Origin of the sequence: Lamprocystis purpurea DSM 4197 (genome assembly GCF_000379525.1) — a bacterium.
Taxonomy (GTDB): Bacteria; Pseudomonadota; Gammaproteobacteria; order Chromatiales; family Chromatiaceae; genus Thiodictyon; species Thiodictyon purpureum.
In genome coordinates this window covers 57,672-173,014 of record NZ_KB902498.1, presented here as the reverse complement: position 1 = coordinate 173,014, position 115,343 = coordinate 57,672, and the positions used below count along the sequence as shown (strand labels likewise).

Annotated in this window: 93 protein-coding genes, 1 tRNA gene, 1 other RNA gene and 3 pseudogenes; 30 read left to right on the top strand and 68 right to left on the bottom strand. The window is 64.0% G+C overall.

Annotated features, from left to right (window positions below; genetic code table 11):
* Positions 1–385 precede the first annotated feature (385 nt).
* The 11 genes from A39O_RS0115050 to A39O_RS38525 all read right to left on the bottom strand — a co-directional run bounded on the left by A39O_RS0115050 (position 386) and on the right by A39O_RS38525 (position 7,704).
* Entirely contained in the window at positions 386–823 is a 438-nt protein-coding gene (locus A39O_RS0115050) for a hypothetical protein (RefSeq protein WP_020505489.1), read from the bottom strand.
* Positions 756–1,037, bottom strand: coding sequence for a hypothetical protein (locus tag A39O_RS0115045; RefSeq protein ID WP_157640125.1), 282 nt, complete (start codon positions 1,035–1,037; stop codon positions 756–758). The genes A39O_RS0115050 and A39O_RS0115045 overlap by 68 nt, the downstream gene beginning before the upstream one ends.
* A 74-nt stretch (positions 1,038–1,111) precedes the next feature.
* On the bottom strand, positions 1,112–1,528 hold the full coding sequence (locus A39O_RS33670; protein WP_083924694.1) for a type II toxin-antitoxin system VapC family toxin: 417 nt from the start codon (positions 1,526–1,528) through the stop codon (positions 1,112–1,114).
* Positions 1,525–1,773: a type II toxin-antitoxin system Phd/YefM family antitoxin gene (locus tag A39O_RS0115035; RefSeq protein WP_026199434.1), complete on the bottom strand. Its 249-nt coding sequence runs from the start codon at positions 1,771–1,773 to the stop codon at positions 1,525–1,527. Before A39O_RS0115035 ends, A39O_RS33670 begins: the two co-directional genes overlap by 4 nt.
* 324 nt (positions 1,774–2,097) lie before the next feature.
* Positions 2,098–2,202, bottom strand: coding sequence for a CHAT domain-containing protein (locus tag A39O_RS43585; RefSeq protein WP_020505486.1), 105 nt, complete (start codon positions 2,200–2,202; stop codon positions 2,098–2,100).
* Positions 2,163–2,525, bottom strand: a complete 363-nt coding sequence (locus tag A39O_RS0115025; RefSeq protein WP_026199433.1) for a CHAT domain-containing protein — start codon at positions 2,523–2,525, stop codon at positions 2,163–2,165. Before A39O_RS0115025 ends, A39O_RS43585 begins: the two co-directional genes overlap by 40 nt.
* Positions 2,509–3,099 (bottom strand): retron system putative HNH endonuclease, encoded by a 591-nt coding sequence (locus A39O_RS33660; protein ID WP_157640123.1) that lies wholly within the window; start codon positions 3,097–3,099, stop codon positions 2,509–2,511. The genes A39O_RS0115025 and A39O_RS33660 overlap by 17 nt, the downstream gene beginning before the upstream one ends.
* A 73-nt stretch (positions 3,100–3,172) precedes the next feature.
* Entirely contained in the window at positions 3,173–4,615 is a 1,443-nt protein-coding gene (locus A39O_RS36665; RefSeq protein WP_020505484.1) for an AAA family ATPase, read from the bottom strand.
* Between the two features lie 152 nt (positions 4,616–4,767).
* Positions 4,768–5,973, bottom strand: a complete 1,206-nt coding sequence (locus tag A39O_RS0115010; protein ID WP_020505483.1) for an FAD-binding domain-containing protein — start codon at positions 5,971–5,973, stop codon at positions 4,768–4,770.
* Between the two features lie 29 nt (positions 5,974–6,002).
* Positions 6,003–7,550, bottom strand: coding sequence for a cryptochrome/photolyase family protein (locus A39O_RS0115005; protein WP_020505482.1), 1,548 nt, complete (start codon positions 7,548–7,550; stop codon positions 6,003–6,005).
* Entirely contained in the window at positions 7,537–7,704 is a 168-nt protein-coding gene (locus A39O_RS38525) for a DUF2256 domain-containing protein (protein ID WP_020505481.1), read from the bottom strand. The genes A39O_RS0115005 and A39O_RS38525 overlap by 14 nt, the downstream gene beginning before the upstream one ends.
* Before the next feature lie 570 nt (positions 7,705–8,274).
* Between A39O_RS38525 and A39O_RS0114995 the strand changes: the two genes are divergently transcribed.
* Positions 8,275–9,117 (top strand): caspase family protein, encoded by an 843-nt coding sequence (locus A39O_RS0114995; protein ID WP_083924693.1) that lies wholly within the window; start codon positions 8,275–8,277, stop codon positions 9,115–9,117.
* Positions 9,118–9,147: 30 nt separating this feature from the next.
* Positions 9,148–12,423: a caspase family protein gene (locus tag A39O_RS36660; protein ID WP_020505479.1), complete on the top strand. Its 3,276-nt coding sequence runs from the start codon at positions 9,148–9,150 to the stop codon at positions 12,421–12,423.
* Positions 12,424–12,489: 66 nt separating this feature from the next.
* Here A39O_RS36660 and A39O_RS43580 read toward each other — a convergent pair.
* The 22 genes and pseudogenes from A39O_RS43580 to tpiA form a co-directional block, all read right to left on the bottom strand.
* A pseudogene (locus tag A39O_RS43580) lies at positions 12,490–12,593 on the bottom strand (IS1595 family transposase); the annotation flags it as partial.
* A gap of 119 nt (positions 12,594–12,712) precedes the next feature.
* Positions 12,713–13,150: a low molecular weight protein-tyrosine-phosphatase gene (locus tag A39O_RS0114985; RefSeq protein WP_020505478.1), complete on the bottom strand. Its 438-nt coding sequence runs from the start codon at positions 13,148–13,150 to the stop codon at positions 12,713–12,715.
* A gap of 148 nt (positions 13,151–13,298) precedes the next feature.
* Complete coding sequence (prsT, locus tag A39O_RS0114980; RefSeq protein WP_083924692.1) at positions 13,299–16,184, bottom strand: XrtA/PEP-CTERM system TPR-repeat protein PrsT; 2,886 nt, start codon at positions 16,182–16,184, stop codon at positions 13,299–13,301.
* An 18-nt stretch (positions 16,185–16,202) separates the two neighbouring features.
* Positions 16,203–17,375, bottom strand: a complete 1,173-nt coding sequence (gene bamC / locus A39O_RS0114975; protein ID WP_026199431.1) for an outer membrane protein assembly factor BamC — start codon at positions 17,373–17,375, stop codon at positions 16,203–16,205.
* A gap of 59 nt (positions 17,376–17,434) precedes the next feature.
* Entirely contained in the window at positions 17,435–18,310 is an 876-nt protein-coding gene (gene dapA, locus A39O_RS0114970; protein WP_026199430.1) for a 4-hydroxy-tetrahydrodipicolinate synthase, read from the bottom strand.
* 97 nt (positions 18,311–18,407) lie between these two features.
* Positions 18,408–19,844, bottom strand: a complete 1,437-nt coding sequence (gene nuoN, locus A39O_RS0114965; RefSeq protein ID WP_020505474.1) for an NADH-quinone oxidoreductase subunit NuoN — start codon at positions 19,842–19,844, stop codon at positions 18,408–18,410.
* A gap of 87 nt (positions 19,845–19,931) precedes the next feature.
* Entirely contained in the window at positions 19,932–21,509 is a 1,578-nt protein-coding gene (locus A39O_RS0114960) for an NADH-quinone oxidoreductase subunit M (protein WP_020505473.1), read from the bottom strand.
* Positions 21,510–21,534: 25 nt separating this feature from the next.
* Entirely contained in the window at positions 21,535–23,541 is a 2,007-nt protein-coding gene (gene nuoL, locus A39O_RS0114955; RefSeq protein ID WP_020505472.1) for an NADH-quinone oxidoreductase subunit L, read from the bottom strand.
* Positions 23,542–23,636: 95 nt separating this feature from the next.
* On the bottom strand, positions 23,637–23,942 hold the full coding sequence (nuoK, locus tag A39O_RS0114950; RefSeq protein WP_020505471.1) for an NADH-quinone oxidoreductase subunit NuoK: 306 nt from the start codon (positions 23,940–23,942) through the stop codon (positions 23,637–23,639).
* Positions 23,943–23,947: 5 nt separating this feature from the next.
* Positions 23,948–24,568, bottom strand: a complete 621-nt coding sequence (locus A39O_RS0114945) for an NADH-quinone oxidoreductase subunit J (RefSeq protein ID WP_020505470.1) — start codon at positions 24,566–24,568, stop codon at positions 23,948–23,950.
* An 83-nt stretch (positions 24,569–24,651) separates the two neighbouring features.
* Positions 24,652–25,143: an NADH-quinone oxidoreductase subunit NuoI gene (gene nuoI, locus A39O_RS0114940; protein ID WP_020505469.1), complete on the bottom strand. Its 492-nt coding sequence runs from the start codon at positions 25,141–25,143 to the stop codon at positions 24,652–24,654.
* 19 nt (positions 25,144–25,162) lie between these two features.
* The gene (gene nuoH / locus A39O_RS0114935) at positions 25,163–26,197 is read right to left on the bottom strand and encodes an NADH-quinone oxidoreductase subunit NuoH (protein ID WP_020505468.1); all 1,035 of its coding nucleotides are present in this window, start codon (positions 26,195–26,197) and stop codon (positions 25,163–25,165) included.
* Between the two features lie 13 nt (positions 26,198–26,210).
* Positions 26,211–28,586, bottom strand: a complete 2,376-nt coding sequence (nuoG, locus tag A39O_RS0114930) for an NADH-quinone oxidoreductase subunit NuoG (RefSeq protein ID WP_020505467.1) — start codon at positions 28,584–28,586, stop codon at positions 26,211–26,213.
* A gap of 191 nt (positions 28,587–28,777) precedes the next feature.
* Positions 28,778–30,061, bottom strand: coding sequence for an NADH-quinone oxidoreductase subunit NuoF (nuoF, locus tag A39O_RS0114925; RefSeq protein WP_020505466.1), 1,284 nt, complete (start codon positions 30,059–30,061; stop codon positions 28,778–28,780).
* Positions 30,062–30,066: 5 nt separating this feature from the next.
* Complete coding sequence (locus A39O_RS0114920) at positions 30,067–30,594, bottom strand: NADH-quinone oxidoreductase subunit NuoE family protein (RefSeq protein ID WP_020505465.1); 528 nt, start codon at positions 30,592–30,594, stop codon at positions 30,067–30,069.
* Positions 30,594–31,853 (bottom strand): NADH-quinone oxidoreductase subunit D, encoded by a 1,260-nt coding sequence (locus tag A39O_RS0114915; protein ID WP_026199429.1) that lies wholly within the window; start codon positions 31,851–31,853, stop codon positions 30,594–30,596. The genes A39O_RS0114920 and A39O_RS0114915 overlap by 1 nt, the downstream gene beginning before the upstream one ends.
* Positions 31,846–32,559, bottom strand: coding sequence for an NADH-quinone oxidoreductase subunit C (locus A39O_RS0114910; protein WP_026199428.1), 714 nt, complete (start codon positions 32,557–32,559; stop codon positions 31,846–31,848). The genes A39O_RS0114915 and A39O_RS0114910 overlap by 8 nt, the downstream gene beginning before the upstream one ends.
* A 25-nt stretch (positions 32,560–32,584) precedes the next feature.
* On the bottom strand, positions 32,585–33,061 hold the full coding sequence (locus A39O_RS0114905) for a NuoB/complex I 20 kDa subunit family protein (protein ID WP_026199427.1): 477 nt from the start codon (positions 33,059–33,061) through the stop codon (positions 32,585–32,587).
* On the bottom strand, positions 33,052–33,408 hold the full coding sequence (locus A39O_RS0114900; RefSeq protein ID WP_020505461.1) for an NADH-quinone oxidoreductase subunit A: 357 nt from the start codon (positions 33,406–33,408) through the stop codon (positions 33,052–33,054). The genes A39O_RS0114905 and A39O_RS0114900 overlap by 10 nt, the downstream gene beginning before the upstream one ends.
* A 177-nt stretch (positions 33,409–33,585) precedes the next feature.
* Positions 33,586–33,670, bottom strand: a tRNA-Leu gene (locus A39O_RS0114895).
* A gap of 439 nt (positions 33,671–34,109) precedes the next feature.
* Positions 34,110–34,332 (bottom strand): annotated as a pseudogene (gene secG, locus A39O_RS43375) (preprotein translocase subunit SecG); the annotation flags it as partial.
* 77 nt (positions 34,333–34,409) lie between these two features.
* Complete coding sequence (gene tpiA / locus A39O_RS0114885; protein ID WP_026199426.1) at positions 34,410–35,174, bottom strand: triose-phosphate isomerase; 765 nt, start codon at positions 35,172–35,174, stop codon at positions 34,410–34,412.
* Between the two features lie 83 nt (positions 35,175–35,257).
* Here tpiA and smpB point away from each other — a divergent pair, with 83 nt between their 5' ends.
* Together smpB and ssrA are read left to right on the top strand one after the other, a co-directional pair.
* Positions 35,258–35,734: an SsrA-binding protein SmpB gene (smpB, locus tag A39O_RS0114880; protein WP_020505458.1), complete on the top strand. Its 477-nt coding sequence runs from the start codon at positions 35,258–35,260 to the stop codon at positions 35,732–35,734.
* Between the two features lie 336 nt (positions 35,735–36,070).
* Positions 36,071–36,426, top strand: a transfer-messenger RNA (tmRNA) gene (gene ssrA / locus A39O_RS38515).
* 62 nt (positions 36,427–36,488) lie between these two features.
* Here ssrA and brxL read toward each other — a convergent pair.
* From brxL to A39O_RS43575, 5 genes are all read right to left on the bottom strand, one after another.
* Complete coding sequence (brxL, locus tag A39O_RS0114875; protein ID WP_020505457.1) at positions 36,489–38,537, bottom strand: BREX system Lon protease-like protein BrxL; 2,049 nt, start codon at positions 38,535–38,537, stop codon at positions 36,489–36,491.
* 3 nt (positions 38,538–38,540) lie between these two features.
* Positions 38,541–40,886, bottom strand: a complete 2,346-nt coding sequence (gene pglZ / locus A39O_RS0114870; RefSeq protein ID WP_020505456.1) for a BREX-1 system phosphatase PglZ type B — start codon at positions 40,884–40,886, stop codon at positions 38,541–38,543.
* Positions 40,873–42,366 (bottom strand): RNA-binding domain-containing protein, encoded by a 1,494-nt coding sequence (locus A39O_RS0114865; RefSeq protein WP_020505455.1) that lies wholly within the window; start codon positions 42,364–42,366, stop codon positions 40,873–40,875. The genes pglZ and A39O_RS0114865 overlap by 14 nt, the downstream gene beginning before the upstream one ends.
* Complete coding sequence (locus tag A39O_RS36655; protein WP_020505454.1) at positions 42,363–46,589, bottom strand: Eco57I restriction-modification methylase domain-containing protein; 4,227 nt, start codon at positions 46,587–46,589, stop codon at positions 42,363–42,365. The genes A39O_RS0114865 and A39O_RS36655 overlap by 4 nt, the downstream gene beginning before the upstream one ends.
* Positions 46,590–46,659: 70 nt before the next feature.
* Positions 46,660–46,767 carry a hypothetical protein gene (locus tag A39O_RS43575; RefSeq protein WP_407635640.1) on the bottom strand — a complete coding sequence of 36 codons (108 nt, stop codon included), beginning with the start codon at positions 46,765–46,767 and terminating at the stop codon, positions 46,660–46,662.
* Between the two features lie 4 nt (positions 46,768–46,771).
* On the opposite strand from A39O_RS43575, the gene A39O_RS41750 reads away from it, so the two are divergent.
* Entirely contained in the window at positions 46,772–46,948 is a 177-nt protein-coding gene (locus A39O_RS41750; protein ID WP_169338449.1) for a hypothetical protein, read from the top strand.
* 199 nt (positions 46,949–47,147) lie between these two features.
* On the opposite strand, the gene brxC is transcribed toward A39O_RS41750, so the two are convergent.
* From brxC to A39O_RS0114840, 3 genes are read right to left on the bottom strand one after another with little or no spacing between them, the layout of a single operon-like run.
* A complete protein-coding gene (gene brxC, locus A39O_RS0114850; protein ID WP_020505452.1) occupies positions 47,148–50,588 on the bottom strand; it encodes a BREX system P-loop protein BrxC in 3,441 nt (1,146 codons plus the stop codon).
* Between the two features lie 14 nt (positions 50,589–50,602).
* The gene (locus A39O_RS0114845) at positions 50,603–51,154 is read right to left on the bottom strand and encodes a BREX protein BrxB domain-containing protein (RefSeq protein WP_026199425.1); all 552 of its coding nucleotides are present in this window, start codon (positions 51,152–51,154) and stop codon (positions 50,603–50,605) included.
* The gene (locus tag A39O_RS0114840; RefSeq protein ID WP_020505450.1) at positions 51,141–51,941 is read right to left on the bottom strand and encodes a hypothetical protein; all 801 of its coding nucleotides are present in this window, start codon (positions 51,939–51,941) and stop codon (positions 51,141–51,143) included. Before A39O_RS0114840 ends, A39O_RS0114845 begins: the two co-directional genes overlap by 14 nt.
* Positions 51,942–52,257: 316 nt before the next feature.
* On the opposite strand from A39O_RS0114840, the gene A39O_RS0114830 reads away from it, so the two are divergent.
* Complete coding sequence (locus A39O_RS0114830) at positions 52,258–52,824, top strand: hypothetical protein (RefSeq protein ID WP_020505448.1); 567 nt, start codon at positions 52,258–52,260, stop codon at positions 52,822–52,824.
* A 441-nt stretch (positions 52,825–53,265) separates the two neighbouring features.
* Positions 53,266–55,584 carry an NADP-dependent malic enzyme gene (locus tag A39O_RS0114825; RefSeq protein ID WP_020505447.1) on the top strand — a complete coding sequence of 773 codons (2,319 nt, stop codon included), beginning with the start codon at positions 53,266–53,268 and terminating at the stop codon, positions 55,582–55,584.
* A gap of 300 nt (positions 55,585–55,884) precedes the next feature.
* Here the strand turns inward: A39O_RS0114825 and A39O_RS40830 are convergent, their stop codons facing one another.
* Together A39O_RS40830 and A39O_RS0114820 are read right to left on the bottom strand one after the other, a co-directional pair.
* Positions 55,885–56,280: a hypothetical protein gene (locus A39O_RS40830; protein WP_157640119.1), complete on the bottom strand. Its 396-nt coding sequence runs from the start codon at positions 56,278–56,280 to the stop codon at positions 55,885–55,887.
* Positions 56,281–56,554: 274 nt separating this feature from the next.
* Positions 56,555–56,785 carry a hypothetical protein gene (locus tag A39O_RS0114820; protein ID WP_020505446.1) on the bottom strand — a complete coding sequence of 77 codons (231 nt, stop codon included), beginning with the start codon at positions 56,783–56,785 and terminating at the stop codon, positions 56,555–56,557.
* Positions 56,786–56,986: 201 nt separating this feature from the next.
* On the opposite strand from A39O_RS0114820, the gene A39O_RS33630 reads away from it, so the two are divergent.
* On the top strand, positions 56,987–57,301 hold the full coding sequence (locus A39O_RS33630) for a Uma2 family endonuclease (RefSeq protein ID WP_020505445.1): 315 nt from the start codon (positions 56,987–56,989) through the stop codon (positions 57,299–57,301).
* A gap of 225 nt (positions 57,302–57,526) precedes the next feature.
* On the opposite strand, the gene trhP is transcribed toward A39O_RS33630, so the two are convergent.
* Together trhP and A39O_RS0114805 are read right to left on the bottom strand one after the other, a co-directional pair.
* Positions 57,527–58,909, bottom strand: a complete 1,383-nt coding sequence (gene trhP, locus A39O_RS0114810) for a prephenate-dependent tRNA uridine(34) hydroxylase TrhP (protein WP_020505444.1) — start codon at positions 58,907–58,909, stop codon at positions 57,527–57,529.
* Positions 58,910–58,986: 77 nt separating this feature from the next.
* Positions 58,987–60,123: a ChaN family lipoprotein gene (locus tag A39O_RS0114805; protein WP_020505443.1), complete on the bottom strand. Its 1,137-nt coding sequence runs from the start codon at positions 60,121–60,123 to the stop codon at positions 58,987–58,989.
* A gap of 156 nt (positions 60,124–60,279) precedes the next feature.
* Between A39O_RS0114805 and A39O_RS0114800 the strand changes: the two genes are divergently transcribed.
* Positions 60,280–62,415 carry a M1 family metallopeptidase gene (locus A39O_RS0114800; protein WP_020505442.1) on the top strand — a complete coding sequence of 712 codons (2,136 nt, stop codon included), beginning with the start codon at positions 60,280–60,282 and terminating at the stop codon, positions 62,413–62,415.
* A 316-nt stretch (positions 62,416–62,731) separates the two neighbouring features.
* A complete protein-coding gene (locus A39O_RS40825; protein ID WP_020505441.1) occupies positions 62,732–62,908 on the top strand; it encodes a hypothetical protein in 177 nt (58 codons plus the stop codon).
* Between the two features lie 346 nt (positions 62,909–63,254).
* On the opposite strand, the gene dnaJ is transcribed toward A39O_RS40825, so the two are convergent.
* The 4 genes from dnaJ to hrcA all read right to left on the bottom strand — a co-directional run bounded on the left by dnaJ (position 63,255) and on the right by hrcA (position 68,435).
* Complete coding sequence (gene dnaJ, locus A39O_RS0114790; protein WP_020505440.1) at positions 63,255–64,385, bottom strand: molecular chaperone DnaJ; 1,131 nt, start codon at positions 64,383–64,385, stop codon at positions 63,255–63,257.
* A 262-nt stretch (positions 64,386–64,647) separates the two neighbouring features.
* Positions 64,648–66,585, bottom strand: coding sequence for a molecular chaperone DnaK (gene dnaK, locus A39O_RS0114780; RefSeq protein WP_020505438.1), 1,938 nt, complete (start codon positions 66,583–66,585; stop codon positions 64,648–64,650).
* Between the two features lie 145 nt (positions 66,586–66,730).
* On the bottom strand, positions 66,731–67,315 hold the full coding sequence (gene grpE / locus A39O_RS0114775; protein WP_085954695.1) for a nucleotide exchange factor GrpE: 585 nt from the start codon (positions 67,313–67,315) through the stop codon (positions 66,731–66,733).
* A 115-nt stretch (positions 67,316–67,430) separates the two neighbouring features.
* Positions 67,431–68,435: a heat-inducible transcriptional repressor HrcA gene (hrcA, locus tag A39O_RS0114770; protein ID WP_083924695.1), complete on the bottom strand. Its 1,005-nt coding sequence runs from the start codon at positions 68,433–68,435 to the stop codon at positions 67,431–67,433.
* 412 nt (positions 68,436–68,847) lie between these two features.
* Between hrcA and A39O_RS0114765 the strand changes: the two genes are divergently transcribed.
* The 3 genes from A39O_RS0114765 (at position 68,848) to A39O_RS0114750 (ending at position 72,654) form a co-directional block, all read left to right on the top strand.
* Positions 68,848–69,750 (top strand): NAD(+) kinase, encoded by a 903-nt coding sequence (locus A39O_RS0114765; protein ID WP_020505435.1) that lies wholly within the window; start codon positions 68,848–68,850, stop codon positions 69,748–69,750.
* Positions 69,751–69,838: 88 nt separating this feature from the next.
* Positions 69,839–71,521 carry a DNA repair protein RecN gene (gene recN, locus A39O_RS0114760; protein ID WP_020505434.1) on the top strand — a complete coding sequence of 561 codons (1,683 nt, stop codon included), beginning with the start codon at positions 69,839–69,841 and terminating at the stop codon, positions 71,519–71,521.
* Positions 71,522–71,973: 452 nt separating this feature from the next.
* Positions 71,974–72,654 carry a CARDB domain-containing protein gene (locus A39O_RS0114750; RefSeq protein WP_040527879.1) on the top strand — a complete coding sequence of 227 codons (681 nt, stop codon included), beginning with the start codon at positions 71,974–71,976 and terminating at the stop codon, positions 72,652–72,654.
* A 139-nt stretch (positions 72,655–72,793) separates the two neighbouring features.
* Here A39O_RS0114750 and leuA read toward each other — a convergent pair whose 3' ends face one another.
* Positions 72,794–74,485: a 2-isopropylmalate synthase gene (leuA, locus tag A39O_RS0114745; protein ID WP_020505431.1), complete on the bottom strand. Its 1,692-nt coding sequence runs from the start codon at positions 74,483–74,485 to the stop codon at positions 72,794–72,796.
* A gap of 332 nt (positions 74,486–74,817) precedes the next feature.
* On the opposite strand from leuA, the gene A39O_RS0114740 reads away from it, so the two are divergent.
* The 3 genes and pseudogenes from A39O_RS0114740 to A39O_RS43570 all read left to right on the top strand — a co-directional run bounded on the left by A39O_RS0114740 (position 74,818) and on the right by A39O_RS43570 (position 75,914).
* Positions 74,818–75,282, top strand: coding sequence for an Lrp/AsnC family transcriptional regulator (locus A39O_RS0114740; RefSeq protein ID WP_020505430.1), 465 nt, complete (start codon positions 74,818–74,820; stop codon positions 75,280–75,282).
* 40 nt (positions 75,283–75,322) lie between these two features.
* Positions 75,323–75,745 (top strand): annotated as a pseudogene (locus tag A39O_RS33625) (ATP-binding protein); the annotation flags it as partial.
* Between the two features lie 94 nt (positions 75,746–75,839).
* On the top strand, positions 75,840–75,914 hold the full coding sequence (locus A39O_RS43570) for a hypothetical protein (protein WP_407635641.1): 75 nt from the start codon (positions 75,840–75,842) through the stop codon (positions 75,912–75,914).
* 53 nt (positions 75,915–75,967) lie between these two features.
* Here the strand turns inward: A39O_RS43570 and A39O_RS33620 are convergent, their stop codons facing one another.
* Together A39O_RS33620 and A39O_RS0114725 are read right to left on the bottom strand one after the other, a co-directional pair.
* Positions 75,968–76,483, bottom strand: coding sequence for a Uma2 family endonuclease (locus A39O_RS33620; protein WP_051088822.1), 516 nt, complete (start codon positions 76,481–76,483; stop codon positions 75,968–75,970).
* 580 nt (positions 76,484–77,063) lie between these two features.
* Positions 77,064–77,306 carry a CDP-alcohol phosphatidyltransferase family protein gene (locus A39O_RS0114725; RefSeq protein WP_020505428.1) on the bottom strand — a complete coding sequence of 81 codons (243 nt, stop codon included), beginning with the start codon at positions 77,304–77,306 and terminating at the stop codon, positions 77,064–77,066.
* Positions 77,307–77,569: 263 nt separating this feature from the next.
* Here A39O_RS0114725 and A39O_RS0114720 point away from each other — a divergent pair, with 263 nt between their 5' ends.
* Positions 77,570–79,879: an alpha-amylase gene (locus A39O_RS0114720; protein ID WP_020505427.1), complete on the top strand. Its 2,310-nt coding sequence runs from the start codon at positions 77,570–77,572 to the stop codon at positions 79,877–79,879.
* A 379-nt stretch (positions 79,880–80,258) separates the two neighbouring features.
* Positions 80,259–80,627 (top strand): hypothetical protein, encoded by a 369-nt coding sequence (locus A39O_RS0114715; protein WP_026199421.1) that lies wholly within the window; start codon positions 80,259–80,261, stop codon positions 80,625–80,627.
* 42 nt (positions 80,628–80,669) lie between these two features.
* Here the strand turns inward: A39O_RS0114715 and A39O_RS36650 are convergent, their stop codons facing one another.
* Together A39O_RS36650 and A39O_RS0114705 are read right to left on the bottom strand one after the other, a co-directional pair.
* On the bottom strand, positions 80,670–82,604 hold the full coding sequence (locus tag A39O_RS36650; protein ID WP_020505425.1) for a hybrid sensor histidine kinase/response regulator: 1,935 nt from the start codon (positions 82,602–82,604) through the stop codon (positions 80,670–80,672).
* Positions 82,601–83,656, bottom strand: a complete 1,056-nt coding sequence (locus A39O_RS0114705; RefSeq protein ID WP_020505424.1) for an ABC transporter substrate-binding protein — start codon at positions 83,654–83,656, stop codon at positions 82,601–82,603. Before A39O_RS0114705 ends, A39O_RS36650 begins: the two co-directional genes overlap by 4 nt.
* Before the next feature lie 582 nt (positions 83,657–84,238).
* On the opposite strand from A39O_RS0114705, the gene A39O_RS0114700 reads away from it, so the two are divergent.
* Together A39O_RS0114700 and A39O_RS0114695 are read left to right on the top strand one after the other, a co-directional pair.
* The gene (locus tag A39O_RS0114700; protein WP_020505423.1) at positions 84,239–85,273 is read left to right on the top strand and encodes a WD40 repeat domain-containing protein; all 1,035 of its coding nucleotides are present in this window, start codon (positions 84,239–84,241) and stop codon (positions 85,271–85,273) included.
* Between the two features lie 46 nt (positions 85,274–85,319).
* Positions 85,320–86,534 (top strand): AI-2E family transporter, encoded by a 1,215-nt coding sequence (locus A39O_RS0114695; protein WP_020505422.1) that lies wholly within the window; start codon positions 85,320–85,322, stop codon positions 86,532–86,534.
* Between the two features lie 587 nt (positions 86,535–87,121).
* On the opposite strand, the gene A39O_RS0114690 is transcribed toward A39O_RS0114695, so the two are convergent.
* Genes A39O_RS0114690 through A39O_RS0114675 form a run of 4 tightly spaced genes read right to left on the bottom strand, consistent with a single transcriptional unit; the run spans position 87,122 to position 89,277 of the window.
* A complete protein-coding gene (locus A39O_RS0114690) occupies positions 87,122–87,958 on the bottom strand; it encodes a hypothetical protein (RefSeq protein WP_157640117.1) in 837 nt (278 codons plus the stop codon).
* Between the two features lie 52 nt (positions 87,959–88,010).
* Positions 88,011–88,601 (bottom strand): hypothetical protein, encoded by a 591-nt coding sequence (locus A39O_RS33610; protein WP_020505420.1) that lies wholly within the window; start codon positions 88,599–88,601, stop codon positions 88,011–88,013.
* Between the two features lie 53 nt (positions 88,602–88,654).
* On the bottom strand, positions 88,655–88,954 hold the full coding sequence (locus A39O_RS0114680) for a helix-turn-helix domain-containing protein (protein ID WP_020505419.1): 300 nt from the start codon (positions 88,952–88,954) through the stop codon (positions 88,655–88,657).
* Positions 88,951–89,277, bottom strand: a complete 327-nt coding sequence (locus A39O_RS0114675) for a type II toxin-antitoxin system RelE/ParE family toxin (protein ID WP_020505418.1) — start codon at positions 89,275–89,277, stop codon at positions 88,951–88,953. Before A39O_RS0114675 ends, A39O_RS0114680 begins: the two co-directional genes overlap by 4 nt.
* Positions 89,278–89,352: 75 nt before the next feature.
* On the opposite strand from A39O_RS0114675, the gene A39O_RS0114670 reads away from it, so the two are divergent.
* The 3 genes from A39O_RS0114670 to A39O_RS33605 all read left to right on the top strand — a co-directional run bounded on the left by A39O_RS0114670 (position 89,353) and on the right by A39O_RS33605 (position 94,389).
* On the top strand, positions 89,353–89,928 hold the full coding sequence (locus tag A39O_RS0114670) for a hypothetical protein (RefSeq protein WP_020505417.1): 576 nt from the start codon (positions 89,353–89,355) through the stop codon (positions 89,926–89,928).
* A gap of 377 nt (positions 89,929–90,305) precedes the next feature.
* Positions 90,306–92,573 (top strand): esterase-like activity of phytase family protein, encoded by a 2,268-nt coding sequence (locus A39O_RS0114665; RefSeq protein ID WP_020505416.1) that lies wholly within the window; start codon positions 90,306–90,308, stop codon positions 92,571–92,573.
* Between the two features lie 22 nt (positions 92,574–92,595).
* Positions 92,596–94,389 (top strand): alkaline phosphatase D family protein, encoded by a 1,794-nt coding sequence (locus A39O_RS33605; RefSeq protein ID WP_020505415.1) that lies wholly within the window; start codon positions 92,596–92,598, stop codon positions 94,387–94,389.
* A gap of 110 nt (positions 94,390–94,499) precedes the next feature.
* Here the strand turns inward: A39O_RS33605 and A39O_RS0114655 are convergent, their stop codons facing one another.
* The 8 genes from A39O_RS0114655 to A39O_RS0114620 form a co-directional block, all read right to left on the bottom strand.
* Positions 94,500–95,090: a DNA-3-methyladenine glycosylase I gene (locus tag A39O_RS0114655; RefSeq protein WP_020505414.1), complete on the bottom strand. Its 591-nt coding sequence runs from the start codon at positions 95,088–95,090 to the stop codon at positions 94,500–94,502.
* Positions 95,087–95,779 carry a type 1 glutamine amidotransferase gene (locus tag A39O_RS0114650; RefSeq protein ID WP_020505413.1) on the bottom strand — a complete coding sequence of 231 codons (693 nt, stop codon included), beginning with the start codon at positions 95,777–95,779 and terminating at the stop codon, positions 95,087–95,089. Before A39O_RS0114650 ends, A39O_RS0114655 begins: the two co-directional genes overlap by 4 nt.
* A gap of 3 nt (positions 95,780–95,782) precedes the next feature.
* Complete coding sequence (locus A39O_RS0114645) at positions 95,783–96,349, bottom strand: NUDIX domain-containing protein (protein ID WP_020505412.1); 567 nt, start codon at positions 96,347–96,349, stop codon at positions 95,783–95,785.
* Positions 96,350–96,530: 181 nt separating this feature from the next.
* A complete protein-coding gene (locus tag A39O_RS0114640; RefSeq protein ID WP_020505411.1) occupies positions 96,531–98,018 on the bottom strand; it encodes a hypothetical protein in 1,488 nt (495 codons plus the stop codon).
* On the bottom strand, positions 98,015–99,364 hold the full coding sequence (locus A39O_RS36645) for a KGGVGR-motif variant AAA ATPase (RefSeq protein WP_157640115.1): 1,350 nt from the start codon (positions 99,362–99,364) through the stop codon (positions 98,015–98,017). The genes A39O_RS0114640 and A39O_RS36645 overlap by 4 nt, the downstream gene beginning before the upstream one ends.
* 10 nt (positions 99,365–99,374) lie before the next feature.
* Entirely contained in the window at positions 99,375–99,821 is a 447-nt protein-coding gene (locus tag A39O_RS0114630) for a hypothetical protein (protein ID WP_020505409.1), read from the bottom strand.
* 377 nt (positions 99,822–100,198) lie between these two features.
* Positions 100,199–100,930 carry a class I SAM-dependent methyltransferase gene (locus A39O_RS0114625; RefSeq protein WP_020505408.1) on the bottom strand — a complete coding sequence of 244 codons (732 nt, stop codon included), beginning with the start codon at positions 100,928–100,930 and terminating at the stop codon, positions 100,199–100,201.
* 2 nt (positions 100,931–100,932) lie between these two features.
* Positions 100,933–102,132 (bottom strand): DUF3419 family protein, encoded by a 1,200-nt coding sequence (locus A39O_RS0114620; RefSeq protein WP_020505407.1) that lies wholly within the window; start codon positions 102,130–102,132, stop codon positions 100,933–100,935.
* A 275-nt stretch (positions 102,133–102,407) separates the two neighbouring features.
* Between A39O_RS0114620 and phoB the strand changes: the two genes are divergently transcribed.
* The 5 genes from phoB to A39O_RS0114595 all read left to right on the top strand — a co-directional run bounded on the left by phoB (position 102,408) and on the right by A39O_RS0114595 (position 108,615).
* Complete coding sequence (phoB, locus tag A39O_RS0114615; protein WP_020505406.1) at positions 102,408–103,094, top strand: phosphate regulon transcriptional regulator PhoB; 687 nt, start codon at positions 102,408–102,410, stop codon at positions 103,092–103,094.
* Positions 103,095–103,096: 2 nt separating this feature from the next.
* Complete coding sequence (gene phoR / locus A39O_RS0114610) at positions 103,097–104,449, top strand: phosphate regulon sensor histidine kinase PhoR (RefSeq protein ID WP_020505405.1); 1,353 nt, start codon at positions 103,097–103,099, stop codon at positions 104,447–104,449.
* A gap of 368 nt (positions 104,450–104,817) precedes the next feature.
* Entirely contained in the window at positions 104,818–106,320 is a 1,503-nt protein-coding gene (locus A39O_RS0114605; protein WP_020505404.1) for a hypothetical protein, read from the top strand.
* Between the two features lie 5 nt (positions 106,321–106,325).
* The gene (locus A39O_RS0114600) at positions 106,326–107,885 is read left to right on the top strand and encodes a hypothetical protein (RefSeq protein WP_020505403.1); all 1,560 of its coding nucleotides are present in this window, start codon (positions 106,326–106,328) and stop codon (positions 107,883–107,885) included.
* A 214-nt stretch (positions 107,886–108,099) separates the two neighbouring features.
* A complete protein-coding gene (locus A39O_RS0114595) occupies positions 108,100–108,615 on the top strand; it encodes a L,D-transpeptidase (protein ID WP_020505402.1) in 516 nt (171 codons plus the stop codon).
* 100 nt (positions 108,616–108,715) lie between these two features.
* Here the strand turns inward: A39O_RS0114595 and A39O_RS0114590 are convergent, their stop codons facing one another.
* A complete protein-coding gene (locus A39O_RS0114590; RefSeq protein WP_020505401.1) occupies positions 108,716–109,975 on the bottom strand; it encodes a glucose-1-phosphate adenylyltransferase in 1,260 nt (419 codons plus the stop codon).
* Positions 109,976–110,496: 521 nt separating this feature from the next.
* Between A39O_RS0114590 and A39O_RS33595 the strand changes: the two genes are divergently transcribed.
* Both A39O_RS33595 and A39O_RS0114580 read left to right on the top strand, forming a co-directional pair.
* Positions 110,497–110,829: a type II toxin-antitoxin system prevent-host-death family antitoxin gene (locus A39O_RS33595; RefSeq protein WP_020505400.1), complete on the top strand. Its 333-nt coding sequence runs from the start codon at positions 110,497–110,499 to the stop codon at positions 110,827–110,829.
* A 10-nt stretch (positions 110,830–110,839) separates the two neighbouring features.
* Positions 110,840–111,355 (top strand): DUF3368 domain-containing protein, encoded by a 516-nt coding sequence (locus A39O_RS0114580; RefSeq protein ID WP_040527891.1) that lies wholly within the window; start codon positions 110,840–110,842, stop codon positions 111,353–111,355.
* A gap of 181 nt (positions 111,356–111,536) precedes the next feature.
* Here A39O_RS0114580 and A39O_RS36640 read toward each other — a convergent pair whose 3' ends face one another.
* The gene (locus A39O_RS36640; RefSeq protein WP_020505398.1) at positions 111,537–114,923 is read right to left on the bottom strand and encodes a DUF7948 domain-containing protein; all 3,387 of its coding nucleotides are present in this window, start codon (positions 114,921–114,923) and stop codon (positions 111,537–111,539) included.
* Between the last annotated feature and the right edge of the window lie 420 nt (positions 114,924–115,343).

The following is a 115,343-nucleotide window of genomic DNA, read 5'->3' as shown; positions in this document are numbered from 1 at the left end:
CCGGGGCGACGCGACAGCAATTCCAAATTTGGGCGGCATCGCGCGATCCCTGGTGGATGCGGCGCGAGCGACCGCCGTGCCGGGCACCTGACACCGAGCGGCGCGCCTTATCCACCCTACAGCGAGCCGGTTTTGTAGGGTGGATAAGCGCAGCGCATCCACCATCAGCCTCGCGGCCGGCACGCTGTTGGCGGCGGCCACCCAAATTTGGAACTGCTGGCGACGCGACCGGAGGTCGACGCTTTAGCGGGCGGCGGCGCCGCGTTCGGCTGAAACCTCGACCTCCTGTCTGTTGTGCGGGTGCGGCACGATCCGCAGGAGGCTGTAGGGGGCTTTAGGGGCGACTAAAGTCGCCCCTACACGTTGGTACATCGTTTCCCGGAAATCACCTGAGATCCGCCAGGATCTCCTCGGCCAGGGTGCACAGCTCCGGGGGGGCACCGGCGAGGGCGTCCGCCGGGTCATCCGCCGCGGCGGCGCCCAACGCGAGGGCGAAAGGTTGCAGGAAGTCTGCCCAGGTGCCCGCCCCCATCAGCTCCTTCAGAGACGACCCCAGACCGATGTCTTGGCACTCGCGGGTCTGCTCCTTGAGCCGGTAGAAGGCGTCCCGATCTCCTGCGGCGGCGGCTTGAGTCAGGCGATCCAGTGCATGGAGCGCCAGGTCGCGGTTGCCGAGCCACAGGTGGGACTGGAGCAGCAGGTGAGCACGTCCAAAGCTCTGATTGACCGGCGGAGTCTTGGTCCCCGCGCCCTGCTCATCCGCCGCCTGGGCCAGCGCGCCGGTCCGGGTCCGGCTCCAGCTCGATGCTGCCGCCCAGGCCACCGGGAAGCGTCATATCGACCTTGCGCAGCCGGGACATCCAACGCTCGATCGCATCGCCCGCGCCACGCAGATGGCCCGCGATGGTCGGGTCGGGAAAGGCGCGGTCCAGGGCATCGATAAAGCCCGTCGGCGTGTCGACCCCGCCCACGTCCATGAGCCTGGCAAGCAACCCCTGTCCGCCAGCCGTTGCAACAGCGAGGGCGAGAAGAATCAAGCGCTTCGGCGTTCGTCAGCCGCGCCCCGCGCAGGCTGGCCCCGGCGAGCCAGGCGCCGTGCAGCAGGTCCGCGTTAACTACGGCGATCCGCCCCGACGCTCTCAGACAGCAATTGCGACCTCGCCGTAGCGGAGCACGAGGGGGGATCATGGGTAAGCAGCCGCAGCGGTTCGGTGGTCGCCTGCGCGACCAGCAATCGGTCAAAGGGGTCGCGGTGGTGGTCGGGAAGGTGCTCGACGGCCGCAGCGTGCTCCGGGGCGATGGGCAGTAGTTGGTAGCCGGCCTGCCGGAACCAGTCGAGTGCCTGGTCTCCGGAGATCGGCATGTCGCCGCGACCCAGGGCGTGTTTGATCGCGATCTCCCAGACACTGGCGGCACTGACGACGATATCGTTAGCCGGCTCCTCGATCAGTGCCCGCGCCCGCTGGGACAGCCGCGGGTCATCGGTCAGTGCCCAGAGGGCGACGTGGGTATCAAGCAACAATCTCACAGGTTCGGATCACCCGCGAACAGGTGCTCCAACTGCGCTTTGCTGAGGTCGATGGACTCGGGGACTTTGAACTGGCCGGCGGCGATACCGATGCGCCGCTGTGCCGGCCGCGCGGTCAGCGGGACCAGTCTGGCGGCGGGGCGGCCGTTGCGGGCGATAATGATCTCGGCCTCGGCCCCGCTCTCGACGCGCGCCACCAGCCGTGAGAGCTGCATCTTGGCCTCCAGAATACTGACGGTCGACATCGCGATGCTCCGCATTGGTCGGACTTGGTCAGAGTATGACGGTCCTCGGGCCGACGGACAACGTCCAAACCCCGGCACCTTGCTACCCGTCGATTCAGCCGCCGATGGGCGTTGCCAGCGCTGCGGTTGCCCGCGCGCACGCCAACTACAGAGATGGCGGAACCGCTGTCGCGTTCCGCCCTACGCGGGCTAGCGCCGCTCCACCAGCACATAGGGCGCCCAATAGCCCGGATCGCGCCGCCGCGCATCGATCTTGTCCCCAAGCCATTCCAGCTGAGTCGTCCGCAGCGCCGCCGCCGGGTCGCTGTCCGGCCCGGCGGTCAGTCAGGTCCGATAGAAATCATCCATGAACTGCGCCGCCAGTGCATCGTTCAGCGGCCACAGCGACATCAGCACCGATCCGGCCCCGGCGGTCTGGAAGCCCCGCACCAGGCCATAGACCCCCTCGGACGGGTCCACCGCCCCGCGCGCCCGGTATCGCAGGCCGAGAGCACCACCAGCCGGGTGCCTTCCAGGTTCAGGTCCTGCGCCTCCAGTGCATACAGCAGGCCGTCCTGCCCGCCCGGCCCCAGGTCGCCCTTGAGCCCCAGGTTGGCCCCGGCCAGCGCCAGACCGGCCAGCGTCAGAGACCGCGCGGCGCCCTCGGCGCGGGCGTCCAGGAAGAAGCCGTGGGTCGCCAGGTGCAGGATTAGCGGCGGGTCCGTGATCGCGCGCCGCCACCGGCATACACCGGCACTAACCGTGGTGCGCATCCGTATTCGACAGGTACCTCTCGAGCATTTGCTTCAACACAAAACAGAACGGCCGCAGGTGTCCCTCTGCGTTTGGCTTTTCAATTTCCTGCAATAACCGCCGTGCATCTGTCTTAGTGATCGGATTCGCTGAAGAAAAACCGAAGAAGCTATAGATCGCCTGCCGTCGCAGCTTACACAGAGCCTGCCGGTCCAGTTCAAGCCGATCGATCGTTTCCGTGGCTGCTTGGTGGCCGTCAGGAAACGCACGCACATGACCGCTCCAGGCGAAAGTAAAGCGCTGCTCGCATTCCATCGACAGGGGCGAGACGAACAGGGCCGCGTCCCACCAGGAACCCTTCACCGGCGCCCCATATCCATATGAAGTGTCGCCTCCATCCTTCGGAAAGCACGCGACGAGGTTGCGATAATCCACATCCTCGCCTGGCTCGCGAAGGCTTTCCGGAAGGCTTTGCGGTTTCAGGTGCTCGATATGCGACGTTGCGTCGTGAATTTCCAGTCCCGTGTAGGCGCACAAAAACCCTTGCTCTTTGAGCAATTGATCTTTGAGACATTGCTTGACAGGGCCGGGCATGGCAGCGTAACCATAACCTGGGCCGGCCGCGTTCTCCCGCACCCAGTGCTGGTATACCGCGGGGGCATGGGTCTTAACGATCCTTCTCATCGCCCGCAAGCATCTCGAGTCGGTCCAGCATCGACTTGGCCCCTTGCAGCTCGGGGAACAGGCCTACTTGATCCTCGATGTCCCTGATGCGCGCTCGCGCCTTGGTGTAATCCCCCTCGTCAATCACATCGAACACTGCCGATAAGCGATCCCCAGTCGCGGATTCGCGTTCCGGCGTATCCATGATCTGCTCAAGTATCCAGTTGCTGTCCATGCCAAGCGATTGGCTGACGGGCACCTGGACAATCTGTCCCGCTTGATCGCGCTGCAAGAGATGCAGCCAGCGCGGCGGCAAATGCCCGACGATTTGCGGAGAATGGGTGCTCGCAAAGAACTGCACCTCGGGAAACAGCCCTTGGAGGTCCTGCACCACACGTCGCTGCCAGCGTGGATGCAGATGCAGCTCCAACTCATCGATGAGGACGATACCGGGGGTCTTGGTGAGGACCTCCGCACCCAGGTGCGGATTGAGCTGGGCGGCGCGGTAGGCCATGTCGCCGATCATGGCAACCATGTTGCGTTGACCGTGACTGAGCGCACTGAAGGGGAGACGCTGTTGTCCCTCGATATCCAGCAGTAACCCAAGGCGCAGGTGGTAGTTCACGCTGATACAACCAGCGACGGACTGCTGGATGGCATCCTTTACGACTTGGAACTGGATCGACTCGCGCCGGTCTTGGACCGCGAGCTGTTGCTCGAACTTGAGCCAGCGCAGCAGTTGGCGCGGGCTGCAACGCGGGTCGAGGCTGTCGCGATAGCCGGCGAGACTTGAAGCAAAGTCATCCGCGAGATCGTCCGGTTCGTCTTCGTCATTGACCGGTTGCGGCGGGTCGGGGAGAGCCGTTGCCAACTGCCCATTCGACCCTGCGGGTTTGCGAATCTTCATTGAGGTCAGAATCGCAGCAATCTCAGCAGTTGTCATCTTTGGGCGCACCGGACTTCGGGGCTCCTGCCACGATCGACCGGTACCATAGTAGACGATCAACGGCAGTGTCTCCCGGCTGCCTTCACGCACCGCTGCGACAGCCCGCTCGGCAACGCGCTTCAGGGACTTGGCACCCGCGGTGTCGGTGCGGCTCCAGGCCAGACTGCGCTGCCAATGGATCGACTGACCCATCGCCTCGCCCTTCACCGTGACGATGACCGGCAGTTGCCGTTCGATGCGCTGGGTATCGCCGAAGTCGATGACCTTCACCCGAATGTCTTCGCCCCTGATCGTCCGACTGACCGCCTCGGGCACCCCGAGAAACCAGGCACCGGCTGCCACTGCCAACGCATCGAGCGCCGAGGTCTTGCCCGTGGCGTTCCGGCCGATCAACAGATGGAAGGAGCCGCTACTCCCCGGTGCGTCGGCGGATCGCGGAAAGTCGAATTGGCTGTCTTCGAAGCCCTTGAAGTTGCGAAGGTGCAGATGATTAATGCGCATGAACTCATCAGAACGAATCAGGGACAGGCAACGCTTTCAAAGGTTCATTGAACACTTCGTCGAAGAACGCATCCCTGTCCAATGTCGCCTGCCAGGCCCGTTGGTGGATTTGAAATACAGTGTATCTCATGCGTCGGGCAGCGTGGACGCGCTCACAGCAGTTCCTCGGCACGCTCCAGCCCGCGCGTAGCGCGTGTCCACCATTGCGAGAAGCTCGCGCAGTGCCGCTCCACGGGCGGGAACAAGGTCGGCGCGGCGTCCAGTTGCGCGACGGGCTGGAGCCGGCGCGTCACGTGCGGGTCATCGACGCTGCGCACGCGCGCCGCGCCGGCCAGCGCGCCGGACAGGCCGGCGGCATCGACGGTCCAGCGCTGGGGGGCCACCACGGCCATCGCGGCGTCCACCCAGCGCCAGCGCGCGGCGGGCCAGGGCCAAGCCTGGTGATGTTCGCGCAGGTACAGACCGATGACCAGGGCGCCGTCGGCCAGGTCGGGCGGCGGCGCACGCAGCGCCCACGGGTGCACCAGCCAGACCTCCCGGCCGCGCAGCCGGTCGGCGGCGGCGGCGTCGGGCGCGTGCAGGCCGAGGTCGGCGGGCGGTGCGGCCAGCAGCGGCGGCTCGGGCGTGGCGACCCCGTCGACCGCGCCGGCTATGTCGGCGCTCGCCGTTGCCACCCGCGCATCGCGCGCCATGCGGTCCAGCGCCTCATAGGACTGGTCGAGCACGGTGCCGGGGCTGTGCCAGTGCGCCGGGGCGTAGCGCGCTACGTTGTCGGCGTTGAACAGGTAAGGCTTGGAACTGCCGGTGCCGGCCACCCACTGCCAACTCAGGTGGTTGCTGCCGAGATCGCCATCGCGCAGGTGCGCCGCCAGCCAGTCGGCGCCGGCGCGCCAGTGCACGTGGCGCAGGTGCACCACATAGCTTGCCAGCCACAGACGGGCGTGGTTGTGCAGCGTGCCGGTGGCGTAGAGCGTGCGCACGGCTTCGTCGATGACCGGAACGCCGGTGCGTGCCTGGCGGATGTCGGGCGGCAACAGGGGGCCGTAAGCCGCGTCGGGCAGCGGGCCCGGGTGCAGGGAGTGCAGGATGCCGTCGCCCGCGTGCGCCCAGGCATGGCGGAAGTATTCGCGCCAGCCCAGCTCGAATACCAGCTTGTGCTGCACCGGCAGCGGCTCGCGTTGCAGCACGTCGGCCAGCACCTCGCGTAGCGTGACGAGACCATGCGTGATGTAGGGCGACAGACCCGTCACCGCGCCGTCGAGGTGGTTGCGCGTACGCGCGTAGGCGGCGGGTTGCACGCGCGCGATGCGCGCCAGCGCCGCGCTGCGCATGGGTGCGAGCGCGTCGGCCCAGGCCATCGGCGTAACGGCGGGCTCATCGACCACGGTCAGGCCACCGCGCCGCGGCGGATGGCCGCGGCGCGCTCGCGGATCGCCTGCTGCTGCGCGTCGCTCAGCCGGGTCAGGTTCTTCACCTGCAGTGCCATCCGCGGGTTGGCGGCCAGCAACGCCTGGTGGCGCATCAGGAAGTCCCAGTACAGGGTGGTGAACGGACAGGCCGTGTCGCCAGCGCGTTGCGCGGGGTCGTAGCGGCAACCGTGGCAATACGGGCTCATGCGCTGGATGTACTTGCCGGTGGCCACATAGGGCTTGCTCGCCATCAGGCCGCCGTCGGCGTACTGGCTCATGCCCAGGGTGTTGGGCAGTTCCACCCACTCAACGGCATCGACGTAGACCGCCAGGTACCAGGCGTGCACCTGTTGCGGCTGCGCGCCATACAGGAGTGCGAACAGGCCGGTAACCATCAAGCGCTGGATATGGTGGGCGTAGCCGTGCGCCAGCGTCTGCGTGATCGCATCGCGTAGACAGGCCATGTCGGTGGCGCCGGTCCAGTACCAGTCGGGCAGCTCTTCTTGTGCATCCAGCGCATTGAGTTCGGCGTAGCCGGGCATGCGGGTCCAGTAGATGCCGCGCACATACTCGCGCCAGCCGAGGATCTGGCGCACAAAGCCTTCCACGCCGGCCAGCGGCGCGGCGCCCGCGTGGTACGCCGCCACGGCCGCGGCCACCACCTCGCGCGGGTTGAGTAGTTTCAGGTTCAGCACGGCCGCCAGGTGCGCATGGTACAGCCAGGGCTCGCCCGGCCACATCGCGTCCTGGTAGCGCCCGAACAGCGGCAGGCGCTCGGTGATGAAGCACTGCAGGGCGATAAGCGCCTGCGCGCGCGTCACCGGCCAGGCGAAGCTATCCAGTCGGCCGGGGTGGGTGGCGAAGCGCGCCTCGACCAGCGCGATCACCTCAAGCGTGAGCGCGTCAGGCGCAAACACCGTGCGCGGCGGCACGGCACCGGGGCCGACGGCGCCGAAGGCCCCGCGATTGTCCGCGTCGAAGTTCCACTGGCCGCCTTCCGGAGCGTCGCCTTGCATCAGGACATCGTGGCGCTTGCGCAGGTCGCGGTAAAAGTATTCCATGCGTAGCGACTTGCGGCCCCGCGCGTACGCCGCGAACTCGCGCACGCTGCAGTAGAAGTGGCGGTCCTCGCGGATGTCCAGCGGCAGGCCCCGGGCCTGAGCCGCGCCCTTGATGGCTTGGAGCACCCGCCAGTCGCCGGGCGCCGTCATCACGAGGCCGGCGGGGCGCAGGCGTGCGAGGTCGGCGGGCAACTGCGCCTGCAGGCTGCCCTGGTTGGCGGGGTCGTCCAGCCGGGTGTAGTGCAGGGGCCGACCGCCGGCGCGTAACGCTTGCGCGAAGTGGCGCATCGCGGCCAGAAACAGCACCGTACGGGGCTTGCTCGACCAGACATGAGTCGATTCCTCGGCCACCTCGGACATCCACACCGCGTCTTGGGCGGCGTCGAATCCGTCGAACGCGGCGGCGTCGAGGTCGAGCTGATCGCCCAGCACGAGCACCAGATGGCGCAACTCAGCCACGGGCACTCTTGGCGCGCCGACAGGCGGCGGAGCAGAACTTCACCTCATCCCAGGTCCGGGCCCAGCGGCGGCGCCAGGTCATCGGCCGACGGCAGGCCGCGCAGGGTTTGGTCGGCAGGGCAGCCTTGTTGCCGCGAAACGCGGGGGTGGGTGGTGTCATCGACAGTGCGCTCGGGCAGCGGCAGCGACTGGCCGGGTGTTGAGGAGGTTTATGCTACTAGCATCCTGTCGGACTTTAGGCGATTTCCGAATAAGACGCTATCAAGAATCAAGCTCCGTAGGAGCCCGCTTGCGGGCGACGTGACCTGCCGGAATCGCGTCATTGTGCCCCCACCCGTCGCCCGCAAGCGGGCTCCTACGGGTTGGATTTTTCGCGGAAATCACCTTACGTTAGATTGTGGAGCAACATAAAACCTTGGCTCATGGGGCCAAATGTGTGGTTGGCCTAAGGTACTGCCAGCACAGGTGACTGATTCCGCCTGCGGGGACTTCCCTGGCCTATGAGGGTGCCACACAATTCGCCCCATGAGCCGAAACGCCAAGCTTCGCTTGGCGCACCGAGACCCGACCCTGCTGCCTCCCCAAGACCTGACCCTGCTGCCTACATAACCCGACTGCCTCGTCACTGCGCCGTTGCCGAGCACCTTCCTTCGATGCTACGCTCCCCTTGACCCTAGGCCGGGTCCCGCTGTCCACGGACGGCGTATGCCAACTCTTTGCGCAGCACTGAATGGTACTCGTCATGACACCATTTTCAGCAACCCCAAACCGCCTCGCTGTCATAGCGCTTCCGACCTCGCCGACCCGGCCCCGCGCCCGTGCCCTCCTGATCGGTCTTTCCCAGGTGGACGCAGCCATTTACCAAAGCGACCTGCGCCAAGGCTGTGAGGGCTGCCTCCAAGATGTGGAAATCATGCGGGATATCCTTACTCCGCTGGGATACGTCATTACCACCCTCACCGACGCGGTGGCCACAACCGCCAAGGTCGAAAGCACGCTGGCCACCATGGCTGGGCAGACCTGCGCCGGAGATGTGTTCCTGTTTTTCTACACCGGCCACGGCAGCCAACTCGAAGACCAGCCCCCCGGCGACCCGCTTCATGATGAGATGGACGGCAGGGATGAATGCTACTGCCTCTACGACGGCAAATGGCGGGATGACTTGCTCTACCACCATTGGCTCAAGTTCCCCCCGGGCTGTCTCATCTACGCCTTCACCGACTCCTGCCGCAGCGGCACCGGCATGCGCAATGCCGGGCCTGCCCTCGCACACACTCAGGCGGCGCTCGGAAATTTCATCGACCACCAAGACTCCTTCCCCTGCGCGCTGCTGCACATCGCCGCCTCGCGCGACACCAGCGATGCGCTTGGCGGCGAGGATGGCAGCCGCTTCACCCTTGCGCTGCAACGCAGTTGGAACAGAGGCGGCTTCCAAGGCAACTGGGACGCCTTCTATCACGCCATCGCGGCACAAATGCCCACCCAGCCTATCCAACGCAATAGCTACGGTCCCGGCGGCGACCTCGTACTGGCCCTTGCACCCTTCGCCCTGCCAACACCCCCGATTGTCTAACATCATCAAACCGCTGCCCTAATCGATCCTATGAACCACCACACCCCAAGCAAACGCGCCCTCCTCGTGGGGCTGACCAACATCGACCCCGCCAGATATAACGGCTGGGACGGGAAAAACGCCTGCCAAGGCTGTGCCAAAGACGTCCTTGCCATGCAGCAGCTTCTCGGCGCGCGCGGCTGGGAAACCACCTGCCTTATCGATCATGAAGCCACCTGCTTTCACGTTCGCGAGAATCTCAGGACATTCGCAGACCTCAGCCAGCCGGGTGACTCCATCGCCTTCTACTTCAGCGGCCACGGCCGACAGATCGCCGATGACGATGGCGACGAACCCGACCAACGCGACGAAACCCTCGTCTGCTACGACGGCGACCTGCGCGATGACACGCTCAACACCATCTGGCTCAGTTGCCGGGAAGATGTCCGCATTTACATGCTCGCCGATTGCTGCAACTCCGGCAGCAACTACAAGAACATCCCCGGCGACCAAATCATCCCGAAAACACCCCCCGCCAAGATCGCCGCTGATCTCAGCAAGAGCGCCGCTACCATGCGCTCCCGCCTCCTCCATCTGGGCGGATGCCGCGATGGCTACACCTCCACGGGCCTCAACGACGGCGGAGCCTTCACCCTCGCCCTGCAACGACATGTCACCCGTTCACCCCAGCTCACCTGGCGCGCGCTCTACGACCAGATTTGCAACGAGGTCGCCGATACCCAGGACCCGGCCCTCAACCCATACCCTAATCTGGACAACAATCTCGATCAGGAGCCCGCACTCGACCCACCCATCCTACCCCTGCGCGCTGCGCAACCCGCCACCCCGCCACCCGGCTCCGCGGCCACTGCCACCGAGCCCCCAACTCCCGTGAGCGCCCCGGAGGATGCCTCAGTCCTCGCAAGAATCGACGAGCGCGATGCGAGAATCGCCGCCGCTCGTGCGGCCTCACCCGGCACCCGCGGCAACGGCCCACGCCTCGTCGCCGAGGGCGACAGTTGGTTCGACTTCCCGCTTCATCCCGATGTCATCGACTGCCTCAGCGACCGCCACGGCTACAACATCGTCAATGTCTCCAAGGCCGGTGCTTGCGTCTATGAAATGGCTTATGGCCCCGATGACGACAGCATCTTTGATTTCCTCGACCGCGATGACTCGCAGCTCGAGGAGTTCGTCAAGAAGATCCGCCGGCACCGCCCCCAAGGTCTGCTCCTCTCCGGTGGCGGCAATGACTTCGTGGGCCCGGAGTTCATCATGACCATCCACCACGCCGCCGCGAAAAAGTCCGGTGCCAACATGGCACTCGTCAATGCGCTCTTCCAGCACGATGTCGAGCCCGGCCTGGAGTGCATCATCGCCACCGCCACCGACGCGGGCCGACAGGCCAACCTCGGCACTTTGCCCATCGTCACCCATGGCTACGACTACGCCATCGCCACCGGCAATGCCGCTGCGAACCTCATCATCAAAAAGATCGGCCCCTGGATGGACCCGTCCTTCCGCGCCAAAGGCTACCCCAAGAACAACGACGCTGATCTCATCCGCCGCATCGACATCGTGCGCCCGATGGTCGATGGCCTCTACACGATGCTCGAGCGCCTACGCGCCAAGTATCCCAACCTCCACATCGTCGATGTCCGCAACACCCTGCCCGAGCGCACCGACTGGCACGATGAACTCCACCCGACCCGCGAGGGCTTCCGCAAAGTAGCCGCCCTTTTCGATGCGAAGATCCGCGCCGTCATCGGCCACGGCCGCTCCAGCGCACCCTTCCCGGGCCACACGCTGGAGGAGCCCGCGTCTGATCTGGAGTTCCACGCGGATGCCAGCCCCGCCGCCACTCCCATCGCCGCCCTCAACGCCGCCCAGCTCACCGCCCTCGCCGCCAGCCGCATGGCACGCGAAGCCATCGACCCGGCAGACGGTAGCGACCCCACCGGGCTGCTTGACCGCATCGCCGCCGCCCGCCTGGCCCTCCACGATGACCTCCAAGACACCGTCACCCTCCCTGCGGACATCGCCGCCGCCGAGGATGCCGAATGGCAGGCGCTCGCAGACCGGCTCCACGGCGAGCTGCGCCTCCCCTGCGCTGATGAGGACCAGCTCGGCCGCTCCGGCACCACCCGCTCCCGCCCCGCCTTCGAGGAGCGCCGCAGCGTTTACGACTCCCTCTTCGCCTCCTGCCGCGTCCGACCGCAGCACCTCGACACCGTCGCTTGGTATGTCCGAAAACTCCGCGAGGGAGAACGCCGCTACCGGAGCGTCGGCGATACCCTCAACATCCCCTGGGAATTCATCGGCATCATCCACGGACTCGAATGCTCCTTCCGCTTCGACCAACACCTCCACAATGGCGACCCGCTCACCCGCCGCACGGTGCGCGTGCCCGCCGGCCATCCCCGCCAAGGTACTCCCCCCTTCACCTGGGAAGAAAGTGCCAAAGATGCCCTCAAATTCAAGAGCTACCACCTCCAAAGCGACTGGTCCGTGGCGGCCATGCTCTACCGCTTCGAGAACTACAACGGCTGGGGCTACTCCTACCGCAACATGCACTCCCCCTACCTGTGGAGCTTCTCCCAGCACTACACACGCGGCAAATTTGTCCGCGACGGTGTCTTCGATTCCGCCGCCGTCTCCCGCCAATGCGGAGCCGCCGTCATGCTCAAAGCCCTGCGCCCCGCCACCCGCTCCGCATCTGATGAGCCCAGCCCGCTCATCACGCTCACCGGCGGCCGCGACGAGAACGACCCCGCCTCCTACATCGACACCATCGATCTAGGGATTCTCGACCTCACCGAGATCGAGGAGCCCATGGAAGACGCCCCGGCGGACGCCCGCGGCCCCCATCACGACTCGGGAGCGGATACTTGGGATCTTTACCCCGAGTTCGAGCGCTTCATCCAGGGGCTGAACCTCCGCTATTTCAGCGCCCGCGAGTTTCTCGTCAAAGGCAATTCCCACTATTCGGGCGGCTGTGCCGGGCGCAACACCCATCCACCGCGCCACCTCTGGAGCAACATCGCCGCTACCGCCCGCGTGCTGGATGAACTCCGCCATCGCCTGGGCTACCCCATACGCTTCCTCAGCGCCTACCGCTCCCCAGCCTACAACAAATGCATCGACGGCGCGGGCGCCAGCATGCACATGACTTACAAAGCCATCGACTTCGCAGGCAGCCAAGGCACCCCGGTTCAATGGGCCGCCGTCCTGCGCGTCCTGCGTTCCCGCGGCCTCTTCCGCGGCGGCATCGGCACCTACTCCAGCTTCGTCCATGTCGATACCCGCGGCGAGAACAAAGATTGGTAAAACCCTCATCCAGCGCCGCCCTTCTTTCCCTGAGGGGCGGCCAGTCCTCACCAAAGCCGCTCCTGATTAGCAAGCACCTTCAGCCACGCGCAGATCCACGGTTCTTGGCGCGGCGCGCAGGCCACCGCGGCCACCAACAGGCGAGTCCGCAGCGCTTGGAGATCGAAGCGCGGCCGGAGTCAGGTCTTGCAATCCAACACCCCGGGCTGTACTCCGCCGACAGTGTGGCAGTAAACGTACCTGCACGCTAAAAGCGCGTCACAGCGACACCGCAGTCGCAACCATCGCGCTACAACCGCAGCAGCCACAACTCCACCGCGGTCGCGATCTGGTGATAGACCGCCTCGCAGGCCTCCCGGCCCTGCCGATAGGGATCGGGAATCTCGATGCCGCCCCAGTGGCCCAGGAGATAGACTTTGCCCGCGCTCGACGGGGCCAACTCCATCAAGTGGCGGCGATGGACGCGCTCCATGACCAACACCAGGTCGGCCCACCGCATCAGTTCGGGGTCGATCGGTCGGGAGCGATGCGCGCTCAGGTCCAGACCGTGCCCGGCCGCGACCAGTCGGATCATTTCATCCGCCGGATCATCCACGGCGGCGATCAGGCCGGCGGAGCGCACTTCGACTGCCCTGCCTGATCGCGCCAGACGATCACGCATCATCACCTCGGCCAGCGGGCTGCGGCAGAGGTTTCCAGCACAGATGATCAGCAGGTGGTCGAACATAGCAGACGATCAGATTAGTCGCGGTCGGACAACAGACGACACAATACCCCAGGTGCGCGCAAGGTGAGGCCAAGGCCGGGGCGCTGCAAGGAGAAAGCACAACAGGGCAGGGTCCCGCGGCAGCGACGGCTGTCATGCGCCGGTCGAGTCACTCGACCACCGGGTCGAGTCCAGCGTCCCGCGCGCCGGACCCCCGTCCAAGGCGCGCCTGGACCTCCCGGCGCAGCTTATCCGCGGCCTCCCGCTCCGGGAAGTCGGCATCCGTGCGAAACAACAGCGTGAGCTCGCGTAACGCTTCTTCATCACGGCCCATGCGCACCAGGGCGTAGGCGATGTGGTAGCGGATCCCAGGGTCAGCAGCCGCGCGGGACTGGGCATCGCGCAAATAGCCTAAGCCTTCGGCGACTTGACCGGCGCGTACCAGCACCCAACCCAGAGTGTCTGCGGTCTCAGGCACCGGCAGCAGCGCCTGGGCCTTACGCGCCGGCGCGATCCCCTGCGCGTCGCCTTCCTGAGCATAGATCAATGCCAAATTATTCAACAAAATGGGATTGTCGGGCGTGCGCAAGAGCCCATTTTGATAGATGGCCTTGGCCTCGGCGACCCGCCCCCCGCGGAACAAACCCTCGGCCAAGGCTTGTCTGGCGACCGCATCGTCCGGATGTTTCTCGACCCACCGCCGGAGAAAGTCGGTCGCCGGCCCGACGCCCTGAGCGACCCGCAGGGTCTCGTAGGTCCTGACCGCCAGAACGGGCGACTCGCGCAATTTCAGCGCGCGCTTGAAGTGTTCCAGGGCGCGCGCATCGTCGCCGCGCGCGCGTGCGATCGTCCCCAGCAGATGTTCCCCGTAAGGCTCCTGCGGAAAGTCCTTGCGCAAGGCCGTGGCCAAAGTCTCCGCCTGAGCGAGCTTGCCGACCTCGGCGTACAACTCTCCCAACTTGATCCGGGTCGGAAGGTATCGCGGCTGTCCCTCGACCGCTTTTTCGAGGGACCAGATCGCGCCATTGCGGTCACCCGCCTGCCGTTGCAGGAGCGCCAGCTCAAGCAAACCGGCCGCATGGTAACCAGCGAGACTAGAACCCCGCTGCAGCACCACCTGTGCGGTTGCGCGGTGGCCATTGGCGAGATAGGCCCGGCTCAACGCGACCAACAGCGCGAGATCTTCCGGGTCCGCCGCGCGCGCTTCGACCGCTTCGACCACCGTCAGCGCCGCTTCGGTCTGCTGCATCTTCAATAACAAATCGGTCAGGTAGACGGCTGCCGGAACCCCGGTCGGATCCGCGATGACCGCTCGCTCCGCCAACTCCCGCGCCTGCTCGTGCAGACCCAGTTGCTCGAGCGTCCGTGCCAACAGCAACAGCGCGGAGATCTGATCCGGGTTGCGGGCCAGCACCCACTGCAAACGGTCGCGCGCCCCATTCGGCCGGTTCTCCCGCAGGTCCAACTCCGCAAGGTTGAGTTGCGCCGGAACGAAACGCCAGTCCAAGGCCAAGGCGAGATCAAAAGCCCAACGGGCCGCCGCCCGGTTGTCGGCCGCCAATTGGGCAACACCATAGAGGTTCAGATAGGTGATATTCTCCGGATAGCCCTCCAGCAGTTGGACGGCAACCTTGACGGCCTCCTCGAAACGCCGTTCCTTCAGGCTGGCGACGACCAGGGTCGCGCTCGCCTCCGCATACTGAGGATCGGCCGCGACGACCGCACCCAGTTCCTCGATCGCCTGGGCCTTCCGGCCGAGCCCGAACTGATTGACCGCGCGCTGGGTGCGCAACACCAGATTGTCGTCCCCCGCCGCCAGCGCCTGCTGCAGGAACAGCGCAGCCTTGACGTGCTGCCCGTCACGCATAAAGGCTTCGGCCAGCAGGGATAACACCTGCTGATCGCCTGGCGCCAGACTCAGTGCCGGTTCAAGCAGCCTGATGGCCCGCTCATTCTGCTGTCGGTCGAGCGCAATCCGGGCCAAGAGGATCCGCGGGCCGACCGTATCGGGGAATTGATCGAGAAATGGCGCGAGGTAATTCGTTGCCTGGGTCCACTGTTTCAGGCTGTAGTTCACCATACCCGCCAGCAAGAGGGTCGGCGGATGCGCGTCGATCAGTTCGCGCGGCAACTGGGAGAGCAGCGCCTCGGTTTGACGCAAGACGGCCTGGGCCGCATCGAACTCCAGTCGCCGTGCATGAACGACCGCCTTCAGATAGAAGGCGCGCGGGTCTCGCGGATACAGCGTCAGTGATTCTTCCGCGGCAGCCAGTGCCTCATCCAATCGATCCAGTTCGAGCAAGGCACCGATCCGGGCGATCTGCGCGGGCAAATAGGCCGGCAAGACCGCGACCGCCCGCTCGAAGTCGCGCAGTGCGGCCGGCACATCGCTGCGGCCGCGCAGCAGCATTCCCCGCAGCAACCAGGCATGCGGATTTTCCGCGGCCAGCGCGACGGCACGACGGGCGTAGTCTGACGCCTCGTTGAGATCGCCCTGCAACATCAGGACATGGACCTGACCCAGCATGGCGCCGACATTCGTGGGATCGCGTTCGCTCGCTTGGTTGAACGCCCGTTGGGCGTCGTACAACTGACTGAGTTGCAGGTGGGCCTGGCCGCGCAAGGCCAATAACTCGGCATCCTCGTCGACCAGGGTCCCCAGGGGAAACAACGCGCCGAGCAGCTTTTCGGCGTTGCCCTGCAACAGATAGGAACGGGCGAGCGGGATCAGCGTCAATGACTGGTGAGCCCCGAGCCCTTCCGCGATCAGGAGTTCTTTCTCGGCCTTGTCGCCTTGACCGAGTTGAATATAGACGCGAGCAAGCAGCAGGTGGCCGGCGAGGAAAAAGGGATCTTGCCGCAGAGCGCTCTTCAGGCTGAGATAGGCGGCAGACGTCTGCCCCGCATTCACCTCGGTCAGCGCCTGCTCGTACCAGGCGGCCGCACGCCCTCGCGCCTGAGTCGGCGACTCAAGCACCGGGTCGGCACCCCAGACCGCGCAGACCGCCAAGACAAGGCCTGGCAGCAGGGGTGCGCGACTGGGTCCCGAACGCATGTCATCAACTCTGGGCGTCTAGCCCTTCATCTGCTCCTGCAGCAGGGTGAGGATACGCTGCGCACCGGTGGAGCTATCCCGGTTGCCTTTCGCATCGAGTACGCTGACCCGCGTTTCGGTATCGTTGCCTTCGACCTTGATTTGATACTGCCTCACCCGGTCGATTCCGTCCTTGCGCCAGAAGGCCAGCCGGTCGACGAGGCTCCGCTTCCCGGCCCCCGCGCCATCCGCATCTTGATACCGGACGAAATAGATGCCGCGACTCAAGTCACGATCCTCGACCGCGAAGCCGGCGCGGTCGAGCGCCGCGCCGGTGATCCGCCAACCGCGGCGAAATTCTTCTGTAATCAGCAACGCAGGCCCGGCGCCTTCGCTGACCAAGCGCACCGCAGAGGCCGCCCGCGGTGCGGCCGACGACGCGACGGCAGCGGCGGCCTGCTTCTCCGGGGCACCCAGGAACAGCATCAGCCGCCGCAGCATCTCCGCTTCCCGCTCCGGGTCGCTCTTACCAGGCTGCCAGACCGTCCGCTTACTGTCACCCAGGGTGCCGGTTTCGAGCTTCTCCTCCATCCCGCGATGGGTGAGATAGACCTCGGTGACCCCCGCGGTCGGCCCGTTGTCGATCCGCACGCTGTACTGATCCCGGCTCGACGTGGCGTAGAGTCCGTCAGCCACCTTGCGGATCAATCGGGTCACAAAGCCCTGAGGCACTTCGGCACGATTCTCGATCCAATCCGTTTTCATCACCCCGACCGTGGGGTTCTGATCGACCAGCAGGATGCCCTGCTCGCGCCAGAACGCGATCACCCGCGGCCAAACCTGCGTCGGGGTCGCCTGCACCTCCAGCCAACGGGAATCGCCGCTGCGGCGCAACTGAACGTTCTCGACAGCGGGCAGCACGGCGCCCGCCGCGGTATCGCGCTGCCGTTGCGCCCGCCCCCCCGCGTACTCGGAGTAGGTGGCTCCGCCGTCGATGGGCGGCACGTCCATCGCGTCATCGAACTTCCCGCTTCTCAGATCCGGAGGCAACTCAAGGTTTTCCTCGGCCTGCCGGCTTTTCTTGTAGGCCAGGCTCTGGTCGGGCAACATTTCCTGAAAGGAAGCCGAGCCACATGCGGTCAATCCACAGACAACCAGCAATGACAGCGGCAACAGGACGGCAGCACCGCCCAGTACACGGGAAGGTCTCAAGGTCCGGGACCTCTCAAAAGGGACGCGCCGTGGCCCGCATCGGGGCGCTGGACCAACCGTCACAGGCAGCCCGCCTGCTCCAGTGCGGCCCGCACACGCGCATGGAATTGATCGGAGAGCCAGGTCAACGGCAGCCGAATACCGACGCCGCACAGACCCAACTCGCAGGCCGCCCATTTTACCGGAATCGGATTGGACTGCACGAACAGGTCCCGATGCAGCGCGGACAGTCGCCGGTCGCAGGCACGAGCGAGCACGCGTTGGTCTGCCAGCGCCGCCTGACACATCTCTTGCATCAGTCGCGGGGCAACATTCGCGGTCACCGAGATGTCCCCGTCGCCGCCAAGCAACATGAAGTCGCAGGCCGAGGCGTCGTCGCCGCTGTAGAGCGCGAACCCTTCGCCGCAGCCCTCGCGCAGGGCCGCGACGCGCTTGAGGTCGCCGGTCGCATCCTTGATACCGATGATGTTGTCGACTTTGGCCAATCGCGCCACGGTCTCAGGCAGCAGATCGCAGGCGGTGCGCCCCGGCACGTTGTACAGAATCTGGGGGATATCCACTGCTTCGGCGACCGCCCGGTAGTGCAGATAAAGTCCTTCCTGGGTGGGTTTGTTGTAGTAGGGAGTGACCAGCAAGGCCGCGTCGGCGCCCGCCTCTTTGGCGCAGCGGGTCAGCGTGATCGCCTCACGGGTCGAGTTTGCCCCGGTACCGGCGATCACCGGGATGCGCCCATCGGCCAGTTGCAGGGTGCGGGCGATCAGGCGACAGTGCTCGTCCTCGTCCAGCGTGGCCGACTCGCCGGTGGTCCCGACCGAGACGATGGCCGTGGTTCCTGCGTCCACATGAAAATCGACCAGACGCTTCAGGCTCGCGTCATCGATCCCACCATCCGCGTCCATGGGCGTAATCAGGGCTACGATGCTGCCGCGAAACATACTGGGGAGCTCCCGCTCTGTAGAAACCATAGCACATGGTAGCCTCTGCCAAGGGTTCTGAACAGCCGGACAGTGGTGGATTCCGGAAATAGTCGCCCTACGCGAAGGCGCCTTGACACAAACTCAGCAAAGCCGCCGGAAACAGACCCAGGAACAGGATGGTCAACCCGTTGACCGACATCACCGCGCGCACGCCGCCGGAGCTGAGGATGGGCGCGTCGGTCGTTGGCCGGTCGAAATACATGAGCTTCACCACCCGCAGATAGTAGAAGGCGCCGATGATCGAAAAGAACACGGCAACCAGGGCCAGCCAGACCATATCGATCCGCACGACCGCCTCCAGCACCAGCAGCTTGGCCATGAAACCGACCGTCGGCGGAACCCCGGCCGCCGAAAACATCATGATCGCCATCATGGCCGCATACCAGCCATCGCGGTCATTGAGCCCGCGCAAATCCTCCAGATTCTCGACGTCGAAACCTTTCCGGCTCAGGATGGTCATGATGCCGAACGCTCCCGCCGCGGTCAGAGCGTAAACGATCGCGTAGAACATGGCCGCGGCATAACCCTGCGACGAGCCGGCCAGGAGTCCCAGAAAAATAAAGCCGACATGGGAGATGGCCGAGTAAGCCATCATCCGCTTGATATTGGTCTGGGCGATGGCGACTAGATTACCCAGGCCCATGGACAGCACGGCCAGGATCGCCAACATGCCTTGCCAGTCCGCCTGCAGGCCACCCATGGCGTCGACCAACAGCCGCACGGCGAGGGCGAAAGCCGCAATCTTGGGGGCGGAACTCAAGAACAACGCGACCGGGGTCGGCGCCCCCTCATAGACGTCCGGCACCCACATGTGGAAGGGCACGGCGCCGAACTTGAAACCAATGCCGATCACCAGGAAGGCGATTCCGAAGATCAGAACCTTGTCTTTCGTCCCTTGCTCGGCGATCGCCTGCGCCACCGGGCCAAACTCGATCGAGCCGGTCGCACCGTAGATCATGGAAACGCCGTAGAGCAGCATCCCCGAACCCAAAGCGCCGAGGACAAAATATTTCATCGCCGCCTCGGACCCGGTCGGCGAGTCACGATCAAAGGCCACCAGGGCATAGAAACAGAGCGCCAGGAGTTCCAGACCGAGGTAGAGCGTCAGGAAGCTATTGGCGTCGATCATCACCAGCATACCGAGCACGGCAAAGAGACCCAGCGCATAATACTCGCCAAGCAGGAGGCCGCGATCCTTGAGCCAGGGCTGAGCATAGACAAAGGCGAAGATCGAGATGATCAGCACCGCCCCCTTGAGCAGGTCGCTCATCGCATCACGCACCACATTCCCATCGAAGAACAACTCCTGCGCACCACCGCCGACCGCGCCGGTGAACCCGATCGCGACGAGTAGACCGATGATTGCCAGCGTATGGTTGAAACCTTTGTGCTCGTCCTTGAGGTACAGGTCCACCATCAGCACAAGGCTCGCAGTGATCGCGACTACGATCTCCGGCAGGATGGGCAACAGGTTCGCAGCATCGAATGGCATGGGCATATTCCGTGAACAGGCGCCTGGTCAGGTCAAGACCTACCAGGCGCGGCGATGTCGGGTGAGATCAGGTTGTGGACACCTTAGCTAAGGCGCCAGAAACGCCACGGGCGCCGGCCGTGCCAACAAGCAATCAGCGGACTCCGCGGCGGGCAGTTTGCAGACACTGACCTGGGCAACCAGGTGCTCGACGCTCTTGTGCATGACATCGACGAGGGGCGCGGGCCACAGGCCGAACAAGAGCACCACCGCGGCCAGGGCGCCGAGATTGAATACTTCGCGCTTGTCCAGATCGGCAAGCGCGGCGACCTTCTCGTTCTTGACTTCGCCGTAAATCACCCGCTTGACCATCCACAGGGTGAACGCGGCGGCCAGGACCAGCGTCGTGGCGGCCAGGAAAGCGAACCAGAAATCGGCACGGAAGGCCGCGAGGATCACCATGAACTCACCGACAAAGCCCGAAGTCCCCGGCAGGCCCGCATTCGACATTGCGAAAAAGACCATGAAACCGCCGAACCACGGCATGGTATTGATGACACCGCCATAATCGGCGATCTGGCGGGAATGCATCCGGTCGTAAAGCACGCCGACGCACAGGAATAAGGCGGCCGAAATAAAACCGTGAGAGATCATCTGGATCATGCCGCCCTCGATGCCCATCACCGCCCCGGTACTCTCCCCGGAATGCCGCAGGAGCGCGAACAGAATGAAAAATCCCAGGGTGACGAAACCCATATGGGCGATCGACGAATAGGCGATCAGCTTCTTCATGTCTTGCTGCACCAAGGCGACGAACCCGATGTACACCACCGCAATCAACGACAAGGCGATGATGAGCCAGTCGAGTGATGCGCTGGCATCCGGTGTAATCGGCAAACTGAAGCGCAGGAAGCCGTACCCGCCGATCTTCAGCATGATGGCGGCAAGGATCACCGAACCGCCGGTCGGGGCCTCGACATGCGCATCGGGCAGCCAGGTATGCACCGGGAACATCGGCACCTTGACCGCGAAGGCGAGCAGGAAGGCGACGAAGATCAGGACCTGAGCGCTCATCCCCAGTTCCAGTTCATGGAAATCGAGAATGCTGAAACTGTCGGCCTGGAAGTACATGTAGATCAGCGCGACCAACATGAAGACCGAGCCGAAGAACGTATAGAGGAAGAACTTGATGGTGGCGTAGACCCGATTCGGTCCACCCCAGACCCCGATGATGATGAACATCGGAATCAGCATCGCCTCCCAAAAGACGTAAAACAGGATTGCATCCAGGGCGGAGAAGACGCCGACCATCAACCCTTCCATGATCAGGAAAGCCGCCATGTACTGGGACGGCCGATATGTAATGACGTCCCAGCCCGCCACCACGACGAAGATGGTGATGAAGGTCGTCAGGACGATCAGGGGCATCGAGATACCGTCAACACCCAGGAAATACCAGACATTGAAGGTCGGTATCCAGGCGCCACGTTCGACGAACTGCATGTCGGCAGTGCCGCTGTCAAACCCGATCCACAGACCCAGACTGACCAGAAAGGTCAGCACGGCAGTGCCCAAAGCAAGCCACTTCGACAGGTTGCTATCACGATCGCCGCTCGCAAGCACGACCATGCCGCCCAAGATCGGCAGCCAGATGACCAGCGTCAGTAGGGGGAAAACCGATTCCATCGTCTTTTAGTCTCCTTAAGTCTGATCAGAGGCCGACGAAGATCGTCAACAGGGCAACGAGCCCGACGATCATGGCGATGGCGTAGTGGTAGAGGTACCCGGTCTGCAGGAGGCGCGCGACCCCAGCCAGGCGTCCGACCGAATGCGCTGATCCATTGACCAGGGCGCCGTCGATAAAGACCCGATCGCCGCCATTCCAGAGGGCGTTACCGAGCGATTGACCGCCGCCGCCGAAAACCCGCTGGTTGAAATCGTCAAACCCATACTTGTCCAGGAGGATTCGGGTCACGGGACCGCCCGCCGCCTGAATCTGCTCATCCAGTTTCGGATTCCTGGCAAACATGAGCCACCAGATGAACGCGGCGCCGAACAGACCAGCCATCGCAAGATAAAAGGGCAGACCGGTCATGCCGTGCTGGATGAACGCCCACTGGCCATGCCAGTGATCGGCCAGATGATGCAGGGTGTCGTGCGCATGGTGCACAACGATCGGATGCCAGTCGCCTGACGTGAGCCAGTCGTTCACCAACAGCGGCTCGATCGTGAACCAACCGATCATCACCGACGGGATGGCGAGCAGGATCAGGGGCAAGGTTACCACCCAGGGGGTCTCATGGAGATGGTGTCGGGTGTGATCATCCATGCGCTCCTTGCCATGGAACACCAGAAAATACATCCGGAAGCTATAGAGCGCCGTGATCAGGACCCCGAAGGTCAAGAGGACACTCGCGTACCCGGAGCCGAAAATCGTGGCCCCGCTCACGGCCTCGATGATCGCATCTTTCGAGAAGAAGCCCGAGAAACCGGGAAAGCCGATCAGGGCCAGCGAACCAATGAGCGCGGTAAGCCAGGTGATGGGCATGTACTTGCGCAGCCCGCCCATCTCCCGGATATCCTGATTGTGGTGCATGGCGATGATCACCGAACCGGCGGCGAGGAACAGGAGCGCCTTGAAGAAGGCGTGTGTCATCAGATGAAAAATACCGGCGGCGTAGGCCGATGCGCCCAAGGCCGTGACCATGTAGCCCAACTGAGAGAGTGTCGAGTAGGCCACCACGCGCTTGATATCACTCTGCACGAGACCGATCAGGCCCATGAAGAACGCGGTGGTCGCGCCCACGATCATGACGAACGAGAGTGCGGTCTCCGAGAGTTCGTAAAGCGGCGACATGCGCGCGACCATGAAGACACCGGCGGTGACCATGGTCGCCGCATGGATCAGGGCGGAGATCGGAGTTGGACCCTCCATCGAATCCGGCAACCAGACGTGCAGTGGCACCTGCGCGGACTTGCCCATGGCACCGACGAACAAGAGGATACAGATCAACGACATCAGTGACACGCCACCGAAGAGATTCACCTGCAGATCGGCCTTGGCGGGGGCTGCCGCGAAGACCTCCGCGTAGTCCATGGAGTTGAAGTACATGGCGACCGCGGCGATGCCGAGGATGAATCCGAAGTCGCCTACCCGATTGACCAGGAATGCCTTGAGGTTGGCAAAAATCGCTGACTCCCGTACCGACCAGAAGCCGATCAGCAGGTACGACACCAGCCCCACCGCTTCCCAGCCGAAGAACAACTGCATGAAGTTGTTGGACATGACCAACATCAGCATGGCGAAGGTGAACAGGGCGATGTAGGAGAAAAAGCGCTGATAACTGTTCGTGCCCGCCTTGGAGCCATGCGGCCAGTTGTGCTCGTCATCGGCCATGTAGCCGATGGTGTAGATGTGCACCATCAGCGACACGAAGGTCACCGTGGCCATCATCAGGGCGGTGAGCTTATCGACCAGAAAGCCGACCTCGAACCGGATGCCGTCCGAGACCATCCAGGTGTAGACCGCATCATTGAATACGGGCAGGTCATACCAGATAAACCGGGCAAGCACATAAAACGACAAGGCGGTGGAGATGCCCACGCCCAGGATCGTCACGCTATGGGCCCCACGCCGGCCGATCCGCCCGCCGAAGAAGCCGGCGACGAGGGCGCCGATGAGGGGCGCGAGCACGATGGTCAGGTAGACTTTTTCCATCTCTTCGTTGGCTCTTTCGCTAAGGTTTCCGCACTAGGCCGACACGGCCTGGTGCGGGTGAAAAGACATGACGGAATCGACCGTAGTGCTCAGGGTCACCCCTTCAGACGGTCGAGGTCCTGGACATTGATGGTCCGCCGGTTGCGGAACAGCACCACCAGAATCGCCAACCCGATCGCCGCCTCGGCGGCGGCCACGGTCAGAATAAAGAACACGAAAACCTGCCCGGTCATATCCTGAAGAAAATGCGAGAAGGCGATGAAATTGGTGTTCACCGCGAGCAACATCAGCTCGATGCACATGAGCAGGATGATCACGTTCTTGCGGTTGAGAAAGATCCCGGCAACCGCGAGGCAGAACAGGATACTGCTGAGAATCAGATAGTCGGAGAGTGCGATCATGGCGGCTACTCCTGGGTTTCGGCTTCGACCACAGCAGGCATCTTCAGGATCCGGATGCGGTCCGGCCCTTTGCGCACTTCGACCTGGCGGGCCGGGTCGATGAACTTGGTGTCGGTCCGGTGACGCAGGGTGAGCCGAATCGCCGCCACGATCGCCACCAGCAGGATCACCGCCGCCAGTTCGAAGGGATAGACATAGACGGTGTAGAGCATCATCCCCAGGTCACGCGTGTTATTGACCTCGACCCCGGCGGCCGGCGGCGCGGGGAAGACATCCAGACCAAAGTTGCCGGGGCCCACGATCAGCACGATCTCCACCAGCATGACCGTGGCCACCAGGGCCCCAACCGGCAGGTATTTGATGAACCCCGCCCGCAGTGTCGCGATATCGATGTCCAGCATCATGACGACGAACAGGAACAGCACCATCACCGCACCCACATAGACGAGCACCAGGACAATCCCCAGGAACTCGGCCTCCAGCAGGAGCCACAGCGCCGCGCTGCTGACGAAGGCGACCACCATCCACAGCACCGCATGGACCGGATTGCGCCGCGTGATCACCATCGCCGCGGCCGCCACGGTGATGGCCGCGAAGCAGTAGAAAAGAAATTTCTCAAAGCCCATGGATGCATCCGAAAGCTAGTGTTCAGTCACAAGGAAGATCGGGATCGTGCGCTATACAGGTTCTGGTCGGTCCGCTATCCCGGCTAGCGATACGGCGCATCCGCGGCCCGCGCCGCGGCAATCTGCGCCTCGTACTGGTCGCCGACGGCGAGCAGTTTCTCCTTGGTCATAATGTTCTCGCCGCGCTGTTCGAAGTGATACTCGTAAATACCGGTTTCGACGATCGAGTCCACCGGACAGGACTCCTCGCAGAAGCCGCAGTAGATGCACTTGAACAAATCGATGTCATAGCGCGTGGTGCGCCGCGATCCATCGGCGCGAGGCTCGGCCTCGATGGTGATCGCCAGGGCCGGGCAAGTCGCCTCGCACAGCTTACAGGCGATGCAGCGCTCTTCACCGTTCGGGTAGCGGCGCAAGGCATGCAGCCCCCGGAACCGCGGCGAAATCGGCGCCCGCTCCTCCGGATACTGAACGGTGAACTTACGCTTGAAAAGATAAGCACCGGTCAACTGCATCCCTTTGAACAGCTCGAACAGGAGCAGGCTCTGCACATAGGCACGCGCGGTCTTCAGCATCGGTCATTCCCCCGCGACATCAAGCGGACCACCAAGGCGGCATTTTCGCGACCACGCCGACGGCGACCACGAGAATCCAGACGATCGTAATCGGGATGAAGACCTTCCACCCCAAACGCATGATCTGATCGTAGCGGTAGCGCGGAAAGGTTGCGCGCAGCCACAGGAACAGGAACATGAAGAAGAATGTCTTGAGCAACAGCCAGTGGAAGCCGTCATCCAGCAGGAAGACCCCGGATGCCCAGGCCTGCGGCAGAGGCGACAGCCAGCCACCCATGAACAGGATCGCCGTCAACGCGGAGATCAGGATCATGTTGGCATACTCGGCCAGGAAGAACACCGCGAAGGCCATACCCGAGTATTCCACATGGAACCCGGCAACGATCTCCGACTCACCCTCGGCCACGTCGAACGGAGCACGATTCGTCTCGGCCACCCCCGAGATCACGTAGACGCCAAACAGGGGCAACAGCGGCAGCCAGAACCAGGTGAAGACATTCCCGCTTTGCGCGGCGACGATCTCGCCCAGGTTGAGACTCCCCGCGGCCACCAGCACGCCCACCAGCGCAAAGCCCATGGCAATCTCATAAGCGACGATCTGCGCCGCCGAGCGCATGGCCCCGAGCAGGGCATATTTCGAATTCGAGGCCCAGCCGGCGATGATGATCCCGTAGACCCCCAGGGACGTCAGGGCAAGAATATAGAGCAAACCGGCGTGGATGTCGGCGAGTACCAGGCCGGCATCGAATGGAAACACCGCCCAGGCCGCCAGTGCGGGCGTCAGTGACAGCAGTGGGGCAATGAGAAAGAGCGTCTTGTCGGCCTTCGCGGGCAACACGATCTCCTTCATCATCAGCTTCACCGCGTCCGCGATGGGCTGCAGCGAACCGCGCCAACCCACCCGGTTCGGCCCGATGCGCACTTGCATATAGCCGATGACCTTGCGCTCGGCCAGGGTGTAGTAGGCCACCAGGCCCAGCAGCGGGAGCACGATCGCGATGATCTTCAGCAGGATCTGGATCACCAGCGGCAGCATATTCCAAAGCTCGATCATTGGCTTCGACTCCTCAGGCCTTGGTCATGCTGACGGGGGCGATCTGATCGCCCAGAGACTCGCTGCCCGCGACCCCGGCCGGGATTCGCGCGCAGCCCAGGGGAATCCGATCATCCAGGATGACCGGGGCGCGTACCCCGACCTCGCCTTGTCGAACCTCCACGTGATCCTCGTCCGTCAGACCCAGGGCGGACGCCTGCTCCGGGTGCAACGAGACACTGAAGGCGCCCATGGCGGGGGTGCGCTGGAGCGCGGGTGACCGGCGGACCAAGCCATCGAGTGCATAGATCGGTACATTGCCGATGCGCATCAGTCCCGCCCCGACCCCGACCGGCGGCACCCCACTGAGATCACCCGCCGGAGTATTGTCGGGCTGGACACCCTCACAGCAGGCCGCCAATTCGGCGCGGACAGCCGCCGTATCGCTGTACTCGAAACCAGGAAGCGCCAGCAGGTTCCCCAGGACGCGCAGCACCTTCCAACCGGGCCGGGCCTCTCCCGGCGGTGCCACCGCACCCTGGAAACTCTGCCAGACGCCGTCGGCGTTGACATAGGTGCCGGAGGTCTCGGTAAAGGCGCCGATGGGCAGCATCACCTGCGCGACCGCTTCCAGCGCGGGCGAGCGGAAGGCGCTGGCCGCAATCACGCAGTCCGCCTGGCCGAGTGCCGCCATGGCCTGGGCCGGATTGCCCAGGTCCAGGTCCGGCTCCAGCCCCCAGAGGACCAGGGTCGAACAGGGCGCGGCCAGCATCTCAGCGACCGGAAGACCAACCTGACCGGCCGGTCGGGCGCCCGGCCCCACCTGCGGCAAGGCTCCGGCCAGCGCGGCGCCGACGCTGTTGGCCGCGGTCGGCAGATAGCCCACCTGGCAACCGCTCGCCGCGGCAATGGCATAGGACAGCGCCTTCAGCACCGTGAAGTCCGGGTGGGCCGCGGCCAGCGCACCCAGCAGGACGAGACCCTTGCCGTTGGCGCCGGCGGCCTTGAGCGACGCGGCAACCGCCTGCTGCGTCGGTGTCGGGGCAACGCGGGCGATCCGATCGCGTAGCGGCCCGGTCACCCTGGCGTCCAGCGCGCCGGCGATGCCGATCAAGGCGTCGACCATCCCATCGGGATTGACGACCAATTGGGTGGCGGGGTGAGTCAAGTCGAGTCGATAGGGGTTGACCAGGGCCAACCGACCGCCAGCCAGGACCGCCTTGCGCAGGCGGTGCGCAAGCATCGGCTGCTCCGGGCGGATATCGCTGCCGATCAGCAGGACGCCCTCGCGCGACTGCAGTTCCTCGATACGCACCCCGAGCCAGGGCAGCAGCGGATCCGCGCTATCGCCGCGGAAGTCACGCTGACGCAGACGGTGATCGATATTCGGACAACCCAGCGCACGCGCGAGCGCCTGCGCCAGATACATCTCTTCCAAGGTCGCATTGGGCGCGATCAGCCAGCCGGTCCGGGCGGCGTCGGCGGCCTTGAGCCGCTCGGCCACCAGCGTCAGCGCCTCGGTCCATTCAACCGCGACCCAGGCGCCGTCACGCCGCACCAGCGGGTGCGTCAGCCGGTCCGCCGCGTGCAGTCCCGCATAGCTGAACCGGTCGCGGTCCGAAATCCAGGTCTCGTTGACCGCCTCGTTGTCCCTCGGGTGGACGCGCATGACCTGACCGCGGCGAATATGGAGCTGCACATTCGAGCCGACCCCGTCGTGCGGGGCGATGCTGTCCGCTTCGGTCAGTTCCCAGGCACGCGCGGTGAAGCGGTAGGGTTTGGAGGTCAGGGCACCCACCGGACACAGGTCGATTATATTGCCCGATAACTCGTGGGCAATGGTGTGGGCGACATAGGTTCCGATGCGCATGTGTTCGCCGCGCCCGGTCGCTCCCAGTTCACGCACCCCGGCGATCTCGGCCCCGAAGCGCACGCAGCGGGTGCAGTGAATACATCGGGTCATCTCGGTGGCGATCAGGGGACCGAAATCCTCGTCCATGACGACGCGCTTACCCTCACTGTAGCGCGACAGGCCGTCCCCGTAGCCCATGGCGACATCCTGCAACTCACACTCGCCGCCCTGATCGCAGATCGGACAGTCCAGCGGGTGGTTGATCAGCAGAAACTCCATGGTCCCCTGTTGAGCCTCGATGGCCTTGGGGGAACGGGTCTGCACCTTCATGCCGGGGCCAACAGGAGTGGCGCAGGCCGGCACCGGCTTGGGGAACGGACGCCCGCCCTGCTCCGCTTCCACCAGACACATCCGGCAGTTGGCAGCGATGGAGAGCTTCTTGTGATAGCAGAAACGCGGGATCGCGATACCCTCACGGTCCGCGACCGCGATGATCATCTCGCCCGGCGCCGCCTCGCAGGCGCGACCGTCGATCTCGATGGTAAGCTTATCCGTCATTCCGGTCTCTCAGTCGGCGCCGCACGCCGGGTCACGCGAACCCGCGCCCCAATGCGGCACAACTCCGAAGGGTATGGGGTGTTCCGCAACCGTGCCGGACCACCCCGCGTTTCTTCACCGCTCGCGGGCGCACTGCCCGCCAGCCTCAGGACCCGGCCAGGAACCGGGATTGCTACCGCGATTCGGAACGATCAGGCCGCCTGACTGACTCCGTGCTCGATCAGGTGCGCGAACTCGGCCCGATAATGCTTGAGGAAACTCTGCACCGGCATCGCCGCGGCGTCGCCCAAAGCACAGATGGTGCGCCCGCCGATACGGCCGGCGACACTCTCGAGCAGGTCCAAGTCCGGTGCGCGACCCTGACCGGCGGCAATGCGCCCTACCACCCGCGCCAGCCAGCCCGTACCCTCCCGGCAGGGGGTACACTGACCACAGGATTCGTGCATATAGAAATTGGACAGGTTCGCCAGGACCTTCACCATGCAGGTGCCCTCGGCGATCACGATCACCGCCCCCGAGCCCAGCATCGACCCCGCCTTGGCGATGCTGTCATAGTCCATGTCGGTCTGCATCATGATCTCGCCCGGCACCACCGGCACCGAGGATCCGCCCGGGATCACCGCCTTGAGCCCTTTTCCGTCCTTGACCCCGCCGGCCATTGCCAGCAGGTCCCGGAACGGCGTGCCCAGCGGGACCTCGACATTGCACGGATTATTCACATGCCCGGTGATGGAGAAGAGCTTGAGCCCGCCATTATTGGGCCGTCCCTGCTCCAGGAACCACTTGCCGCCCTTCTCCAGTATCACCGGCACCGAGGCCAGCGATTCGGTATTGTTGATCGTGGTTGGACAGCCGTAGAGACCCACCTGCGCCGGGAAGGGCGGCTTGTAACGCGGCTGCCCTTTCTTGCCTTCAATCGACTCCAGCAGCGCCGTCTCCTCGCCGCAGATGTAGGCCCCCGCGCCCAAATGGGTAAATAGATCGAAGTCCACCCCGGAGCCCAGGATATCGCGACCAACCAGCCCGGCGGCATAGGCCTCCTGCAGTGCGCCATCGAAGCGCTCGATGGGCTCGTAGAACTCACCGCGGATGTAGTTGTAACCGACCGTGGCGCCGATGCAATAGCCGGCGATCGCCATCCCCTCGATCAACTGGTGGGGGTTGTAGCGCAGGATGTCCCGGTCTTTGCAGGTGCCGGGTTCGCCCTCGTCTGAGTTACAGACGATGTATTTCTGACCCGGCGCGCTGCGCGGCATGAAACTCCATTTCAGCCCGGTCGGAAAGCCGGCGCCGCCGCGACCGCGCAGATTGGACAGCTTGAGTTCCTCGATCAGGGTCGCCGGGTCCAGCTTTTCACGCAGGATGCGCTCCCATTGCACATAGCCGCCCAGACTGCGATAGGCCGCCAGGGTAAAGCGCTCGGCCGCGGGCAGATGCATGGTGCGGAAGCAAACCGTATTCTGTTGTGCCGCCATGATGGTTACTCGAGCCCCTCGATCAACCGGTCCAAGGCATCCGGCGTCAGATGTTCGTAGTAGGTCTTGCCGATCAGCACCGCCGGTGCGTCCCGGCAGGCTCCCAGGCACTCCGCTTCTTTGAACGTGAAACGGCCGTCCGCGGTGGTTTGACCCGGCTTGACCTGATACTTGTGCTCGATGTGATGAATCAATTCCTCGGAGCCGTTCAGCATGCAGGAAATGCTGTTGCAGACACAGACTTTATGCTTCGCGGTCGGCGTCTGATCATACATGCTGTAGAAGGTCGCGACCTCATAGACGGCGACCTCCGGCATATCCAGGTAAACGGCGACCGCGTCCATCAGGTCACGCGTCAACCAACCGCCATTCGCCTCCTGGACGAGCGTCAGGGCCGGCATCACAGCGGATTGTTTCCACTCCGGCGGGTATTTGGCGATATGGGTGTCGATCGCGGCACGGATCTCGGACGTGAACAGGGTCGACTTGTCCCGGTCGTGAATCACACCTAAGGGGGCGTTGCGAAAACTCATCAGCGATCGATCTCCCCGAATACGATATCCAGAGTCCCGATAATGGCCACGACATCCGCGAGCATATGGCCCCTGGCCATCTCATCGAGCGCGGCCAGATGGGGGAATCCGGGGGCACGGACCTTGAGCCGATAAGGCTTGTTGGCGCCATCGGAGATGATGTAGCAGCCGAACTCGCCCTTCGGCGCTTCCACCGCGGCATACACCTCGCCGGGCGGGGTGCAGTAGCCTTCGGTAAACAGCTTGAAGTGGTGGATCAGGGCTTCCATGTCTTCTTTCATGGCCTCACGGCTCGGCGGCATCACCTTATGATCATCCACCGCGACCGGCCCAGGGTGGGTGCGCAACCAATCCACGCATTGACGGATGATGCGGTTGGATTGGCGCATCTCCTCGACGCGCACCAGGTAGCGGTCATAGCTGTCGCCATTGACCCCGACCGGGATATCGAAATCCATCAGCGCATAAGCGGCATAGGGCTGCTTCTTGCGCAGATCCCACCCCACGCCGGAACCACGCAACATCGGACCGGTGAAACCCAGTTGCAGCGCCCGCTCCGGAGAAACCACGCCGATCCCGACCGTGCGCTGCTTCCAGATACGATTGTCGGTGAGCAGGGTCTCGTATTCGTCCACACAGGCCGGGAAGCGGTTGGTGAAGTCCTCGATGAAGTCCAGCAGCGAACCATGGCGCGCGTCGTTGCGCTGGGCCTGGTGCTTGCCGCTGTGCCACTTGGTACCGCCCGCCTGGTATTGCGGCATCAGCCCCGGCAGGTCCCGATAGACCCCGCCGGGACGGTAGTAGGTGGCGTGCATGCGCGCCCCGGAGACCGCCTCGTAGCAATCCATCAGGTCTTCACGCTCGCGGAAGCAGTACAGAAAGACGGACATGGCGCCGATGTCAAGACCATGGGCCCCGAGCCACATCAGGTGGTTCAGGATGCGGGTGATCTCATCGTACATGGTGCGGATGTACTGGGCGCGCTCCGGAACCTCGACGCCGAGCAGTTTCTCGATGGCCCGCACGTACCCATGCTCATTACACATCATGGACACATAGTCCAGACGATCCATGTAGCCGATGCTTTGGTTATAGGGCTTGGTCTCGGCCAGCTTTTCAGTTCCCCGGTGCAGCAGGCCGACGTGGGGGTCGGCGCGCTCGATCACCTCACCGTCCAATTCGAGCACCAGTCGCAGCACACCATGAGCCGCCGGGTGCTGCGGACCGAAGTTCAGCGTGTAATTGCGTATTTCAGGCATTGCCCACCCCCGGCGCCGGCTGGTGCGCGGCGTAGCGGCCATCCTCACGAATCACTTTGGGCACCAGCACGCGCGGTTCGATCTGCACCGGCTCGTAGACCACGCGGCCCTGGACCGGGTCATAGCGCATCTCTACATGGCCGGAAATGGGAAAGTCCTTGCGAAAAGGGTGTCCGATGAAGCCATAGTCAGTGAGGATACGGCGCAAATCCGGATGGCCGCGAAAGAGGATACCGAAGAGATCGAACGCCTCGCGCTCGAACCAGTTCGCCGACGCCCACACCGGCAGGACGGAATCCACCACGGGCGCGCTGCCGCCCGCGTAGACCCGCAGCCGCAGCCGCCGGTTATGCGCCAGGGACAGCAGGTGGTAGACCACCGCGAAGCGTTGCGGGTCGTCGACCGCCAAGTCGAGGTCGCGATCGACCCCGCGCCCGAAGCCCGTGCTCGAAGCCTCCACGGTCTCCCACTCGGCCTGACCGTAGGCCGCATAGTCGACCCCGCAGACATCGATCAACTGCTCGAACCGGAAGTCCGCGTGATCATGCAGGATCCGACAGACCGGAAGCAAGTGTCCGACCGGGACGACCAAAGTCACCTCGCCATGCGCGATCAGGGTCTCGCACGCATGGTCGGCCAAGTGCGCGGCCAGAGCCGTCGCCAAAGCGCCGCATCTGCCGTTATGGATCGATGTATCTATTGCCATGGGTCCTCGGTACAAGCGGACGGGCTCAGCGGGCGATGGTACTGGTACGGCGTATCTTGTTCTGGAGCTGGAGGATGCCGTACAACAGGGCCTCGGCGGTCGGCGGACAACCGGGAACGTAGACATCCACCGGCACGATGCGGTCGCACCCCCGCACCACCGCGTACGAGTAGTGGTAATACCCGCCGCCATTGGCACAGGAACCCATGGAGATCACCCACCGCGGCTCCGCCATTTGGTCATAGACCTTGCGCAAGGCCGGGGCCATCTTGTTGACCAGGGTGCCGGCGACGATCATCACGTCGGATTGGCGCGGACTTGGCCGGAAGACGATGCCGAAGCGGTCCAGATCGTAGCGCGACGCGCCGGCGTGCATCATCTCGACCGCACAGCAGGCCAACCCGAAGGTCATCGGCCACATCGAGCCGGTACGCGCCCAGTTGATCAGTTGGTCGGCTGTCGTCGTGACGAAGCCTTTTTCGAGAACGCCCTCTATTCCCATTCCAGCGCCCCCCTTTTCCACTCGTAGACAAAACCAACCACCAGAATCGCCAGGAAGATGACCATCTCCCACAATCCGTAGACCCCAAGATCGCCCAGCACGATCGCCCAGGGGAAGAGGAACGCAATCTCCAGGTCGAACAGAATAAAGAGGATGGCGACCAGGTAGTAGCGCACGTCGAATTTCATGCGCGCGCTTTCAAAGGCCGCGAAGCCGCACTCGTAGGGCGAGTCCTTCTCCGCGTATGGGCGACGCGGACCAAGCACGACGCCAAGCAGCATCGCCCCGGCACCCACGAGCACGGCGACGATGATGAAGATCAGGATGGGAAGATAGTTATCGAGCACTGTCACTCCGCACCGTGGTTGTTATGTTTTCGCGTTTCACGGTTCTGTCTGACGAGTCTAATGTGCGATTGCGCACTAAGTCAACAGTAACTACGCGGGATACGCATTGCCATTCAACTGATTAGAAAACCGAAAAAAAAACGGCAGGTCACTCGCGTGACATGCCGTTAGGTTTGATGGTGCCGACGGCCAGACTCGAACTGGCACGGCTTACGCCACTACCCCCTCAAGATAGCGTGTCTACCAATTTCACCACGTCGGCTAAAAACTGTTCACCTCAGGTCTGTCAAATCACTTTGTCGGAGGCGCATCCGGGTCACCGACCGGGACCGCGGGCACCGCGTCCGGAATCGCTTCCACTTTCGGCGCCGGCACCATCGGCACGTCTCCCGACGGCTGCGCCTCGATCGGCAAGGGCGACTGTGCAGGCGGCGCGACCGCCTCAGGCACCTTGATCAGTGGAACATCGGCGACCGGCGGCGCCGCTGTTACCGGTGCAACGATGCCCGGAATTGCGGGGACATCCGAACTATCCGATGCCGGAACGACGCCGGGGACGACCGGAACTTCCGACGGCTTGGGCGACGGCTTGGGCGACGGCTTAGGCGTCGCCTTTTCGACCGGAATCGGGATAGGCGCCTCAGCAGAGACCACAGTTCCATCGACCGACTCCATCAACCCCGCCGGCTTCCCGCCCTTGGCCGCATAATACGCCAATGCCATGCTGGTTAGGAAGAAGAGGGCCGCAATAATCGCCGTCGCACGCGACAGGAACGAACCCGAGCCGCGCGAGCCGAAGACAGTCGCCGAGGCCCCGGCCCCGAAGGCCGCGCCGGCATCGGCGCCGCGCCCGTGCTGAATCAGTACCAGACCGATCAGGCCGAGCGACAGAAACACTTGAACGACGGTCAGGATGGTCTGCATAACATCAGGGCTCGGAAATAATCCTGTTGGCAATGATCTGACCGGTGTCGCAAAACAACCGGTCAGAGCACCGCGTGCTACTGCGCCGCGGTATCGCCCGCCTTGGCGATCGCCAGGAAATCCGCGGCGACCAGAGCGGCGCCACCGATCAGGCCGCCGTCGATATCCGGCTGGGACAGCAACTCCAGGGCATTGCTGGCCTTCATGCTGCCGCCGTACAGAATGCGCGTCTTCGCCGCAATCGGCGCACTATGGCCGGCCAACCGGTTGCGGATGAAGGCATGGACTTCCTGGGCCTGGGCGGGCGTTGCCGTCTTCCCGGTGCCGATCGCCCACACGGGCTCGTAAGCCACTTCGAGGACGTCGAAGGCGCCGATCCCGCTGATCTGGATGATCGCGTCGATCTGGCCGCCAACCACCTTTTCCATGTCGCCGCGCTCACGCTCTTCCAAGGTCTCGCCCACACACAGGATCGCCGTCAGGCCAGCCGCGTGCGCCGCGGCCAGTTTCTTGGCGACCAGCGCATCGTCCTCGCCGTACATCGCCCGCCGCTCGGAGTGGCCGACGATGACATACTTGCAGCCGAACTCGGCCAGCATGGGGCCGGCGACCTCGCCGGTAAAGGCGCCGCTCGCCTCGGTGCTGAGGTTCTGCGCACCCAGACGAACACTGCTGCCGGCCAGCGCCTGCGCGGCCATCTGCAGGAACGGATAGGGCGGACAAACCGCGACTTCGCTACGCTGGATGGCACCAGCGCCAGCGACGACATCGGCCAAGAGCCGCTCGACGCTGGCCTTGGTCCCGTTCATCTTCCAGTTACCGGCAATCAGTGGCTGGCGCATCATGAATCTCCCAAAAATAGAGCCCGGCAATTTATCCGGATCAGACGTGGAAATCAACCGAAACCTTGCCGTAAACTGCGCGCATGAGCAAGGGCAAGAAAAAAACCGACGGCAGCTCCACCATCGCACTCAATCGGAAGGCGGGGCATGACTATCACATTGAGCAGCGCATCGAGGCCGGCCTGGCGCTCGAAGGCTGGGAGGTCAAGAGCCTGCGCGCGGGGCGTCTGCAAATCAAGGAGGCCTACGTCAAAATCCTCCACGCCGAGGCCTTTTTGATCGGCTCCCACATCTCGCCGCTGCCGACCGCGTCCACCCACATCAGCCCGGATCCGACCCGCACCCGCAAGCTGCTGCTCAAGCGCTCCGAACTCAACCGCCTGATCGGTCAGACCGAGCGCGCCGGCTACACCCTGGTGCCGACCGCCATGTACTGGAAGCGCGGCCGGGCTAAACTGGAGATCGGACTCGCCAAAGGCAAGAAGCTGCACGACAAACGCGCCAGCGAGAAGGACAAGGACTGGCAGCGCGAGAAGGAGCGGCTGTTCAAGTCCGGCTGAGGCCGGCCGGAGATGAGCATAAACCGAGCGGGACCTCGGTGAAACCCCTTCCGAACAGTCCAGGGCGCGTTAAAGTCACGCCAGCAGTTCCTAATTTGGATAGCCGCCGCCAAAAAGCGTGTCGGCAGCGAGGCCGATGGTGGATGCGCTGCGCTTATCCACCCTACGAAACCTGCTCCGTTGTAGGGTGGATAAGGCGCGCCGCTCGGTGGCAGGGACTCGGCACGGCGGTCGGGCGCGCCGCATCCACCAGGGGTCGCGCGATGCCGCCCAAATTTAGAACTGCTGCGGACTTGCCGAAGCGCCCCCGAGCCCCTATAGTCTAAAGTAACACTTGGGGGCGACTTGGTTTCGACGTGGGTCGCGAAACTCGAGGTGCATGCCGAGGTGCGGGTACCTCGTAAAACCGTCCGCAAATTCTAGTTGCCAACGACGACAACTACGCTCTCGCTGCTTAATCCCAGCGGGCCTCTGGCCAGTACTTGCCTGTGGGTGCTGGGTTCCAGGGGTAACAACACATAGGATCGCGGCGACGGGAGTCCGGACCTGAGCTGCTAAAACCTAACGGAATCGCCGACCGTGCGTCCTGCCTTTCGGGCGCGGGAAGGTTAAAAATAATAGAAAGGATAAGCATGTAGTATCCAACGGCAGAGGGCTTGCGGACGCGGGTTCGATTCCCGCCGCCTCCACCAAGCACAGAACCCCAACCGGTCTCGGTTGGGGTTTTTTTATGCCCACGTCTTCTTCTTTTGGATCACTCGGCCATGGCTTTAATGAGCGCGTCTCTGGCATCAGAGTAGAATTGGATGTCGATCTTGGTTGCCATATCATCAGACAAATCGACCAACTGGCGCCGGCAAGACACGGGCATCAACAGGGATGTCGCCCCTTTTTCGACAGCGATCTCGGCAATCGAAACCGCGTTGTGCACAGGCTCGATGGAGCCCCCCAGGTTGATCTCGCCGAGGATGATCAGGCCGCCGCGAACGCTCCGCTTCAGCAGTGACGTGCAGAGGGCGACCAGTGCGGCAACGCCGAGTTTCGCACCGGACTTCGCTGCATCGAAGGCCCGCAACTGTACTGTGAATTCGTGGTGCCTGGGGTCCTTGTCTCCGACCATTTGCTGCGATCTGGCGTAGAGATTCTGCTCGGCGAATCCGATGCTCTCGCGGAAGGCCGGAGGGATGGGCTTATTGAGCACCTTCACCCCTGAGCCGGGACCTTCGTTGACCTCGATCCGATACAGTCCGGAGTTTTCCTCTCCGCCCCCGGGGCTGATCGTCCAGACCTGGCCTGGCTCCAGCGGATCGCCTCCGACGCTGTTTTCGCTCTGTAACTCGGGCGTGGAAACGAATTTTTCGACACCATCCTCGCCCAGGATGTAGCTGAAATGGGTATTACGGAACTCCGCCGCACCCACGCGTTTTTGTTGCTCCTTTACCCGGCGGCGCACTTCCATGGCGATGCGCACGGCCCATTCCAGATCCTCGTCCGGCACCGGGTCATCGGCACTCGGATAGAGCAACTTCAAAAGGCCGCTGACCGTCTTGCTCACCGCATTGGTATCCCGACCCGACAGCGCCCCGCCATAATAGACGCGACCCTGCAATTCGCTCACTCGGCTTTGGGTGCGCAGCTGGCCCCAGCATTCGGAGAGGAAATCGCTGACCAGGCCGAAATGGTCCGTCACCAGGTCTTGGTTGATCTTGGGCACATCCCAGCCGGGCAAGAAAGCATGGATGCGATCCATGAAGGCGGTGTCGTTACGCATCTCGGGCGGCATCGGACCGAACAAATGTCCGATACGCTGTTGGTGTTCGACATCGACATCGAAGTTGCCCAGCATGACGATGCTGCCGTCGGCGCGAATGCTCTCCTTGCCCCGGCTGAACTCGCCCGATTCCATGTAGCCCTTCATGATGTTCACGCCATCCTTTTGGTCGAAGGAAATGCCGGACACCTCGTCGAAGCAGACCACGTCGAACTGACAGACCAGCCCCCGCCGCCCCTTGGCGGTGTTCTCAACGAACATCTTTGCGACCGTGGCCTTGCCACCCGAGACCAGATGAGCGTAGGGGGAAACCTGCTGGAATAAGTGGCTCTTACCGGTCCCGCGCGGCCCGAGCTCAACCAGGTTATAATTGCGCTCCACGAACGGCACCATCCGCAGCAGGAGGGCGTTCTTCTGCCGATGGCTCAACCCGCCCGGCTCGATGCCGATGGACCGCAGCAGAAAGCCTTTCCAGTCTTCGGTCGAGAACGCTCGGCGCGCCTTGGCCAGCGTGTCCAGGACATCCCGCTTGGATAGCTGAATTTCCCGCAACGAGGTGATCCCGAAGGGGCGACCCCGACTTTCCTGGGCGATAGCCACATCGAACGTCACCCCCAACTCGGCATAGAAGCCGCCGGTCAACATGCGTTCATGTTGGTTGACCAGTTCGCTGCTGATGCGCACATCCGTCAGGCGCAGACTCGGCAGACTGGCGACGTACTCGCCTTTGTTATCCACGCGCGCCGTGACAAGATCGATGATCTTCACCTCGCCCGTTTCCAGCGCCCTGGCCTTGAACAACTCTTCCTCGCCGGCGCGCACCGTGCGGGACTTCAACTGGCGCTGGACGATCTCGAGCCCTTCGTCGATCTCCTCCTGATCGGTGCTGGCACAATAGCGCCCGAGCATGAACTCCACCACGTAGGTGGGGACCGGAAATTGCCGGCTGAAGGTACGGACCAAGTCTTTCCGGACCAGATATCCGTCCAGTACCGAGGCGGCTGTTTTGTCTATCTGATCCAGTTCAATCATTCATCATCCTCCACCGATCACGATGTTTGCCTCCGCCACCAGCTCGCCCGATGCGCTGAGCAGGACCAGGAACGCCGCGCGACCTTGCAGTTCTTCGTTCTCGACAACCACCGATGCGGTGCCGTTGCCCTTGAGCGGCTTCACGCTCACGACCACGCTGGACGCCGGGTCACCCGCTTGCGTGCGAATGTCCAGACACAGATTGGCGTACTGGCCGTCCACCCCAACCGTGCAGCGCAAGCCCTTCCAGGCAATGTCAGTCACCTCGGCCACCTGCTGGCCGGATGTGCTCCCGCCGCGGGTCACCACCAGATCCAAGACGAGGCATTCCTGAAGGCTCAAGCCGCCATGGTTGTAGTCCACCGATTTGCCGTAGCAACTCACCCCGTCGGCCAGCGCGAACTGCTGATTCGGGTTCCAGAACCAGGGGTACAAACGCTCACTGGTGGAAGCGCCCGACTTGATCGAGGCGCAACGCCCCCATTTGTTGTCGGTGAGGTCGTTCGACATCTGAATTGTGGGTAACCTGCCCGGCATGAGTAGCCAGCCGTGGTCGGTCACCACCCTAACGCTGTTCCAGCCCGCGGCCAACAAGGCGGCGATGCGCTCTGCAATTTCTGCGAGAAGCGGGTCGATGTGCTTGGCCAGCTTCCAGCCGCGCGTATGTCCCTCGCTATCGATGTCGCCAAATTCGCACCACGCGTTGCCCTGGCCGTCACCGTTCTCGGTGCGGTCCAGCACCTTCCAGTGGTTGTCGTTCAGCAGTTTCTTCAGGTGGTAACCGCCCTTGAGCGACTGGCCCGTGGCGGCGACACAAGGTTCAAAGTCATCACAGTCATCGGTGCCGCTGATCTTGGTCCGCACCGGTGACGCGGCCGCCTTGCCGGTTGCGGTGACGCTGGGCAACGCCGTCCAGCCCATGGTTTCCGCCACCTGCCAACCGCGCGCCTCCAGACTGGCCGAGAGTCGGCGAGCCGCATCGAAGCGCAGGCCATCCACAAACAGCACGCATTGCCTGTCGACCTTATAGAAGGCGGGGGCTTCAGCGATCCGTCCGCCAGGGTAGACCGCACCCTCCAGCAGTTCTTGCAGGTAGCGCGCGGACGCTTCCAGCCAGGGCAGATAGATCGCCCGAATGGCTGCCGTCACCGCATCAACGTCGGCCGCCTTGTTAACGCACGCCAGCGCCGAAAGCACCGCATCGTCGGCGCGCCAGCCATGGGTGGCGTACCCCGCCTGCAAGTCCGCAACCGAGCCAGCCGCGAGCGCCGTCCTGGTCACCTCCGCCACCACCGCCAGGTGCCTGGCGGCCTGTACCAGTGGCGAGTCGCCCAACTCCGCCCAGACCATCTCCCGGCGAGGCGCATGGGATTTCTCAAGCTCCAACACCCGCGTCCTGGCGTCATGCGCAGGCAGGTGGTTCAAAGCCAGCAAAGCATACCGGAGCGAGTTCTCCTGCTCCTCGTTCCATTGCGGCCAACCGCTGAGCTTTTCCGCAGGGATGTCGAAGAGGCCCAGATCGGGCGGCTTGCACTGGCGGATTCGACTCGGGATGTTCGGGTAGCGCTTGGGTGATTCGCGGTACCGCTCCCACACCGAATGCCAAGGCCCCTCATGCATGGCCAACTTGGCGGCACCTGCCAGGACGCCATCGGCCTGCGGATTGAACGCCAGTTGTGACTTGCAGACCTCCACAAAGGCCTTCCACTCGTTGGCGCCGCGCGTGGTTTGAAACGCGTCGCCCAAATCCAGCCACTGCAGCAGGTCGCGCACCGGGTCGCCGCCGGTCAGCAGGGTGTTGAAATAGTCCCTGTCCAGCCGCTTGCCCTTCAACAGCTCAAGGTCTTCATCCAGCAGACGGTACAGCGCCAGTTGCATGGCGTTCTTGGCTTCGTTGTCCTGGGCGACATCGAGGCCCAGGCCGCCTTGGTCCGACTTCAGGAAGGCCATGATGGTCCAGTCTTTCGCGTTCGCCTGCGACCAGATCAGGCCCCGGTACTGCAATTCAGCCAGGGGCTTCAGCAGGTCCGGACAGTCTTCGATCGCCCGCAAGTCCTGGCGGCTGACTCCAGGCAAGTAGAACACCGGCACCCGGTCGTCCGCCGGGGTGACCTCCGGCGCCTTGCCGGCGATTACGCAACGCAGCCAAATGGCTGGCCCGACGCGCTTCTCAGGTGCGTAGTCGCCCAGTACCAGCAGTTCGCCCAGCTCACTTTGCAGGCGCGGAATCACCGCCTCCCACTGGCGGTCTTTATCGGGCCACAAGATGCACGCGGGTGCGACCTGGACCTCTGGGTTGAATACGGCTGCACCACGGACGGTTTCCAGTAAATGATCAAGCACCCTCATGCGTCACCTCCCAGTAGCCAGTCTTTCTCCCCCCGACGCGTCGCAGCCATCCGTCCTGTTGCAGTTTCTGGATGTTTCGTTGCACGGATCGCTCGGTAATCCCAATCAACTCAGCCAACTCCGGGATGGTCACAGCGGGCCTTTCACGACAAAGTTGCAGAATCTTTCCCGACGCTTTCCCGACGCTTTCCCGACGCTCCACCACAGGTTCTGACACCGATCCTGGCCGCTCACCGGTCACAACGGCACCTACAGTGGCTTTCCCGACGGTCGTCTTCACGAAATCCTCGGTGGCCTCCACCTGCCAGCTCGCCCCACTCGCCTTGAGGGCCGGCACCACCTTGGCGCGGACCCCCATTCCGCGTGCATCGACATAGCCGTAATCCCGAAGCACCTCCACGACGATGGGATTGCGGGCGGAACGCTGCCCGGCCAGCATCTTTTCGACCGTCATGGCATTGGGCAAGGATCCGGGGCTGGTGATCTCGAGACGATCCGAGTAACCCACAATCTCCACATCACCAAAACGGGTCCAGTCACGATGCGCCAGCGCGTTGATCAACAGCTCCCGCAGCGCCTCGAAGGGATACAACCACTGTTTGTCCCGACGGAAATGTGCGTCGATGGTGTCGGACTCCCGCGTCACGAAGGGTTCCATCGATTCCAGCGCCTTCTCGATCAATCCGGCATCGATCAGACTCCTGCCTGCTTGTCCAACCTGAAATCGGCCGACCAGAGGGGCATCCAAGACCTTGTCCAATTGCGCCTGATAGATCTTGTCCAGCGCATTGAAGAACATCAGGCGCAGCCCGGATTGTTTCAGGACCTGTCGGGGGCGGATACCAAACAGGACCAGACCGGCAATCGTGCAGACAGACGCCCCGGCAGGGCCTTCGGTCATCAACCCCAGTGCCTTCAAACGCGCAATCCATTCATCCCGGGTTTCGGGGACATCCGGATCCTTGAGGATCTCTCTGAGATAATTTTCCAGGCGCGATCGGTCGAGGGCGTCGAAGTGCGTCCGCTGCACCGGCATGATCTCCGCGTGGATGAATCCGCTGGCGGAGCCCAGCATCAACAGTTGTTCCCGGGTTGCCTGGCGAGAAATGGAACCAATGCGGACGTAGGCCGTTTCCCGATCATTGGCGCGGACGACATAGGGTTTCGAGACCTCCTGCCCGATCGTGATGATGGCCACCACTTTGCCGTCATCCAGAAGCACTTCCTCGTAATACGGCAAGATCACCGGATGAACATAGCGAGCCAAAACCGTATCGGCCAACCACTCGCTCAGGTTCTCCCGGGTGATTCCGGCAATGGTCTTGTCGTCGGCCACCCCCAGCAGGATATAGCCACCCTTGAGATTGGCCAGCGCCACGACCTCTTTGGCAAGCTGTTCCGGGCGAACCGTATCCAGCTTGAACTCGACCCCGGAGTTTTCACCGTTGGCAATCAGCTCCAGGAGATCCTGCTTCTTCATGGCACATCCCGTGCGGCGCGCTTCTCGGCCAGCGTCAGATGATGGTCATTGATGCGGTCGCCGGCCTTGCCTCCGTAGTGCAGGCCAAGTTCGTACCAGGGGGCCGAGGGCACATCGCTGCCACGGTCCTTCTCCCACTTGATGTTCGGCTTGTCGCGCAACACGCCGGCGCCGCGCTTGCCTACGTCCGGCACCGTGAGGAAGGGGCGAATGTTCATCCGTACCCCGTCGTTCAGGTCGGGGTGCCAGCCGAGGGGGTGCTGTTCCAGCGGTTTCCAGCGCACGAAAATGTCGTAGGGCGCTTCGCCGGCGAGGATCAGCTCCAGCTTTTTCTTGAGGGCCTCGGCCGCAGCCAGGCGCTCCTGGGCGCCGTCGACATGGCTTGCGATGTCCTGCTTCTGACGGCTGATCCAGTCACCCAGATAGGTGTAGATCAGGGATTCGAGCGCCTTATAGTCCAGCTTGTGGTAATTGATCAGAGTGGAAAAACCATCGCGCAGACCATCCCAAATGTGCCAGATAAAGGGTCGGTTGTGGAATAACTTGCAGTGCTGAATGAAGAACTTGTCACGCAGCCAGGTCTCCAGCGATTTGCCGGCGTGATCAGCCCCCGCCAGCAATTGCGACAGGGTCTCGTTGATCCAGGCCTCGCCATAAGCGGCGGCCAGCAGGTTCAACAGGCGATCGCTGGCGGATGCTTCACGGCCTACCGGCGGAATACAGACGATGCCGTCCTGGTCGGCATGGCGTTCCAGCCCATCCGGGCCGAGCGCCGGGCAATCGGGAAAACTGGAGCCGGTCTGGCGCGGCCACTGGTAGCCGAGCAAGCGCGCCACGGCCACTTGGAGAGTAGCCAGACCGTCCCGGTCTGGATCGTTGTCGGACCCAGAGCGGGACGCTCTGGCTACATTCCCGTCGAACAGCCATTGCGTCGGATCACTGGAAAACGGCTTCGGCAAGCCGTGCGGATATTTCTCCGCCGCCACCGTCTGCCAGTGAGCCAGATCGAAGGGCACTTTCGCGAGGGTGTTTGCTGGGACTTTCAGCGATTGATCGCGTTGTCGAACCACCTTCCCATATTCCTTGGAGGAACAATACGCCCAAATGGCGGGCAAAATCGCGGAGTCGTTAGGCATCAAGACCGTCATATTGTCGTCATAGCGCTCCCCGCTGTAGAGAGTCGCCGGAAGCCTTCCCATCTGTGCGATGACAACCGCCGATTTCCCAACAACATGCACACCACGAAGATGCGTGTTCTTGCGGACTGCTTTGTGTGCCTCATTGAAAGCGTGGAGTTGGCCGAACCCGCCTTCCCATAACAGCGCGCCAGAGCGTCCGCCGTGATCGCACGTGCTGTCGACAGTTCCTTGCCACGGAATCCAAGCAGGGTCGAATCGCGGTATCTCCCAAAACCGTGCGCCGGACCGAGGTAGATCGCCAGTAGCCAGCCCTTGATGGCAAACTACATAATCCGAAAGCAGTTTAAGCTTCCCGGCTTCCTCGAATAGAACGCGTGCGTCCGGGTTTTCAAGTTGTGCCAATTGTGCGAAGTGGGCGATTGGATCTGATCGCAGTGCCAGTTCTTTTCCGGCTACCGAGTCCTGCCCGGTGACATCGACTCCAAGAAACGAACTGCTCTTGCTGGGAAGTGTTTCCGAAAAAGAAACGAGCCCAACATTGACCACCTCACCCGTGATGGTCTCGAAAGCCCCTGCACCGAGTCGCACGACGGCTTCCCACTTTGCTTTGGCAAGTAGCTCCTCGCGAAGATTGCGATGAGAACCGAGGAACAGCCAATTCTGCGGGGTAACAAGTGCGGCAGTTCCACCTTTGCTACAAAATTGGACGGTTCGTAGAACAAACGCCGTGGCTAAGTCAGAACGGCCCGAATAGAAATGCGCCACGAGGAAATCTTTAAGGGAATCGCTTTGCTTTCCACTAACAAGGTAAGGCACATTGGTAGCGACGAGCGTGAACTGTCCGGCGAGAATCTCCGCCGCCTTAGCCACTCCCCGCGCAGTCACAGCCATTTCATACGCGGTGTCGTCCGCGGCCTCCTGCGCCAGCGCCTTTTCCAGCAGCGGCTGGAGTTCATGGAATCCGGCCTCCAGCAAATCGCCCTCGCTGGCGCGCGGATTGATGAGACTGCCCAGCATCGCCGCCTTTTGGAACAACCGGTAAAGCCGTTCCATGCCGTTCCTGAGCTGCTCGTCGTCGCCGGCCATCGCCAGCCAGTCGGCTTCGCGGGTGTTCGGCGCGAGACCGGAGCAGGCCAGGTTCATCGCCGGTAGCTTGCAGTGGCCCACGCGCCGCCAGGCGGCCAGCGCCAGGTTGAAGGCGGCGAGCTGGGTGCAGCGCGGGTCGATCTCCAGGCCGAACAGGTTGTCGCGGATGACGGTCGCCACGGCGGAGGCCTCGTCGAGGTTTTCTTCCGCCAGGCGCAAGGCGACCAGCCGCTCGAACATGGCTACCACGAAATGGCCGCTGCCCATGCAGGGGTCGAGGCATTTGAGTTCCTTCGCCGTCTTCGGCCAGCCGTCGAAGGTGCAGGCGGGTAGCCAGACCGTCCCGGTCTGGTTTTCTTCTTCCGAATCAGAGCGAGACGCTCTGGTTAATTCCTCAGACCGGGACGGTCTGGTTACTTCCCCAGACCGGGACGGTCTGGCTACAGACGGTCTGGCTACGACCGCTCTGGCTACCCAATCGGTCAGCCCGGCCTTGTCGGGATTTTCCCAGACGTAGGCGATTTGAAAGCGGTATTCCTTTTCCGAACGGATGATGTGGTTGTAAGCATCGTGTTGCCAGACATCGCCGCGACGTTGGAGCCGCTTGTTGATCTCATGGGCGGTGAAGGATTTCCACGAGTGGATGATGTTGGAGAGGTCATGACCCGGGAGCGGTTCCACGATCACGTGAACGTGGTTGGGCATGACGCACCACGCGTGGAGGGAGTAGCGCTGACCGTCGAAGTGGCGCAAGGCGCCGGCCACAAGTTCGGCGATCGGCGGATGGTTCATGAGGCAGTCGCCGTGGCCTGTATCGAGGAACTTCTCGATTCGCTCCGAGTAAAGGAACCGGATTCTGTCCTCCTCTTCGGCAGTCAGCTCGCGGTTTGCCCGTTTGGCGTTCTCGGCCAAACGTTCGCGCTCGGCGATCCATTCTTCGCGTTTGGCCTGCGGGACGGAATCCGCGAGCCGGAACGAGACGTGGTAAACGGCCTGATCGCAGGTCCAATGCGGGAGATTTTCGCCGGAGGCGATCACGAGCGAAGAAGGATCGAGACCGGTCGTAGACAGACCGGTCGTAGCCAGACCGTCCCGGTCTGGTTCTTCTGAAAACGCAGATCCAGACCGGGACGGTCTGGCTACACATGGTCTGGCTACAAACCGCAGATAGCTCCACGGACAGCCCGGCAACGCGACGGCCTGACGAAGTTCGTCTTCGCTCTGGGCGTTCTCGGCCAGCGTGGGATTCGCGGCGAGGACTTTGCCGGCGTGCCATGCACCCATCGTGTTGTCCAACAGGAAGTCCACCATGTAATCCTCGGTGAACAGTTGCGTGACGGACGGCAGCTCATCCGCGCCGATCTTCACTCCCGACTTGTTGATTTGGTCTTTGGTATCGGCCTGCCAGAACTGGTAAACCCACCCCAGTGAGTCTGAAGCCAAGAAAATGGCCGGGGGCAAATTAACCAGCAGCGTCTCCAGCTTATGTTGATGTTCCTGAGGCAGGCTTAGCTCGTACACAGGAGAGTCGGGGCGGAAAATTTGCGGCAGCATGCTCGCGGCCAGCGTGCCCGCCAGTTCCCAGCCGCTCTTGGCGCCTTCGTCGGACGCCAGTTCATCGCACTCTGGGAGAGTGACGGCCACGCCGTCGTACATCAGCAGGTTGTTGTCGGCCAGGAAGCGGGCGAACAGCATGCGGTGCCAGTGCTGGTAGGCCACTTCTTGCACCAGGTGGTCGATGGTTTGCGCCTTGCCGCCGTTCAGCGCATCGCCCAGTTGACGCCCGTGGGCGCGCAAGCGACGCCGCAGGGCGCGGCTGAGTTCGTCCAGGTAGGCGGGGGGCGCGGCCTCGCCCACGCCGAGCTGCTCCAAGGCCGCGCGGGCGGCGGCTTCGGCCACGCCGCGGGCGGACTTGACGGTGCGTTCGAGGTGGATGCGGAAGCTCTTCTCTAGGGGTCTCACTGCGCTGTCCTGTTTTTGGTTCGTGCATTGGCCCATCGATGGCGTCTGGGCCAATAATATTTTTTATTGGCCCAAGAATAGCCCGCGGGCCAATTCTTGGGCTATGTTAGTTTTCAACGATGACCCATCTGGTCGCTCGACCCTTGCCGACCAGGGTGACCCGACCGTCCGCGCGCAGGGCTTCGAGCAGGCGCTTGGCCGCGCTGCGGCTCATGCCGGTGTCTTCGATTGCTGATCTCCATGCGATCCCGAAACAGCTTCACCATCACTGGACCCGGCAAGCGATAGTCGGCATGGCAGAAGGCATTCATCAAAATCTTTTGGACATGGGCGCGAATGGCGGCCTCGTCAACGACCAGCAAGACCAAGGCGCGGGTGGTTCGTTCAGCGGGTAGAATCCCCAAGGCTTTTAGGAGTTGTCGGTCCCCCATGCGCAGAAGATCACGCGGGGCGTTCTCTTGCTTGGCCAGAGTGCGCAAGACCTCCATGGCGGTGGGCGAGAGCACTTTCCTGATCTTCGAGTGCATCCGCGATGGTCGCATCGAGCTCGGGCAAGAGCGCGGCAATCTGGCTTGCGGTGCGCATGCGGTCGGCCTAGCGGATGACGACCGGCCCCTGTGCGAGGGCGGCCTTGAGTTGTTGCTTCACCTCATCGAGCCAGGCGTCGATCTCCGCGTCGGTCTTGAGCGTGCGGCGCGGCACCTGAATGAACTGCGCCTGGGGTTCGCAAAGCTCGGCGGCCGCTTGCGCGACCTGCTCGAAGCGGGCGGGCATGGCGGCCACGCGGTCGCTGAACATCGACAGGGCGCAGGTATCCAGGGTGGTCAGGACATCGCTCGTGGATTGCACCGCCACCTTAGGCCGAGCCGCTTCATGCAGGGACTGTGCGGACATGAGCGGGTAACGCTGCTCGGGTTCCAGTTGCTGCCAGTTGGTGTCCGCTTCCAGGCGTGCGAGGCCCTCCGCATGACGGGCGGCATAGGCGTCATCGAGTCTGTTGAGCGCATCGCGCAGCAGTTGGGTCAGGTTGGCGACCAGCGGCGCGATGAGGTCCGGGTCATCGAGAAGCTGGCGCTGCTGCGCGATGGTGTTCACCTGGACCAGGATGACCTCGATGTCCGGGAGCCCGGAGGCGTGGTCCATCAGACGCTTCAGCAGGGTCCAGCTCGGCCAGCGCGTGGCGATGCGCTGGGACGCGTCGGTCCAGTGATCAATACTGGGGCCAAGCGCATCGCGCCGGTTGTAGAGGGCAAGCAGTTGCTCATTGCCGGCGGTCAGCCGGATCTCGTCGATGGACAGGGTGTCCGGTCGCGCCGGTTTCGGTGCTTCACCGCCGGCCTGATCGGCGAGCCCCAGCATGGCCTGCAAGAACTGCGGCACAGAGGCCAGCTCCTCGCCCTGCTTGGCCGAGATCCCGACCTTCTGCAGCAACTTGCGGATCTGGATGCGTTGGGCGGTGGTGACGATGGCGGACTCCACCTTGAACATCACCTTGCCGATGGACTTGCGCTCCAGGTCTTTCGGGTCGATGACTTGGCCCTTTTCATCCTGGGCACGGAGCAGCCCGGCCAACAGCAGCACCTGCAAGCCACCGTCCACCGCGTCGCCCGACCAGCCGTAGGTGGCGCCCTCGAAGTGCTTGCGGATGTCGATGCCCTTCTTGCCGCCGGCAATGCAGGCCAGGATGGCTTTGCAGACCGGGTTCTTAGCGGGCTCGCCGTCGTCGCCCACGCTCTTCAGAGCGTCCGGCGCCCCTTTCTGCGCTTTCTCGTAGACCTTGGCCCAGGCGGCATGGTCGGCGATGTGAAATTGCGGGTAGAGCCGGTGCAGCGCGTTGGCGGCGGCTTCCAGCGTCATCTCCTGCAGGTCGCCTCCCAGGATCTCGTTCCCGCCGCCCTGGAAGACACGGGCGCCGGAGAAGGCTTCTTGCAGCAGTTCGCGGATCTTGCCTTCAGCAGTTTGCTTGATTGTTTCCATCGCGGCACGCGCCTCAGTGCCATCGCCCGGCACGGGGACCCCGCGCTTATCTAATGTTGCACTGGCCGCTTTGAAGTCGATCAGGTAGTGCCGCAGGTCATCGGCCGAGCGCTTGGGGATGAACACGAACACGGTGGGCGACTGATTGCCCGCCTGACGCGCGTCGGCACGCACCGAGTTCTCGTCGATGCTCCAGCCATCACGCACCCAGACGCAGACTTTCTCGCCGGCATCGCCCGGCAACTGCGCATCGAACACCGGGAAGATGTCGCGCGTGACCTTGGACGTGCCTTGGGTGAGCGACAGCTTGCGTACCATCTCGCCGAATTTCTTGCGGATGCGATCGTCGCGCTCCGCATCCACCCGGTGGGATTCGTTGGCCAGGTTGTTGCGCTGACTGAGGAACTCGTCGTTCCAGGCGGCGCTTTCCTCGGTCTGGATGCGGTACTCGTCACCCACCTTCATCAGCAGCTCGCACGTGTCGAGCACACTCGGGAGCTTGCTGCGCAGTGCGCTGGAGCCTTGGGTCAGATCTTCCACCAACAGATCGGCCAGTGTGTCGACCGTGGCGCGAATGCCGATTTCGTTGTTGCTGCCCGCCAGCTTGCTGATCAGGAACACCAGACCACAGGCGCGGCCCATCAGGCGCTGGTCGTCGGCGCCCTTGGCCCAGACCATGGTCTTCTCATGGACTTTGCGCGGCAGGATGCGCGACTGGAGCAGTTTGTCGGCCGCATCGAAATAGAGGTAGTCCGCCGGCACGACGCAGCCGACCGCCGCGTTCAGGTTGGTCTGGATGACCTTGTGGATCATCGAGAGCTGGTTGCGCAATTGGCTGTCGGTGCCGGTCTGGTCCAACACGCGAAGGGTGTTCTCCCAGAAGCGGCGGCGCACGGGCAGGATGGGGTAGTCCTGCGGAAAGAATGGGATGTCGTCGGCGCGGTGTCCGATGGTGGTGCCGGCCAGGTGGCGCGAGATTTCGCCCAGGTTGGTCTGCATCACTTGTTCGACCGGAGCCTTGGCTGCGGGCTTCTTGGCCAGGATGACCTGACGGATCACGGCATCGACGTCGGCGTCGGACAGCTCTACGCGGACAGTGAAGCGGCCTTCGAGCTTCTTGAGGTTGGAGGTGCCGGTGACAGCGGTTTGGCCGGTGCCGATGAACAGCATCTTGGCGCCGATGCTCTTGCAGCAGGCTTCGACCACTTCCTGCACATCGATGGACCGCTGGCTGTCCTCGCCGATGTACTGCTGCACCTCGTCCAGCACCACCAGGGTGAGCGGGAACTTGCCATCGCGGGTCAGCACCTGGCGAATGGCTTTGAGCATGTCTCCGCTGGAGACGTCCTGAACATAGGGGTAAAGGTTGTTCAGAGTCTCGACGCAGGATGCTAGGGACGTGAACAGGTTGGGCTTGGCCTTGACCAGTGCCTCGTGCAACCCCTCGGCCACGTAGAAGTTGTCGAGTTCTTCGTTCCAGTCGAAACCGCTCTGTTCAACGTGGCCCCGCACCGCGTCGTAGATGCCATCATGCTGGAGCCACAGGACAAAGCGTGCCACCGGGTACTGCTCCGGCAGGCCCACGGACTTGAAGAGGATGCCCAACAGGGCCATGCGCACGGACTTGTCGCGCGAACTGGAGCCGAGCGTGCCGGACGCCGCGTGCAGACCGCCGTGGCGCTTCGCCTGAGTGCTGAGTTCCTTGAGCTGGTCGCTCACACCTTGAGGCACGTTCGCGATACCGCGTGCGGTGGCCCCGTCGTCGAATGCGCTATCCACCCAGAGCGCCCGCAGCATCTTGACCAGGTGTGACTTGCCCGAGCCGTAGAAGCCACTCACCCACGCGGCAGGCTGCTCGGCCTGCTCGATATTCTTCAGGTAGACGTGAAGGATGTGCTCCATACCCTTTTCGTACTGGCCATCGCAGACGAAGGTTTCGAGCTCGTACCGCAGCACGGACAGCGCCTGGTTGGTTTTTTCGTCGTTGACGCTGGCCACACCCTCGTTGACCAGCTTGCGGGTCGACGGGTCCTTCTGGTAGATGTCGCGATTGAGCAAGTGCTTCCCCTTCTTCAGAATTCTTTGTCTGCGGTGATCGGCACGGCGAGGTAGTTCCAGCCGTCGTACCCATCCAGCAAGCGGTAGTTGTTATCCTCGTAGCTGCCGGGGAAGAACACCAGCAGGCGACCCTTCACCTTGGGAGCGAGCTTATCCACGACTTCCTTGACCTTCAGGAAGCCGAACAGAGTGCCCGCACCTTGGAGCGCCACGACACAGTTTTCTCCGACGTTCTTGTCCTGCAGGAAGGTCTCGAACGCGGCTTCGATGGTGCCGAGGTACTTGGGCAGCAGCGTGCACAGCAAATTGGGCTTTTGGAAGTAGCTCTTGGCGTACCGCTGGGACGCCAACCAGTTCGGGAAAGAGTCCGTCAGGTCGAACAAGGCCCAGTCATGGCCCGCCGCGCGGGTGGCGATCTCGAACTCGTCGACTTTGGCCCGCAGGCGCAGCTCTTCGGTCTCATGGTAGACGCAGAAGATGACGCGCTGAGCGGCGGCGGCGTCATCACGCCATGGCACCGCCACGTACTTGCTGTAGGACTGGGTCAATCGTTTAATTCTGCTCACGGAGCCACTCCATTTCATGCGCGGTGATCAGGTTCGGAAAAAGCACCTCGACGACCTGGCCGACGCGCTTGAGCGAGATCCAGCCTCGGCGCGAGGCGTCTTCAGCCAGCTCGATCGTCTTTTCGAAGGAGCAGTCCAGCATTCGGGTGTAGTCGCTCTTGAACAGCGACTCGCCCCGCAGACCGCTGACGTAGCCCAGAAGAAGCGCCAGCGACACCGTACCTGGCGTCGCCACGGCGCGGGTCCGCACCTTGCGGACGCGGCCAGCCAGGTGACCCGATTGGGTCCAGGACGCGTTGATGTTCTGCGCGGTGGACTTGAGCGTAGCCTTGCTGAAGCGCCCCGGCTCTTGCGCATCGATGAACGCTTCCACCGCCTCACGGTTGACGGTGGCCCCTTCCTGGAACCCCAGGACAAAGGGGACGGTGGCCCGAAGAATGGGGTCGCGCGAGTAGGCGCACAGTGCTGCCAACAGCGGCTGCCCATCGACATCGCGCTGCCAGAAGAACCGCAGGGCGCGAAACACCAACACGCCGGGTTCGAGCGCGTAGAGACCGGCCAGGTGCCGGAAGCTCAACGCCCGCGTCTTGCCCGAGCGTTTGCCGAGGCAATTGGCGGTCTCTATGGCCTCCAGGTAATCGGTCTTAGCCGCGTCAGCCGTGTCCACATAGGACAGCAAGGCGCGCAGCTCGACGAGCATCATCGTCCGGGCGGTATGGACCCCGCCTCGCTGACAACTGAACCCGAAGCGCTCCAGTTTATTGTTTTGCCTGTTGTCTTCGTTCACTTTCGCGGCAGTCCTGCGGTTCAGTCGGCACCGGCATTGATCCGTTGCTGGTCAGGTGACCGGTAGCCCGGCGCCGGCACGGCATTGCGCACGCCGTAGATCGCAAGATGGTCCCTCAGCCACAACCGGTACTCGCGGCCCCGCAGATCGGCAAGCTCTCAGGTAGACAGTCTGACAGGATCGGTCCGGGTCGAGAATGCTTGGTCCGGTCGTTGCGGAGAATATATGGATCGCCTTAGAATCCGTCTATCGTAACTCTATGTTTTTATATCAATCGCATTTTGATGAGCACTGACTCAACTTGAGGTGAATCAGCATGAATAACCGTCTCCCCCTTGGTCTCATCGTCGGCGCGGCCCTGGCCTGCACGGCGCCGGGCGCGCACGCGGCCAACCCCTTCGACGAGACGCTGAGCCTGCTCGGCATCTCCTTTCAGGTCACCAGCGCCAATGCGGCCCAAGGCAATTCGGTGGAAGTCCAACCGGCGGGCCTTGAGATCGACAACACGAAGCTGGTCTGGCCGGTGACGGGGACTGTCGTGCGCGCCGAGGTGGCCGATATCAATGTCGACGGCTCGCCTGAGGTGTATGTCTATGTTCGGGAACCGGGGGCGGATGCGCGCATGTCGCTGGTGGCGTACAGCGCCAACAAGAAGAAGTCGATGAGCATGATTTTTCTGCCGCCGCTCGGCGAGGTTCCAAACGCCGACCAGGGCTATTGCGGTCATGATGACATGGCCATCGTCGAAAGCGTCTTTGCTTACCGGTTCCCGCTCTGCGGCAAGGACGGCGAGCGGACCGGCAAGATGCGCCAGCTTCAGTACAAACTCACGCCCGGAGAGGCCGGCTGGGCTCTCAAGCTCGACAAGATGTTCGAGTACTGAGCTTCACCCCGTGCCGCGTTCTGCCCGGTCTTGGAGGTGCTGCGCCCGGCAAGGGCTGATGGTGGATGCGCTGCGCTTATCCACCCTACAAAACCGGGTCGGCTGTAGGGTGGATAAGGCGCGCCGCTCGGTGTCCGGGACCCGGCACGGCGGTCGCGCGCGCCGCATCCACCAAGGGCCGCGCGATGCCGCCCGAATTTGGAGTTGCTGCTTGCGCCCGCCGGCACGTTGGTCGAACACCGGCTTCGGTTATACTCCGACCCTTGATGCTGCTTCACGCTTCCAAGAACCGCTGCTGAAACAAGGGCTGCCCTAACCGTCGGGCGGCCACTGGCGTACAGCGCGGTTGGCTGCCGGCTGCCATCCCGCCACCCAATCAACGGGCCTTGGAGTCACCCCCGAGGCCCGTTTCCTTTTATCCGCCAACAGACCCGGTTTCTTATGCCACAGAATCTGTCGATTGCCGAGCAGGCGCTGCGCGATGCCGCGCTTGAGTACCATCGTTGCCCGAGCCGGGGCAAGATTTCAGTCACACCGACGAAGCCGCTGTCGAACCAGCATGACCTGTCGCTCGCCTACTCGCCCGGCGTGGCCTACCCCTGCCTCGACATCCAGGCCAACCCGGCACTCGCGGCGGAATACACATCACGCGGGAACCTGGTCGGCGTCGTGACCAACGGCACCGCGGTGCTGGGTTTGGGCGACATTGGCCCACTGGCCGGCAAACCCGTGATGGAGGGCAAGGCCTGTCTCTTCAAGAAATTCGCGGGCATCGATGTGTTCGATATCGAACTGGCCGAGCGCGACCCGGACAAGCTGGTGGACATCATCGCCGCGCTGGAGCCGACCCTGGGCGGCATCAACCTGGAGGACATCAAGGCGCCGGAATGCTTCTACATCGAGCGCGAGCTCAGCAAACGCGTCAATATCCCGGTCTTCCATGACGATCAGCACGGCACGGCCATTATCTCCAGCGCGGCATTGCTCAATGGCCTGGAACTGGTCGGCAAGGATATCGGTCGCGTGAAACTGGCGGTGTCCGGTGCCGGCGCGGCAGCCATCGCCTGTGTGGACGTCATGGTTGGTTTGGGCGTGAAGCGCGAGCACGTTTTCATGGCCGATTCCAAGGGCGTGATCTACGCAGGCCGACCCGGCGGCTTCGATGAATCCAAGGCCCGCTATGCGCAAACCACCGAGGCCCGCACACTGGCGGATGTCGTCAAGGACGCGGACGTTTTTCTCGGCTGCTCCGCGCCCGGCGTGCTGACCGTGGACATGGTGAAAACCATGGCCGCACGGCCCATCATCCTGGCCCTGGCCAACCCCGAGCCCGAGATCCGCCCCGAACTGGCCAAGGCCGCCCGCCCCGACTGTATCATCGCGACCGGCCGCTCGGACTATCCGAACCAGGTCAACAACGTCCTGTGCTTCCCCTATATCTTTCGCGGTGCGCTCGACTGCGGCGCCACCCGAATCACGCCGGAGATGAAACTCGCCTGTGTCCGCCAGATCGCCGATCTGGCCAAGAGCGAGACCAGCGATGAGGTGGCCGCCGCCTACGCCGGGCAAGACTTGACCTTCGGACCCGAGTACCTGATCCCCAAGCCGTTCGACTCGCGCCTGATCCTGCGGATCGCACCCGCCGTGGCCCAGGCCGCCGCCGATTCGGGAGTCGCCACCCGCCCCATCCTCGACATGGATGCCTACAAGGAGACGCTGTCGCGCTTCATTCACCAGACCAGGATGCTCATGCGCCCGGTGTTCAACGCCGCCAAGGCCTTGCCGGACGGCTGCAAGCGCGTCGCCTATTCCGACGGCGAGGACGAACGGGCGTTGCGTGCCGCCCAGATGGCGATCGACGAACAGGTCGCCCGGCCCATCCTGATCGGACGTCCGGCCGTCATCGACGCGCGCATCGCCAAGGCCGGCCTGCGCATGCGCCTCGGGGTCGACGTGGAGAACATCAATCCCGAGGATGACCCGCGCTTTCGTCAGTACTGGGAGCATTACCACCAGCGCATGCGCCGCAATGGCGCCACACCGGCCGAGGCCAAGGCGGCGGTGCGCCGCTCCAACACACGCATCGGCGCGCTGATGGTCGCCCTGGGCGACGCCGACGCCATGCTCTGCGGCCTAGTGGGCGCCTACGAGGCGCACCTCGAATGCATCCAGAGCATCCTTGGTTTGCGGGTGGGCACCAGCAATTACGCCGCGCTCAATGCCCTGATGACCGATCGCGGACCGCTCTTCATTACCGACACCTATGTCAACGAGGACCCCAGCGCGCACCAGTTGGCCGAGATCGCCTGGATGGCCGTACAGGAGGTGCTGCGTTTTGGCCTGCCGCCCAAGGTCGCCTTCCTGTCGCACTCCAGCTTCGGCTCGTCCAAACGGGCGTCGGCCCAGAAGATGCGTTTGGCGCGTGACCTGTTCGCCGCCGCGCATCCCGACATCAATTGTGACGGCGAACTGCACGGCGACGCCGCGCTGGATGAGGACATCCGCGGCCACTACCTGGCCGACTCCACCCTCAAGGGCTCGGCGAACCTGCTGATCTGCCCCAACCTGGATTCGGCCAACATCCTCTATAACGTGCTCAAGACCACCACCGGCCACGGGGTGACGGTGGGTCCGGTGCTGATGGGCGCGGCGGCCACGGCCTACATCCTCACCCCCGCGACCACGGTGCGCCGCATGCTGAATATGACGGCCCTGGCCGTGGCGAGCGCGGCGGCCGCGCGTCAGGACGTCAGCGTTTAGGTGATTTCGGGGAAAGGATCTGCCGACGTGTAGGGGCGACTTAAGTCGCCCCTACCGGCACCCTTATATAGCGTTCGCACCTGATATCCAGACAGACCTTCGTGTAGGGGCGGGTTTGAAACCCGCCCCTACGTCCGGTTATTACGTCCGAAGGCTATAACTCCAAGAATGCTGCTTCCGAAACTGGCCCGGTCCGGATCAGCGCCTAAGCCGGGCCGCACTGCGCCCCTAATAACGCAACAGCAAAGCGCCAGGCTCGGCGACGCAGTACCGACTCGGCGTGAGGCGCGTGTTAGATTGCTATTGACACCGCCCGTTACTTATATACTCCTGAAAACTCTCACGAGCCTCATCGATGAGAAGTCGAAGCTGATCTTCCGGGACACGACTGACGCTAATACCGCAACGTTCTGCTTCTATACTTAGATTGTTGGCTATCTGCTGTCCTGAGATAATAAGCTCCCTTGCGTATTGCTTTTTATGACCATATCCTTTTTTCAATATACGCTTTGCTTCTGTTTCAGATAATTCTTGCGATTCCGAAGGTACAAAACCTGTATCAAGAATAAAGCAACTTGCCGCATCCATCAATGCGAAAACATTGAAATCACCATCGCGATCAGTGATAACCGGAGCGTCATTTAACTTGAAGATAACCCATGTTTCATTTACTTGAAACTGGTTTGGATGAAGCATGGTATGCACCTCTTCCGGAAACCTGACGGCTAAGCGTTTATTGGACTCATCCGATCCCGGCACGGTACCCGCTGCGGGCACGGCCAGATTTAGAGAGAGAATTGTATCCCCGAGCCCGTGGTCGCCGGCCGGTGCCGGACGGCACCTAAGCGACGGTCGGAGCGCATCCGAGGGGGCTGAGAAGAGGGCGCTTGCGGGTCGATAGTAGACCATTTCATCGGAATGCCACGATGCGAGACCTGACCACATCCGATTGTTTTCCAAATCCTTTTCCCTAAAGTTGCCCGCGTTGTTCGAGAGCCAGCCTCACCGTCTCCGGCAAATCGATGTGGGCAAACATAGATGCTTCGTACAAATAGCCGTCGGACTCCGACTTGTCTTCATCAATAACGCGGACCATGTTGTGCGCTGCGGCATCCGCATCTGGTAGTATCGGGTAGACTTTACCCATTATCAGGCTTGCAGGATTGTCCTCGTTATTGATGCAGATCACGAAATTGCTCATGAGATCACCTTCTTTATCTTGAAGTCTCTGCGCCCTACGCCATGCGCTTCGAACCAATGTATTTCGGAATAACAAATTGTGCCATCGGAAAGTCGGACAGTAGCAAACCCTTTCATCTTACGCCAACGCCCCTTACCGTAGGTACGCTCCAAGTAACGCTTAATGTATACCCCTTGCCCGACTGCAATCGTCTCGATTGCGGTGATTGACACCGTGGTCCAGCCCGACATCGCCGTGATCTGCGACCCCGGGAAGCTCGATGAGGCCGGCTGCCGCGGTGCGCCCGACTGGGTGGTCGAGGTCCTGTCCCGCCGCACCGCCGCCAAGGACCAGGGCGAGAAGCGCGACACCTACGAACGAGCCGGCGTCCGGGAATACTGGCTGGTCCATCCCACCGACCGCACCCTGATGATCTACCGCCTCGCGGACGGTGCCTACGGCCGTCCCGAGGTCAGGCCGCTCGTTGGTGAGACGGCGGTCGGGACCATCGGCGGGCTCACCGTCATCTGGCCCTGATTCGGCGTACCCGGCTGCGCATCGTTGACGAAGCATGGAGCCGTCGGCGGGGCTGATGGTGGATGCGCTGCGCTTATCCACCCTACAAAACCGGCGATGCTGTAGCTGTAGGGTGGATAAGGCGCGCCGCACGGTGTTTGGGAACCGGCACATCGGTCGTGCGCGCCGCATCCACCAAGGGTCACTAAAGTCGCCCCTACACGTCGGTACATCCTTTCCCGGAAATCACGTTATCCTTTCGTCCTTCTCCACATAACGCGTCAGCAGCCCCATACCGCCGTCGCCACCAACCCGCGGGATACACACCCGCCAGCCGGCCCCAGGCGCGACGGTTAGGGGCTCGCCCTCCAGGGTCTCCATGTGTTCGAGGCGGAAACGCCGGTTCCCTGCCGGGGTGAGCAGATGCAGGTCATCGCCCACGGCGAAGCGGTTCTTGACCTCGATCGCCAGCCAATCCGGACGCGCCGCCGCGTCCGGCGCCATGACCTCGCCGACGAAGATCTCCCGATCGGTCCGGGAAACACCATCGGCATAGTTCTGGATCTCGGCCGCGGCATGGCGGCGGTAAAAGCCTTCCGTGTATCCGCGGTTGGCCAGGCCCTCCAGTTCGGCGAGCAGTTCCGGGCGGAAACCGCGTCCTGCGAGCGCGTCGTCGATCGCCGCCCGGTAGACCTGGGCGGTCCGCGCGGCGTAATAGTGTGACTTGGTTCGGCCCTCGATCTTCAGACAGTCGATGCCCATGGCCACCAGCCGATCGACATGCGCCACCGCCCGCAGGTCGCGGGCGTTCAGGATGTAGGTGCCGTGCTCGTCCTCGAAGATCGGCATGGCGTCGCCGGGCCGCTTGCCCTCGGTGAGCAGATAGACGGCATCCGCCCGCGGGTGCCGCGCCTGACCGCCGCCGCACTGCCCCGCCTGATCCGCCGGGACATTGGCCAATGCATCGTCCGCCGCGGCGGATGCACCCAACTGGTATTCCCAGCGACAAGCGTTGGTACAAGAGCCCTGATTGGCGTCACGGTGGTTGAAATACCCCGAGAGCAGGCAGCGCCCGGAGTACGCGATGCACAGCGCGCCATGCACGAAGACTTCCAACTCGGTGGTGGGGCAGGCGGCGCGGATCTCGGCGATCTCGTCCAGGGACAGTTCGCGGGACAGGATCACGCGCGTCACGCCCTCGGCGGCCCAAAAACGCACGGCGGCGGCATTGACGGTATTGGCCTGCACCGACAAATGGATGGGCATGTCCGGCCAGCGCTCGCGCACCAGGAGAATCAATCCCGGATCGGCCATGATCAGGGCATCCGGGCCCAAGGCCAGGATCGGCTCCATATCGGCGATGAAGGTGCGGACCTTGGCGCCGTGCGGCATCAGATTGGCGGCCAGGTAAAAGCGCCGGCCCAGGGCATGGGCCTCCTGAATCCCCAAGCCGATGGCCGCGGCATCGAAGTCGTTGTTGCGCACCCGCAAACTGTAACGCGGCAGACCCGCGTACACCGCGTCGGCTCCAAAGGCGAAGGCGTAGCGCAGGTGGCGCAGGCTGCCGGCGGGCGAGAGGAGTTCCGGCCCACGGCGCCCGCCGTCAGCCGATCGCGGCGCGGGCGTCATGCGGCCGGACCAGGATCGCTCGCCGTCGACGCAGCCCTGTGTCTAGGTGCATTCATGAGCGCAGCTCGGCCCCCTGTTCAGTGCAACTCGGCATCAAAGGTCAGCGTCTCATCGGCACCAATGAGCGGCTTACGCAAGACCTCGACCTGGACCCGCTGGCCCGGCAGGGCGTCGATCAGGGCGATGCGGATGTCGGCATAGGTACTGATCGGCTGCTCGCCGACCCGCACGATGCGGTCGCCCTCTTTGACGCCGGCTGCCTTGGCCCCGCTGTCCTCAGAAAATCCCTGGATTTCCAGGCCCTGGTCACCGACCTCAGGGTTCAACATCACTCCGAGCATCCCGGATGGGGGCAGATCGACCGGTCGCGGGAACAGCAGATAGTCCGCCGCGGCCGGGTCGAGTTCACGCTGGTTGGCGTTCAGCAGGCTGACGGCAGACACCGGCTGCCGCCGCAACAGCCGTTTGGGAATCCCCTGACCGTACTCCAGATGCCCGGCGCCGGCCAACACCACCAGGGTCTGCTGCGGGTGCTCCTGGAGGTAGCGGGCGGCGCGCTCGGCCATGCCCTCATCCCACAGGAGTTGCACCTCGATGAACCGCTCGAACGATTTCTTATCCGGCATCGGATGCTGGTCGAACACCGCTTTCACCCGCTCCTGGTAGGCGGTATCCGACCGGTCGATCTCGGCGGGGACCCGCGCCCGCTCCTGGGGGTCGAGGCCGTCGATGCCGACCTCGCCGACGCGTTTGGTCAACGCGGAGTCGAGATTCAAGGCGATCACCGGGATGCGGTGTTCCCGCGCGAACTGCAGGATCGGCCGGTAGAGACGGTAGTCATAGCGCCAGCGGTCGAAATATTCGGTCTGGCCCAGAAATGCCGCCTCATCGATTTCTGCGTTGATGTAGGCGTCGACGACCGACTGGTACGGCTGCTGAAAGAACTCCACGCCGATCGCGACCTCCTTGCCGCGCGCTTTCAGACCCTGGATCACCTTGAGTTGGTTGAGATGATCCTCGTAGCGGTCGTGGCTTTCACCGACGAACACCACACGCCGGTCGGCGATGGCATCGAGCAACTGCTCCATGTTGGTGAGCGTGCGCGGATCGAGCACCCGGGTCGGCGTGTCGACTGGAACCGCGGCGCCCGCCGCCGCGGGTGCGTCCGCCGCCGAAACTGCGACATGAGTGCCCAGCACGAGCGCCAGAGCCAAGGGAAGAATCGATCGACAAGCGGCCACGGCAATCCTCGCTGGTATTGGCCCAAGCCGGGCCGCGTTATCATAAGCCAATTCGGTCATGGCGCCAGAGGATGGACCAAGGCCGCCGACCGCCGCCAATCCGCCACCTGCACGAGCCCCCAGACCCCGATGCGCAAACTCCTCCGCCTCATCCTGCTGCCGATCGTGCTCAGCAGCCTCCTGCTGCCGCTGTCCGTGCTGGCCGACCTGCCGGTCGTCGATCACGAGATCGCGGCGGTCATCGACCCGGCGTCCGGCCAACTGACCGTGACCGATCGACTCACCCTCCCGCCCGGCCGCGACAGCGTCGACCTGGTGCTGCACACCGGCCTGTCGCCGCGCGTCGCGCCGGACCAAGGGACGCTGGAAGTTCTGGGCGAGGATGCGCATCTGGAGGCTCTGCGGCTGCGCCTGACTCCCACGGCCGGCGGCAGCGCGACCCTCACCTACGGCGGCACGATCCGCCATGCGCTGACGGCCGTCAGCGAAGGCATGGGCCGCGAGCAGCAGACAACCCTCGGCACCATCGGGCCGGACGGGGTCTTTCTCGACGGCGGCAGCGGCTGGTACCCACGGATGCCGGGCACACTGCAACGTTTCACGCTGCGGGTCAGCCTGCCCGCGGGCTGGCAGGCCGTTTCCCAAGGCGCCGGACCAGGCAATGGGTCTGATATGGGCTCCGCCTGGGCCGAAACCCAACCCCAGGACGATATCTATCTGATCGCCGCCCCCTTCACACTCTACCGCGACCAGGGCGCCCCGCCGCATCAGGAAGCTGAGGCCCAGGTCTGGCTGCGCACGCCCGATGCGCCACTCGCCGCCGGCTACCTGGCCGCCACGCGGGAGTATCTGGACCTCTACAGCCGGCTCATCGGTCCCTACCCCTACGCCAAGTTCGCCTTGGTCGAGAACTTCTGGGAGACCGGCTACGGCATGCCCTCCTTTACCCTGCTCGGCCCGCAAGTCATCCGGCTGCCGTTCATCATCACGTCCTCTTATCCCCATGAGGTGCTGCACAATTGGTGGGGCAACGGCGTCTATGTCAACTACCAGGGCGGCAACTGGAGCGAAGGGCTCACCGCCTATCTGGCGGATCACCTGATGAAGGAACGCGAGGGCCAGGGCGCCGCCTATCGCCGCGACAGCCTCGCCGCCTTCGCCGACTATGTGCGTACCGGGGCCGACTTCCCGCTCATCGCGTTCCGCGGACGCCATGGCGCGGCCAGTCAGGCGATCGGCTACGGCAAGGCCGCCATGGTCTTTCATAACCTGCGCATCCAGTTGGGCGATGCGGCCTTCATCCAGGGGCTGCAACGCTTCTACACCGACAACCGCTTTCGCGTCGCCGGCTATCCGCAACTGCGCAGCGCCTTCGAGACGGTGTCCGGCCGCGATCTCGGCACCTATTTTACCGCCTGGACCACCCGCACCGGGGCACCGCGCCTGGCCTTGTCCGAGGTCCGGTCCGAACCACTCGCGAACGGCTACCGGGTCAGCGGCCGGGTCGCGCAGACCCAACGGCAGGCCCCCTACCCCTTCGCGGTTCCGGTCGTCGTCCACCTGACCGATGGGGCACCGCGGCAAACCCTGGTCACGCTCACGGGGCGCGACACCGATTTCACCATCGAGCTGCCCGCCGCCCCGCTCCGCGTAGCCCTGGACCCGGAATTCGACAGCTTCAGGACCCTGGAGGCGGGAGAGTCAGCGGTCTCCCTGGGCGGGCTGTTCGGCGCCGCGCAGGGTCTGATCCTGCTCCCCGGTGCCGCACCGCCCGACCTGCTTGAGGCCTATCGCGCACTGGCGACCGAGTGGCAGCGCGGTCATGCGGGCTGGCAGGTCGCGCTGGACAGTGATCACCCGGCGCTCCCGACCGACCGGCCGGTGTGGCTGCTGGGCTGGGAGAACCGTCATCTCGGCGCCTTCGCCGCGGGCAGTCAGGGGTTCAGCCTGGACCCGGCAGCGCGGGCCCTGAACATCGCCGGGGCGGCCGTGGACACCACTGACGCCAGCCTGGCACTCACCCGCCAACGCGGCGATCAGGCGCTCGGCTGGGTCGCGACAACCGACGCCGCGGCAGTGCCCGGACTGACTCGCAAACTCCCCCATTACGGCAAGTACGGCTATCTGGTCTTCACCGGGACGGCGCCCGACAACCGGCAGAAGGGCCAATGGCCGCCCGGCGATTCCCCCCTGGTCCACTGGTTCGGCGAGGCGCGACCCGAACTCACACCCGTGCCGCGATCAAGCCTGGCGGAGCCCCGTTAGCAGCCGATCCGGCGGCGTGCGGCTCTGCCGGTTGGCGGAAGGTCCGCGGAGATCCGCCGGCCGGGGGCTCAACCGAGCAGTGACGGTTGGCACCGGTATTCCTACTAAAATACTCTGTAATGACCATGTTCTGAACAGAGTATTACTTGAGCTTTTCTTGGTCCGCACCCATCCTTGGTTCCGTAGGCAAGAGGGGCAAAGGGAAAACAGGTAGATATATCTGTCGAGCGGCAAGTCAGCCGCTCAGTCAGGCACCTGACATGAACAGGCTTTGCCCATGTTAAGAAGCAAACACCAACCAACCGAGGATAGCGCAATGAGCAACGAGACACTCCGTTCCAAGGATCGTCAGGCCTTCTGGTTCATCGTCGCCATCAGCCTGGCACCGCTGATTCCCTACGCCTTGCGCGGCCAGAGCGAGCAAGCGGCAGTGGGCGCGGACCTGATGGGCGCGGCGCAGCCGGCCGTCATCGCCCCGGCAATGGCATATTGAGGTCAAGCACTCGCGACCGACCGGCCTGATGGGGCGGTCGGCTCGCGGGCAGTCCCAGCCTGAAACAAGCGATCAGATAGAGAGAAACAAAAACAGGGCCATCGGCCCTGTTTTTTTAGCAAATCCTACGGATTTTACTGCACCCGCACAGCAGATCGGAGGTCGAGGTTTCAGCCGAACGCGCCGCCGCCGCCCGCTAAAGCGTCGGCCTCCAGTTGCGTCGCCCCGATCACCGGAGGGTGAGCACGCGCGTACGAAGCTCTTCGGATATCGCCTTAACTCGCGTGCCCCGACACACAGGCATTCGATCGACCAGATCGTTTTTCGCCCTCAAGGCGAAAAACGATTAAAAGCCCATGCGCTCGAAAAAGCTCTTGACCCCATCAAGCCAGGTCGACTCTTGCGGGCTGTGACGCGACCCGCCTTCCTGCATGCTCGTATCGAACTCACGTAACAACTCTTTCTGGCGCTCGGTCAGGTTGACCGGAGTCTCGACCAGCACCCGACAGATCAGGTCGCCGACCACGCTGTCGCGCACCGGCTTCACGCCCTTGCCGCGCACCCGGAACATCTGACCGGTCTGGGTGCCGGCGGGGATCTTGAGGCTGACCTTCCCGTCCAGGGTCGGGACCTCCATCTCACCCCCCAAGGCCGCCACCACGAAACCGATCGGCACCTCGCAATAGAGATGGCTATCCTCACGGGTGAAAATAGGATGCTCCTGCACCTGCACCTGGACATAGAGATCGCCCGCGGACCCCCCATGCTCGCCGCGCTCACCCTCCCCGGCCAGCCGGATGCGATCACCCGTATCCACACCGGGCGGCACCTTGACCGAGAGCGTCTTGTCTTCCTGCAACCGACCGCGCCCGCGACAGTGGGGGCAGGCCTCCTCGATGATCTGACCTTTGCCCCGACACTGGGGGCAAGCCTGCTGGATCGAGAAAAATCCCTGCTGCATCCGCACCTGGCCGGCGCCGCTGCAGGTCGGGCAGGTCTTGGGCTTGGTCCCCGGTTTGGCCCCGGAGCCGCCGCAGAACTGGCATTCGACCAGCGTGGGAATGCGGATCTTGACGTCTTTGCCGGCGACCGCCTCCTCCAGCGTCAGGCTGAGGTCATAGCGCAAATCGGCCCCGCGACCGGTACGCCGACCGCCGCGCCCGCCGAAAATATCGCCGAAGACGTCGCCGAAAATGTCCTGGAATGAACCGCCGGCGAAGTCACCAGGACCGCCGAACCCGCCGGCACCGGCCTCGACACCGGCGTGGCCGAACTGATCATAGGCACTGCGCTTCTTGGCATCCGTCAGCACATCGTACGCCTGCTTGACCTCTTTGAACTTGGCCTCGGCACCGGCGTCTCCGGTATTGCGGTCCGGGTGGTATTTCATGGCGAGACGCCGGAAGGCCTTCTTGACGTCGGCCTCGCTGGCGTTGCGCGCAACCCCCAGGACTTCGTAGTAATCGCGTTTGGGCATTAGCAGCAGTGGTCAGTAGTTGGTGGTCAGTAGTTAGTGGTCAGTGGCTAGTGGCTAGTGGCTAGTGGCTAGTGGTCGGTGGTTCATCGAGCGGGGCCTTTCGCCGCGACATGAACGACGCACGGACGATCCGCCCGCGCGCCGCAAATCAGCGATGACGATCCACTATCCACTAAACCGCGTCTCCACCGAGGTTAGTGAAATCGCCAAGGCCGAACACACCATGAAAGTTACGCATATCGCGCTGGACGCGGTTTAATCACTACTTCTTATCGTCCTTGACTTCTTCGAACTCGGCATCGACCACGTCGTCCTTGCCGCCGCCCGCGGTCTTGGCACCGGCATCCTGGCCCGCCGCATCGGCACCCGCGGCACCCGCGGCACCCTGCGCGTAGAGCCGCTCCGCCATCTTGGCGGAGGAGTCGCCCAGGGCCTTGGTGAGCGACTCGATGCGGTCCTTGTCCTCGCCCTTGATGGCCTCTTCCAGATCACGGATGGCGGACTCGATGCCCGACTTCTCGCCCGCTTCCATCTTGTCGCCCAGTTGCTCCATGGACTTGCGACAGGAGTGAACCATGCTGTCGGCGTGATTACGGGCCGAGACCAGCTCGTGGAAGCGGCGATCGTCTTCCGCATGCGCCTCCGCGTCCTTGACCATCTTGGCCACTTCCGCGTCGGAGAGTCCGGAGGACGCCTTGACGATGATCGACTGCTGCTTACCGGTCGCCTTGTCTTTGGCGGAGACGTTCAGGATGCCGTTGGCATCGATATCGAACTTGACCTCGATCTGCGGGACACCGCGCGGCGCCAGCGGAATGTCGCTGAGATCGAAGCGGCCCAGCGATTTGTTATCCACCGCGCGCTCGCGCTCGCCCTGGAGCACGTGCACCGTCACCGCCGTCTGGTGGTCATCGGCGGTGGAGAAGACCTGCTGGGCGGAGGTCGGGATCGTGGTGTTCTTCTCGATCAGCTTGGTCATGACCCCGCCCAGGGTCTCGATACCGAGCGACAGCGGCGTTACGTCCAGCAGCAACACGTCCTTGACCTGCCCGCCCAACACGCCGCCCTGGATGGCCGCGCCGATGGCGACAGCCTCGTCAGGGTTCACGTCGCGCCGCGGGGTCTTGCCGAAGAACTCCTCGACCTTGGCCTGTACCTTGGGCATCCGGGTCTGACCGCCGACCAGGATCACCTCGTCGATCTGTCCGGCGGTCAGGTTGGCGTCCTTGAGCGCGATCCGGCAGGGTTCGATGGTCCGGTCGACCAGTTCCTCCACCAGGGACTCGAGTTTGGCGCGGGTCAGCTTGACGTTCAGGTGCTTGGGGCCGTTCTGATCGGCCGTGATATACGGCAGATTGATGTCGGTCTGCTGGCTGGACGACAGTTCGATCTTGGCCTTTTCCGCGGCTTCCTTGAGACGCTGCAGCGCCAGCGGGTCATTGTGCACGTCGACGCCCGCGGACTTCTTGAACTCGGCCGCCAGGAATTCGATGATCCGCAAATCGAAATCTTCGCCGCCCAGGAAGGTGTCGCCGTTAGTGGACAGCACCTCGAACTGGTGCTCGCCCTCGATCTCCGCGATTTCGATGATCGAGATATCGAAGGTACCGCCGCCCAGGTCATAGACCGCAATCTTCTGGTCGCCGCGCTTCTTGTCCATCCCGTAGGCCAGGGCCGCGGCGGTGGGCTCGTTGATGATGCGCTTGACCTCGAGGCCGGCGATCCGCCCGGCGTCCTTGGTCGCCTGGCGCTGGGAGTCATTGAAATAGGCCGGGACCGTGATGACGGCCTCGGTGACCGGGTGACCCAGGTAGTCCTCGGCGGTCTTCTTCATCTTTTGCAAGACCTTGGCCGAGATCTCGGGCGGCGCCATCTTCTTGCCGTTGACCTCCACCCAAGCGTCACCATTGTCCGCCTTGACGATCTTGTAGGGCACCATGCCCTTGTCCTTGGCCACCACCTGATCCTCGTAACGCCGGCCGATCAGGCGCTTGATGGCGAACAGCGTGTGCGAGGGGTTGGTGACCGCCTGCCGTTTGGCGGACTGGCCGACCAGGACTTCATTGTCACCACTGTAGGCGACGATCGAGGGCGTCGTCCGATCGCCCTCGGCGTTTTCGATGACCTTGACAGTGTCCCCCTCCATGACGGCGACGCAGGAGTTGGTCGTGCCAAGATCGATACCGATAATCTTTCCCATTCGTTCTCTCCGAATTCTCGTTGCTGGCAAATGGCAGCGGCGCCAGGGCGCCTAATTGGCCCCTCAGTTGGGGGGAAACCCGCGCCGGTTCAAGCCGGTGTGCTCACGCACCCTGGTCCGGGGCGGCGCGGTCGATGCAATCCGTTCAGGCGGCCCGGGACACCATGACCAGCGCCGGGCGCACCAGCCGACCATTCAGCGTGTACCCTTTCTGCATGACGGTGGTGACCGTATTGGGGGCCACATCGTCGCGCGGCTGCAGGGTCATGGCCTGGTGGAACTCCGGGTTGAATGGTTCACCCAGGGGCTCCACGGGGACGACGCCGAAGCGCGCCAAGGCGTCGGACAGGAGTTTGAGGGTCAGCGCGGTACCCTCGCGCAACCGCGTCAGGTCGGCCCCCTCATCCCGGGCGGCGTCGTGTCCCAACTCCAGGCTGTCCTGCACCGGCAGTAGTTCACGCACGAAGCTGTCTAAGGCATATTTATGAGCCTTTTCCAGCTCCAGTGCCTGGCGCTTGCGCAGGTTGTCCAATTCGGCACGTGCCCGCAGCAGTTGGTCCCAGTGTTCGTCGGCCTTGGCGCGGGCAGCGGCCAATTCGGCCAGCAGCACCGCGCTGCCGGGGGCCGGCGACTCAGCCTCCGCGGCGGTGAGCAATTCAGGACCATCCGCAGATGCCGCCGATCGCGACGCGGTCGGGTCGGAATTCAAGTCAGTGTTCGGGTTTGTCATAGGGTCAGTGATTTGATTATCCGTTGTCTGCGTCGTCATGGTGACCTCCGTAACTGCAATCGACCGTGCCGCCGCGCCCCGCTCCGGACGCCGCCACCCAGCCGGAAATAAATGGCTACTGCCGCAATGCGGCGGCCAGCAGCCGCGCGGTGACGTCCACGATCGGAATCACCCGCTGGTAATCCATGCGGGTCGGCCCGATGACTCCGAGCACACCCACCACCTGATCATCCACCCGGTAGGCCGTCGTCACCAGGCTGCAGTCGTCGAGCAGGTCATATCCGGACTCCTCGCCGATGAAAATCTGCACCCCGTCAGCCTCGATACAGCGGTCCAGGATGTGCAGGATCTCGCGCTTCTGGTTGAAGGCGTCAAACAGGTGCTTGAGCCGCTCCATGTTCGCCAACTCGCCGAATTCCATCAGGTTGGTCTGACCGGCGATGACACAGTCATCGGTGCGTTCGGCCGCCGCCACCACGTCATGGGCCAGGGTCACGGCGCGCATCATCAGCGCATCCATGTTCTGGTGGGTGTTCTTCAGGTCTTCCAGGAGACGCTTGCGCACCTCGCTGATGTCCTGCCCGGTAAACATCCGGTTCAGATAATTCGATGCCTCTTCCAGCATGGAGCGGGTGATGGCATGCTCGGTCGTAATGATCCGATTATGCACCTCACCCTCGCCGGTGATCAGGATCGCCAGCACCCGCGCTCCCGACAACGGCAATAATTCGATCTGCCGGAAGGCGTTGCGCTCATGCCGCGGCAGCATCACCACGCCCGCCAGGTGAGTAATCCCCGACAGCATCCGCGACGTCGCCTCCACCAGCGACTTGGAGTCGGTCGGGCCGGTGAAGCGCTGCCGCAGGTTCTCCATGTCCTCCTCGGAGGGCGGCCGCATCGTCAGCAACGAATCCACGAACAGCCGATAACCGGCCACCGTCGGCACCCGCCCGGCCGAGGTGTGGGGCGACACCACCAGCCCCAGGTCTTCCAGATCAGCCATCACGTTGCGGATCGTCGCCGGACTCAATTCAAGACCCGCGTCCTTCGAGAGCGTCCGGGAGCCCACCGGCTGACCGTCCTTGATATAGCGTTCCACCAGCACCTTCAGAAAGTGCATGGCGCGCTCGCTGACCTGGGTGTCGCAGTATTTGGCTTGTGCTGTCAATGGATGCCTGCCCTAGTGTTTGCCGCGTTGACCCACCTTATCTGTTTCTCGCTGCCTGGCTGCCGGACTCGGCATCGGCGCCGGGATTGGCCGCTCTCGGGGGGAACGAGAACCGCGCGGGAGATCGCGCGCGCCGAACCAGCCGTCTGTTAGCACTCTCTTGATTCGAGTGCTAACCCTCGCACAATCTAGGGACTCACCACGAGACTGTCAAGGTAGGCACCGGATCATGGCCAACCCCGGCAGCGCGCCCTGAGCGTCGCGCAACAATCTTGCAGCGGCGCACTTGGCGTACCGCACCGCCCATGCTACCGTTTCGGACTGACCACCTGCCCGCAACCAGCGCGGACCCCCAAGGAAGCCCATGCGGCAATTCCGAATCGTCGGCATCATCGGTAAACAGAGCGAGGAGCCCGAAGTCGAGGCCACCCTGCGCCGGCTGACCGAACACCTGCGACTGCGCGGCTGCCAAGTCCTGCTGGACGCCGAGAGCGCTCGCCTGCTGCGCCTGCGGCCCGAGGAGGGCGTGCCGGTGGCGGTGCTCGGGGCGCGCTGCGATCTGGTCGTGGTGGTCGGCGGCGACGGCACCCTGCTCCATGCCGCCCGCGCCCTGGCGGGCAGCCGGGTGCAGTTGCTCGGCATCAATCTGGGCCGCCTCGGGTTCCTGGTCGACATCCTGCCCGAGCACAGTGAAACCGCGCTGGATGCGATTCTGGAGGGTGAGTATGAGACCGATACGCGCAGCCTGCTCACCGCCGCGGTGCTCGCGTGCGACGACACCCCGCCGGAGCGCGCCTATGCGGCTTTGAACGACGTGGTGATCCACAAATGGAACACGGCGCGCATGATCGAGTTCGAGACCTACATCGATGGCGCCTTCGTCAATGCCCAACGCTCGGACGGACTGATCATTTCGACCCCCACCGGCTCGACCGCCTACGCGCTGTCCGGCGGCGGGCCCCTGGTCGCGCCTTCCCTGGACGCCATCCTGCTGGTGCCGATCTGCCCGCACGACCTCAGCAACCGCCCGCTGGTCGTGCCGGGTGCCAGCCGCATCGAGATCCGGGTCTGTGGTCCGGACAACGGCGATGCCCAGATGACCTGCGACGGCCAGACCGCGGTCCCACTCCTGCGCAAGACCCGCCTGCGCGTCGAGCGTCATCCCAATCAGGTCGGCCTGCTCCACCCTAAGGGCCACAACCATTATCAGATTCTCCGCGCCAAGCTCGGCTGGGGAGGACTGACGCCGGTCTCGCTGACATGTTGAGCGGACCGCCCCGGCTGCGCCGGCGCGCCCGCCCGATTGTCGGATGGGTCGGGCGCGGCGAAACCCATCCCCCGCACCGGTGCAGCCCATGCTGACCCACATCCTGATCCAGGACGTCGCCATCGTCAGCCGCCTGGAGCTGGACTGCGCCGCCGGGCTCAGCGCCCTCACCGGCGAGACCGGCGCCGGCAAATCCATCCTCATCGACGCCCTGGGCATCGCCCTGGGAGACAAAGCCGATGCCGCCGTCATCCGCGCCGGACGGGAGCGCGCCGAGGTCGTCGCCAGCTTCGACCTGGTCCAGTGTCCGGCCGCGCGCGCCTGGCTGGCGGAACAGGCCTTGGACGACGACGGCGACTGCATCGTCCGCCGCCTGATCGCCCGCGAAGGCCGCTCCCGCGCCTTCATCAACGGCCGCGCGGCGAGCACCACCCAACTGCGCGAACTCGGCGACCGGCTGGTCGACATCCACGGCCAGCACGCCCACCAGTCACTGCTGCGCGCCAATGATCAGCGCACCCTGCTCGACGCCTACGGCGGCCATCCGGACCTGGCCGCCGCGGTGGCCGCGGCCTTTCGCGACTACCGGACGCTGGACCGCCGGCTCACCGAACTCGAAGGCGCCGCGGCCGAACGGGCCGAACGCCTCGATCTGCTGCGTTTTCAGGTCGATGAACTCGATGCACTCGGTCTCAAGGCCGAAGAACTCGTGTCGCTGGATCAGGAACAGCGGCGGCTGAGCCATCTGGGTCGGCTCCAGGAGGTCGGGGCCGCGGTCCTGCAAGGGCTGGCCGAGTCGGAGCCGGCCATCGAGGACCAACTGCGTAGCGCCGCGGCGGATCTCAGCGAACTGGAGACCATCGATCCCGCGCTGGCCGAGGCGCGGGAGCTGCTGGAAGGCGCCGCGATCCACGCCCATGAAGCGGCCGTCAGCCTGCGCCATTACCTGGACGGACTCGACCTGGACCCCGCCACCCTGGCCACGGTGGAGGCCCGGCTCGCGCAGATCCACGAATTCGCCCGCAAGTACCGCGTCTTCGCCCCGCAACTCCCCGACCTGCTCGATACCCGCCGCGCCGAACTTGCGACCCTGCAACAGGCCGACCAGACCCTCGACACCCTGCGCGGCGAGCGCGACGCTGCTTGGACCGCCTTCGGCGCCCAGGCGGCCCGGCTGTCGCAGGCCCGCGCCGACGCATCCGCCCGGCTAGGCGACACCGTGACCCAGGCGATGCAGCAACTCGGGATGACCGGCGGGCGCTTCGCCGTCGCGCTGGAGGCGCTGCCCGCCGAATCCGCGGGCGCCGGCGGCATGGAGCGGATCGCGTTTCTGGTCAGTGCCAACCCCGGCCAGCCCATGCAGGCCCTGGCGCGGGTCGCCTCCGGCGGCGAACTCTCCCGCATCAGCCTCGCCATCCAGGTCGCCACCGCGGAATGCGGCAGCGTCCCCACCCTGGTCTTCGACGAGGTGGACGTCGGCATCGGCGGCGGCGTCGCCGAGATCGTCGGGCGCCTGCTGCGCCGCCTGGGCGCCGCCCGTCAGGTGCTGTGCGTCACCCACCTGCCGCAAGTGGCCGCCCAGGCCCACCACCAACTGCGGGTCAGCAAAGAGACTGTCGACGGACAGACCCATACCCACATCGAACCGCTCGACCCCGCCGCCCGGGTCGAGGAAATCGCCCGCATGCTCGGCGGCACCGAGATCACCCGCCGTACGCGCGACCATGCGCGCGAGATGCTCGATCGTGCACGGGACGAAAACGCGGCCTAGATCGTCGGGGCGGAATCGCCGTACCTCGCCAAAGCGGCTGGTGCGGATCTGTCCACCGAACAAGAAGATGCTCTCACAAAGACACAAAGACACGAAGAAGAACAGAGAGATAAGAAGCCATGAAAGGCTTCTCTATCTTTGTGTCTTTGTGTCTTTGTGTCTTCGTGAGAGAATTTCTTTTCTTTCTTCCGCGTCTTCGTGAAAAACCCTTGATCGGGCTCCCAGGCTCAAACACCTAGGATGCGGTGAGTACTCGGACACTGGTGGCGAATGTTCGCTCGCTCCCACGCTCCAGCGCTCTTCGTTATACACATCGTCTCTCGATATCCTCGCGGGCCTGGAGTGCGATGACGAACTCCCGCGCGCGCTGCAATCCGAGCCAGATGGTCTTCGGGCCCGGAGGGCCGTCGTGATTGCGGTTGAGGTAACCGTTCGTGGTGACCGGTGTGACCATGGACCCGCTTGACCCGCTCGCCAACAGCACGTTCAGCGCCACCATCACGGTGCAGTACCAGGGCACGATCGCCGGCACGCTCGGCACCCTGCAGGTGTGGGCCAACCAGGGCGACACCCAGGGCTGCTCCGCGGTCGGGGACCAATCGGCGACCCTGGGACGCGTCGCGGTCGGTGCCAAACGCACGGTGACGGTCAACGGCCTGCCGGCCGGGACGGCCGGGGCCAAGACCCTGCGCGTCTTCATCGACAGCCAGTGCCAGACCGCCGAAACCAATGAGACCTACAACCAGTTCACCAAGGCGTATACCGTCGTCGGCCGGCCGACACCTGATTTCGTGGTGACCAGCATCGTCCTGCCCTCCGGCAACCCGAGCGCCGGCGCAACCTTCAGTGCGACGGTCACGGTCAAGAACCAGGGCTCGGGGGCCGGCAATGGAGGCTATCTGGATGTCTGGGTCGATCAACCCACGGCCCAGACCTGTCGAGCGGATGGCGACACCTTTGTCAGTGTCGGCACCCTGGCGGCGGGCGCCAGCACTACTCTGACCATCGACGGACTGCTCGGGGGAGCCGCCGGGACCAAGGCTCTGCGTGCCTTCGTGGACAGCTACTGCGACACGCGGGAGACCCGCGAGGGCAATAACCAGAAAACAGCGGTCTATTCGGTCGACCCCTAAGGCGATTGGCGGCATCGACCGGATCAGGGTCGATTTTCGTTCGGCGTCAGGGCTACAGGGGCGACTAAAGTCGCCCCTACACGTTGGTCCATCTTTTCCCGGAAATCACCTAGGGCAACCACCGACCGGCACGCCCCGCTCAGGCCGCCAAGGCCTGCTCCGTCGCCACATCGTGCACCACGGTCGGCACCGACCGATTCAGCGCCGCCAGCACCGCCTGCAGTGAGGCACCCGCCACGTCGCGGTCGATCGCCGCCCCGCTGACCCGCTCCCCGTCCACAGTGATCAGGGCATAGGCCGCCGCCTCCGCATCGGTGCCCTCGCCGATGGCGTGTTCCTGGTAATCCAGCACCTGAATGGACTGACCGAAGGCGCGCGTCCAAGCATCGACGAAAGCGCCGATGGCCCCCTGACCCTCACCGTGCAGGGTGCGCTCCCCGGCGGGAGTGCCGAGACGGACCTCGATCCGGTCGTGACCGTTGCGGGCCAGTCGATAGCCGGTCAACCGCCAAGGCCCCTGATCGCGCACGAAGTGCTCACGGAACAACTGGTGAATCCGTGGCCCGTCGATCTCACCGCCGTCGCGTTCGCTCTCGCGCTGGACGATCTGCGCCAGTTCGATCTGGAGCCAGCGCGGCAGGTTGAGCCCATGTTCACGCTCCATCACGAAAGCCACCCCGCCCTTGCCGGACTGGCTGTTGACCCGCACTACTTCCTGATAGGTGCGGCCCAGGTCGCGCGGGTCGATCGGCAGGTAGGCCACCTGCCAGGGCGCGTCCGCGCTCTGCCGCTTGAGACACTTGTGGATGGCGTCCTGGTGACTGCCCGAGAAGGCGGTGTAGACCAGTTCGCCCACCCAGGGATGCCGGGGGTGGGTGGGAATCCCAGTGCACTCGCTCACCACCGCGAGGATTTCGTCCGGCCGGCTGAGATCGAGCCCAGGGTCGATGCCCTGGCTGTACAGGTTCATGGCGAGCGTGACGAGGTCCATATTACCGGTGCGCTCGCCGTTGCCGAGCAAGGTCCCTTCCACCCGGTCGGCGCCGGCCAGCAGCGCCAATTCGGCTGCCGCGACCGCTCCGCCGCGGTCGTTATGGGTGTGTACCGAGAGGATCAGCGCGTCCCGCCGGCTGATGTGAGTCGCGAACCATTCGACCTGATCGGCGAAGCGGTTGGGGCTCGCCACCTCCACCGTGGCCGGCAGGTTGATGATGCAGGGGTGATCCGGGGTCGGCGCCCATTCCGCGATCACCGCCTCGCACACCTCGACCGCATAATCCGGCTCGGTGGCGGTGAAACTCTCCGGTGAATACTGGAAGGTCCAGTGCGTCTGCGGATAGTTGGCCGCCTCCTCCCGCACCCAGCGGGCACCCTGGCGGGCAATCGCCTTGACGCCCTCCCGATCGCTGCCGAACACCCAGTCACGCTGCACCGGGGAGGTGGAGTTATAGACATGGACGATCGCCCGCGGCGCCCCGGCCAGCGCCTCGAAAGTGCGGCGGATCAGGTCTTGGCGCGCCTGCACCAGAACCTGCACCGTGACATCCGCGGGAATCTGATCCGCCTCGATCAGCCAGCGCACGAAGTCGAAGTCCGGTTGACTGGCCGCGGGAAAACCGACCTCGATCTCCTTCACGCCCAGGCGGACCAGCAGCCCCCAGAGACGGCGCTTCTGCGCCACGCCCATCGGCTCCAGCAGCGCCTGATTGCCGTCGCGCAGGTCGACGCTGGCCCAGATCGGCGCCTGTTGGATACTGCAGTCGGGCCACTGGCGGTGCGGCATCGCCAACACCGGGCCAGGTTGGTACTTGCGGTGGTCGAAGTGCATCATAGCTGTCTCTCTTGCTGGTCTCGTGGGGCGTCCGGTCCCCCGGCGGGGGGCGCGCTGAGGCCGTACTCCTGGGATTCGGCTTGCTGACCTCGCCCTGGTGGGGCACTGAGGCGGCCCCGCTCCCGGTAAGGAACTGGGGCCTGATCGGCGCATGCCTGGTGGGCTTTTGCCGGGTGTCGCTGCCTTGGTCGACAGGGCATAGATTACACCGATGGCCGCGCCAGATGATTGCGAATACAGCCTCGCATTGCACGATTTCGGCAATTTTCTGCTAGTATCTCCCCGTACTCAGCATCAGCACATCGATCAGTAGTCAGCGCCGGGCAAGATGCATGAACCTCGACAACTACGACCGCCGCATCCTTGAAGCACTGCAACAGGAAGGCCGGCTGAGCAATCAGGACTTGGCCGACCGGATCGGCCTCTCGCCTTCACCCTGCCTGCGGCGGGTGCGCGCGCTGGAAGAGGCGGGCATCATCACCGGCTACCGCGCCATGCTGGATGCCAAGCGGCTCGGTCTCAATCTGATGGTGATCCTGAGCGTCTCCATGGACCGCCACACTCCGGAGCGCTTCGCGGGTTTCGACGCCGCCGTCGCGGCCATGCCCGAGGTGCTGGAATGTCTGCTGATCACCGGTCGGGACGCGGACTATCAACTCAAGGTCGTGGTCCGCGACATGGAGCACTATCAGGACCTGCTGCTGGAGCGCATCACCCGCATCGAGGGCGTGAGCGGCGTGCACTCCAGTTTCGTGCTGCGGCGGGTGGTGGAGCGCACCGCGCTGCCGGTGCTGTAGGCCGCTTTTCAGAAACCAAACTCATCGGAGGCGACGCCTAATGACCGACCCGACTTGGCCCTTCCACGGGGCTCGCGTCGAGAAAATCCGTCTCGGCGAGGACGGGCTGCTGGAGCTCAAGGAGGTCCGTTTCGCCGGGACCAAGGTGCGCGGCCCGACGTGCGACGATCTGGCCGACGCGCTCGCGGCCCTGGCCAACAGCGCCGGGGGTGTCCTGGTGTTGGGGGTCGACGACCGCAGCCGGGAGGTCATCGGCATCCCCGCCGAGCGGCTCGACGCCGCAGATACCTTGGTCCTGGAGGCTTGCGAGTCATCCATCAAACTGTCCCTGGCCCCGCTGATCGAGCGCCTCACGCTGCCCGACCCGCTCGGCCAGGAGCGACCCGTCCTGCGGGTGGATGTGACCCGCAGCCTCTTCGTCCATCAGAGTCCCGGGGGTTATCTGCACCGTGTCGGCTCATCCAAGCGGCCCATGCCGCCGGACCAGTCGGCCCGGCTCTTCCAGCAAGGTGCGGCTGCGTCTGTTCGACGACCGCCTCGAGATCTACAGCCCCGGCATGCTGGTCAACACCATGACCCCCGAGAGCCTGCCCTTCCGCCAGGCCGCCCGTAACGAGGGAGCTAGACGCTGAGCCCGATGATCCGGCGGAGGACCGGTTTTCTTGCCGATCAGGCCCAGGTGAGATCAGTCCTCAGGCGGCAGCCTGGCGGCCCGCGGCGCGGCTTCAGGCAGGCTTAAGATCCACCTTAACGTAGACCTCCGCCAGCGACAGGGTGCAGCCGACGCTGGGCAGAGGGGCACGCAGTCGGTCAGGGCGGAATAGTCCGACAGGGTCCAACGGCCGTCGTTAGCCCGGCTGAACAGATCCACCTGGACTTGGTGTTGGGAAACCAGGAGGTACTCCCTGAAACTTGGGATCTGGCGGTAGATGGCAATTTTCTTGCCGCGGTCGCAGGCCTCGGTCGAATCCGACAGCACCTCCACGATCAGTCTGGGATTGAGCAGCACGTCGCGGCGGCCATCGTGAAACTGATGCTCGCCGCACAGGGCGATCAGGTCCGGGGACTTGCCGGTGTCGGCGGAGCGGATGCGCACCTTCAGGTCGTTGGCGTAGACCTGGCAGGGCCGACCCTTCATCCGGATGCTCAGTTCACTGACGATGTTCACGACGATGGCGTTGTGCTCGATCGTTCCGGCCACAAGAAAACTGGAGGTCGAGGCTTTAGGCGATTTCCGACAATTTGGATACCGGTCAGTGTAGGTGCGACTTCAGTCGCACCTGCGTCCGAATCGGTGCGACTGAAGTCGCACCTACATTCGAGCCGATGGTAGGTGGTATTCGGTGTTCCGGAAATCACCTTAGCCGGTCGACATCGCATCTGCGCGGCCCTGATCCGGCTAGAGCCTCGGCCACCAGCGCACCACTCACGGGCGCTAGCCGGAACGATGATCAAGGCCGCGACAAGCCCGGCGGCCCTTCCCATAGACTTGCGCCACGCGACGACGTTTGCGCGGATCTCGTCTACGGTCTGAACAAGCTCATCGAGAGGAGACTCTTGGCAACGAACCTGTTGCCAAGAGAGACAACAAAAGAACCGTTGCCAAAAGTAACCCGACCGTCGAAAAAACTCCTGGCATCAAAGTTTTTAGGCGCCCATCCTCAAACACGCGGCTGGAGCAGCGAGACCTGATCCTATTCGGCGCCCGCGTCCCTGTCCGCTGCCGATCAGGCTATGCTCCAATCGCTCAATGGCCTCGTGGAAGCGGATGGCGAGCGGCGTCAACGCTGCTCCATAGCCACCGGCGCCCGCTGCCACAAATCCGCATCGAGAAAGAGGCCAAGATTGGACGCGCAGTCCAGGCGCCGCGCCAGCCAACCGTCGAAAAAGTCGGTTGCCGATGCCGCCGGAAAGAGACCCAAAGCCCACCAGGCAGCGGTCGTGCCCCCGAATGCAAGCAGCAAGATCACGGGTACGACCAACAGTAGACGGGTCAAGGTGAGGAAATTGGGCAGCCAAGTCATCAGAATACCCCTGTCATGCCATCCGGCCGTCGAATGTGGCCAAACGTTCGCGCGTTTGTGACGCAGTTGCAATACTCCTGACACATTATAGGCCCCATGACCGCAGGGGCTCGCGAGTGGTGGTCGATGCGCATTCCGCCGCCTTGCTCTCGGCCCTGACCGGGGCTAGGATCGCGCCGAGACCGGGTCGCGGGTGGTTGAACCTCCGATCCGTGGACGGGCAGTCCTGATTATAAAAATGATCATCGTGAGGACAGAGGACCATGAAAGTATCCGATTGGTGCGGGTGGTTCGGCGGCGGGCCGCGCAGGTGCTTCCTGATCTCGGCACTGCTGCTTGCCGCGACCTGCAGCGCGGCGGACGAGGCGGTGCCGCGTACCGCCTTTGTGCATCTGTTCGAATGGACCTGGAATGACATTGCGCGCGAGTGCGAGGCGTTTCTCGGCCCCAAGGGCTACGCCGCGGTCCAGGTCTCGCCGCCCAACGAACATCGGCTGTTGTTGGGGCGCCCCTGGTACGAGCGTTACCAACCGGTGAGCTATCGGATGACCAGCCGCAGCGGGACCCGGCAGGAGTTCGCGGCGATGATCGCGCGCTGCCATGCGGCCGGCGTCAAGGTCTATGTCGATGCGATCATCAATCATATGGCGAGTTGCCGTCCCGACTGCGACCAGCAGCAGCCCCAGTACGGGAACCGCGGGGTCGCCGGGGCCACCTTCACGCCGGGTGGTTTCGCGTTCGCAAACCTGTTCGAGCCCGCGGACGCCGGCCGCGTGGCCGGGGCCCTGCCGGCCTATCAGACCGAGCACTTCCATCATGCCTGTACCAGCGACCTCAACTGCGAGTTGGAGCGGTTGGCCGACCTGGCGACGGAGCGGGATGACGTTCGCAGTACCATCGCCAATTACCTGGCCAGCCTCTTCGCCCTGGGGGTGGACGGCCTGCGCATCGACGCGGCCAAGCACCTGGCGCCTGCCGATTTGCATGCCATCCTCACCAAGGCCGCCGCGGCGGCCAACGTGCTGATCGAGAATACAGCAATCAATCCCGGCGGGGCGCGTCCGGTACTGGTCTTTCAGGAGATCATCGGCACGCCGGCCGATCCCGGTGCGGCCTATGCCAACGGCAAGGTCACCGAGTTCGAATACGGCCGCAAACTGGCGGAGAAGTTCCGGGACGGTCCGCTCGCCCTGTTGCACGACCCGGTCCCCTTTGGCGAGGGCTGGGACTTGCAGGCCAGTGTCCAGTCCATCGCCTTCATCGACAACCATGACAATCAACGCGGCCATGGCGGCGGCGGGCAAGTCATCAAGGACATCCGCAACAACCTGAGCGCCTACACCCTGGCCAACGTCTTCATGCTGGCCTGGCCCTACGGCTATCCCAGTGTGATGTCGAGTTACCGGTTCGGCAACGGCGAGATCTGGCGCTTCGACCAGAATCCGGGGCAGGACATCACGAGCGTCGTCGCCATGCCGGTGAAGGATGATTTTCTCGGACCGCCGCATAACGGTCTCCACCAGGGTGTGCTGGACGTGGCGGACTATCCCGCTGCCGCCAACTGGACGACCCAGCGGGTCTGGGACGGTGATGGTCCCGGCGCACGCAACGCCTGTTTCGACGCCGGCGCCCGGTGGATGTGTGAGCATCGCTGGCGGCCGATCGCCAATATGGTGGCCTTCCGTAACAGCACGCTGCCGGCCTGGCACGTCGATCACTGGTGGGACAACGGCAACAACCAGATCGCGTTCGGACGCGGCGCCCTGGGTTTCGTGGTCATCAACCGCGAGGCTGCGCCACTCGATCAGACCCTGCAGACCGGGCTCGGCGCCGGCCGCTACTGCAATGCCTGGGACGGCGAACTGGTCGACGGGGCCTGCACCGGATCGGTGATCACCGTCGCTACCGGCGGCACCGCGCGCTTCCAGGTTGCCCCCTGGACCGCGACGGCCATCCACGTCGGCGCCAAGACCCCGGATGCGGGCCAATGGGCGCGGACGGTGGTGCTGATCAAGGCGGAAACCGTTCCCGGACAGGACATGTTCATACGCGGCGGTATCGATCACGACTATGCCAACGCGACCCTGCACCGCGATTGCACGGTCTCCAACTACCGGTGTGCCGTCCCGATTCACCACCTGAACCTCCGGAACGCGACGACCAATCCCTGGAAACAAGGTGACGAGGCGCTGGACTGGTATGGCCGCGAACCCAATCAGACGGGTGTCTCGAACGGTATGCCGGCCGCCGGCACGCCGCTCGACTGGACGACCAACACCTGGCCGGCAGCCTGGGGTCCTCCCGCGCGGACGGTGGCCGCCGACGGCTTCGGCGTCGAGCCGCTGAATCGGGAGGGACCGCACTACTGGATGCTGGACGTGGAGATGGACTGCAGCCGGACCGCCGACGGCTGGTTCGAGTTCAAGACCTACATCTCGAACGGTCCCGGCTGGGAAGGCGACATCCAGCAGTCGGACACGCCGTACCCTTCCCGGAATCACTTCGGCCGGTGCGGGTACCTCAACCTCTACCAGCGCAACCAGAGCGAAGCGCGGTTGACCCTGCTGCAGTAGGATAAGGTTGCAGCCGGCCGGGGGCGCAGCCTCCGGCCGACTGGCCAGGCGGGAGCAATCGAGCGGAAAACGACGCGTGGGAAACCGGGGGGAAACCGGGGACGGGGGGAAACCGGGGAGGGGAAACCGGGGACGTACCACGAAAGCATCGTGTCCGCGGGCGCGCGAAGAGGACACAACGGCTTGCCCCCGCTGCTTGACGCTTCACTTACCAGCCCTCGCACCAAGCGCCGCGCTGGATCACGTGACCGGCGCGTACTCCAGTTTCGTGCTGTGGCGGGTGGTGGAGCGCACGGCACTGCCGGTGCTATAGGTCGAGTCTCTCAGGAACCTGGCTGACCATCGCTACACGCTCGACGCCGTGCGACAGGCTCGCGCAATGGCCACCAGGAAGGGCGCGGTATCGAGCTTTTCCCGCCCGACCGTGCTGGACTCGGAACCGTGCGCGGCCTTCATCCCTGCGCCACTGCTGCCTGGAAACAGAAGCTACGGATACACTCTGGATTTTGCCGAGGCCGGGGTCCCGGACAACTTCACTCCTGAACTGCTCACCTTTCCCATCGATTCCCAGCCCGAACCTATCAAGGCCTTGGGATTCATTTTCGGAATACCCCATCGCTCAACGATCTGGCTGTTCCAGCCGTTTCAGCAAAGCCTCGAATACCTTGTCCGGATCGATCGGCTTGGCGATATGGTCGTTCATGCCGGCAGCGATGCTCTTCTACGGCTTGGCAATGCCGGCCTATGAGAAGCAGGGGGACAGCGGCGCACACCGCAACAGCACCGCTGCTCAGGTGCGTGACATTGTCAACCACTTGAGAATGGTCTCGTACAGCCGCTCGGGGTCAACCGGTTTAGCAAGATGATCATTCATACCAGCCTCAATGCAGTGCTGACGATCTTCGGAAAACGCATTGGCAGTCATGGCCAGAATAGGTATTGACTGGTTCAGCGACTCTGCGCGGATCGCGCGCGTGGCGTCAAGACCGTTCATGATGGGCAGTTGCATATCCATCAGGATCAGATCGTAGGTTTCTCTTTGCGCCAGTACCACCGCCTCTCGGCCGTTGTTCGCCGTGTCGATGCATAACCCCAGGTCTTCGAGCAGACACCGCGCCACTTCCTGATGGATCGGTTCGTCTTCGATCACCAGAATACGCTTGCCACCGTGCGCCCGGCGCAACTCGGCCTCGGCCTTGATCCTGCCGGCTTGGGCAAGCGGTGATGAGGCGACCGCATGATGCCGCCCCAGGCGGACGGTAAACCAGAACTTGCTGCCTCCGCCCGGTGAACTGTCGACACCGATGTCGCCGCCCATCAGTTGTACCAGTCGTTTGCTGATCACCAGCCCGAGCCCGGTGCCGCCGTATTTGCGGGTCGTGCTGTTGTCCGCCTGCTCGAATGCCCTGAATAGCCGGGGTTGGGCGTCCGGCTCGATGCCGACGCCGGTGTCGACGATCTCGAAACGCAACTGCACCCGCTCGCAATCGTCCGCCAGCATGCGGCTGCGCACCGTCACGCTGCCGCGCTCGGTGAACTTGACGGCATTACCGACGAGGTTGAGCAAGATCTGACCAAGGCGCACCGGGTCACCGGTCAGCGGCAGCCGGGCCAGGTGATCGGGCAGGTCGACATGCAGCGTTAGCCCTTTCCGGCGTGCTTCGTGACCGATCAGACTGGTCACGTCTGCCAGCACATGCTCAAGCCGCAGGGGCGCATCATCCAAGGCCATGCGCTCAGCTTCGATCTTGGAAATATCGAGCACGTCGTTGAGTAAGCCGAGCAGGTGACGTGCCGCGCCCTTGGCCTTGTCGAGCTGCGCGATCCCTGTTGGATCAGTCATGCGCCGCCGGGCGAGTTCCAGCATACCCATGATACCGTTCATCGGCGTCCGCAGTTCGTGGCTCATGTTGGCCAGGAAAGCCGATTTCGCGCGATTGGCGGCTTCGGCCAGTTCCTTGGCCACGGCCAGTTCGCGGCGTTGCCGGGCTTTCTGCGCCAGCAACTGGTTGAAGGTATCGACCAGCACTTTCGCCTCTCCCACCGCATCGACCCGGATGGCTTCATGGGCATCCTCATCGCGCCGGCGAAGGCCATCGACAGCGCCGATCACCTCCAGCAGCGGCGAGATGACGTAACGGGTGAGCGCCCAGTAGAGGATCGCCATACCAAAGACGATAAACAGTCCGCCAACCCCAAGCACCCTCGACACAAAGCCGGTCAGGCGACGGTCGAGGCTTTCCTGCGCGGCAGCGACCACCACGGCACCGACGGCCTGCCCCGAGGCATCGGATACCGGCTTGAGCGTGGCAAAAAAGTCTCGCCCCTGAATCGCGAAGGTGAACTGCTGTTCGACGGCGGCACTGACGCCAGCCTGGACGACCGCCAGATCGGGTAAGCGTTCGCGCGCCTCCCCCGCGGAGTTCTGGAACAGTACCCGGCCAGAGGCATCGTAAACTGCAACGATTTCCAGGTCTTCGTGACTGCCAACCACGCGATTGCAACGATCGTCGAAGCCAATGATCTCCTCGGCGCTTAATCCCAGCGCCAGAATGCGCTCGAATTGCGCCGCCACTTCATGCGAGACGGCGACGCTTCGTTCAGCCATCGCCCTGCTGTAGGCTTGAGAAAAGGTGTGCGCCGCAGTCAGCAGTACGGCAACCACGGTCAGGACAAACACACTGCCGGCCATCCACAAGATCTTGGCGCGCAGTCCCTGCTTCATTTCGTATCCCAGTCGAAGCGGGTAATCACCTCCGCGGACAGGAGCAAGTCGCTATGCACCCGGATACCAAGCTTGTTGGCTCGGGCCAGGCTGATGACCGGCATCCCTTTCGTGGTGGGCTGAATGGGCAGGTCGCGGGGCGACTTGCCGTCGACCAGAATCTGTCGTGCCAGTCGCCCGGCCGCCAGCCCCTGCTCGCGCTCGGAAACTGTGACTGCCACCAGCGTTCCGTGGTGCACACGGTCGACCCAAAAACTGAGATCCGGCAGTGAGGAATGTTCTGCCGTCCACCGCTGTACGTCCTGATAGGGCACATTCTTACCCGCCGCGTCCTTGAAATTGAAGATACCGATCAGGGCAATCGCATCCGCTTTCTCGGGATAGGCCATGATGCGCTGCTTATACTCGTCGAAGGTCCGAATCGTTTCCCAAGCCACGACGCTGACGTCCGGCGGCAACTTTGCCGCCTTCATCCGCTCGACCACCGGCACCCACATCGGCGCATCGTCCAGCACCACCACCAGACGTTTCATTGTCGGTACGACCCGCTTGAGCAACTGCACGGATTCGGTGAAATGCTCGTGCTCGACGACTCCGGTCACATTATCGGCCCTGTCGAAGCCGTAATGCTCCGGCGCCTTGTTCACGCCGCTGAACACCAGAACGATTGGCGTATTGATATAATGCCGGGTGACCAGCTCCTGGGCATCGTCATCGGTGGTATAGATCACCTGCGGCGTCCATTGCTCAACCAAGGCACGTGCCGCCTGGCCGCGCTCAGCCTGTTGCCCGGCATCGGAATAGCGTTTCGTATCCAACTCGAAGACTTTGTACTCCGCCTTGACATCCCCGAGCCCGGCTTTGAAGCCCTCCAACTGGCCCTCGGTCCAGCGCCAGGGGGTGTGATAGCTCATCACATGCAGGATACGGATCGGCGTGCCATCGAACTTCGCAGCCCCCACGGCCAGTGCCGGCGTCGAGCCCAGCAACAATGCCGCACAAAGCGCAAAAAGGGCATATGTACGGACGACCCGTGCGCCGATCTTGTTCACAAATCAACTCCCCTTGATTGCTATGCTTTCTGAACGACAAGAACCGAAAGGTGTCAGGTCCTAAGGTATCCCCACGAAATATCGCGCTAGATCCGTTATATTCTGAACCAAGGCATCCGCGACGTACAGGTCGATTCGTTGCAGGTGCTCAATCGTCGGTGCTGCCGGATGGAAGCAGGGAACACACTTAAGAATCACTATCGGCGATCAGTCCGCGGAGTCGGCTTTTCCCTGACTCCCCGACAGCAGCGATGGACCGGGGGTCACAACGGCTGCTGACCTGACCGCGGCGGACGCTCGCGTGGGTGGCGCCCGAGGCAGCAGTGGTTCTGGAAAGGCCGATCAGGGCGGCACGTGCAACCCCGATCGGGCGGGACGGCACCGCCCCGCCCGAGTCCAGCGAAACACGCCGTGCACCCACAACGCGCCTGACCCGTGCGAATATCCAAGCTGGCGCCGCTCGATTCCCCTAAGATTTGCGCCTTACCGGCCGCACCTTGGTGCACACTGCCGACCGCCGGGTACCCAAGACACCCGACGACCCCTGCGACCCGATCGCAACCCGATTCAGAGGAACCTCCCATGTCCGACACCTGGCGCTTTGTGGCGCGTCCCGGCGCAACCGATACCATTTACGGGCTGGCGGTGAGCCCCGACAGCCAACTGCTGGCGACGGCCAGTTGGGACAGCACGGTGCGGGTCCTGGACCTGGAAGCCGGGCGCACCCTCCAGACGCTGCGCGGCCACGAGGGCCGGGTCTACTCGGTGGCCTTTCACCCCGAGGGCCGGGTGCTGGCCTCCGGCGGAACCGACGCGGTGGTACGGGTCTGGGATGCCGAAACGGGCGAGGCACTGTGGTCGAAGAGCGGGCACTCCAGCCTGATCTACAGCGTCGCCTTCCAGCCGCAGGGCAAGCTGCTGGCCTCCGGCAGCGAGGACGGCACGGTCGCCATCTGGACCCTGATGGGCGAGCAGGTCCATCACATCGAGGGCCACAACCAGTATGTGCAAGGCGTCGCCTTCAGCCCCGACGGGCGCCTGCTCGCCTCCGGCAGCCGCGACAGCTTCCTCATCCTGTGGGACGTGGCGACCGGCCAGGAAGTCGGCCGGGTCGAGGTGATCCATAACGGCATCAACAGCGTGCGGTTCACCGCGGACGGCCAGCGCGTGCTGCTGACCAATGTGGACGGGGTCGTCGGCGTCTGGGATCTGGCGACCGGCACACTGCTCCAGGAACGCAACGAGCACCGGTACCCCGTCTGGACCGCGGTGTTCAGCCCCGACGGCCGCACCTTCGCCACCGGCAGTGCGGACCGCACCATCATGCTGTGGGATACCATCACGGGCGAGCAGCTCGGCCGGCTTACCGGGCATGTCGGTGATGTCTATGCGCTGGAGTTCACGCCGGACGGCCGTTATCTGATCTCCGGGAGCGCCGATCGGACCATCCGGCTCTGGGGCACCGACCCGTCGGCCGCGGACTGGGAGGCCCGCGGCGCCCGCTGGCAGGCGAACGCGGCAACCGAGAGCGCCGCGGCGGCGGCGCTGCCGGTCAAGGCGACCGCGGGCGCGACCCAGGGCGGGCTGTTCGGCCGGCTGTTCGGCCGCCGCGGTTGATTCCTTTCCACCAGCGCCGACACACCCGGCCATTGAGGATGACACGATGACGCAAGACCAGGTCAGCAAGGCGGTGGTCCTGATCCTGGCGCTCGGGATCTCCGCGCTCTTCCTTTCCATGATCCATGGCTTTCTGATGTCCTTGTTGATGGCGGGTGTCTTCAGCGCGCTGGCCCGCCCCTTGTTCCTGCGGCTGGAGACGCTGTTCAACGGCCGCCGCGGGCTGGCCTCCCTGGCCACCCTGTCGATCATGGCGGTGATGGTCCTGCTCCCGCTGATCCTGCTGGCCGGCGTCCTGATATCGCAGGCGCTGGACGTGAGCCAGCTCCTCAGCGTCTGGCTGAAGACCACGCTGAACGAGCCGGGCGCGGCGTCCGAACTGCTGCATCGCCTGCCCTTCTACGAGCAGTTGGCGCCGCACTGGGGCAAGATCGCCCAGCAGGTCGGCGAGGCGACGACGGTCGTCAGCAAGGTGGTGGTCGAGGGGTTGTCCTCGATCACGCTGGGGGCGGTGAATCTGATTTTCATGACCTTCGTATTCCTCTACAGCCTATATTTCCTGCAGATGGACGGCGACAAGCTGATCGAACGCATTCTCTATTACCTGCCGCTCAAGACTCAGGAAGAGCGGCTGATGCTGGAGAAGTTCACCTCGGTGACGCGAGCGACGCTCAAGGGCTCGCTGCTGATCGGTCTCCTCCAAGGGAGCCTGGCCGGGCTCGCGTTCTACGTGGCGGGCATCCCGAACGCGGTCTTCTGGGGGTCGGTGATGGCGGTCATGTCCACCATCCCCAACGTGGGTACCGCGCTGATCTGGATCCCGGCGGTCATCGTCCTGATCGTGCAGGGGCAGGTCGGCACCGGCATCGCGCTGGCCGCGTTCTGCGGCCTGGTGGTGGGGAGTCTGGACAATGTTCTGCGCCCCATTCTGGTGGGCAAGGACACCAAGCTGCATGAGCTGATGATCTTCTTCAGCACCCTGGGCGGCATCCTGATGTTCGGCTTTCCGGGACTCTTCATCGGCCCGGTGATCGCCTCGCTGTTCGTCGCGATCTGGGAGATCTACGGCGTGGAGTTCGCCGATATCCTGCCGGACGTGGAGGTGGTGATGGATCGCCGACACGACACCGAGGTTCCGCCGGGCGATCCGGAGGGGCCGCTGGTGGAAGGCACGCGGGCCGTACCGGAGCCGGATCAGCGGCTGGATGAGGGGCCGGCACACACGTTCGCGGCGGATGATCGCGGCGACCGGGCATCCTGACCAGTCGCGGGCGGTCCGCAGAGCGGACCCTACGGTTACACCGTGACCTGCAGGGTCCGCTGTGCGGACCAACGACCTCGACACCCGCGAGATACCGGGCGAGCGCGCTATGCGGCCTCATGCAGACGGTCGTCGAGCTCGGCGCGCAATGCGAGGAAGTCCGTAGGTTGGGGTGAGGAACGAACCCCAACATCCACGCGACGCGGCCAACGCTGGGGTTCCTTCGTCACCCCAGCCTACAGGCTTACGCATCGGCCTATCCTCGGGTGGTTTGGTGGGCAGTCTAACCAAAGTCCGGCGGCGCGGGTGCGAATGATCGGCGCCGGGTGTGATCGGAAGTGATGTGATTTGTTCGGGCCGGGCCTTTCGGTAGGATGGGCAGAGCGAGAGCGATGCCCATCATCAAGCGCCGCGATGGCCGGATGGGCATCGCTCTCGCTCTGCCCATCCTACGCGTGTCTGCGACCACATCACTTTGGATCGCACCCGTCGGCGCCGGGGTCCGCGGTGTCCGGGTCAGGGGCTACCCAGAGCCGCCTCGGCGTCCTCAAGCTCCGGCAGGCGGCGGCCATAGCCGTGGTGCTCGATCAGGCGGCGGGCGGCGGCGAGGTCGGCTTGGGGGGAACTGGGAGCGGGGGCATCCTGCCCCCGCGCGGCCGTGGCAACATCGCCGAATGGGGAGCGGGACGCCCCCCTCCAAGCCGCGCCCGGTAGAGCAGCACATCGGCCTCGAAAAGCGGCATGGGGCCGCGTCGGGCGATCTGCAGGGCCTCGTCGAGTGCGGCACGGGCCGCGTCCGGGTCGCCGCTCAGGGCCAGGGACCAGGCGGCGGTGAGCAGGCCGTGCAGCAGGTAGTCGATCACGCCCGCCTGGCGCAGTCCGGCGACGGCGGCGAGCACCTCGGGGTCGGGGCCGGGCGGGGGCAGGTGACCGGTCAGCAGTGCGCGCAGCAGGCGGGCGCGGGCCAGGGTCAGGTGGTCGAGGGCGATTGATAGGAGATCGCCGACCGCTTCTGCCACCACAAGCGCGGTCGTCGCCCGCCGCTCCACCTCGATGCAGGCCGCGAGCGGGTCGGTCGCAGTCAGGCCGTCCGGGTCTGCGGCGGTCGCGGCGTCGGGCACAAGTGGGGGACCCGCGGTGGGCGCGGGGCTTGGGGGCGGCATGGTGGCGGCGGTCATGATCGCCGCCTGGAAGTCGGCGCCACCAAAGACCCGCCAGGTGGCGCGCTCGGCCGGGGCCAGCAGCCAGTCGCAGTACCGGAAGCCTCCCACCGAGTAGAGCAGCGGGTACTGCGGCTGCCACTCCCGCTGCATCCGCTCGGCCTCGGCAAAGAGCCTGCCGGCCTCGGCGGTCTCGCCGGACTGGTGCAGCACGTCGGCCGCGGTGCGCGGTCGGCGCTGTGCAGGTCGATGCGGTCGATACAACGGATGTCGCCGCCGTGGGCGTCGAAGAGAAAGCGCCCAAGCAGGGTCAGGCTCAGTGCATGGCAGCCGAAGCGCTCGCAGGCGGCGGCCAGCTCGTCCTCGGTGCCGGTGCCCTGAAACTGACGCAGCAGCCGGATGGCGCTCGCGCGGGCCAGCTCATGCAGGTCCCGCTGGTCGCAGAGTGCCGCCGCGCCCTCCAGTCGTAAAAGCTCCAGTCGAAATAGGCGGCGGGGCCAGGCAGACCGTCGATGGGCCTGAAATCGCGTGCGAAAAAGCGGGTGTGCAGCCAGTGGGCCACGAGCGCGGTCTTGCCGACCCCGCCCCAGGCGACGATGGAGACGATATGTAGTCCAGCCGCCCAGGCGCGGTCGAGCCAGTCGAGCTCGGTCTCGCGGCCCAGAAAGTCGCGCTCGACCTGGTGGCGAAAGGCGAAGCGGGAGGTGGCGTAGGGGCTGGGCGGGGGCGCGGGCGGCGGCGCAACGGCAGGGAGCGCGGGCGGTACCGGGCGGTCCTGACGCGCGCCGCCCTCGTCGGACGGCTCGGCCGCGCCCGACTGCTTGACGGCGACGACCACCCCGATCAGGGCGGCCAGACCGCTGACGAAATCGACCAGTTCGCTAAGCGGGCGGCATCGGACCGGCAATCGCCGGGGCGGCTTTGATCGGTCAGGCGGAGGTCCGCGGCGGAACCGGCGAATCAGGCGGCCTCGAGCCGCACCTGGACCCGCAGACCGAGCGCGGTCGCGATGTTCACCAGGGCATCGAGCGAGAAGCGCGAGATGCGTCCCCGCAGCAGGTCGTTCATGCGCGGCTGGGTCACACCGCAGTGCGCCGCGGCATCGCGCTGGGTCCACCCCTGCTCGGTCACGACGGCCACGATCTGGTGCATCAGCTCAGAGCGCAGTTTCAAGTTGGCGGCCTCCGCCGGGGTGTCGGCGATGGCATCCCAGACGCTCGCAAAGGTCTGAATCTCCAATTCGTCGGTTGGATCAGTCATTGTTCGCCCCGCATGATTCGGTCGAAGCGCGTCTTGGCGATCACAATGTCGCGCTTCGCGGTGACCTGGGTCTTCTTCTGGAATGCGTGCAAGACATAGACGGCGTCTGCCAGGCGCGCCGTGTAGACGACCCGGAAGGTGCCGGATTCGTCCCAGAGTCGCAGCTCCTCAACGCCCTTGCCGATGGTCGGCATCGGCTTGCAGTCGTCCGGGCGCTGGCCCCGCTGCACCCGGTCGAGCTGGCGGCCGGCATCCTGCCGCGCATCGCGCGGGAATGACCGAAGGCACTTGAGTGCGTCGCCCAAGAAACGGATCGGTTTCATCGGCCCGACTGTATCCAATCCGATATACCGGCGCAAGTCGTCGGGTAGCCAGGGTACGATCTGCAGTGATGTGGTTTGTTTGGGCTGGGCGTTTCAGTTGGATGGGCAGAGCGAGAGCGATGCCCATCCCCAAGCGTCGGGGTAGCCGGATGGGCATCGCTCTCGCTCTGCCCATCCTACGCACTGCACGACTTCGCGTCCCCACACCGGGTCACCGCCGCCTGGGTCGCGCGCCATCCGGACGATCTCGCCGCGCGCCGAAACCTCGCCGAGACCCTGCTGACCAGCGGGCAGACCGCGGCGGCGCGGGACGCGCTGGCGGCGCTGCTCGGCCCCGCGACCGCCACACCCGCGCTGCCACCCGAAACCATGGCGGCGCTGCGGCTGCTCGAACTCGCCGCGCTGACCCGCCTGGCCGGCGACGGCGACGCCGCGGCCACCCCGGCACTGCCCGCGCGCCGCGCCGAACTCCGCGCGCTGCTCGATGCCCAGCCGGACGACTTTGCGCTCGGCTGGACCTTCGACGGCACCCGCCACTACCTCGCCACCGACCCGGCCTTCGCCCCCCACCGCGATGCGCTGTCGGCGCTCTTCGCCGCCGCCGACCAGGGCCGCGACGCCTTGCGCGCGCAACTGCGTCGCATGCCCTGATTCAACCCAATGAAATCCGTAGGTTGGGGTGAGGAACGAACCCCAACATCCCCCGGCCTGGCGATGCGGCCAACGCTGGGGTTCCTGCGTCACCCATCCGGCCGCCTCTCGATCCGCGCGGTCGTCGGTCCGCACAGCGGACCCTACGCTTGCCGTCGGGTCCGCTGTGCGGACCAATCTGTTTTTCTTGGCGTTCTTTGTTTCCCCTGCGTGCCCGCACGACCCCCAAGTCCGTCGGCCCGGTCTCCAACAGGTCGCAGAATCGAAATCCCAGCGCAACAAAGACCCCTTACCATGCTCAAGTAACGGCCCCGGCCGAAAAGCCCCGTAGCGCCGTGATCACGGCCAAGAAAACACAGCCGACAGGAGGCACCAGGGTGAAGATCCAGCACCGCCGTTTAGCGAATCCGTTCCTGTGCGCACTGGCGATTGCCGCGCTGCTCCCGCTCCCGAGCCAGGCTGGTCAGGGATACGGTGATCCAGCCGCGCGCTTTGCCACCTTCAATGTCTCGCTCAACCGGGGTACGCAAGGGCAATTGGCGGCCGACCTGGCCAGCGGCGACAACGTTCAAGCGCGTGCCGTGGCCGAGATCATTCAGCGGACGGCTCCAGAGGTCATCTTACTCAATGAGTTCGATTACGACGCCGCGGGTACCGCGGTCGACGCCTTCCGGGAGCAGTATCTCCAGGTCTCCCAAAACGGTCAAAGTCCCATCCGCTACCCTTATGTCTTCTTCGCATCCGCGAATACCGGGATCCCGTCAGGATACGACCTGAACAACGACGGCACCGTCGGCGGCCCGGACGATGCCTTCGGCTTCGGTGCCTTCCCCGGCCAGTACGGCATGGTGGTGCTGTCACAGCACCCGATTCTGCTCAATGGCGTCAGGACCTTTCAGACGTTCCGGTGGCAGGACATGCCGGGCGCGCTCCTGCCCGACGACCCGAGTACGCCGGAGCCGGACGACTGGTATTCGGCCGCGGAGCGCGCGGTGCTCCGGCTCTCTTCCAAGAGCCACTGGGACCTGCCCATCGCGATCGACGGGCATCTGGTCCATGTACTCGCCAGCCACCCCACGCCGCCGACCTTTGACGGCGCCGAGGACCGCAACGGCCGCCGCAACGCGGACGAGATTCGCTTCTGGGCGGATTACGTCACCCCGCGACGCTCGGGCTATATCTACGACGACGAAGGGGTGAAAGGCGGTCTCGAACGCGGGGCGGCCTTCGTCATCATGGGCGATCTGAATGCCGATCCGCAGGACGGGGACAGCTTCCCGGGTGCCATTGCGCAGTTGCTCGGACACCAGCGGGTCGCTGCCGCGGTCACGCCGGTCAGTCTCGGCGGTCCGGACGCCGCCGTCCGGCAGGGCGCGGACAACGACACCCATACCGGCGATCCCGCCGAAGACACCGCGGATTTCAGCGAGCCGCCCGGCAACCTGCGGGTCGACTATGTGCTGCCCTCCCGGCCGCTGTCCATCCAGGACGCCGGTGTCTTCTGGCCGACCGCCGATGACCCGCTCTTCGGTCTGGTCGGCGACTATCCCTTTCCGAGCTCCGATCACCGGCTCGTCTGGGCCGACGTGCGGCTGACCGGCGCACCCCAGGTCGCCGGGCTCAATCTCGCCTTCATCGGTGAGGCCGTCTTCCCAACCGGGTACCAGTTCGCGGGGACCGAGGTCGGGGGCCTGTCCGGGATCGACTATGACCCGCGCCGCGGCACCTTCGTCGCCATCAGCGACGATCGTTCACAGATCGACGCGGCCCGCTTTTACCGGCTGGCGATCGATCTGACCGACGGGCAGCTCGCGTCCGCCGACGTCCGCTTCCTGGACGTCACCACCCTCCTCGACGAGACGGGAGCCCCCTTCGCACCGTCCAGCCTGGACCCGGAGTCCATCCGCATCGCCCGGGACGGCAAATCCTTGTTCTGGACGAGCGAAGGCGATGCCGGCAACCTCATCGCGCCCTTCGTGCGGCAGATGACCTGGGGCGGCCGTTTCGTGCGTGAGCTGCGCACGCCCGAAAAATTCGCCCCGACCGCCGATCAGAGCGCCGGCATCCGCAATAATCTGGCATTCGAGAGCCTCACCCTGAGCCCTGGGGGCGACCGGCTCTTCACGGCCACCGAGAACGCCCTCTACCAGGACGGACCGGCGGCGAGCCTGGCCACCGGGTCGCCCGTCCGCGTCCTCGAATACGGCCCGCCAAACAAGCAGCCGCTGCGCGAGTTCATCTACCAGACCGACCCCGTCGCCGATGCGCCTGACCCGACCGACGGCTTCAGTACCAACGGGCTCGTCGAGATGCTCGCCCTCGACACCGGCCGCTTCCTCATGCTGGAGCGCTCCTTCTCGGTCGGACGGGGCAACCGCATCAAGCTTTTCGAGTCCGACACCCGCGGGGCAACGGACGTCGCACGGCGGTTCTCGATCCTGGACGGCAGGACGCCCCAGCCCATGCGCAAGCGGCTCCTGCTGGACTTCGGGCGGCTGCCGGGCGTCATCCTCGACAACGTGGAGGGAATGACCTTCGGACCCCGGCTTGCGAACGGGTCGCGCACACTTATTTTCGTCTCCGACAACAACTTCAGCCCCGATGGCCAGTTCACCCAGTTTCTGGCGTTCAAGGTCGTCGAGTGATCCCGTCTTGGAGCCTGCTTTCATGTGGTCAACCCTTTCACGCCGCCGCTTTCTCCAGGTCCTCGGCACCACCGGTCTCCTGGCCGGTGCTCCGGCCATCGTCCGCGGCCGGAGCATCGACAGCGCCTATGATCTGCGCTCCGACCTCTTCTCGCTCGGGGTCGCATCGGGAGACCCGGACAGCCACTCCGTGGTGCTCTGGACCCGACTCGCACCCGACCCACTCGAGGGCGGGGGCATGCCGGCCTTGCCGGTCCCTGTTTACTGGGAGGTGGCGACCGATCCGGACATGAGCCGCGTCGTTCGCCGGGGGAACCTGATCGCCCAGCCGGGTAACGGACATGCCGTTCATGTCGTGGCGAGGGGACTGCCGTCGAACGCCTGGCTCTATTACCGCTTTCGCGCGCTGGGCACCGACAGTCGAATCGGGCGCACCAGAACCTTCCCGAACCGGCGGGACGACACCGAGCGGATGCGCTTCGCCGTCGCCAACTGCCAGAACTACAACCAGGGGTTCTATCCGGCCTACGCCGACATGCTGACGCAGGACCTGGACTTCGTCCTCCACGTCGGCGACTACATCTACGAGGAGGGGCCGGCGTCCTCGCCGATTGCCCCTGGGCGCGTGCACCGGGGTGCCGAGGTCGTGTCCGTTGCCGATTATCGCAACCGCTACGCGCTCTACAAGCTGGACCCCAACTTGCAGGAAGCGCACGCCCAGCTTCCGTTCATCGTCACGCCGGACGATCACGAGGTGGACAACAACTACGCGGGTCTCAGCCCGGAAGCGTCCAGCCCGACCCAGGGCGTTGATTTCGCGCGGCGGCGGCGCCGCGCCTACCAGGTCTATTCCGAGTCCATGCCGCTGAGACCCGAGAATCGATACGACGGCAACGGCGCCGACCTGCAGATCTATCGTCACCTGGCGTTTGGTGATCTGGCCGCGCTCCACGTTCTGGATACCCGCCAGTACCGCACCGATCAGCCGGCCGGGGACGGGTTCGGCTCGACCGACCCCGACAGTCGGTCCCTGGAAGGCGTCCTCGAAGACCGACTGTACGACGCCGAGGGCATCCTGGACCCCACGGCGACACTCCTGGGTGCCCGCCAGGAGGCCTGGTTGGAGCGGGGCCTGAAGCGCTCCACGGCCAGGTGGAACATCCTGGCTCAGCAGGTCATGGTCATGCCTTGGAACCTGATCGCCGGCGCCCGCAAGCAGATCGAGCTGGATCCGAATCTCGACCCCGCCACGCGGGCGCAATTGCTCGCCGCGGCCGACCGGGTCGACAATCTGTTCAACGTGGATTCCTGGGACGGTTACCAGGCCGCCCGGGAGCGCCTGCTGGGGATGCTGGCGACCATCCGGCCCAGCAACCCCCTTATCCTGACCGGCGACATTCACTCCGCCTGGGCGGCCGACCTGCTCAGCGACTTCGACGCCCCCGACCAAGCCGACCTGCTGGCCGTCGAGCTCGTCTCCACGTCGATCTCCTCGACCTTCCTCGCGATCGACCCCCGGCCCAGCGACTACGTGGTGCGCCACAGCTTGGCCGACAATCCGCACATCCGTTACTTCAACGGACTCTTCCGCGGCTACTTCTACTGCGACATCGACCGCGATCATTGCCAAGCGACCTTCCGTGCCGTCGGGCGGCTCGAAGACCTGCAGAACCCCGACAGCCTCGCGCTGGTGCCCTACGAGGACTCGCCGGTCGCGACCGACGCCGTCTTCTCGATCAATGCCGGCTTCAACACGCCGGGCAGCGGCCAGCGCCTGAGCGGCACCAGTCGGCTGAATCCGAACGGGCCGCTTTAGCGCAAGGACCGGCCGGGGCCCGGCAGCGCGTCATCATCCCGGACCCAGAGTTGGCCGAGAAGGCGTCGGTCCGCGGAGCGGACCCTACCCCGGACGTCTCGACCACCCACTCAGCGCGTGCCGGACGCGGACAGCAGCGGATGGCGAAAGCAATCGATGGTGTGGTCGTTGACCATACCCACCGCCTGCATCAGGGCATAGCAGATGGTACTGCCGACGAAGCGGAAGCCCAGCCGTTTGAGTTCGCGGCTCATGCGGTCCGACTCCGGGGTCTTGGCGGGGACCTCGGCCAGGCTCGCCCAGGTGTTGTGGCGCGGCACGCCGTCGACGAAGTCCCACAGCAGTTCGGACAGGGTCCGGCCGCGTTCATGCAGGGCGAGCACCGCCTGGGCGTTGCTCACCGTGGACTCGACTTTGAGCCGGTTGCGGACGATGCCGGGGTCCGCGAGCAACGCCGCCACCCGCGCCGCGTCGAAGCGGGCAACGGTCGACGGATCGAAGCCCGCAAAGGCCTGCCGATAGCCCTCGCGCTTGCGCAGAATGGTCAGCCAGGAGAGACCGGCCTGGGCGCCTTCCAGGGTCAGCATCTCGAACAAATGACGCTCGTCCCGGTTGGGCACCCCCCACTCCTGATCGTGATAGGCCCGATAGAGCGCGTCGGACCCGCACCAGGCGCAACGTACCTGGGCGTCGTCACTCATTGGGGCAATCGGTCGAGCAGGCCGAAGAGTGCCTGGCCAATGCGCGCGTAATCCTCCGGGGTAGCGGCCAGAATACGCGCGGTCTCCTGAACATAGGGCCCCGGCACCAATTCGTCGGCGCAGACCGCGGTGATGCCCGCGACACTCTCCGGGGTCGACTCCAGATGAAACTGGAGACCCAGTACCCGCCCGTCGTAGAGAAATGCCTGGTGCGCACAGGCGGCACTGCCGGCCAGATGCAGCGCACCCGCGGGCAGGTCGAAGGTATCGCCATGCCAATGAAACACCTGCAAGGACCGCGGCAGCCAGCCGAACAGCTCGGACACCTGCCCATCCGGCGTCAGTTCGATCGGCAGCCAGCCGATTTCCTTGTGCGCATTGCGATACACCCGCGCGCCCAGCGCGGCGGCGATCAACTGAGCACCGAGACAGACCCCGACCAGGGTCTTGCCGGCATCAATGCTCTGCCGGATGAAGGCCTGCTCGGCGGCGAGCCAGGGGTATTCGGCGGTATCCCCCACCCCCATGGGACCGCCCATGATCACCAGCCAGTCGAAGGCGGCCTGGCCGGGCGGCTCGGCGCCGTCGTAGAGGGGGGTCTCGGCCAGGGTGTGGCCGCGGGCGTCGGCCCAGTCGGCGACGCCAAAGGGACCTTCAAATGGAACATGTTGCAGACACTGGATACGCATGGTTCAACAACCCGGCTCTTCAGGGATCAGTTCCAGGGCGCTGTTGAGCAGCGCGCCGGCGCGGTAGAGTCCGATCAGGGTCTTGGCATCGGTGATGGTGCCGTCATTGCACCAGTCCAAGGCTTGATTCAGCGGCAGCCAGTGGACCTCGATCACCTCATCGACACCGTGATCGTGCGCGCTGATCGCGAGATCGCGCGCCAGCCACAGGTAGATGATCTCGGTGAAGACGCCGGGTGAACTGTGCATGAAGCCCAGATCAATCCAATCCGCGGCCGTCACGCCCGCCTCTTCCGCCAACTCACGGGTGGCGGTGGTCAGGGGCGACTCACCGGGGTCGATCTTGCCCGCCGGCAGTTCCCACAGCCAGCCGTTCCCGGCATGGCGGAACTGGCGCAGCAGGCACACCCGCGACTGCGCATCCAGCGCCACCGCCGCCGCGCCGCCGGGGTGACGAATGATCTCGAGATCGACCTGTCGCCCGTTGGGCAGTTCAACCGTTTCCAGGCCAACGTCGATCACGCGGCCCTGGAAGATGGGCTCGCGTTTCAGGATTCGCTCCTCGTTCATAGCGCAACCTCTATCATTATCACCGCCCGTCCGGCCAGAGCTCAACAAGGCCGTCTTCAGGTCCAGTACATCCCAGCCCCGATCCTGAATCCAGCCCCACCAACGGAAAAAAACCTCGGATCACGAACCAAACCAACCGCCAGTGGTTTCACGCGCAAGAAACGACCAGCGCGAAAACCTATTACGCCCGGCGTTGTTGGGGAGGAACACCGCCCCGGCGTAAAATGCCCGCACGGACCCGGAAGATGTCAGGCACATCGATCTTGCCGTTCTTACGCACGTCCATCACGCCGATGTCTTGCAGGAGTTTGAGGAGGGAGGCCATTTGACCATCATCCGTTTCAAACTCGTTCGCCAAGACGAGATCGATCGGCGCACGGGTACCGGTATATCGGTCAAGAATCTCCGTCACTACACCGGCTGACCGCCAACGACTGTAGATCTCGTCTTTCAACGCGGGCACCGAGGCGCCGTGCAAAGGTTCCAATGCCTGGGTCACCCAGGGATAATCCTCTTGTAATTCCGCCAGACGATGATCGGAAGCGGCGCGGACGCCGTTATTGATGTCGTTGAAGTCGATAGCCGAAGCGGTAGGGGCTTGCGCATGATCGGCGGCGGCCTTGAGCGCCTTCAGGAAGGTCCTCGGCGACACCTCGCCGCGCGCGTCACTCAGGTGCAGTGGCATCCAGGTATAGGGAGCACCGCGGTTCTTTCCCCTCCCCATAAACGCCCCGGCAATTACTTCAAACACCCGCCGCTGCTGATCTTCGCTGGTAACCAAGTCCTGAGGTAATCTGGACGGATGGTTCGATCTGGGGACAATCCCGAAACCCCGACAAACCGCCCGAATCGCCTTGGTTGATACGGGGGATCGCAGCAACTCAAAGTACAACAAGGCGTACAGGTCGGTGGGGCGCCACCATAGACGCAGGGCCTCACCTCGGATCTTCGAGCCGTCAGGAAATTGGAAGAGGGAGGCATTCTCGAATTGGTCGGGGCGCATGAAGATCTTGAGTCGGATCGCCTTGTAGCTCTTCATCGCCAATGCGGTCTGTAGCAGCCCTTTAGTCAACTCGTTGATGCGGCTCCAATCGTCCGCCATCTGCTCCAGTTGATCAAAGAGAATCAGCACGCGCTCTTTCTTTTCACTCAATACCCGGTCCGCGTTCCGAAACAGCGCCTGCTGATCGTCCGGGTTGTCCTTGATCCAGGCGATGAGGTCATTGAATTTGGCAGGTATCGCATGCTCGATAATCGGGGCCAAACAGCGAACGACGGCAGCGCGCCACAGGAGTAGCGGCAGCGTTTTTGACTTCATACCCGTGATGTGAGCGCTGCTGATCAGTGCATTGCCGCCACCCTCCCCACCGGAGAAACCAAAACGAACCGTCAAACCATCGAGTCGGCGCTGATAACGGTATTCGCGATAGCCCTCGGCGATGGCGGAACGCGCCTTTTCATCCGCCAGCGCACTGGCCCAAAAACTCTTGCCCACGCCGCGATTGCCTACCACCAAGGCAACATCCGGATTGAGCGCGGCATCATGGCCATATGGAAAGAAGATCTGATCAGGCTCGACCGGGTCCCCGGCGACATGATGTGCGAGGTCAGGCAGTGCTGCCAGACCCGCCCGGATCGCGGTGAGGTCGCCTGACAAAGCGGCAGTCACGTCCGGCCGTCCCGACTCAACCCGAGCAAATCCCAGGTCCGATTCAGGAAATCACCGAATGGTCCGCGATACACGTCAGGGTCCAGGGGCGTGCCATCGGAGGGTGAATCGAAGGCCATGTAATCCGGATGAAATGCGACGAACAAGGCGTCATGAGGAACGCCACGTCCGGCATCGGCGACACCGAAATTGAAGTCAGCAACCTGGACCGATCCATCGGCAGCCAGGCTTTCCTTATCGTAGAGGAACTCGGCACAAAGGCCATGCAACCGATCGCGGAAGTCAATCCGCTGCTGGGCCGATGAGGGCGCTTTCGCCTGGACGAACGACAGGTGCCCGCGCCAATCCCGGTAGCCACTTGGGCCAGTTCCGAAGCAATGCAGGAGATGGGCGAAAAGATAGCGATAACTATGAAAGGTCTGGGGTTGATCCGCGCCGAAGAACAGGATCTCAGCGCCTAGCGCCAGCAATGCCGGCGCACTGGATTCCGCAAGTCCGGCCCGCGCATCGATCAGGATCACGTCGTATTCGGCACGTGCGGCAAACCGGTCGACCATTTCGCGGACTTGATTGGTAAACGAGATCGGCCCACGGCTGCCTGCATCCTCGACATGCGCCCGCGACAACTTCGCCAGCATCGTCTCCGGGTGCTGGTCGGTCACCCGTCCGACCACCGGCACTACATCAACCGAGCCGTCAGTGAACGGGCTGACACCGACGAAATCGAAAAGCTCCTCATCGGCCACACCGCCCAAGCCGTTCTCAACGAGATAGTCCAATACGCCATAGTTGGGGCGCCGATCCTGCGCCGGGTCCTCTGACGCATCCAGCAGCATGAATCCAATGCCTGGTGCCTCCAAATCCAGATCAATAGCGAGCGCCTTGAGTCCATGTCGCGCCAGATCCGCGGCCAGGACCGCCAGTGCCGTCGAACGTCCAACGCCGCCCTTGAGGGAACTGAATACCAACCTCGGCGGACCACCCTGCGGCACCGGTTCCGGAGGAACCATCCAGTCCGCACCGACGAAACGGCGGTCCACCATGCGGATGATCCGCGGCCCCTCTGCCGGACGGCCAGGCAACACGACAGGAATCTCGCTGGCCGCTTGATCTTTGACCAAGGCAGCCGCAATCCGCCCATCAATGACCGGCCGCATGGACGCATAGGCACCCAAGGTCTTGCTCAAGCTAGCTGCGAGGGCCTGCGCATCGGGCAGCGACTCACGGGCGACCATAAGGCGGCCTTCACCATCACGCAAGAAGACCGTCGCGTCGTCGAGCGGAATCCCTGCCGCTTCGACTTCAGCCACCAGGCGCCCCAGGCTTTCGTGAAATCGCAATGTCACCAGGGTATCCTCAGACCATCAGCACGAGCCGCCGCAGGAACAGGTCGGCATCCTGCGCCCAGCGCGCGCAATCAGCGGGGTCCACCGGGGTACATTGGTCATCGGCGTAGCGGATGTCGATCGACCAACCCTGAAATCGGCCAAAAAAAGCCGGATCGTCAACTACCGACTGGATCTGGGCACCGATGCATCCGCTTGCGAACAAGCGAATGTCGGCGATAAAGTCCCGAATTATCGGGGTCAACTTAGGAAAATGCTTCCCCATCGGCGTATTTGTCCGTTTTATGCCACCCGCATCCCACGCCGGGACTACGCCGGACTTGAGCAGGCCGTATTTCAAGGCGTTCTCACCGACCAGTCCGTAATGGTAGGCGGCGTCGTCGATTTCGCCGTCGGCTTCCAACCTTACGGCCACGCGATGATGCCGCTCGGCCGCGACACTGTATCGCTCGGTCATGTGCTTTCCCCGAATTCCGGACACGAACCGCGTCTGCGGCAAAACATCGATACTCAGTGATTTCGGCGTAACCACGGCTTCTGGGGAAACCGCATGCGATACACCCCGAGTAAGCTCGGAAGTATCCGGACTGTCGATCGTCCGGTCAACGTTGCTGATTTCCGTGCGGACCGACCAAGATAACGAAGTTGCGGCAGATGGATCGGTTGCGCCAGCCAATCTTGAGGTGCCGGCCAGCAGTCTTAGGCGGAACCGGTTACTAGCAGTCTATCGGGCTTACGCTGATAACTTATTGATAAATAGATGTTTCGTCGCCTTTCGGGAACACCATCATATCGAGAAACATCAATCTGTTACGCTGCAAGCCCGACAAACTGCTAGGATGCGAACTCGCCGGCCAGACGCCCGACAAAGACATAGTAAGGAACGCGCAGCCCCGGCAAATAGGGCACCGCGGCACGGTGTTCCGATAACTGATGGTCGGGCAGGAACCCGCGCAGGGCGCGCAGGTGGTCGGGCGTGGGCCGCACCCCGTCATGGGCGAACCAGCGCGGCCAGAACCAGCGGGTCAAGGCGCCGTGCCGCACCAGTCCCGGCGCGGGCTCGACATCCGAGCAGTAGAAGTCGACCACGCCCAGGGCGCCGCCCGGCTTGAGCATGGCGAGCGCGTTGCGGAGCGCCGCCTCCCAGTCCGGGATCATGGTCAGCGAATAGGAGAAGTAAACCAGATCGACCGGCGCCGCCGGGCGATAGGTGCAGGCATCGGCCTCCACCACCCGCACATTGGGCAGACCGCGGGTCCGCCGCCGCGCCTGTTCGAGCAGTGCCGAACACAGGTCGACCAACGTGACTGACTCCAGGGTTGCCAGGCGCTCGCCCAGAAATCCCAGATTGCGCCCGGTGCCGGCGCCCAGTTCGACCACCACCGCGCCGGGTTCGGGAGCCAACCGCTCCATCAACTCCGCCCGGCCGTGCAGCAGGCGCTCACGGAACGCGTCATAGTGCGCGGCCTGGGGACCGTAGAAACCTTGCAGCCGTTCCGCCAGAGTGCCGCGACGGGGCTGGCCGCGCACCAGCCGCCACAGGACCTGGGCATCGCTGACACCCATGGTCAGGCCCCGGCCAGGTCGGCGACATGGAAACCGGCATAGGTGTGCACCCGATCCTGACGCTGCAGATCGCGGGCCATGGCGTCGTGGAAGACCAGGCGTTCGCGCAGTCGGGTGCGTTGTTCGCCGAGTTCGATCAGGTCCAGATAGGCCGGAGCCGCATGGGCGCTACGGAAGATCACCCGCGCCCCCGGCGCGGCGCGGTCCAGGATGGCGGTCCACTCCTCGGCCAGCGCCTCCGGGTAATAGGAACTCATCCAGTCCATGTGATCGAGCAGCACGAACTTGGAAATGCGCTCCGGGGTCGACTGGAGAAAGGCGGTCACGGTACAGGTATGAGGCTCCACCCGATCGGCGAGACCCGCTTTGAGGGCCTGGAAATTGTCGCGCTTCAGGTACTCCGGACAGCAGCTTTGCGTGTAATGCCCGTTGATGTAGACAGTCCAGAAATAATTGGTCCAGACCGGCAACTCGCGGAACACATACTCGACCGCCTCGCGGATGAAACCCGCCACCCCGCGGTGATGCTGCGCCTGGACCTGACGGCGCTGGGCATAGGGCACCCCCAGCATACTCATGGTCAGTTGACGCGACAGGGTCCAGTTCATTCCCGGCCCCCACATCAGCGGCTGAACCCGGGTGTCATAGATGGTTCGCTGATCCTCCAGGCTGCCGGCCTGAAACAATTCCCCGACGCTCGCCGCCAGGCGCGGGCGGACCTTGAGGTAGGTGTGAAAGGCGCGGGCCACGGTGCCGGACAGTCCCTGGAAGTAAAAGCTCCCCTGCCGACTGCTGAACCAATGCAGACGATCGTCCCAAAACTGTTGGGCGAACGGCGAGAGATCGGCGCGCAGGCTGTCATGATAGACCTCGCGGAAACTGTCGTGGACGCCGCTGCCGAACAAGGCAAAGAAGTCATCGAAGGCGAGGCGCCGGATACCCGACAACTTAAGTTCCAGCAGCGCCGTCTGCCGCGGATTGGCGTCCACCGCGTGGATACGCCGAGGCCCAGCCAAAGCATAATCCAGCACGTTACACCCGGCGCTGGTGATCACCAACAGGGTATCATCCGGCCGCAGGTCCAGCGCGATGCGGTCCACCGCGGGATCCTCCCAGCAGGTGTTGTACACCAGTGACCTGGCATAGATGGCGTTGAAGACGGCCTGGTCGATACGATCACGAAGGGTAAGGGCTGCTTTCACGGCAAGTCTCTGGATGAGGTCGTGGGGATCGGCTGGGGCGCAAGTCGGGAGAGTGTACCGACCTGAAGTGACCTGGCGATGACTCCCCGGTGACCATGATGTGACTCCACTGCGCTCGCGATACCGGGGCGCCTTGGTCATCGAACCGTAACCCGTTGTACATAGAATCTCGGCTTGCATCCGCCCCGGCGCACGCCGGGGCGGCCCCATGTCGCCAAGAACCAGGTCAGCGTGACGCTCCTGCGCCACCCCGACCTCCGCAGGACCGCAGCACCATGACCACCATCCTTGTTGTCGACGATGAACCGGATATCCGCGAGGTGATCCGCTTTACACTGGAAACCGCGGGCTTCGACGTGATCGAAGCCGGACATGCGGACGAGGCGCGTAAACAACTGACGATCGAGAACCCGGACCTGATTCTGCTGGACTGGATGCTCCCCGGCCGCTCCGGACTGGAACTCGCCCAGCAGCTCAAGCAAAGTCCAAAGACCCGCACCCTGCCAATCATCATGGTCAGCGCGCGCGGCGAAGAGGAGGACCGGATCAAAGGGCTGGATACCGGGGCCGATGATTATATTTCCAAGCCCTTCTCACCGCGTGAAATGGTCGCCCGCATCAACGCCGTGCTGCGCCGCGCCCGGCCGGATGAGTGCGCCGAGGAGATCGAGATCGGCGGACTGCGCATCGACAATGTCAGCCACCGGGTCAGCGCCGAAGGCACTCCGGTCGAGGTGGCACCCACCGAGTATCGGCTGCTGCACTTCCTGATGACCCACAGCGACCGCGCCTTCAGCCGCTCCCAGTTACTCGATCAGGTCTGGGGCGATCAGGTCTACGTGGAGGAACGAACAGTCGATGTGCATGTGCGGCGCCTGCGCAAGGCGCTGGAACCGACCGGACATGACCGACTCCTGCAAACCGTGCGCGGCGTCGGCTACCGCCTGTCCGACAAGACCTGACCGTGAACTTTGAGCTGGGCCTCCTGGCGCTTGCCGCCGCACTGGGTGTCACGCTGCTCCTGTTCGGCGTCCCGCCGGGCTGGGTCTGGCCGCTGGTGCTGCTGCCCTATGCCGCGCGCCATCTGTATCACCTGCTGCGGCTGGTCCGCTTGATCCGTCGCCAGCACCGCCTGGTGCCGCCGTTCCCGCGCGGCCCCTGGGGCGACATCTATCGCGGCATCGCCCAGTATCAGCAGCGCGGGCGCAAGCGGCGCAAGCGCCAGATCCGTTCCAGCCGCCGCTTCCGCGAGGCCGCGGACGCGGTACCCGACGCCCTGGTGACCCTGAACAAACTCCAGCAAATCGACTGGGCCAACCCGGCCGCTGCCGAGTTGCTCGATATCCACTGGCCGCGCGACGACGGCCGCCGACTCGCCGATCTCATCGAGCATCCGGAACTGGTGACCTTCATCGAGACCGGCGAGTACATGCGTCCGCTCGACATCACCCCCGAGCACAACCGCGCCCTCACCTTGTCGCTGCGCATCGCACCCTTCGGCGAACGCAAACGCCAGCGGCTCGTGGTCGCCCGCGACATCACCAAGGTCTATCACCTCGACATGATCCGGCGAGACTTCGTGGCCAACGCCTCCCACGAACTGCGCACCCCGCTGACGGTCATCACCGGATTTCTGGAAAACCTGGCGGATGCCCCGACCACCCCGCCCGCTCACCGTCGACCGCTCACGTTGATGCAACACCAGGCCGAGCGGATGCGCTCCATCATCGACGACCTGCTGACCCTGTCGCGGCTAGAGATGACCGACCAGGACACCACCCAGGTGCCGGTCGACGTCGCGGAGGATCTGGCCCATATCGTCCATGAAGCCGAGACCCTGAGCGCCGGCCGGCACCACTTCAGGGTCGCCGTGGACGCGACCCTGCTGCTGATCGGCAATCCGGTCGAACTGCGCAGCGTCTTTGCCAATCTGATCCACAACGCGGTGCGCCACACGCCCGACGGCACCACCATCGACATCCGCTGGACCGCGGATACGGACGACCCGCTGTTCACGGTGACGGACGACGGCGAAGGCATCCCGGCGGAGCACCTGCCGCGACTCACCGAGCGCTTCTACCGCGTGGATCGCGGCCGCTCGCGCGCCTCCGGCGGCACCGGTCTCGGGCTTGCCATCGTCAAGCACGTTCTCAAACGGCACGGCGGCCGTCTCCTGATCGCCAGCACCCTGGGCGTCGGCTCCCGGTTCGCCTGCCAGTTCCCCCCGGCGCGGGGCATGGTGCGGCAGCAAACCGAACTGGACCTGGAGTGTATTCGCCGCGTCACCACGCCTGAGGCGGAGCGCGACTGTTCATGAGCCCGGACAGCCGCTCGCCTGGCGTCCGCGGCGTCGACCTGGCACGCAACGCCACGGCTGAAGTCGTGGACTCCAGCGGTTATAGTCCCGGTTCCGGTTGTGTCGACCCGCCAGGACTGGCAGAATCAAGAAGGCTGAAGCCTTGGACTCCAGGCGTCTTGTGTCGCGTGCCGCCTGATTCATGGACCCAGTGTGGCTGCAGATACCAATCGACTGACGACTGACCTGATCGCTTCCCTTAGGAACGCGCACCCCCACGCCCTGCCGCGCCTCACGGACCGTCGGCAGCCATGCTTCCAGGTTCGGGTTCATCCGCCGCGTCAGGCCAGCTGCGTCACCCGCCTGACCCACCATCTGGACCACACCCATTGCAACCGCTCAGCCCTTACCGTCTGCTGCCGCTCTTCGCCGAACTGCCCGCCATCCGCCGTGTCCGGGCCTGGCTGGACCATTGGACGGTGCATACCACGACCTTCATGAAGATCGCCATCGGCTACTGCCTGATGGATTTCACCACCTATGTCGCCTATTTGCTGACCGATCGGGTGCCGTCGTTGAGCACCATCTACATCGAATGGCCCGCGGTCTTCTGGCTCTATGTCGCCGGGGTCGCGGTCGCCGCCACCTACGGGCGACGGGCGCATCACCGCATCGCGCGGGTCGGCAAATCATTCATTCCCGATACCCCAGGCGGCGACCGCCTGTCCGTCTTCTATCCGGCCTTGCGCGTCTTTTCCGATCCGATCCGCTATGCCAATCGCAACCCCAGGTATCTGAACCGGCTCGCCTACCTGATGATCGGGTTCGCGCTGCTGGTCCTGGTTCGCGTGCTGTTCTTTCTCGACACCGTACCGACCGACGGCGCTCATGCCATGGAACTGATGACCTTACTCACCATCCCGATTTTCTGTCTGATCGTCCTGTTCGAGGAATATTATCGCGGCTATCTGTTCCAACTGCGTTATGTTCGCCGGCTCAATGCCAGGACCAAAGTGGCTGAGCAGGCCATCCACGCCGCCGATATTCTGCGTGCCAAGAACAAAGAACAGGAGGATGTCATGGCCCTGGTCGCGCACAAATTTCGCGGCTCACTGGACCGCATCATCTATAATACGGACCATGAGAACAGCCCCTGGGTGCATCGCGAGGCGGTCAGCACCATGCGCGGTCTGCTCGATATTTTCAGCCTGATCTCAACCGATACCGAACTGCTACGCCGCAAGCTGCAGCAGGACCATAGCGGCGACTCCAGCCTGGAGCAGGTCGCCATCCGCTCCCTGGGGCTCGCACTCGGACAACTGCTCTCAAGGCGCGGGAGCGAACGTATCCAACAACATTTCCTGAGTTACGCGCGTGACAATGCGCTGGTTCCGGGGGCCACCCGGCTGCGGGATTGGCATGAGCGGCACCTGCGCCTTGGTGAACAGTTGCGCGGCGAGTGGGAGCAGTCACTGATGGAACTGCTCCCGCGGGCGGACCTGCCGCTGCTCTGCGAGTGGGTCGGTGCCCGCTGTTTTCCGCTGCACACCCGCGGGTTCGCGGACGCACCCATCCGCTTCACCGCCTACGGCACCACGGAATCCTTCTTGACCATCCTGCTGACCGAGTCATTCACCAACCTCTTCAAATACTCGGCATGCTCGGATCACGCGCCGGCGCGCGCCTGGTGCGACCTCGCCGACGGCCACGTGCAACTGGGCTTCAGCAACCCGACCACGCCAAGCGCCGCGGCGATGGTCAAGGGGAGCGGGCGCGGCCATGATTTCTTACGCTTACTCACTGAGAAGCTGGACGGGCAGGTCATCGCCGCTACCGACGGCCATCAATTCACTTTGGTCTTGCAGTTACCTGCAAACCTGTTCCTGGAGTAGGGCCAATGAGCCATTTTCTGTGGATCGAAGACTTTGAAAGCGATATCCAGGCCACCGTTGATCAGGTCTTCGGCCTGGCCGACGCGCCGACTGCCGTGCAGGACCTCAAAGAATGGCTGGAGGACCGCGGCGTCACCCTCAAGACCACCTTCTTCGCCGCCTTGCGTTTCGTTCGTGATCCCATGCGCTTGAGCGAAATCGACTATGTGGTCATCGATATCGACCTGAAGCCCTATGAGGATTACGACCTGGATGACCCGGAGTGTGTCGCCGAGATCGACAGCTTTCTGCGGGAGAAAGGCTATCTGCGGGAGCAGCGGGGCGATAGTCAACCCCTGGGACCGGTGTGGCGAGCCGCCGTCAATGAATTGAAAAAAGTGGCAGGCTATCATATCTTCACCGAACTGCTGATCGAGGCCGGGTTCCCAAAGCGGCACATCCTCTTCTGCTCGAATCACGGGGATCAGCTCACCTCCATTACGCAGGCGTTTGCCGCGGCGAAACTGCACCCCCCGGTCATCCATACCAAACGCGATGCCGAGGTCAATCGCTGGATCCTAGATAAGCGCGCGGATGAGTATTCCGTCCTGCGCCGCGGGATACTGCGCGGCTGTGCCGCCGCGGAGGCGATGATGGACCAAGGAGACGGGGCCGCTCTGGTCTTCTCACTGTTCTTCAAGCGGGAGGACGAACCCGAATGGCCGCCGGGACCGGCCTGTCCCGTCTATGTGCGCGACTATTTGGGCAGCCTGACCGCCCTGCTGCCCTTGACCGCACCGCGGCCGGCGGAACAGCGCAAGCAGCGTTATCGGATCTTCCTGCACGCCCTGAGCCGGGAATGGGACAATCGCGCCAAGGTCAATCACCTGCAGGACAAGGGCACCTACATGGCCGCCTACGGCACCATCCTGAAGGAAGTCCGCAATTGGACCTCGCATACCCAACTGCTCGATGATCTGAGCGAGGCCGATGTGGCCTTCATCTTCATGGCGAATCTGCGGGCCATGTTCGCCTTCCCGCCGGAATTGCAGCCGCATGAGCGGCTGCTGCTCGACCTGCTCGGCCGCGCCTATGGGGAGGTGAGTGAAGACCTGGCCCGTGAACTGATCGGCGAGGATGCGCCGGGACGCAAACTTCCGCTGGACCGCGTCTATTTCGAGACCAAGCGCATGCTCGGCGAGCGGCGCAGCGCCGACGACAACGACCCCTATTACGACCAACTGATTCGCGAACTGGAAAAGGATACCTCGAACCGCGTGGATGAACGCGACCGGCACTTCTTCCTGCAAAGCCTCTATCGCATGTTCTGGTTCTACCCCAGCCGCATGAAGCGCGTGAAATACGGCTGGGCTCCGTCGAGTGATTCCGGGACCACGACCCTGTTCCGCTATTTCGATTATTCACGTAACCAGCAACACAGTTTTGCCTTCCACCTGGCACGGCATATCCTGATCCGCAGCTTCCCGGAGACATTCGCGCGGCTGCGCGGCGAGGGCCATGATCGGCACTCCGGCCAGAGCGATCATCCGGATGTATCCACAGAGGTCACAGATATTCACAGATAAAAAATCATCTGTGAACATCTCATGGATCAGACCTACAACCTGGTATCCCATTCCAACTTAAGTTGCTACGTCATTCCGGCAGGATGCCGGAATCCAGTGCCATGGATGGTACCTCGCAGCGAGCACAGACCAACAAGATAAGATGGAACGCCTTACCAGGACCTCGGCGGGAGTTGGCCGGAACGATCATCGATGCCGGGGCGAGAAAGAAAAAATGACGACGTCATCCCATATCGCTATCGATATCGACAACCAGACCCTGACCCTCTTTGCGGGAGGACGGGTGCGCACCCGCTACCCGGTCTCGACCGCCTTGAACGGCGTGGGAGAATTCAACGGGAGTGGCTGCACACCGCGCGGACTGCACCGGGTGCGGCTGCGCATCGGCGCCGGCTGTCCCGTCGGCACCGTGTTCCGTGCCCGCCGCCCGACCGGCGAGATCTACGGACCTGAACTGGCGGCGGCCTATCCGGAACGTGACTGGATCTTGACCCGCATCCTGTGGCTGACCGGATGCGAATCAGGCATCAACCGCGGCGGCGGTGTCGACACGCTCCGCCGCTTCATTTATATCCACGGCTGCCCGGACTGCGTGCCCTTGGGAGAACCCCGCTCGCATGGCTGCATCCGGATGCACAGCGCGGAGCTGGTGGACTTGTTCGATGCCACCCCGGTGGGGACGCCGATACAGATCCGCACCGGCCTCGATCAAGATTCCGCCCGTGCGTAGTCAGGCCATCCTGGCCTGACACCGTCAGGGCTGGAAGCCCTGACTACGCACGCCGCTGGCCGGGATTACGATCAAGGCCTCCGCACCCGCGATTGCGATCTCACTCCCCATACCCCCCGCGCCCGGTCCCGCGAATATCACGGGCGAAATAGCTGACGCGGCCGGCGGGAATCACGGTCACACCGCCCGGCGTCACCGTATAACGCTGACGGTCCTTTTCCGCATCGAAACCGATTCGCTCGCCCGCTTCGATAAGGTTATGGCGGTCCACGATCACGTTACGCAGATGCGCTCCGCGGCAGACCCGCACATAGTCCATGACGATGCAGTTCTCCAGGACCACGTCATCCTCGATCACGGTCTCGCGCCGGATGATGGAGTTGGTGATGCGCGTTCCCTCATGGATCACGGTAGCGGCACCGAGCAGACTGTTGCGGATTTCACCGCCCTGGATCCGCGCGACCGGACCCTGGTAACCGCTGGAGAATACAGGCCACTCGGGGTTGAACATATCGAACGTCGGTTGCGCGCCCAGCACGTCTTTATGGGCATCGAAGTAGGCGTCGATGTTACCCACATCGCGCCAGTAGACGCGGTCCTCGTAATCCTTGATACCGGGAATGATGTTGGTGGCAAAGTCATAGGCGAACAGCCGATGGGTTTGCAGCAGTCGCGGCAGCACATGGTGACCGAAATCGGTCTCGCCGGCCTCCTGGGTCTCGCGCAGCGCCTGGAGCAGCACATCGGTGTTGAAGACGTAGTTGCCCATGGAAGCATAGGCCTGGGTGGGATCGGTGGCCAAGGGCGTGGGATGGGCCGGCTTCTCCTCGAACGCGCTGATCTGTCCCTGCGCATTGGCGGCGATGACACCGAACGAGGAGGCATCCCGCAGCGGCACCGGCAGGGCGGCAATGGTCACATCGGCCTGGCGCTCTTTGTGGAAGTCCACCATCTGCCGGATATCCATCCGATAGATATGATCCGCCCCGAACACCACCACCAGGTCGGGCCGATGCTCCTCGATCAGGTTGATGTTCTGGTGAACGGCATCGGCGGTCCCCTGAAACCAATGATCGCCGGAACGCATTTGCGGCGGCACCACGGTGACGAACTGACTCTGGAGCAAGGGCGAGATGGTCCAGGCCTTGCGGACATGCTCGATCAAGGACTGTGACTTGTATTGCACCAGCAGATAGATGGTCTGAATCTGGGAATTGACCAGATTGCTGAGCACGAAATCGACGATGCGGTAGCGGGAACCGAAGGGCACGGAAGGCTTGGAGCGGGCTGAGGTCAGGGGTTGGAGCCGCGCACCTTGGCCGCCGGCCATGACGAAAGCAATGATTCGATCGTTATTCATGATTCCTCCACGTGCCCGTAATCTGGGCCCTCAGTGATGTTGCCGCCCGCAACGAGGGCGGTGGCGCTCCCCGGAACTCGCGTCACTCCGGGCGGCGACCATGATGTACCCGCTTCGCCCGCCTCACGGCGGCGCGGGCGTGATGAACCCTCGTCCGGCCCTGGGCCGCCCGATGCCCGCCGACGGCTGCCGCGCCGCAGCGTCCATCCGGCTCCTTCGCCCGCGTCCTTGCCCAACCTCAAAGGTAGGCATGGTACGGCAGAAATGCCCAAGTTTCTTGCTCTACCGACCAAGGCCCCGACCATTTTTGTTGAGCGGCAGGGCGCGCGGCCTTGCCGATCGCTCCGGCCGACCGTGCTCGGTCCGCGCCGCGGACCCGCCGGTCAGTCCGCGATCCATAGATCCGTTGCCAATCGCCTGAGGTTAGGTCGGATTGCTGATGTGATCGGCGGGCTGGGTAGACTGATCCTGGCGCGTCGATTTATGCTACGCTTTGTAGGCACACATATTCGAGGTTTTCCATGGAAACGCTTGATGTCTTCTCCGTCCGGGATCTCCGCACCCGCTCCGGCGACCTGCTGAAGGACGCCGAGCTTGGCCAAATCTCCCTCATCACGAAGCACGGCCGTCCTGCCATCCTCGCCTTGCCGTTCGACCGACGGCTGCTGGATCAAGGGGTCCACCGCGCCTTGGCGCTGAGTCTGTTCGAGCGTCGGCAACTGACCCTGGCGCAAGCGGCCAAGGTTGCCGGGCTGTCCTTGGGCGAATTTATCGACCTGCTTGGGTCGCTCGGCCTGGCCGCCGTGGACTACCCGGTGGAGGAATTAGCGGGCGAGTTGGATGCCGCGCTCTGACGGTATCCTTGTGAACAAGGCTGTCGTCGCGGACGCGGGACCATTGATCGGCCTGGCCCGGATCGACCGCCTGTCGCTGCTGACATCCCTTTACGGGTCCGTACTGGTTCCCGAAACCGTTCTGGACGAGTTGTGCCTGGATTCGGACCGACCGGGAACCCGGGTGTTGTCGTCCGCCCATGCCGCGGGCGTAATACAGCCGCGACCGCTTGCCCAAAGCGGTGACCCGGAGCTTGACCGTCTGTGTCTGTCGCTGGACCGCGGGGAGGCGTCGGCGATCCTGCTGGCCGAGCAAATCCGCTGTCGCTTCCTGCTGATCGACGAGCGCCGCGGCCGGGAGATCGCCAGGCGCCGCGGGGTCCCCGTGGTGGGCCTGGCCGGAGTGCTGTTGGCCGCCAAACGGTCTGCTCTGCTTGACCGCGTCGCGCCGGTCTTGACGGAGCTATCGCGGCAAGGCTATCGGTTAGCGGACGGGCTGGTCACCGAGGTCTTGCGTCTGGCCGGCGAGGCGGGCTCCAGCCGGTGACCTGTGAACGACACACTGGTTGGACGGACCGGCTGGGTGTTTGATACGCAGCCGCCCGTGGAAGCGGTGAGGCGCGAACCGCATCGTTCGCGATGCAACAGGTTGCCCCATTCGCCACTAGTCACAGTTCCTCACCGCATCCGCCGGGTTGGCGCCAGCTGGAAGCCGGCACCACTAAGGACTAGAAGTCCAGCCGACTGACCACCGCCTGGGTCGCGCTATCCTTGATCAGGACCTGTGCCACGCCCGCCGCCGGCACGCCGAGCACGGCGATCTCCGGACTGCCGTTGCCATTCAGATCAGGCAGCACCGCCAGGTCCAGCGGGGCGAGGTGATCGAACCAGAGGTTTCGTACCAGCACACCGCTGACGGCATCGCGCAGTTCGGTCTTGAGTTGACCGGCGGCATCGCGGCTCAACACCGCCAGTTCGGCCACGCCATTGGCATTGAGGTCGGGCAGCGCGGCCACCTGGCGCGGCGTGAAGTTCGGGTTGTAGTAGACGAACCCGAGTTGGTCGCCGGTGCCCGTATCCGCGGTCTTCACCAGGACGGACGAACGCCCCTGTCCCAGCACCGCCATCTCCGGGGTGCCATTGCCGTTGGCGTCCGGCAGCTCGGCCAGGTTCAACGGGGTGGTCCAGTTCGGCGACCACAGGACCTTCACCAGGGCCGCGCTACTGCTATCGCGCAGTTCGACCCGCGGCTGACCGGCGGCATTGACCCCCAGTACGGCGAGTTCCGCGGCCCCGTTGCCGTTGGCGTCGGCGACCGCGGCGAAATCCACGGGTCGGAAGGTCTTGGCGAAAAACACCTGCGCCAGCCCGGCGCCGGTGGCGGCGTCCTTGATCTCGGCGGCAATCGCCCCGTTACCGGCCTTGATGCCGAGCACCGCCAGTTCCACCGCGCCGTTGCCGTTGCGATCGGGCAGAACCGCCAGCCGCTGGGGCGCGAAGGCGGGGTTGAAGGCGACCGCGGTCAAGCGCTCGCCGGTGAGGGTGTCGCGCAGCTCGACCTGGACGCGGCTGTCGGTCGCGCGCCATCCCAGCAGCGCCAACTCCGGGGCGCCGTTGCCGTTCTGGTCGGGGACTACGGCGAGATCCAGGGGCGCGTACGCTTGATCGAAGACGAAGGTCTGGATCTGGGTTCCGGTGGCGGCATTCTTGATCCGGGCGGTTACCGCTCCCGCCGCGGCATCCGCGAACAAGACCGCAAGGTGCTGGGAACCATTACCCGTCAGATCGCCGAGACCTGCGAGCCAGGGCAACGCCGCCACGCGTGCGGCCGGCCCGGCCGCGATCTTGGCGATAAAAGCATCGCCGTTTCCGCCGCCGCCGACGTCAGGCTGCAATGCCTCGCGGGTCGGGAAGTTGGCGGAAGCGGTGAATCCGGTCAGGTAGGCAGTCCCGGCACCGTCTACGGTGATGCCGGCCCCTTGTTCCTGATCGCTGCCCCCGAGGTAGGTGGAGTAGACCAGCGTTGCGCCATCGGCGCTTAGCTTGGCGACAAAGGCGTCATTCCCGCCGCCATTGGCCGGCTGGATGGCGTCGCGGGTCGGGAAGTCGGGGGAGCCGGTCTGTCCTATCAGGTGGGCACCCCCGGCGCCGTCCACGGCGATGCCACTGCCCTCGTCCCCGCCGCTACCGCCGAGGTAGCTGGCATAAACAAGCGTGGCGCCATCGGCACTAAGTTTGGCGACAAAGGCATCGGCGTATCCGCCGGAGTCAGGCTGCAGGGCCTGGCAGGTCGGGAAGTCGGCGGAAGCGGTCGTTCCCGTAAGGTAGGCATTCCCGGCGCCGTCCACGGCGATGCCAGAGCCAGCGTCGTAGTTACCACCGCCGAGGTAGCTGGCGTAGACCAGCGTGGCGCCATCGGCACTGAGCTTGGCGACAAAGGCATCGCGGTCTCCGCCGGAGTCGGGCTGCAGGGCATGGCGTGTCGGGAAGTCGGTAGACTCGGTATATCCCGTCAGGTAGGCATTCCCCGCGCCGTCCACGGCGATGCGTCTGCCAAAGTCGGTGCTGCTACCGCCGAGATAGGTGGCGTAGACCAACGTCTCGCCATCGGTACTGAGCTTGACGACAAAGGCATCTGAGACTCCACCGGAGTCGGGCTGCAGGGCATGGCGGATCGGGAAGTCGTTTGAGCTGGTAACTCCCGTCACATAGGCATTCCCGGCGCCGTCCACGGCGATGCCGTAGCCATAGTCGAAGTTGCCACCGCCGAGGTAGCTGGCATAGACCAGCGTGGCGCCATCGGCACTGAGCTTGGCGACAAAGGCATCTTCGTATTTCCCGGCATAGTTTGGCTGCAGGGCATGGTAGGTCGGAAAGTCGGTGGAGGAGGTATCTCCCGTCAGGTAGGCATTACCGGCGCCGTCCACGGCGATGGCATTGCCAATGTCGAGGCCGCTACCGCCGAGGTAGGTGGCGTAGACCAGCGTGTCGCCATCGGCACTGAGCTTGGCGACAAAAGCATCGTCGTATCCGCCGCCCAAGTCGGGCTGCAAGGCATCGCGTGTCGGGAAGTCGGTGGATCCGGTATATCCCGTCACGTAGGCATTCCCGGCGCCGTCCACGGCGATGCTACAGCCAGCATCGGCATCGCTATTGCCAGCGCCACCGCTGCCGCCGAGATAGGTGGAATACACCAACACCGGATCGATCACCAACGCGCGCCCGGCGTCATAGTCCCCGACCGACAGACTCACCTGTTGGTCGTCCGCCAGCACATAGCGGGTGGGGATCGGCGTGCGCTCCCCATTGCGCTCCTGATAAACCCGCGGGCTGTGCTGGACGACCTGACTTTCACCCAGGGTTAGGACCAGATTGCCGGTGTCATCGAGCCGCATCTGATCCGCCCCCGCAAAGGCCAGCCGGATGATCTTGGGGTCGGCTCCCGGAGCCAGCACCAAGTCATATTCCAGTTGCCCCTGGGTGCCGTAATAGACCAGATCGACACCGGGATAGACGCCTTCATAGCGCACCTTGGCATAAGTGGACAACCCGGTGCGCCAGGCCGCGGGGTCCTTGCCGCGCAGGTAGTTGACCTTGCCAGGCAGGGCCGCCTCGCCGTAGATGACCGGGTCGGGATTGGCGCCGACCAGGCTCAGGCGCAGCACCGCCGGGGGCGTCGCCGCGGCGGCCGGTTCCGGCACCGCGGCCAGCGTCGGCGCGGGCACCGGCTCCGGCCGGGCGCCGAACCGGGGCCGCGGCGTCGGGTTCGGTTGACTGGTGTGCAGTGACAGCACCGCCTCACCGGGCGTCAGAAACAGGCTGTAGCCGGGGCCGCGCGCGAGGAACTTGACCGCGGCATCGGCCTGGCCGCCGTTGGCCTCAAAGGTGTAGGGCAACTTGCCGTAGTCGGCCTGGATCCGCGCCTGAGCCGGGGCGGCTGGGGCGGTCGGCGCGCTGGCCGGCGGTGCGGCTGGTTGGACCAGCGGCACCGCGAGAGCGGTGACGCCCGCCCCGCCGGTGGGCACGATGGGGTCGGGTGCCGCGGCGGCCAGCAGGCCGCTGGCCAGCGCCAGCAGGGCGGGGATGAGGCGCAGTCGTAGGAGGATCTTGAACATAGCGAGGCTCCTTGGGTGAGATGGGTGAAGCTAAGGTGATTTTCGGGAAAAGATGTACCAACCTGTAGGGGCGACTTTAGTCGCCCCTACGGCCCCCTGCGGATCTTGCTGGACCCGCACAACAGACAGGAGGTCGAGGTTTCAGCCGAACGCGGCGCCGCCGCCCGCTAAAGCGTCGACCTCCGGTCGCGTCGGCCCGGTCGCCGGAGGTTGAACCCGCGTGGTACGAAGTTCTTCGGAAATCGCCTGAATCCGGCAATTGCTCGGGTGAAGACACGAATAGGGGCGACTGAAGTCGCCCCTACAGATGTCGCCGATGGCTGCCGGCTCAGAAGGTTTACCGAGACAACTGTGATGCGCGTCACAGTTTTCAAAATTGCACTGTAACGCCCCGATCGCCGCAAGGAAAACCCCCATTGA

What these genes read in the sequence shown, in the direction of transcription:
- A39O_RS0114800 (WP_020505442.1), top strand. Translation starts at nt 60,280, where the DNA reads ATGCGCAAACTCCTCCGCCTCATCCTGCTGCCGATCGTGCTCAGCAGC.
- tpiA (WP_026199426.1), bottom strand. Translation starts at nt 35,174, where the DNA reads ATGCGCCAGCCACTGATTGCCGGTAACTGGAAGATGAACGGGACCAAG.
- leuA (WP_020505431.1), bottom strand. Translation starts at nt 74,485, where the DNA reads ATGATGCACTTCGACCACCGCAAGTACCAACCTGGCCCGGTGTTGGCG.
- A39O_RS0114820 (WP_020505446.1), bottom strand. Translation starts at nt 56,785, where the DNA reads ATGAGCAATTTCGTGATCTGCATCAATAACGAGGACAATCCTGCAAGC.
- A39O_RS0114740 (WP_020505430.1), top strand. Translation starts at nt 74,818, where the DNA reads ATGAACCTCGACAACTACGACCGCCGCATCCTTGAAGCACTGCAACAG.
- A39O_RS36665 (WP_020505484.1), bottom strand. Translation starts at nt 4,615, where the DNA reads ATGCGCATTAATCATCTGCACCTTCGCAACTTCAAGGGCTTCGAAGAC.
- nuoK (WP_020505471.1), bottom strand. Translation starts at nt 23,942, where the DNA reads ATGATCGCACTCTCCGACTATCTGATTCTCAGCAGTATCCTGTTCTGC.
- nuoL (WP_020505472.1), bottom strand. Translation starts at nt 23,541, where the DNA reads ATGGAAAAAGTCTACCTGACCATCGTGCTCGCGCCCCTCATCGGCGCC.
- A39O_RS0114825 (WP_020505447.1), top strand. Translation starts at nt 53,266, where the DNA reads ATGCCACAGAATCTGTCGATTGCCGAGCAGGCGCTGCGCGATGCCGCG.
- A39O_RS33660 (WP_157640123.1), bottom strand. Translation starts at nt 3,099, where the DNA reads ATGCCCGGCCCTGTCAAGCAATGTCTCAAAGATCAATTGCTCAAAGAG.
- A39O_RS0114765 (WP_020505435.1), top strand. Translation starts at nt 68,848, where the DNA reads ATGCGGCAATTCCGAATCGTCGGCATCATCGGTAAACAGAGCGAGGAG.
- A39O_RS0114695 (WP_020505422.1), top strand. Translation starts at nt 85,320, where the DNA reads ATGACGCAAGACCAGGTCAGCAAGGCGGTGGTCCTGATCCTGGCGCTC.
- A39O_RS0114995 (WP_083924693.1), top strand. Translation starts at nt 8,275, where the DNA reads ATGGTACTCGTCATGACACCATTTTCAGCAACCCCAAACCGCCTCGCT.
- phoB (WP_020505406.1), top strand. Translation starts at nt 102,408, where the DNA reads ATGACCACCATCCTTGTTGTCGACGATGAACCGGATATCCGCGAGGTG.
- A39O_RS0114655 (WP_020505414.1), bottom strand. Translation starts at nt 95,090, where the DNA reads ATGAGTGACGACGCCCAGGTACGTTGCGCCTGGTGCGGGTCCGACGCG.
- A39O_RS0114720 (WP_020505427.1), top strand. Translation starts at nt 77,570, where the DNA reads ATGAAAGTATCCGATTGGTGCGGGTGGTTCGGCGGCGGGCCGCGCAGG.
- A39O_RS36660 (WP_020505479.1), top strand. Translation starts at nt 9,148, where the DNA reads ATGAACCACCACACCCCAAGCAAACGCGCCCTCCTCGTGGGGCTGACC.
- pglZ (WP_020505456.1), bottom strand. Translation starts at nt 40,886, where the DNA reads ATGAGGGTGCTTGATCATTTACTGGAAACCGTCCGTGGTGCAGCCGTA.
- dapA (WP_026199430.1), bottom strand. Translation starts at nt 18,310, where the DNA reads ATGTTTCGCGGCAGCATCGTAGCCCTGATTACGCCCATGGACGCGGAT.
- A39O_RS0114910 (WP_026199428.1), bottom strand. Translation starts at nt 32,559, where the DNA reads ATGGCAATAGATACATCGATCCATAACGGCAGATGCGGCGCTTTGGCG.
- A39O_RS0114700 (WP_020505423.1), top strand. Translation starts at nt 84,239, where the DNA reads ATGTCCGACACCTGGCGCTTTGTGGCGCGTCCCGGCGCAACCGATACC.
- A39O_RS43575 (WP_407635640.1), bottom strand. Translation starts at nt 46,767, where the DNA reads ATGAGCCGCAGCGCGGCCAAGCGCCTGCTCGAAGCCCTGCGCGCGGAC.
- A39O_RS36650 (WP_020505425.1), bottom strand. Translation starts at nt 82,604, where the DNA reads ATGAAGCAGGGACTGCGCGCCAAGATCTTGTGGATGGCCGGCAGTGTG.
- A39O_RS0114645 (WP_020505412.1), bottom strand. Translation starts at nt 96,349, where the DNA reads ATGAACGAGGAGCGAATCCTGAAACGCGAGCCCATCTTCCAGGGCCGC.
- A39O_RS0114830 (WP_020505448.1), top strand. Translation starts at nt 52,258, where the DNA reads ATGAATAACCGTCTCCCCCTTGGTCTCATCGTCGGCGCGGCCCTGGCC.
- A39O_RS0114920 (WP_020505465.1), bottom strand. Translation starts at nt 30,594, where the DNA reads ATGAGTTTTCGCAACGCCCCCTTAGGTGTGATTCACGACCGGGACAAG.
- A39O_RS0114945 (WP_020505470.1), bottom strand. Translation starts at nt 24,568, where the DNA reads ATGGGCTTTGAGAAATTTCTTTTCTACTGCTTCGCGGCCATCACCGTG.
- prsT (WP_083924692.1), bottom strand. Translation starts at nt 16,184, where the DNA reads ATGCGTTCGGGACCCAGTCGCGCACCCCTGCTGCCAGGCCTTGTCTTG.
- A39O_RS0115035 (WP_026199434.1), bottom strand. Translation starts at nt 1,773, where the DNA reads ATGTCGACCGTCAGTATTCTGGAGGCCAAGATGCAGCTCTCACGGCTG.
- A39O_RS38525 (WP_020505481.1), bottom strand. Translation starts at nt 7,704, where the DNA reads ATGACACCACCCACCCCCGCGTTTCGCGGCAACAAGGCTGCCCTGCCG.
- A39O_RS0114600 (WP_020505403.1), top strand. Translation starts at nt 106,326, where the DNA reads ATGAGCCATTTTCTGTGGATCGAAGACTTTGAAAGCGATATCCAGGCC.
- A39O_RS40830 (WP_157640119.1), bottom strand. Translation starts at nt 56,280, where the DNA reads ATGCTTCATCCAAACCAGTTTCAAGTAAATGAAACATGGGTTATCTTC.
- dnaJ (WP_020505440.1), bottom strand. Translation starts at nt 64,385, where the DNA reads ATGCCCAAACGCGATTACTACGAAGTCCTGGGGGTTGCGCGCAACGCC.
- A39O_RS33605 (WP_020505415.1), top strand. Translation starts at nt 92,596, where the DNA reads ATGTGGTCAACCCTTTCACGCCGCCGCTTTCTCCAGGTCCTCGGCACC.
- dnaK (WP_020505438.1), bottom strand. Translation starts at nt 66,585, where the DNA reads ATGGGAAAGATTATCGGTATCGATCTTGGCACGACCAACTCCTGCGTC.
- A39O_RS0114960 (WP_020505473.1), bottom strand. Translation starts at nt 21,509, where the DNA reads ATGGAATCGGTTTTCCCCCTACTGACGCTGGTCATCTGGCTGCCGATC.
- grpE (WP_085954695.1), bottom strand. Translation starts at nt 67,315, where the DNA reads ATGACAAACCCGAACACTGACTTGAATTCCGACCCGACCGCGTCGCGA.
- A39O_RS0114675 (WP_020505418.1), bottom strand. Translation starts at nt 89,277, where the DNA reads ATGAAACCGATCCGTTTCTTGGGCGACGCACTCAAGTGCCTTCGGTCA.
- A39O_RS0115010 (WP_020505483.1), bottom strand. Translation starts at nt 5,973, where the DNA reads ATGGCCTGGGCCGACGCGCTCGCACCCATGCGCAGCGCGGCGCTGGCG.
- nuoF (WP_020505466.1), bottom strand. Translation starts at nt 30,061, where the DNA reads ATGGCGGCACAACAGAATACGGTTTGCTTCCGCACCATGCATCTGCCC.
- A39O_RS0114865 (WP_020505455.1), bottom strand. Translation starts at nt 42,366, where the DNA reads ATGAAGAAGCAGGATCTCCTGGAGCTGATTGCCAACGGTGAAAACTCC.
- A39O_RS33595 (WP_020505400.1), top strand. Translation starts at nt 110,497, where the DNA reads ATGGAAACGCTTGATGTCTTCTCCGTCCGGGATCTCCGCACCCGCTCC.
- A39O_RS0114905 (WP_026199427.1), bottom strand. Translation starts at nt 33,061, where the DNA reads ATGGGAATAGAGGGCGTTCTCGAAAAAGGCTTCGTCACGACGACAGCC.
- A39O_RS36655 (WP_020505454.1), bottom strand. Translation starts at nt 46,589, where the DNA reads ATGGGCCAATGCACGAACCAAAAACAGGACAGCGCAGTGAGACCCCTA.
- A39O_RS0114625 (WP_020505408.1), bottom strand. Translation starts at nt 100,930, where the DNA reads ATGGGTGTCAGCGATGCCCAGGTCCTGTGGCGGCTGGTGCGCGGCCAG.
- nuoI (WP_020505469.1), bottom strand. Translation starts at nt 25,143, where the DNA reads ATGCTGAAGACCGCGCGTGCCTATGTGCAGAGCCTGCTCCTGTTCGAG.
- A39O_RS36640 (WP_020505398.1), bottom strand. Translation starts at nt 114,923, where the DNA reads ATGTTCAAGATCCTCCTACGACTGCGCCTCATCCCCGCCCTGCTGGCG.
- A39O_RS40825 (WP_020505441.1), top strand. Translation starts at nt 62,732, where the DNA reads ATGAGCAACGAGACACTCCGTTCCAAGGATCGTCAGGCCTTCTGGTTC.
- brxL (WP_020505457.1), bottom strand. Translation starts at nt 38,537, where the DNA reads ATGATTGAACTGGATCAGATAGACAAAACAGCCGCCTCGGTACTGGAC.
- hrcA (WP_083924695.1), bottom strand. Translation starts at nt 68,435, where the DNA reads ATGCACTTTCTGAAGGTGCTGGTGGAACGCTATATCAAGGACGGTCAG.
- A39O_RS0114680 (WP_020505419.1), bottom strand. Translation starts at nt 88,954, where the DNA reads ATGACTGATCCAACCGACGAATTGGAGATTCAGACCTTTGCGAGCGTC.
- A39O_RS0114590 (WP_020505401.1), bottom strand. Translation starts at nt 109,975, where the DNA reads ATGAATAACGATCGAATCATTGCTTTCGTCATGGCCGGCGGCCAAGGT.
- A39O_RS0114985 (WP_020505478.1), bottom strand. Translation starts at nt 13,150, where the DNA reads ATGTTCGACCACCTGCTGATCATCTGTGCTGGAAACCTCTGCCGCAGC.
- A39O_RS0114725 (WP_020505428.1), bottom strand. Translation starts at nt 77,306, where the DNA reads ATGACTTGGCTGCCCAATTTCCTCACCTTGACCCGTCTACTGTTGGTC.
- A39O_RS0114715 (WP_026199421.1), top strand. Translation starts at nt 80,259, where the DNA reads ATGGCCACCAGGAAGGGCGCGGTATCGAGCTTTTCCCGCCCGACCGTG.
- nuoG (WP_020505467.1), bottom strand. Translation starts at nt 28,586, where the DNA reads ATGACGGATAAGCTTACCATCGAGATCGACGGTCGCGCCTGCGAGGCG.
- nuoN (WP_020505474.1), bottom strand. Translation starts at nt 19,844, where the DNA reads ATGCCATTCGATGCTGCGAACCTGTTGCCCATCCTGCCGGAGATCGTA.
- smpB (WP_020505458.1), top strand. Translation starts at nt 35,258, where the DNA reads ATGAGCAAGGGCAAGAAAAAAACCGACGGCAGCTCCACCATCGCACTC.
- A39O_RS0114595 (WP_020505402.1), top strand. Translation starts at nt 108,100, where the DNA reads ATGACGACGTCATCCCATATCGCTATCGATATCGACAACCAGACCCTG.
- A39O_RS0114750 (WP_040527879.1), top strand. Translation starts at nt 71,974, where the DNA reads ATGGACCCGCTTGACCCGCTCGCCAACAGCACGTTCAGCGCCACCATC.
- A39O_RS0114915 (WP_026199429.1), bottom strand. Translation starts at nt 31,853, where the DNA reads ATGCCTGAAATACGCAATTACACGCTGAACTTCGGTCCGCAGCACCCG.
- A39O_RS0115025 (WP_026199433.1), bottom strand. Translation starts at nt 2,525, where the DNA reads ATGCGCACCACGGTTAGTGCCGGTGTATGCCGGTGGCGGCGCGCGATC.
- recN (WP_020505434.1), top strand. Translation starts at nt 69,839, where the DNA reads ATGCTGACCCACATCCTGATCCAGGACGTCGCCATCGTCAGCCGCCTG.
- trhP (WP_020505444.1), bottom strand. Translation starts at nt 58,909, where the DNA reads ATGACGCCCGCGCCGCGATCGGCTGACGGCGGGCGCCGTGGGCCGGAA.
- A39O_RS0114630 (WP_020505409.1), bottom strand. Translation starts at nt 99,821, where the DNA reads ATGACCGAGCGATACAGTGTCGCGGCCGAGCGGCATCATCGCGTGGCC.
- A39O_RS0114650 (WP_020505413.1), bottom strand. Translation starts at nt 95,779, where the DNA reads ATGCGTATCCAGTGTCTGCAACATGTTCCATTTGAAGGTCCCTTTGGC.
- nuoH (WP_020505468.1), bottom strand. Translation starts at nt 26,197, where the DNA reads ATGATCGAGCTTTGGAATATGCTGCCGCTGGTGATCCAGATCCTGCTG.